Annotated in this window: 105 protein-coding genes and 1 tRNA gene (2 of these 106 only partly in view); 41 read left to right on the forward strand and 65 right to left on the reverse strand. The window is 45.2% G+C overall.

Annotated features, from left to right (window positions below; genetic code table 11):
• Window positions 1-798 carry the 3' portion of a tRNA-dihydrouridine synthase gene (locus tag IPJ71_04635; protein MBK7842969.1) on the forward strand. The gene continues 150 nt to the left of window position 1, outside the view, so only the last 798 of its 948 coding nucleotides appear in the window; its start codon lies off the left edge, out of view; it ends in the stop codon at window positions 796-798.
• A gap of 43 nt (window positions 799-841) precedes the next feature.
• Here IPJ71_04635 and IPJ71_04640 read toward each other — a convergent pair whose 3' ends face one another.
• The gene (locus IPJ71_04640; GenBank protein ID MBK7842970.1) at window positions 842-1471 is read right to left on the reverse strand and encodes a class I SAM-dependent methyltransferase; all 630 of its coding nucleotides are present in this window, start codon (window positions 1469-1471) and stop codon (window positions 842-844) included.
• Window positions 1472-1613: 142 nt separating this feature from the next.
• On the opposite strand from IPJ71_04640, the gene grxC reads away from it, so the two are divergent.
• On the forward strand, window positions 1614-1868 hold the full coding sequence (gene grxC, locus IPJ71_04645) for a glutaredoxin 3 (protein MBK7842971.1): 255 nt from the start codon (window positions 1614-1616) through the stop codon (window positions 1866-1868).
• 10 nt (window positions 1869-1878) lie between these two features.
• Here grxC and IPJ71_04650 read toward each other — a convergent pair whose 3' ends face one another.
• The gene (locus IPJ71_04650; protein ID MBK7842972.1) at window positions 1879-2937 is read right to left on the reverse strand and encodes a tRNA-dihydrouridine synthase family protein; all 1059 of its coding nucleotides are present in this window, start codon (window positions 2935-2937) and stop codon (window positions 1879-1881) included.
• A gap of 108 nt (window positions 2938-3045) precedes the next feature.
• Here IPJ71_04650 and IPJ71_04655 point away from each other — a divergent pair, with 108 nt between their 5' ends.
• From IPJ71_04655 to IPJ71_04675, 5 genes are all read left to right on the forward strand, one after another.
• A complete protein-coding gene (locus IPJ71_04655; protein ID MBK7842973.1) occupies window positions 3046-4149 on the forward strand; it encodes a 5-(carboxyamino)imidazole ribonucleotide synthase in 1104 nt (367 codons plus the stop codon).
• The gene (gene purE / locus IPJ71_04660; GenBank protein ID MBK7842974.1) at window positions 4146-4670 is read left to right on the forward strand and encodes a 5-(carboxyamino)imidazole ribonucleotide mutase; all 525 of its coding nucleotides are present in this window, start codon (window positions 4146-4148) and stop codon (window positions 4668-4670) included. Before IPJ71_04655 ends, purE begins: the two co-directional genes overlap by 4 nt.
• 102 nt (window positions 4671-4772) lie before the next feature.
• Window positions 4773-5204 carry a response regulator gene (locus tag IPJ71_04665; GenBank protein MBK7842975.1) on the forward strand — a complete coding sequence of 144 codons (432 nt, stop codon included), beginning with the start codon at window positions 4773-4775 and terminating at the stop codon, window positions 5202-5204.
• Between the two features lie 26 nt (window positions 5205-5230).
• Window positions 5231-6121 carry an HDOD domain-containing protein gene (locus IPJ71_04670; GenBank protein MBK7842976.1) on the forward strand — a complete coding sequence of 297 codons (891 nt, stop codon included), beginning with the start codon at window positions 5231-5233 and terminating at the stop codon, window positions 6119-6121.
• Window positions 6122-6123: 2 nt separating this feature from the next.
• Entirely contained in the window at window positions 6124-7332 is a 1209-nt protein-coding gene (locus tag IPJ71_04675; protein MBK7842977.1) for a HAMP domain-containing histidine kinase, read from the forward strand.
• Here the strand turns inward: IPJ71_04675 and IPJ71_04680 are convergent.
• From IPJ71_04680 to IPJ71_04690, 3 genes are all read right to left on the reverse strand, one after another.
• Window positions 7321-7662 carry a hypothetical protein gene (locus tag IPJ71_04680; protein ID MBK7842978.1) on the reverse strand — a complete coding sequence of 114 codons (342 nt, stop codon included), beginning with the start codon at window positions 7660-7662 and terminating at the stop codon, window positions 7321-7323. The genes IPJ71_04675 and IPJ71_04680 overlap by 12 nt on opposite strands.
• 116 nt (window positions 7663-7778) lie before the next feature.
• Window positions 7779-8990, reverse strand: a complete 1212-nt coding sequence (locus IPJ71_04685) for a DUF1343 domain-containing protein (protein MBK7842979.1) — start codon at window positions 8988-8990, stop codon at window positions 7779-7781.
• Window positions 8991-9035: 45 nt separating this feature from the next.
• Window positions 9036-10037 carry a hypothetical protein gene (locus tag IPJ71_04690; protein ID MBK7842980.1) on the reverse strand — a complete coding sequence of 334 codons (1002 nt, stop codon included), beginning with the start codon at window positions 10035-10037 and terminating at the stop codon, window positions 9036-9038.
• 111 nt (window positions 10038-10148) lie between these two features.
• Between IPJ71_04690 and IPJ71_04695 the strand changes: the two genes are divergently transcribed.
• Both IPJ71_04695 and IPJ71_04700 read left to right on the forward strand, forming a co-directional pair.
• Window positions 10149-11372: a hypothetical protein gene (locus IPJ71_04695; protein ID MBK7842981.1), complete on the forward strand. Its 1224-nt coding sequence runs from the start codon at window positions 10149-10151 to the stop codon at window positions 11370-11372.
• A 108-nt stretch (window positions 11373-11480) separates the two neighbouring features.
• Window positions 11481-12224, forward strand: coding sequence for a hypothetical protein (locus IPJ71_04700; GenBank protein ID MBK7842982.1), 744 nt, complete (start codon window positions 11481-11483; stop codon window positions 12222-12224).
• Between the two features lie 96 nt (window positions 12225-12320).
• Here IPJ71_04700 and IPJ71_04705 read toward each other — a convergent pair whose 3' ends face one another.
• Genes IPJ71_04705 through IPJ71_04715 form a run of 3 tightly spaced genes read right to left on the reverse strand, consistent with a single transcriptional unit; the run spans window position 12321 to window position 16778 of the window.
• Window positions 12321-14432 carry a hypothetical protein gene (locus IPJ71_04705; protein MBK7842983.1) on the reverse strand — a complete coding sequence of 704 codons (2112 nt, stop codon included), beginning with the start codon at window positions 14430-14432 and terminating at the stop codon, window positions 12321-12323.
• A gap of 25 nt (window positions 14433-14457) precedes the next feature.
• Window positions 14458-15837 carry a DUF58 domain-containing protein gene (locus IPJ71_04710; GenBank protein MBK7842984.1) on the reverse strand — a complete coding sequence of 460 codons (1380 nt, stop codon included), beginning with the start codon at window positions 15835-15837 and terminating at the stop codon, window positions 14458-14460.
• Window positions 15834-16778 carry a MoxR family ATPase gene (locus tag IPJ71_04715; GenBank protein MBK7842985.1) on the reverse strand — a complete coding sequence of 315 codons (945 nt, stop codon included), beginning with the start codon at window positions 16776-16778 and terminating at the stop codon, window positions 15834-15836. The genes IPJ71_04710 and IPJ71_04715 overlap by 4 nt, the downstream gene beginning before the upstream one ends.
• Before the next feature lie 403 nt (window positions 16779-17181).
• Between IPJ71_04715 and IPJ71_04720 the strand changes: the two genes are divergently transcribed.
• Entirely contained in the window at window positions 17182-17439 is a 258-nt protein-coding gene (locus tag IPJ71_04720) for a hypothetical protein (protein MBK7842986.1), read from the forward strand.
• Between the two features lie 541 nt (window positions 17440-17980).
• Here the strand turns inward: IPJ71_04720 and IPJ71_04725 are convergent.
• On the reverse strand, window positions 17981-19141 hold the full coding sequence (locus IPJ71_04725) for a MoxR family ATPase (GenBank protein MBK7842987.1): 1161 nt from the start codon (window positions 19139-19141) through the stop codon (window positions 17981-17983).
• A 1003-nt stretch (window positions 19142-20144) separates the two neighbouring features.
• On the opposite strand from IPJ71_04725, the gene IPJ71_04730 reads away from it, so the two are divergent.
• A complete protein-coding gene (locus IPJ71_04730) occupies window positions 20145-21110 on the forward strand; it encodes a hypothetical protein (GenBank protein MBK7842988.1) in 966 nt (321 codons plus the stop codon).
• Window positions 21107-24439 (forward strand): hypothetical protein, encoded by a 3333-nt coding sequence (locus tag IPJ71_04735; GenBank protein MBK7842989.1) that lies wholly within the window; start codon window positions 21107-21109, stop codon window positions 24437-24439. Before IPJ71_04730 ends, IPJ71_04735 begins: the two co-directional genes overlap by 4 nt.
• Window positions 24440-24461: 22 nt before the next feature.
• Here IPJ71_04735 and IPJ71_04740 read toward each other — a convergent pair whose 3' ends face one another.
• The 6 genes from IPJ71_04740 to cysD all read right to left on the reverse strand — a co-directional run bounded on the left by IPJ71_04740 (window position 24462) and on the right by cysD (window position 32920).
• The gene (locus tag IPJ71_04740) at window positions 24462-26432 is read right to left on the reverse strand and encodes a methyltransferase domain-containing protein (protein MBK7842990.1); all 1971 of its coding nucleotides are present in this window, start codon (window positions 26430-26432) and stop codon (window positions 24462-24464) included.
• Window positions 26425-26856 carry a rubrerythrin gene (locus IPJ71_04745; GenBank protein MBK7842991.1) on the reverse strand — a complete coding sequence of 144 codons (432 nt, stop codon included), beginning with the start codon at window positions 26854-26856 and terminating at the stop codon, window positions 26425-26427. Before IPJ71_04745 ends, IPJ71_04740 begins: the two co-directional genes overlap by 8 nt.
• A gap of 76 nt (window positions 26857-26932) precedes the next feature.
• Window positions 26933-27919, reverse strand: coding sequence for a sulfotransferase (locus IPJ71_04750; GenBank protein ID MBK7842992.1), 987 nt, complete (start codon window positions 27917-27919; stop codon window positions 26933-26935).
• Complete coding sequence (locus IPJ71_04755) at window positions 27916-30264, reverse strand: methyltransferase domain-containing protein (GenBank protein ID MBK7842993.1); 2349 nt, start codon at window positions 30262-30264, stop codon at window positions 27916-27918. Before IPJ71_04755 ends, IPJ71_04750 begins: the two co-directional genes overlap by 4 nt.
• Window positions 30261-32087, reverse strand: a complete 1827-nt coding sequence (gene cysC, locus IPJ71_04760; GenBank protein ID MBK7842994.1) for an adenylyl-sulfate kinase — start codon at window positions 32085-32087, stop codon at window positions 30261-30263. The genes IPJ71_04755 and cysC overlap by 4 nt, the downstream gene beginning before the upstream one ends.
• Window positions 32084-32920: a sulfate adenylyltransferase subunit CysD gene (gene cysD / locus IPJ71_04765; protein MBK7842995.1), complete on the reverse strand. Its 837-nt coding sequence runs from the start codon at window positions 32918-32920 to the stop codon at window positions 32084-32086. The genes cysC and cysD overlap by 4 nt, the downstream gene beginning before the upstream one ends.
• Between cysD and IPJ71_04770 the strand changes: the two genes are divergently transcribed.
• The 3 genes from IPJ71_04770 to IPJ71_04780 are packed head-to-tail and all read left to right on the forward strand — an operon-like array spanning window position 32909 to window position 35972.
• Complete coding sequence (locus IPJ71_04770; protein MBK7842996.1) at window positions 32909-34237, forward strand: hypothetical protein; 1329 nt, start codon at window positions 32909-32911, stop codon at window positions 34235-34237. The genes cysD and IPJ71_04770 overlap by 12 nt on opposite strands.
• Window positions 34234-35211, forward strand: coding sequence for a hypothetical protein (locus tag IPJ71_04775; protein ID MBK7842997.1), 978 nt, complete (start codon window positions 34234-34236; stop codon window positions 35209-35211). The genes IPJ71_04770 and IPJ71_04775 overlap by 4 nt, the downstream gene beginning before the upstream one ends.
• Window positions 35212-35240: 29 nt before the next feature.
• Window positions 35241-35972, forward strand: coding sequence for a Crp/Fnr family transcriptional regulator (locus IPJ71_04780; protein ID MBK7842998.1), 732 nt, complete (start codon window positions 35241-35243; stop codon window positions 35970-35972).
• A gap of 9 nt (window positions 35973-35981) precedes the next feature.
• Here the strand turns inward: IPJ71_04780 and IPJ71_04785 are convergent, their stop codons facing one another.
• Together IPJ71_04785 and IPJ71_04790 are read right to left on the reverse strand one after the other, a co-directional pair.
• Entirely contained in the window at window positions 35982-37178 is a 1197-nt protein-coding gene (locus IPJ71_04785; GenBank protein MBK7842999.1) for a hypothetical protein, read from the reverse strand.
• Window positions 37179-37361: 183 nt separating this feature from the next.
• Window positions 37362-38627, reverse strand: coding sequence for a hypothetical protein (locus tag IPJ71_04790; protein ID MBK7843000.1), 1266 nt, complete (start codon window positions 38625-38627; stop codon window positions 37362-37364).
• 358 nt (window positions 38628-38985) lie between these two features.
• On the opposite strand from IPJ71_04790, the gene IPJ71_04795 reads away from it, so the two are divergent.
• Genes IPJ71_04795 through IPJ71_04820 form a run of 6 tightly spaced genes read left to right on the forward strand, consistent with a single transcriptional unit; the run spans window position 38986 to window position 47853 of the window.
• Window positions 38986-40365: a hypothetical protein gene (locus IPJ71_04795; GenBank protein MBK7843001.1), complete on the forward strand. Its 1380-nt coding sequence runs from the start codon at window positions 38986-38988 to the stop codon at window positions 40363-40365.
• A complete protein-coding gene (locus IPJ71_04800; protein MBK7843002.1) occupies window positions 40350-40721 on the forward strand; it encodes a hypothetical protein in 372 nt (123 codons plus the stop codon). The genes IPJ71_04795 and IPJ71_04800 overlap by 16 nt, the downstream gene beginning before the upstream one ends.
• Before the next feature lie 17 nt (window positions 40722-40738).
• Window positions 40739-43873, forward strand: a complete 3135-nt coding sequence (locus IPJ71_04805) for a hypothetical protein (GenBank protein ID MBK7843003.1) — start codon at window positions 40739-40741, stop codon at window positions 43871-43873.
• A 10-nt stretch (window positions 43874-43883) separates the two neighbouring features.
• Window positions 43884-45095, forward strand: coding sequence for an SUMF1/EgtB/PvdO family nonheme iron enzyme (locus tag IPJ71_04810; GenBank protein ID MBK7843004.1), 1212 nt, complete (start codon window positions 43884-43886; stop codon window positions 45093-45095).
• The gene (locus IPJ71_04815; protein ID MBK7843005.1) at window positions 45092-46453 is read left to right on the forward strand and encodes a hypothetical protein; all 1362 of its coding nucleotides are present in this window, start codon (window positions 45092-45094) and stop codon (window positions 46451-46453) included. The genes IPJ71_04810 and IPJ71_04815 overlap by 4 nt, the downstream gene beginning before the upstream one ends.
• On the forward strand, window positions 46450-47853 hold the full coding sequence (locus tag IPJ71_04820; protein MBK7843006.1) for a hypothetical protein: 1404 nt from the start codon (window positions 46450-46452) through the stop codon (window positions 47851-47853). Before IPJ71_04815 ends, IPJ71_04820 begins: the two co-directional genes overlap by 4 nt.
• Before the next feature lie 11 nt (window positions 47854-47864).
• Here IPJ71_04820 and IPJ71_04825 read toward each other — a convergent pair whose 3' ends face one another.
• Together IPJ71_04825 and IPJ71_04830 are read right to left on the reverse strand one after the other, a co-directional pair.
• Complete coding sequence (locus IPJ71_04825) at window positions 47865-49112, reverse strand: chloride channel protein (GenBank protein MBK7843007.1); 1248 nt, start codon at window positions 49110-49112, stop codon at window positions 47865-47867.
• Window positions 49113-49125: 13 nt separating this feature from the next.
• On the reverse strand, window positions 49126-50142 hold the full coding sequence (locus IPJ71_04830) for a 2-hydroxyacid dehydrogenase (protein ID MBK7843008.1): 1017 nt from the start codon (window positions 50140-50142) through the stop codon (window positions 49126-49128).
• A gap of 313 nt (window positions 50143-50455) precedes the next feature.
• On the opposite strand from IPJ71_04830, the gene IPJ71_04835 reads away from it, so the two are divergent.
• Window positions 50456-51007: a carboxymuconolactone decarboxylase family protein gene (locus IPJ71_04835; protein ID MBK7843009.1), complete on the forward strand. Its 552-nt coding sequence runs from the start codon at window positions 50456-50458 to the stop codon at window positions 51005-51007.
• A 1-nt stretch (window position 51008) separates the two neighbouring features.
• Here the strand turns inward: IPJ71_04835 and IPJ71_04840 are convergent, their stop codons facing one another.
• The 5 genes from IPJ71_04840 to IPJ71_04860 form a co-directional block, all read right to left on the reverse strand.
• Window positions 51009-51737, reverse strand: a complete 729-nt coding sequence (locus IPJ71_04840) for a glycosyltransferase (protein ID MBK7843010.1) — start codon at window positions 51735-51737, stop codon at window positions 51009-51011.
• Window positions 51734-52453 carry a TIGR04283 family arsenosugar biosynthesis glycosyltransferase gene (locus IPJ71_04845; GenBank protein ID MBK7843011.1) on the reverse strand — a complete coding sequence of 240 codons (720 nt, stop codon included), beginning with the start codon at window positions 52451-52453 and terminating at the stop codon, window positions 51734-51736. The genes IPJ71_04840 and IPJ71_04845 overlap by 4 nt, the downstream gene beginning before the upstream one ends.
• Window positions 52444-53502 carry a methyltransferase domain-containing protein gene (locus IPJ71_04850; protein ID MBK7843012.1) on the reverse strand — a complete coding sequence of 353 codons (1059 nt, stop codon included), beginning with the start codon at window positions 53500-53502 and terminating at the stop codon, window positions 52444-52446. Before IPJ71_04850 ends, IPJ71_04845 begins: the two co-directional genes overlap by 10 nt.
• Before the next feature lie 34 nt (window positions 53503-53536).
• The gene (gene arsS, locus IPJ71_04855) at window positions 53537-54451 is read right to left on the reverse strand and encodes an arsenosugar biosynthesis radical SAM protein ArsS (GenBank protein ID MBK7843013.1); all 915 of its coding nucleotides are present in this window, start codon (window positions 54449-54451) and stop codon (window positions 53537-53539) included.
• Window positions 54452-54548: 97 nt separating this feature from the next.
• On the reverse strand, window positions 54549-56699 hold the full coding sequence (locus IPJ71_04860; protein ID MBK7843014.1) for an FAD-dependent oxidoreductase: 2151 nt from the start codon (window positions 56697-56699) through the stop codon (window positions 54549-54551).
• Window positions 56700-56852: 153 nt separating this feature from the next.
• Here IPJ71_04860 and IPJ71_04865 point away from each other — a divergent pair, with 153 nt between their 5' ends.
• From IPJ71_04865 to IPJ71_04880, 4 genes are all read left to right on the forward strand, one after another.
• Window positions 56853-57209, forward strand: a complete 357-nt coding sequence (locus IPJ71_04865) for a hypothetical protein (GenBank protein MBK7843015.1) — start codon at window positions 56853-56855, stop codon at window positions 57207-57209.
• Between the two features lie 121 nt (window positions 57210-57330).
• Window positions 57331-60105, forward strand: a complete 2775-nt coding sequence (locus IPJ71_04870) for a cation-translocating P-type ATPase (GenBank protein MBK7843016.1) — start codon at window positions 57331-57333, stop codon at window positions 60103-60105.
• 174 nt (window positions 60106-60279) lie between these two features.
• A complete protein-coding gene (locus IPJ71_04875) occupies window positions 60280-61302 on the forward strand; it encodes a PAS domain-containing protein (protein MBK7843017.1) in 1023 nt (340 codons plus the stop codon).
• Window positions 61303-61519: 217 nt separating this feature from the next.
• Window positions 61520-62197 carry a hypothetical protein gene (locus tag IPJ71_04880; protein ID MBK7843018.1) on the forward strand — a complete coding sequence of 226 codons (678 nt, stop codon included), beginning with the start codon at window positions 61520-61522 and terminating at the stop codon, window positions 62195-62197.
• A 132-nt stretch (window positions 62198-62329) separates the two neighbouring features.
• On the opposite strand, the gene IPJ71_04885 is transcribed toward IPJ71_04880, so the two are convergent.
• From IPJ71_04885 to pheS, 5 genes are all read right to left on the reverse strand, one after another.
• Window positions 62330-62406: transfer RNA gene (locus tag IPJ71_04885), tRNA-Pro, on the reverse strand.
• A gap of 151 nt (window positions 62407-62557) precedes the next feature.
• Window positions 62558-63022 carry a MerR family transcriptional regulator gene (locus IPJ71_04890; GenBank protein MBK7843019.1) on the reverse strand — a complete coding sequence of 155 codons (465 nt, stop codon included), beginning with the start codon at window positions 63020-63022 and terminating at the stop codon, window positions 62558-62560.
• Between the two features lie 72 nt (window positions 63023-63094).
• Window positions 63095-63418, reverse strand: a complete 324-nt coding sequence (locus IPJ71_04895; protein ID MBK7843020.1) for an integration host factor subunit alpha — start codon at window positions 63416-63418, stop codon at window positions 63095-63097.
• 231 nt (window positions 63419-63649) lie between these two features.
• A complete protein-coding gene (locus IPJ71_04900; protein MBK7843021.1) occupies window positions 63650-66097 on the reverse strand; it encodes a phenylalanine--tRNA ligase subunit beta in 2448 nt (815 codons plus the stop codon).
• Window positions 66094-67119 (reverse strand): phenylalanine--tRNA ligase subunit alpha, encoded by a 1026-nt coding sequence (gene pheS / locus IPJ71_04905; protein ID MBK7843022.1) that lies wholly within the window; start codon window positions 67117-67119, stop codon window positions 66094-66096. The genes IPJ71_04900 and pheS overlap by 4 nt, the downstream gene beginning before the upstream one ends.
• A gap of 118 nt (window positions 67120-67237) precedes the next feature.
• Between pheS and rsmG the strand changes: the two genes are divergently transcribed.
• Together rsmG and IPJ71_04915 are read left to right on the forward strand one after the other, a co-directional pair.
• The gene (rsmG, locus tag IPJ71_04910) at window positions 67238-67999 is read left to right on the forward strand and encodes a 16S rRNA (guanine(527)-N(7))-methyltransferase RsmG (protein ID MBK7843023.1); all 762 of its coding nucleotides are present in this window, start codon (window positions 67238-67240) and stop codon (window positions 67997-67999) included.
• The gene (locus tag IPJ71_04915) at window positions 67996-68745 is read left to right on the forward strand and encodes an RNA methyltransferase (GenBank protein ID MBK7843024.1); all 750 of its coding nucleotides are present in this window, start codon (window positions 67996-67998) and stop codon (window positions 68743-68745) included. Before rsmG ends, IPJ71_04915 begins: the two co-directional genes overlap by 4 nt.
• A 110-nt stretch (window positions 68746-68855) precedes the next feature.
• Here IPJ71_04915 and IPJ71_04920 read toward each other — a convergent pair whose 3' ends face one another.
• The 3 genes from IPJ71_04920 to IPJ71_04930 all read right to left on the reverse strand — a co-directional run bounded on the left by IPJ71_04920 (window position 68856) and on the right by IPJ71_04930 (window position 71289).
• Complete coding sequence (locus tag IPJ71_04920; GenBank protein ID MBK7843025.1) at window positions 68856-69326, reverse strand: DNA starvation/stationary phase protection protein; 471 nt, start codon at window positions 69324-69326, stop codon at window positions 68856-68858.
• Between the two features lie 198 nt (window positions 69327-69524).
• Window positions 69525-70019 carry a hypothetical protein gene (locus tag IPJ71_04925; GenBank protein ID MBK7843026.1) on the reverse strand — a complete coding sequence of 165 codons (495 nt, stop codon included), beginning with the start codon at window positions 70017-70019 and terminating at the stop codon, window positions 69525-69527.
• Window positions 70020-70086: 67 nt separating this feature from the next.
• On the reverse strand, window positions 70087-71289 hold the full coding sequence (locus IPJ71_04930; protein ID MBK7843027.1) for a hypothetical protein: 1203 nt from the start codon (window positions 71287-71289) through the stop codon (window positions 70087-70089).
• Between the two features lie 195 nt (window positions 71290-71484).
• Here IPJ71_04930 and IPJ71_04935 point away from each other — a divergent pair, with 195 nt between their 5' ends.
• Together IPJ71_04935 and IPJ71_04940 are read left to right on the forward strand one after the other, a co-directional pair.
• Window positions 71485-72639, forward strand: coding sequence for a radical SAM protein (locus IPJ71_04935; GenBank protein ID MBK7843028.1), 1155 nt, complete (start codon window positions 71485-71487; stop codon window positions 72637-72639).
• 43 nt (window positions 72640-72682) lie between these two features.
• The gene (locus IPJ71_04940) at window positions 72683-73720 is read left to right on the forward strand and encodes a transglutaminase domain-containing protein (protein MBK7843029.1); all 1038 of its coding nucleotides are present in this window, start codon (window positions 72683-72685) and stop codon (window positions 73718-73720) included.
• 114 nt (window positions 73721-73834) lie between these two features.
• On the opposite strand, the gene IPJ71_04945 is transcribed toward IPJ71_04940, so the two are convergent.
• Window positions 73835-74311 (reverse strand): hypothetical protein, encoded by a 477-nt coding sequence (locus IPJ71_04945; GenBank protein ID MBK7843030.1) that lies wholly within the window; start codon window positions 74309-74311, stop codon window positions 73835-73837.
• Window positions 74312-74559: 248 nt separating this feature from the next.
• Between IPJ71_04945 and IPJ71_04950 the strand changes: the two genes are divergently transcribed.
• Window positions 74560-75633 (forward strand): type III polyketide synthase, encoded by a 1074-nt coding sequence (locus tag IPJ71_04950; protein MBK7843031.1) that lies wholly within the window; start codon window positions 74560-74562, stop codon window positions 75631-75633.
• A gap of 128 nt (window positions 75634-75761) precedes the next feature.
• On the opposite strand, the gene IPJ71_04955 is transcribed toward IPJ71_04950, so the two are convergent.
• From IPJ71_04955 to IPJ71_04975, 5 genes are all read right to left on the reverse strand, one after another.
• On the reverse strand, window positions 75762-76016 hold the full coding sequence (locus tag IPJ71_04955; GenBank protein MBK7843032.1) for a hypothetical protein: 255 nt from the start codon (window positions 76014-76016) through the stop codon (window positions 75762-75764).
• Window positions 76017-76568: a hypothetical protein gene (locus IPJ71_04960; protein MBK7843033.1), complete on the reverse strand. Its 552-nt coding sequence runs from the start codon at window positions 76566-76568 to the stop codon at window positions 76017-76019. It lies immediately after the preceding gene.
• 254 nt (window positions 76569-76822) lie between these two features.
• Entirely contained in the window at window positions 76823-77737 is a 915-nt protein-coding gene (locus tag IPJ71_04965) for a paraslipin (protein ID MBK7843034.1), read from the reverse strand.
• Window positions 77738-77739: 2 nt separating this feature from the next.
• On the reverse strand, window positions 77740-78663 hold the full coding sequence (locus IPJ71_04970; GenBank protein ID MBK7843035.1) for a paraslipin: 924 nt from the start codon (window positions 78661-78663) through the stop codon (window positions 77740-77742).
• Window positions 78664-78666: 3 nt separating this feature from the next.
• Entirely contained in the window at window positions 78667-79131 is a 465-nt protein-coding gene (locus IPJ71_04975; protein ID MBK7843036.1) for an NfeD family protein, read from the reverse strand.
• A gap of 198 nt (window positions 79132-79329) precedes the next feature.
• Here IPJ71_04975 and IPJ71_04980 point away from each other — a divergent pair, with 198 nt between their 5' ends.
• Window positions 79330-80208 (forward strand): matrixin family metalloprotease, encoded by an 879-nt coding sequence (locus IPJ71_04980; GenBank protein MBK7843037.1) that lies wholly within the window; start codon window positions 79330-79332, stop codon window positions 80206-80208.
• Between the two features lie 197 nt (window positions 80209-80405).
• Window positions 80406-81512, forward strand: coding sequence for a hypothetical protein (locus tag IPJ71_04985; protein ID MBK7843038.1), 1107 nt, complete (start codon window positions 80406-80408; stop codon window positions 81510-81512).
• A gap of 47 nt (window positions 81513-81559) precedes the next feature.
• On the opposite strand, the gene IPJ71_04990 is transcribed toward IPJ71_04985, so the two are convergent.
• Complete coding sequence (locus tag IPJ71_04990; GenBank protein ID MBK7843039.1) at window positions 81560-83152, reverse strand: FAD-dependent oxidoreductase; 1593 nt, start codon at window positions 83150-83152, stop codon at window positions 81560-81562.
• Window positions 83153-83382: 230 nt separating this feature from the next.
• Here IPJ71_04990 and IPJ71_04995 point away from each other — a divergent pair, with 230 nt between their 5' ends.
• From IPJ71_04995 to IPJ71_05010, 4 genes are all read left to right on the forward strand, one after another.
• Complete coding sequence (locus tag IPJ71_04995) at window positions 83383-84282, forward strand: hypothetical protein (GenBank protein MBK7843040.1); 900 nt, start codon at window positions 83383-83385, stop codon at window positions 84280-84282.
• 83 nt (window positions 84283-84365) lie between these two features.
• Entirely contained in the window at window positions 84366-84914 is a 549-nt protein-coding gene (locus IPJ71_05000) for an FMN-binding protein (protein ID MBK7843041.1), read from the forward strand.
• A complete protein-coding gene (locus IPJ71_05005; GenBank protein ID MBK7843042.1) occupies window positions 84898-85740 on the forward strand; it encodes an FAD:protein FMN transferase in 843 nt (280 codons plus the stop codon). Before IPJ71_05000 ends, IPJ71_05005 begins: the two co-directional genes overlap by 17 nt.
• On the forward strand, window positions 85737-86162 hold the full coding sequence (locus IPJ71_05010; GenBank protein MBK7843043.1) for a hypothetical protein: 426 nt from the start codon (window positions 85737-85739) through the stop codon (window positions 86160-86162). Before IPJ71_05005 ends, IPJ71_05010 begins: the two co-directional genes overlap by 4 nt.
• Window positions 86163-86278: 116 nt before the next feature.
• Here the strand turns inward: IPJ71_05010 and IPJ71_05015 are convergent, their stop codons facing one another.
• Both IPJ71_05015 and IPJ71_05020 read right to left on the reverse strand, forming a co-directional pair.
• The gene (locus IPJ71_05015; protein MBK7843044.1) at window positions 86279-86449 is read right to left on the reverse strand and encodes a hypothetical protein; all 171 of its coding nucleotides are present in this window, start codon (window positions 86447-86449) and stop codon (window positions 86279-86281) included.
• Window positions 86450-86464: 15 nt separating this feature from the next.
• A complete protein-coding gene (locus IPJ71_05020) occupies window positions 86465-87574 on the reverse strand; it encodes a hypothetical protein (protein ID MBK7843045.1) in 1110 nt (369 codons plus the stop codon).
• A 284-nt stretch (window positions 87575-87858) separates the two neighbouring features.
• Between IPJ71_05020 and IPJ71_05025 the strand changes: the two genes are divergently transcribed.
• On the forward strand, window positions 87859-88461 hold the full coding sequence (locus IPJ71_05025) for a FecR domain-containing protein (protein ID MBK7843046.1): 603 nt from the start codon (window positions 87859-87861) through the stop codon (window positions 88459-88461).
• Window positions 88462-88541: 80 nt separating this feature from the next.
• Complete coding sequence (gene dbpA / locus IPJ71_05030; GenBank protein MBK7843047.1) at window positions 88542-89936, forward strand: ATP-dependent RNA helicase DbpA; 1395 nt, start codon at window positions 88542-88544, stop codon at window positions 89934-89936.
• Window positions 89937-90021: 85 nt separating this feature from the next.
• Here the strand turns inward: dbpA and IPJ71_05035 are convergent, their stop codons facing one another.
• Together IPJ71_05035 and IPJ71_05040 are read right to left on the reverse strand one after the other, a co-directional pair.
• A complete protein-coding gene (locus IPJ71_05035) occupies window positions 90022-90483 on the reverse strand; it encodes a hypothetical protein (GenBank protein ID MBK7843048.1) in 462 nt (153 codons plus the stop codon).
• A 51-nt stretch (window positions 90484-90534) separates the two neighbouring features.
• The gene (locus IPJ71_05040; protein ID MBK7843049.1) at window positions 90535-91176 is read right to left on the reverse strand and encodes a hypothetical protein; all 642 of its coding nucleotides are present in this window, start codon (window positions 91174-91176) and stop codon (window positions 90535-90537) included.
• Window positions 91177-91593: 417 nt separating this feature from the next.
• Here IPJ71_05040 and IPJ71_05045 point away from each other — a divergent pair, with 417 nt between their 5' ends.
• Both IPJ71_05045 and IPJ71_05050 read left to right on the forward strand, forming a co-directional pair.
• The gene (locus IPJ71_05045) at window positions 91594-92247 is read left to right on the forward strand and encodes an iron-containing redox enzyme family protein (GenBank protein ID MBK7843050.1); all 654 of its coding nucleotides are present in this window, start codon (window positions 91594-91596) and stop codon (window positions 92245-92247) included.
• Between the two features lies 1 nt (window position 92248).
• A complete protein-coding gene (locus tag IPJ71_05050) occupies window positions 92249-92950 on the forward strand; it encodes a hypothetical protein (protein ID MBK7843051.1) in 702 nt (233 codons plus the stop codon).
• 3 nt (window positions 92951-92953) lie between these two features.
• On the opposite strand, the gene IPJ71_05055 is transcribed toward IPJ71_05050, so the two are convergent.
• From IPJ71_05055 to IPJ71_05160, 22 genes are all read right to left on the reverse strand, one after another.
• Window positions 92954-93679: a hypothetical protein gene (locus IPJ71_05055; protein ID MBK7843052.1), complete on the reverse strand. Its 726-nt coding sequence runs from the start codon at window positions 93677-93679 to the stop codon at window positions 92954-92956.
• Window positions 93676-94794, reverse strand: coding sequence for a radical SAM protein (locus IPJ71_05060; protein MBK7843053.1), 1119 nt, complete (start codon window positions 94792-94794; stop codon window positions 93676-93678). The genes IPJ71_05055 and IPJ71_05060 overlap by 4 nt, the downstream gene beginning before the upstream one ends.
• Before the next feature lie 16 nt (window positions 94795-94810).
• Window positions 94811-95710, reverse strand: a complete 900-nt coding sequence (locus tag IPJ71_05065) for a hypothetical protein (GenBank protein ID MBK7843054.1) — start codon at window positions 95708-95710, stop codon at window positions 94811-94813.
• Complete coding sequence (locus tag IPJ71_05070; GenBank protein MBK7843055.1) at window positions 95707-96678, reverse strand: diphosphomevalonate decarboxylase; 972 nt, start codon at window positions 96676-96678, stop codon at window positions 95707-95709. Before IPJ71_05070 ends, IPJ71_05065 begins: the two co-directional genes overlap by 4 nt.
• Window positions 96679-96683: 5 nt before the next feature.
• The gene (locus IPJ71_05075) at window positions 96684-97658 is read right to left on the reverse strand and encodes a hypothetical protein (protein ID MBK7843056.1); all 975 of its coding nucleotides are present in this window, start codon (window positions 97656-97658) and stop codon (window positions 96684-96686) included.
• An 8-nt stretch (window positions 97659-97666) separates the two neighbouring features.
• Window positions 97667-98998 carry a hydroxymethylglutaryl-CoA reductase, degradative gene (locus IPJ71_05080; GenBank protein ID MBK7843057.1) on the reverse strand — a complete coding sequence of 444 codons (1332 nt, stop codon included), beginning with the start codon at window positions 98996-98998 and terminating at the stop codon, window positions 97667-97669.
• A complete protein-coding gene (locus tag IPJ71_05085; GenBank protein ID MBK7843058.1) occupies window positions 98983-100062 on the reverse strand; it encodes a type 2 isopentenyl-diphosphate Delta-isomerase in 1080 nt (359 codons plus the stop codon). The genes IPJ71_05080 and IPJ71_05085 overlap by 16 nt, the downstream gene beginning before the upstream one ends.
• A gap of 55 nt (window positions 100063-100117) precedes the next feature.
• Entirely contained in the window at window positions 100118-100471 is a 354-nt protein-coding gene (gene rplT, locus IPJ71_05090; protein MBK7843059.1) for a 50S ribosomal protein L20, read from the reverse strand.
• A gap of 9 nt (window positions 100472-100480) precedes the next feature.
• Window positions 100481-100672, reverse strand: coding sequence for a 50S ribosomal protein L35 (rpmI, locus tag IPJ71_05095; protein ID MBK7843060.1), 192 nt, complete (start codon window positions 100670-100672; stop codon window positions 100481-100483).
• Between the two features lie 165 nt (window positions 100673-100837).
• Window positions 100838-101506 carry a translation initiation factor IF-3 gene (locus IPJ71_05100; GenBank protein ID MBK7843061.1) on the reverse strand — a complete coding sequence of 223 codons (669 nt, stop codon included), beginning with the start codon at window positions 101504-101506 and terminating at the stop codon, window positions 100838-100840.
• A 14-nt stretch (window positions 101507-101520) separates the two neighbouring features.
• Window positions 101521-103500, reverse strand: a complete 1980-nt coding sequence (gene thrS, locus IPJ71_05105; GenBank protein MBK7843062.1) for a threonine--tRNA ligase — start codon at window positions 103498-103500, stop codon at window positions 101521-101523.
• A 222-nt stretch (window positions 103501-103722) separates the two neighbouring features.
• Entirely contained in the window at window positions 103723-104337 is a 615-nt protein-coding gene (locus tag IPJ71_05110) for a hypothetical protein (GenBank protein ID MBK7843063.1), read from the reverse strand.
• 42 nt (window positions 104338-104379) lie between these two features.
• A complete protein-coding gene (locus tag IPJ71_05115) occupies window positions 104380-104898 on the reverse strand; it encodes a hypothetical protein (GenBank protein ID MBK7843064.1) in 519 nt (172 codons plus the stop codon).
• A gap of 91 nt (window positions 104899-104989) precedes the next feature.
• A complete protein-coding gene (locus tag IPJ71_05120; protein ID MBK7843065.1) occupies window positions 104990-106192 on the reverse strand; it encodes a molybdopterin oxidoreductase in 1203 nt (400 codons plus the stop codon).
• 43 nt (window positions 106193-106235) lie between these two features.
• A complete protein-coding gene (locus tag IPJ71_05125) occupies window positions 106236-106634 on the reverse strand; it encodes a cytochrome c (GenBank protein MBK7843066.1) in 399 nt (132 codons plus the stop codon).
• Window positions 106635-106799: 165 nt separating this feature from the next.
• Window positions 106800-107357 carry a DUF3341 domain-containing protein gene (locus IPJ71_05130; protein ID MBK7843067.1) on the reverse strand — a complete coding sequence of 186 codons (558 nt, stop codon included), beginning with the start codon at window positions 107355-107357 and terminating at the stop codon, window positions 106800-106802.
• Window positions 107350-108708: a polysulfide reductase NrfD gene (nrfD, locus tag IPJ71_05135; GenBank protein MBK7843068.1), complete on the reverse strand. Its 1359-nt coding sequence runs from the start codon at window positions 108706-108708 to the stop codon at window positions 107350-107352. The genes IPJ71_05130 and nrfD overlap by 8 nt, the downstream gene beginning before the upstream one ends.
• A complete protein-coding gene (locus IPJ71_05140) occupies window positions 108705-111779 on the reverse strand; it encodes a TAT-variant-translocated molybdopterin oxidoreductase (protein MBK7843069.1) in 3075 nt (1024 codons plus the stop codon). Before IPJ71_05140 ends, nrfD begins: the two co-directional genes overlap by 4 nt.
• Window positions 111780-111803: 24 nt before the next feature.
• Window positions 111804-112223, reverse strand: a complete 420-nt coding sequence (locus tag IPJ71_05145; GenBank protein MBK7843070.1) for a cytochrome c3 family protein — start codon at window positions 112221-112223, stop codon at window positions 111804-111806.
• Window positions 112224-112503: 280 nt separating this feature from the next.
• Window positions 112504-114207 (reverse strand): cytochrome c biogenesis protein CcsA, encoded by a 1704-nt coding sequence (gene ccsA / locus IPJ71_05150; GenBank protein ID MBK7843071.1) that lies wholly within the window; start codon window positions 114205-114207, stop codon window positions 112504-112506.
• A complete protein-coding gene (locus tag IPJ71_05155; protein ID MBK7843072.1) occupies window positions 114204-114623 on the reverse strand; it encodes a cytochrome c biogenesis protein ResB in 420 nt (139 codons plus the stop codon). The genes ccsA and IPJ71_05155 overlap by 4 nt, the downstream gene beginning before the upstream one ends.
• Before the next feature lie 69 nt (window positions 114624-114692).
• Window positions 114693-115343, reverse strand: the 3' portion of a protein-coding gene (locus IPJ71_05160) for a hypothetical protein (GenBank protein MBK7843073.1). Its footprint extends 258 nt past the window's final position; only the last 651 of its 909 coding nucleotides appear in the window; its start codon lies off the right edge, out of view; the stop codon is at window positions 114693-114695.

Genomic DNA, 115343 nt, shown 5'->3' on the forward strand with positions numbered 1-115343 from the left:
CCAGAACTTCTCCACAAGGGAGCCACGAAGACTGGCGTTCCGGTCTTCGTGCAGCTCCTGGGAAGCCATCCAGAAACAATGGCCCTCAACGCACAAAAAGCGGTTGGCATTGGGGCGCTTGGAATTGACCTTAATTTTGGCTGTCCCGCAAAAACCGTGAATCGCCATGATGGAGGAGCCTCCCTCCTCAAAGATCCCAATCGCCTCTTCAAAGTTGTGAACGCTGTTCGCCAGGCGGTGCCCAGATCCATTCCCGTCACAGCGAAAGTCCGTCTGGGATTTGACCACAAGGAATTTGCTATCCAAATCGCGAGTGCAGTCTGCGACGGAGGAGCTCAATCCCTCACAATCCATGCTCGCACTCGAGCTGAGCTCTATCGTCCACCGGCACATTGGGAATATATTTCAAAAATGAGAGAAGCCATAAAAATTCCCGTTCTGGCAAATGGCGATATTTGGAATCTGGAAGATTACAATCGTTGCAAATTAGTTTCTGGCTGCAATCTGTTTGCGATAGGCCGTCCCCTCATTGCACGACCGGACTTAGCCCTCCAAATAAAGGCCTTTGAAAAAAATGAATCCGCAGCGCCCATGGACTGGAAGATCTTTAACCACCAATGGTTTCTTCCAATGATTAACCGATATAAAAATGAATTCAGTGAGCATTATGCCCTCTGCAAGACAAAGCAATGGCTGCGGCAACTGGCGCTCACATATCCAACAGCGCAACATCTGTTTCAGGAGGTAAAAGCTTTATCAAAGCTGGAGTCGGCAGAAGAAAAACTCCATTCCTGTTAACGATGAGCGTTCTGAGCGAGAGAGCGTTCTTGCAGGAAGATGATCATTGCAAAATAGTTATTTCGATCAAATAGTTTCGCTCCAACCAAGCGACGGTCTGACAGGAGTAAAAACAAACATGCGTCGGATCGCGATGATAATACCAATCTCGAAAGTCCGATGCGAGGATGGGACGTAAGCCCGTTCGGAGAAAGACCTTCCCTCTGGGTTTAATTAAACGAGCCATCCGACTCCACTCTTTATCTGGATGATAAAAGTGTTCAGCGGCCTCGGAACAAACAATATAATCATATTGGGATTCTTTATCATTCAGGTTTGGAAAAAAAAATGGATCATAGGAATCAATTAAAAACTGATTTCCCCAAATCTCGGCTATGCCTCTTGTTGGGCCACAGCCATAATCAAGAATCCGACTCCCTGATGAGGATTTCGCATCAAGAAGAGGTTGAACCATCTTTTGTAAGAATTCTTTGTACCTTAGATCTCGGGGATCGTTTTGATGATTCAAATATCGGGCTTTCTCATCGGCCGGAGCGAAATGAAGTGCAGAATCCAAAAATACCAATTCGCATTCCTTACATTGAAAATAGAATCTTTGGGAACCTTTTTGGATCTCAACAAAAAGCTCAACTTTCAACGAACAGCAAAGCGGGCACACATCATTTCGTTTCATCTGACAAACTTTTCACTTTTTAGATTTGCATAATGAGATAAACTGGTTTTATATCAAATTCTAGAGAATTCAAATTCAAGTTCCTTTTACGTGGGCTCAATTCAAGTAAAATGGAACTCAAGAAAATAGAAAGCAGGAAATCATGTCACCCGTCGTGATTTATACTTGGACAGTCTGTCCCTACTGTGTTCGTGCCAAGAACCTCTTAAAGAGCAAGGGAGTTTCTTTTGAAGAAATCAATCTTGACGGAAAGGACCAAGAACTCGCCGAGCTTCGCGCGCGAACCGGAATGAAAACTGTACCCCAAATTTTTATTAGTGATAAGCTCATTGGCGGCTTCAGCGACCTCTCCCAACTGGATTCAGAGGGAAAGCTCGACGGACTTCTGGGCCTCTGACGAGACGCCTTCAATTTCTTAATTCTGTATAAGACATCATTTTTTGCGGCACATTGAAGAATTTCGCAATTGCCTGCTTGAGTTCAAGATAAGATTTTGCCCGAGTTGAGAGAGAAAAAAGAACGTGGCCATACTCGAGCCAGACATGGCAATGACGAATGAAGAACTGGATTTTTCTCACTCCCAAGTTTTCAGGAAAATACTCTTCCATGACATCAACGAAATAATTGAGGGAATGTCCCATCTCTTCTCCCTCTTCCCATGCCCCTGACGGAGCAGAACGACCGGGAAAGGATGCTGGGGGTTGAAACCTAAGACGCTCTCCCAGCTGCCAAGCCATCCAGGGACGAGCTGTCATCGCCCGACCGACCATGACAGCATCGCATTGTGTTTCGCTGAGCATTCGCTCCACGTCATCCACCACTTGAATGTCGCCATTTCCGAACACTGGAATCGCCACCTGAGCTCTCACTTGGCGAATTTGACTCCAGTCCGCCCGACCGCGCCGCTTTTGTTCGCTTGTGCGCGGATGCAAGGTCAACCAGGATGCGCCAGACTCCTCGAGCTTCCGAACGAAGCGAGACAGATACTCAATGTCATTTTGATGACCAGCTCTCAATTTAACACTCACAGGCAATCGACTGGCGCGGGTTGCAATATTCGTGACTCGAGCTGCATAATCCAGATCTCCCATCAATGCGACGCCATAGTTGTGTTTGAGGGCCTTTTGAACAGGGCAACCCATGTTGATATCTATTCCAATGGCCCCCCAATCTTCTAAGAACCGAATCGAATCAAAAATTGGTTTTTCTTCGTTGCCCAAAATCTGCGGGCAAATATCAAGTTCAAATGGGCTGCGGAAGGTTTCAGGCGTCTGTCCCAGTTTTTCATTTGGCAGACGGCGACTGTTAAGCATTTCAGTTGGCCAAATGGACTTCGCACCGGTGGGCCAATATCGACGGACCAATAGACGCAAACCTATGTGAGACAGTCCAACCATTGGGGCCAGCAACATGGGAAAATTGAGCTGAGTGGCAGATGTGGGAAATTTTCGACTCTCTAGGTTCATCTGCGTCAATTAACTCGAAGGAGTCGCGAAAGGCAAGCTCAGCGGCAAAGCTTGACCTTTTCTCTTTAAGACGAGAGAACGCTCTCACCAGGAAAGGGGAAACAGACTGTGAGGCTTGGAATACTCGGTGGGGGACAACTGGCCAGAATGCTCGTTCAGCAGGGCCAAAAGATGGGCTTGGAAATGCATGTCCTTTGCCCAAAGGCCGATGATCCCGCAGCCCAGGTCACTCGCCACTGGGCTGATGGAAATCCAAATAAGGAGGAGGATATTGTCAGATTCATGAAAGAACTCGACGTGGTCACATTTGAAAGCGAGTTCATGAATGGAAGCCTCCTCGCACGCCTTCAAAAACAGACAAACTGTCGGATTGAACCGAAACCAGAACTTATTGACCTTCTTCAAGATCGCCTGACGCAAAAGAATTGGCTTTTAAAGCACAGAATCCCAACAGCTCCCTTTGTCTCAGTGAATTGCTTTGATGACTTGAAACAGGCAACTCACAGATTTTCCAAAGGTTTGGTATTAAAAAAACGCCGATTTGGATACGATGGCTACGGTACCTATATTTTAAATCCAAAAGACTCTCTTGAGCCTTACCACGAACTCTTTGGGCAAGCCCATGACGGCTTCATTGCAGAAGAAAAAGTCTCATTTAAGAGAGAATTGGCAACTCTTGTGGGCAGATCCACTCAGGGAAAATTTGCAGTTCTCCCTCTTGTTGAATCCCATCAAAAAGACCAGCGCTGTTTCTGGGTCAAAGGACCCGTCAAACATAAAAAATATTTGCCTCTATTGAGAAAAATCAAATCGCTTCTGAAGGAAGAAGAATACATTGGGGTTATCGCCTTTGAGTTATTTGACTGCCAGAATGAATTATTGGTCAACGAAATCGCCCCCCGCGTTCACAACAGTGCTCACTACAGCCTGGACGCCCTGTCCATTGATCAGTTCTCCTTGCACCTCAGATGCATCACAGGGTTGAAAATCGCAAATCCAGAACTGCGGCAGGGCGGATTTGCCATGCTCAATCTTATCGGTGAAGGAACCGGAACCCCTCATTGGGACCTCTCCCCTCATCTCTCCCTCCACTGGTATGGCAAAAGCGAGAACCGACCTGGTCGAAAACTAGGTCACCTGAACAGTCTCGCGAAAAAGCCCAACCAAGCTCTTAAAGCCGTGCTTAAGGCGAAAAAGGATTTTAGTTTATGAAAAAAACAAAGAAAGTTTCTGTTGCTATTGTCATGGGTAGCGACTCCGATTTACCCAATATGCAAGGTGCGGCAGATGCTCTGCTAGAATTCGGGGTTACATTTGAAACCCGAATTGTTTCGGCCCATCGCACGCCAAAGTATATGCAGTCCTATGCGAGTAAGGCCCACCAAAGAGGTTTTCAAATTATTATCGCCGGCGCCGGGGGCGCAGCCCATCTGCCTGGAATGGTGGCATCACTGACTTCTCTGCCCGTCATCGGTGTGCCCATACAAGTCGGAAAACTGAAGGGCATCGATGCCCTTTTGTCGATAGCCCAGATGCCAAAAGGAGTTCCCGTCGCCACTATGGCCGTTGATAACTCCTACAACGCAGGACTTTTGGCAGTTCGGATTCTCGCGCTGCACAGTCACAAACTAAGAAACAAGCTCAAAGAATTTGAAAGGAAACAAAGGCGCAAAGTTCAAAAAGCCAACGATCACCTCTCCAAAGGTCAAGCAAAGACCCCTCCCAAGACCTAGAGCTGGATCCTTAAGATTTGAATCTCAAGGATCAAATAATTCATATTTTACTCCGATAGAGAACCGTTCAATCGAGTGATCTCAATCAAGGAGTTCTATCTTATGTCAGAGCCAGCTTCTGAAAACAGCGGCACCAAAGAATACATCCTTATCGCTGAAGACTCTCCTCCAAACCGAAAGATACTGGCTCACCTTTTAAAAAAGCTCGACTACGAAGTCATCGAGTGCGTGGACGGCCAGGAGGCCTGGGACAAGCATCTCAAAGAAAACAAAATAAATCTAGTGGCCATCTTATCAGATATTATGATGCCAAATCTGGATGGAATAGGTCTCCTCAAGCGTGTTCGAGAGCAGTCTTCCTGCAAAGAAGTTCCGTTCGTGCTGATCACGGCGGTATCCGACAAGGATTACATCGTGCAAGCAAAAAATCTAAATGTAAACGGCTATATATTGAAACCAGTCACCTTCCAACGGGTCACATCAAAATTGAAGGAGCTATTTCCAACAAAGATATTTCCGCAGATTGCTAGCTAAGTCTTAAACACAGAAGAAAGCGCATTATGGGTGCAGCACCAAAACTAAGCCAAGACTATCTCATATCAAAGCTAGATGAGCTTCCCACTCTCCCCACTATCGTCTATGAATTGAGCCAAGTCATCGGCGATCCCATGTCTTCCACATCCGATGTGGAAGACATTATGAAAAATGATCAGAGTTTGACCACAAAAGTTCTCAGACTCGTAAATTCGGCCTATTATGCGATCCCTGGAGGCGTGAGCAATCTTGCTCGTGCGATTGCCTACATTGGATTTGATACCGTCCATCAGTTGGTTTTGTCAGCTTCCATTATCAATGCTCTTGATGTCAAAGATTCCAATGGGTTTGATCTGACCCAGTTTTGGACTCATTCCGTCGGTGTTGGAATCGCTGCTGAAGCCATCGCAAAAAATATTCGAATGCCAATCCCAGCAGATCTTTTTACTTGCGGACTCGTGCACGACATGGGAAAGGTCGCACTCCTTTCTATCAGCAAGGATTCGCTTGTCTCAATCACTCAGAAGGCCAAGGCCGAGTCTCTTACCTATTTGGACGCAGAAAAGCTTTTGGGTATTCCAGAACACACAAACATCGGAAAGCTCCTCGGCGAAAAATGGCGTCTGCCCCAGCAAATACAAGCAGGAGCGCAATTTCACCACCAAGAAAATCCAAAGATGCGAGGCGGGATCTCAGCTGATTTGAGCAAAACTGTAGACGTCATCTACCTAGCCAATCTTCTTGTTCATGCTTTGAAGTTTGGGAATAGCGGTCACACAAAAATTCTTAACTTGCCTGGAGAAGTCATTAAGAGACTTGCTATTGATCCTCATGAAGGACTTAAAGAACTTATCAAGGAGATCAAGCAGAGCCTTGAAAAAGCATCGGATTTTATCAAAGTGATCGGAGAGGCATAACATTGCAAAACCTTTCAGAAAGCAATATTTTGCACCTTCTTAGAACGCTTTCCGAGGAAGCGATTTTCGGCATCCTTGTGTTTAATCTCTCAGACGAAAAGTGTGTCTACGCCAATCGTCTTGCCAAAGATCTAATCGAATTCCCCCCGACCGCTGACTTAAGCTCACTTGAAATCAAATCCATTTTTCCTGAGAAGGTCCGACCAGAATTTCGCGCCATCTCGAGTGATCTGCTAAAAAACGAGGGCCTCTTTCAAGATATTGCTATTCGCAAACAAAATGAGATGACATTTATCGCAAACCTGGGAATCAAAATAATTCATTTTGATGATATCTCCTGCGTCACTCTTATGTTTCAAGATATCACGGTACAGAAAAAGCTACAAAGGGATATCACTGCCAAACAAATTGAAATCAAGGCGGCCTTTGAAGAGCTCCTAAAGCAAAATCAACAGCTCAAAGAATTGGATCTCGCTAAGAATCGATTTATAGCTCTAACCACACACGAGCTGCGAACACCTCTCTCTGCCATGGTCGCCTCAGCTGAAATTCTTAAACTCGGACTTTATGACAACGACGAACAGAGAACCGAATTTACAGACATCATATATGATCAAGGTCAAAATCTTATCGCATTGGTTAACGACATTCTGGATTTCGCCAAAATGCAGGCAGGAAAAACAGAGCTATACATTGAGCATTGTGATTTGGTTAAATTCGTTTCTTCCCAAACAGAGTCTTTCGTAAATATGGGAGAGACATCAAACATTTCGATTAATTTTGACCCCTGCGGAATTGATCAGTGTTTCTGCTATTACGATGAGATTCGACTTCGGCAGGTCTTCTCAAATATCATCACAAATGCCATCAAATACAACCGAGAGGGAGGTAAGGTAAAAATATGGTTAGAACAAGATAGCAATACTGCCCGACTGTTTATCGAAGATACGGGAAAAGGAATTGCACCCGAAGATCACGACAAAGTCTTTAACGAGTTTGAGACCCTTGGAAAACTCGCCCTCCATCACAAGGGCACGGGCCTTGGAATGCCAATCACCAAACGCATTATGGAGGCTCTCGGCGGAAAAATTGAACTAAAAAGCGAACTGGAAGTTGGAACGGTCTTTTGGATCACCATTCCAAAGGAAAAAATACTATCCCCGGATCTTTATCGGAGCCGCCCTATCAGTGCTAGCGATCTAGCCGCCTGACAAATCGATTTCTCTGGAGTTGGTATTGACTTCCTCTCCCGAGAGCAAGCTCCTTCGGCAGTCCCGAGAAAGGATCCTAATCAGAGTTTTCACGCGCCATAAGTTAAACCCGGTCCCACTGGTCAACAACTCCATCGCAGCCTCCATACGGGTTGCCGGATTCAGCAACCTGTCGAGAACTTCATCGGAAAGACCGGCTGCAGCCCGCGACAAAAACTCAGTTCGCCCCCCACTCTGCTCATTTACCGTCGATTCAAGCGACACCTCAGCAAAAGCCACCGGATTGACTTTGAAAATCAAGATGAGCCCAAAACAAACAAGAAAACTCATTGGCCTTGGTATTTGGACTGGTCTTTCTGCTCTCGGCACGCTCACAATTCCTTCCCTAATGCCACGAATTGGCCTTGTTATAGTTATAAAGAGTTGCCTCGCCAATGGCACCCCTTTCACTTCTGCTCATACAAATGAAAAGGCTTCGACTCTTCCAGCCACTCTGCTTCATCCTTCGACAAAGACTTCTCCAAATCCTCTGGATTTGCTTCTCGATCATCGACCCACTCTCTCAATAACTGACTTCCAGCCAAAATATCAATAGGCTTTTTGATGGCTTCATATTCATAAGGAGGTTGACGCCATAAGTCATAATCCGGATAAAGACGACGAAGACTCTTAAAAAATAGGGCGACCACACGAAATGGCTGGAAGCTGAGATGATCGTAAAAGACAGAATCTGGGTGAATTTGAATTCCTGAGCACAATTTGCCCTTGTGCTTATGAAAGGTTGGCTCAAAAAAACAGGGCCGTAAGCCACAACCCCTCAACCACGGAGAGTGACGTTTTTTCATTTCGCCTAGAACTTTCTCAGCATCAATATCTGGAGCTCCAAACACTTCCAGAGGGATTGTCGTCCCTCTCCCCTCAGAAAGCTGTGTTCCCTCCACCAATACTGTGCCCGCATAAGATCTCGCCGTCGTCAGCCTGGGCATATTAGGAGACGGATTCACCCAAGAAATATTCGTTGGCCACCCAAATCCCGGCATCTGAGAAATACGATAGTTTCTCATTTCAACGACTTTCAAATCCACATCTAAGCGCGAGTGGCGGACAAACCATTTTGCTGCCTCTCCCAAAGTTAATCCGTGCCGCATCGGCATGGGAGCTAAACCCACAAAGCTCTCCCAACCCTTCTTTAACTTTAGCCCCTCGATGGGGCGTCCTGCCGGATTGGGACGATCCAAAACCCATATTTGCTTTTTGTGAGCTGCGGCCTCTTCGAGCAAATAAAACAGAGTCGTCAGAAAAGTATAAATTCTGCAACCCACATCTTGAAGATCTACGATGATCACGTCGAGATACTCTAACATCTCTTTCGAAGGACGCCGCAATTCTCCGTAAAGACTAAAAATCGGAATGTTCGCCCTGCTATCAACGTAAGTTTCACTTTCGATCATGTTGTCTTGTTTTTCGCCTCTCATGCCATGCTGGGGACCAAACCCGCAGGTAATGTCAAATTCTCCAAGATGAAGCATGGCCTCTAGGCTGTGAGAAAGATTCGCTGTCACGCTTGCTGGATGAGCCACCAATCCAACTCGACGTCCCTTCAAAAGACGAATGAAACTGGCCTCTTCAAGCAACCGGTCAATTCCGAGTTCCAACATGATTTTTCTCCCGACTATTCAAGTACTGAGCAATTCCTTCAGCCGTCAGCTTATTGGCAAGTTCAGTTGGATGACCATCCCCTTTATACCCAGGTCCTGAAACCGGTATCCTCTAAACGCTCCCCTCATATCGAGCCATTCGACGCCATATTTTGCCAAGCAAAAACTGATATCTTTACCGATCGAATGGGGATGAAGTACCAACAAAAAGCGCGAATTATCAAATTGACTCAAAATTCTCTGTTTCACGTCGTTGATCGCCCTGCAAGCCAATTCCAGATCATCACGATCAATCTGAAATGGCCAAGCCAAATTAAATCTCCTGCGCAAGAAAGTCTTATTGTAGAGCCGCTCTGCAGCTGCATAAATGTAGCGCCTTTCATGCACAAAGCCATCTCGGACCAATTTATCTCCTTCAAGTTTAAAATAAGGAAGACCGCCTGCCCAGTCGATCGTCTCCAGTCCCCCCACCATGCGATCTATATGAAAGGTAGGATAGAGATAAATAATTAGCCCCTGTCGTTGAGGAATTTGCCTTGCAAAGTCTATGTTTTGGGCTTGTGCCAGCACATGCCCCAACCCGTAGCCGGGAACGCTGTAATTGTAGGACTGGTATTTCATCAGTCGGCGCGTTAGCTGATAATCGAGAGTTGATTCATCCTCTAATCCTTGGCCGAACATGGCCGAACAACCCAAATAAATCAGAAATTGGTCTTTTTGCGGCTTCTCATTGACCGGAAAGACGAATCGACGCCCAAAGTTATCAGTCCTGAGAGTGTATTCATAAATCGGCCAATGATCCAAAAAACGAGTCACGGTGGCCTTCACGTTTGGCTTCGCAATCCAACCGTAAGTTCTCGACGTCGTATCAGAATATTCCGTTGTGGCAACTTCCTGTGACGCATGATTCGTTGGCTTGCGCATGGAACGCACGAAAATAACCTGAGCAAAAAAGAGGCCAGTCAAGACAAATACCAACCCCAGAAAAAAAGCGAATGCATTTTTAAACCAAAAACCAAACACAGGCCGAAAAAAATATTTTCTCATAGTAGAAAAAGTGAATCATAGAAATCAGCCCAAAGTCTATCCAATAACACCCATGAGTTAATTTAAATAAACAATGATTCCATTTAAAGAGTTTGCGATCAATAATCCCGAATGAGCATTTCGAGTTACCCGACCAAGTTGAGACATAAAAGAGATCAAATGCGCCACACGGCAAAAATGTTTCTGAAAATGATTTCCATCTTGATCCCCCTCGTCTCATGTTCTTTATTGGAAAAAAGAGAAACCTTTTCTTCGAAAGAATTGCTGACTCAGGCTGAAGTGTTTCCGAGGGAGTGGAGCTGGCAAGCCCCGTTTTCCTATGCAAGCTCAGATACAGAGAGAAGCCCTAGCGCAGTCCCTGTCGACCAGGATAGTATGGTGCTTCTTGGATATTACCGTTTCAATCGCTCACTGACTGATCCAAAAACAACAACTCCCGAGCTCTTCCGGCAGCAAATATCATACCTCAAGCAACACAGTTTTGAATTTGTTGGTCTGCCACAGATTCAGCACGATTCTGCAAGGCCCTCAGTTCGAATTCCAAAAGTGGCCATTCTCTTTGAGGGTTGGTCCGAATCACTCCCCGAGGCCTGGATTGACCTCCAAAAGGAAAATATTCCCGTTCTCATTTTCATCAACAGCACAGAAATGGGTTTACAAGCAAGCAGGGAATTCTTTGAAAGTATCAGGAAAAATCCCCTCGTCTCCTTTGGCCTGAAGGCCCCCTCTCTGCCATCCAAAGTAGATAGCGAAACCAAAAAACTAGAAGCATTCTGGGGACAGCCCATCACTGCCTTTTCTTACCCAATTAACGAAGTTTCAGGCTTTCGAAAAGAAATCGAGCGTCTGGGCTTTAAAACCGGATTCAATCACTTCTCTGGTGCCGTATCAAAAGCAAGTGATAAACTTTTTCTTTCGCGATTTCCAATAAACAATAACTACGGCCAGATCAAAGGACAAACAAAAAATGGCTTTGAAATACGAGCTTTTTCGCTTCCCTTAAACCTTCGCTTGCAGGACGCCCCACAGAAATTCGAAAAAGAAATTTTGTCTTTTGAAATCAATAAAAGAGTTCATGATCCTCGGTCTCTGCACTGCTTTTACAACGACATCGAAATTCCTCGAATCGCCAGACTCGCCAGACACTCAAACTTCTCTGCATCAATGAAAAACTGGGGTCATCGTTTTGAGCTCAGTTTAAAAAAACCAAGCCAGGACTCTGTCGTCCAAAAGGAAAAGGAGCACCCAGTCCTGCGCTGCACTCTCCTGGGGCATTCCGCAGAAAGCAAAAGGCCACCTCGCTACTATTGGGGTTCAGTGCCGATTCCCAACTAACCTTACTTTTGCGATAATCGCTTGACGCATAGAGTGAAGCATGGTAGCCCGCTGAGACTGGATTTCAGCTCGAAGGCACCGGCTCAAAAGCTCGATCTAAAAAGGATCATGAAATTGAGATATCTTTTAAAGCCCATTTTTTTCCCTTTCGTGGTTTTTTCCTTGTTGAGCTCCCATCCGCGTGCATTGGCCCAAGCCGTCACTGTTGATATGATTTTTGACGGCCTTAATAAGTTAGAGACGGAATTAAAAAATCGGAATACATCGGTTAGGTGCAGACCGTTCGTTCAACTCTCCTGGTGGGCCCGCCTCATTCCCAAACTACAGAAAAAGGCAGAAGAAGAAGCCAACGCTGAGTGGAGAGAAGAAATTGAATTCTCTGCCAATGTGCTACGTAGATCTAAGGAAAATTCTCTTGATCGTATGAGCCTTGTTTTCCTTAGACTTTCTCAAAATAGGGCTAGGTATGGCGAGGTGACAAGTGTTGATCCCGCGATACGGGACATCGTGTTTCCTATCATTGAAGAACAGATTACGCGCCTTATTGCTGAGGCGACTGACACTGATGCGATCTACGTGATAAATAATTTTTTCATTGATCTTGAGACCCAACTTCAGAGGGCCATGCGCGAATTATTGGCAGCGAAGGGGATTCGGGGATTGAAACTGTGGTCTCTCATACGCCAGATAGAAGAAGGCAATAATGATGGTGTAGAAATCCACCAATTGGATATATTCGTCAACCAATTGCATGAACGCATTTTGACGACGGCGACCAGCATCCAAATGGTTGATATCTTGGTTGAGTCTGGAATGAAAGACATCTGGGAGCTCTGTCCTGGCTGTAAATAAGAGTCCATGAATGAGATCGAAATGAATTTAAATTAGTTAAAATAAATTAAATTAAATTAAATTAAATTAAATTAAATTAAATTAAATTAAAGATATCTATTTCAGCTTTGGAAGCCTCAGATTAAATTGTTTGAAAACAATGTCTAAATTTGAACGAAATTTACTCAGGTAAGAGTTGTCAATTTCATTCTCTCCATAGAGAACATTGCAAAAAACATCAGTTAAGGACGAAACTGACTCTTTCAGTTTTGGAAAGGAACGAGAAACATCCTCCGCGTATCCCGTTGGAGACACTTCTGGAAGACGAGGAAACTCAATCAACTCCATCAAGCGCAAGAAGAGCTGATAGGACAAAATAACTTCCTCTGTCGACGACATACTTCTTGACCGTAACATCCGCGCTTCATCCAAAAGTGAGCTCTTTTTTATTCTATCCACATTTTCCGCTGCTTCATGCGATTCCCCCTTCTCACCAAATAACCTAAAGAAAATGAGATAGGCAAGATACAAAGCCCCGAGATAGAGAAGGACTTTTGCCCATCTCTCTAACTGAGAAAAAAGTCTTTCAATTTGCGATCGAATCTTCTCCAGCCGCTTCTCACGACTCAAGGGCGCTACGTGTGAAGCCCCTTCAATCTCAGCTTCAATTTTCACGGCTGCCTTTGCCATCTCTTGGGTTTCTCTGTCGATCATCTCTCCCCGCTCACGCGCCTCTGCCTGTCGAGAGGCAGCTTCCCCTTCGGAGTGCATACGCTCCAGTCCCTCTTCAGTTAAGCGTCCAGTTGAGGCCACTTTCTCCAGGTCTGATTTCTTTAATCCGATTTTTTCACCCAATTGATTCAATTCATCCTGCTTCCTCTGAGTCAAGCTACCGATCGGACCACGTTGTTTGACAAATTCATCTCGAAGTCTTCGTCTCAGCAATTCGCTCGCCGGAACGCCTTGCTCAAATTCACCAATTTCCTTTTCTAGATCCGGAAAGGATGATTTCAACTTCTCCTTTACAAAAGCGCTGTTTCGAGCCGACTCCACAAACTTCTCGTAAGCTTCCTTATCAAAGTCTTGAGGATTGATTTGGCTACCTTCTGGACTATTATCATTTTTCTGACGGATCTCCATCAAGGATTCAAGGGCCTTCAGGTCGACATCGGACAATCGACTCGCAAGAGACTCCGCAAGCTTTGGATCCTTACCAATCATATCTTCAAAAACTTTGGCGGCTTTCCTCTGTTCTTCAGTGATCGCAGGCTTTATCACGATCTCATTTTTCATGGATAGACCTAACTCCACCTCCTCCTTTTTTACAAGTGACTCTACTATGTTGTTCGAAATCGATAACTTGAACTGATTGAAGGTTTCTCCCACACGATCATTCTTTACGACTCGCTTTGAATCAGGGACAATCAAATTGAAAAACCACAGGCACACAAACCCAATCAGGGACAAAAGGACAACCGAGTTCCAAAGTTTTAAATTTCTTCCTCTTTTCTTAAATTTCCGTTCGTTAGCATAAATCCACTGAATTTCATTGATTCGATAGACCCCCAAACAGAAAAAAAGAACTGCCAAATAGAAGCCAAACACGATTGGATGTTGTCCCCATTCGCTCCCAACAGCCACAAGAGCAATCAAAGCTGAAACAGCCAGGATCACCCATACCTGACAGATGAAAACCGCTGAGAGAAGAAATGAAAAAACAAGTAGATAAAGAGAAGAAGAAGGTCGGAACTCAACCAAATTGTTTTTCTTTATCCAAAAAGCGTAAATGAGACCAACTGAAAAGACAATAATGCGAATTCCAAATTTCCTCCCCGAGGAGGTTACTCGCAATAAACGTTTTCGCTCAAGGCTATTGGATTCACCATTTTTCACTCGCTGTCCAAATACAAATAGCCAGGGTGAATAATGGACATCCTTTTCAACAAAATAGTCATCCAATAAGTCGCCATGCCCCCAAAACATTTCTCGAAGAAGTAATCCCAAACCAAATACCGCAGAAAAGAATATTGTTGTTCGCCAATGCTTGATTCCCTCGGCCAATCCCGTCGCCAGAACCAATGCGATGACCACAGCAAATTGAAGAGTTCCTGTCTGTGTGTACTGGAAAGGAGATGAATGAGATTGGATTTTACCTTGAGGGCTACGGGTCACCTTTGCGGATGAGGGATCGAACCCGGAAGGCGTTCCGGAAGCTCGATTTTTTTCCAACCTAGCACTCCTGCTTGATTTCTCGTTAGCCATAGTTAATAAATCCCTTGGCTAATGGCTCACCACACACAACTCTGTAAACAGGAAATCCCATTGTTCGCAGACTCTTCATTTCGTCACCTATACCCTGGCAAACGGCCGTTTCGGCCAAATGTGCCCAGCCCAATTTTCTGACGAGAGGAGCCACAAACGAATTCGTATCGACGAGCACAATCAAGATTTCAATTCCCTCTGCCCACATCACTTTCAATACTTCTCGTGCCTCTTGAAAAAGATGGCGATGAAAGGGGGTTAAATAGATGAGGGTTGATCCCCGACTGAGCAACTGTGCAGACCGACGCAAAAGCGGCCCGCCCTTGCCCCACCTCATTAAACTTGGATCACTAGCTAAAATTTCTGGATCCCATTTTGAAACCTCAAGACAGAGGGCATGCAAGTGATCCTCTCCAATCTTCATTTCAGAACAAAAATGATTGCTGATCAACCTGACCGAATTATTCAGCTCATATTGTTGGGACAAAATCCCCAGGGTCACGTCCCGCGCGTACTCCCAGGTCGACTGCGACTTGACTCCCAGGTGCACCTCGGGATTGAGATCGAGAACCAAAGTCACCTCGCAGTTAACAGCTCTTTCAAACTCCTTTACCAAGAGACTGCCAGTTCTGGCTGAAAGCTTCCAAGCGACATGACGAAGCGAATCCCCAGGCGAATAGGGCCTGATACCGGAAAAATTAATGCTCAATCCTCTTTGGGCGACGTCATAATGTCCATAAAGAGTCGACATCGGAGACCCACGTATCGAAAGTTGAGGAAGGCTTTCTATTTTTGGCAAGATCTCAATTTCGCTCTCGGTATCCTCAACAACTAAAAACTGAAAAACACCAAGCACGTCAGAAATTGAAACTTCTAGAGGTCCTACTTTGTGCGAGCCCATTCCGCCATCACAGATACGTGTGTACTGCATTTTTATATGAGATGGACCTTTGATTGATTCCGTGGTGACCAATCGAACGCGAGAACGAACTGAGGGTCCAAAGTTATCTTGAATAACAAAACCTTGAATAGGTATGCCACCCCTGTTTTTTATGTGAATAACAACATCGACAGACTCTCCCTCCACGTACTTTGATTTCAAAGGTTGGCGATCCATGACAAAGGATTTTGCTAACCGCCAGGCCGAAACGTAAAGATAGATTCCACACATTAACAGTGTTAGTCCTAAAATCAGGCTCGTGCGATGAAAGAGTCCACCGAAGAGAAACAATACAGTAACAAAAAAATAGAAAGTAAACGGATTCATGAGGTGGCGGTAAGAATGAAAAGGCGGAAATCCAATATGATCTAGGTCAACCAAGTGGTGGCGAACGAAATATGACCTGAAAGGTTTTGCAACAATTTTTATCACAGCCTATTGATGGGCACCGGGACTGCTTGCAAAATTTCCTTCAAAACATCGAGAACTGTTTTCCCTGATAGCTTTGCTTCGGGACTGAGGGAAACGCGATGGCTCATAATTGGAAATAAGATTTCTTGTATGTATTCTGGTTTCACAAAACCAGAACCGCTAAAAAGCGCTCTCGCCTGTGCTCCCTTTGCCAGTGCAATGCTCGCTCGAGGGCTGGCTCCCAATTTCAGATCGGGATGATGACGGGTTCGATCAATAAGATTCACAATATATGAATATATTTCTTTGGAAATTTGAACCTTACTCACTTGTCCTTTAAGCCACAAGATCCTTTCGTGGGATTCAACCGCCGAAATATTTTCGATAGGATGAGCCTTATTTTGATCCATCAGCATTTTTATCTCCTGCTCCGGATCAGGATACCCCATGGAGATCTTCATCATGAATCTATCCAGCTGAGCCTCTGGCAAAGCGAAGGTCCCCAAGTGATCGACAGGATTTTGAGTGGCCAAGGCAAAGTACAATGGGTCTAAACTGTAGGTTTTTCCCTCAATCGAAACTTGCCCCTCACTCATGCATTCCAGTAGAGCTGACTGCGTGCGAGGCGTCGCCCGATTGATCTCATCACCCAACATGAGTGTGGTAAACACAGGCCCCGGCTTGAATTCAAAACTCTGCGTTTGTTGATTAAAAATGGAAAGGCCCAAAATATCACTTGGAAGAAGATCCGGAGTAAACTGCACTCGCTTGAATTCAACCGAGGCAGATTTAGCCAAGGCTCTCGCCAGTATTGTTTTTCCTGTTCCGGGCACGTCTTCCAAAAGAACATGTCCACCTGCGACCCAGCAACAAAGAAGAGAACGAATTTGATCACTTTTGCCAATAATAACACGAGAGATATTATTGGAAAGATTAGTGAGAATCTCTAGAGTTTCTTCCACAGCTTAAACTCTTCCTTCCATGGATATTTCAGACAAGACTAGAATTGTATTTATTCCCGCCGATTTTTCAAACCATCCCTTGCCGATAACGCAGTTAGCAGTAGTGGATTGCTCCCAAATGTTGTTGCGCATTATGTGTTGCGCGTTATCGCCGGATGCAATCGAACAATGCCGCATTGTATTCGACACAATGACTGGCGTGGAATCGAATTGAATATATTTTGAATATATTTGGATTGAAATGATTCGGTACGATCGAAAAAGCGAATCAGCAATTTCAGTTTTGAGGAATGAACTTTTCTCTGACCCCAAATTTGGCTACCGTTGAGGCAGGGTAAGATGAAGAACACAATAGTAATCTAAATATAACAAAACAAGAATCTAACAATTGAAGGAGTTTCAAATGAAAATTTCCAATTTGATCGCCGCTTGCGCACTCAGCCTCATGACATCTTCTGCCTTTGCCGGCTGGAATGATAGCAGTCCCGTCATCACACCTCACCCCTCTCCCTATCAACCTTGTGACGCACAATGCACGAGAGATAGCGCCCGTGGGTGGAATGACAGCACACCCGTTATCACACCACATCCCTCTCCTTATCAGCCTTGTGACCAGCAGTGCATGAGAGACAGTCTTGGTGGATTCAACGATAAAAACTAAGTGATTCTCTTCTGAGAAGAACCTTTCAGGTGAAGTAGTCTGAAGGCCGTGACCTCAAATGAGGTGCGGCCTTTTTTCTTGTCATGCCTGCCATTTAACTTGCACTAAAGAAAATGTTTCTGTCGGCCGATAACCTCTTTAAGAATAACAAAACAAGAGGTCTATCATGAAATTATCTCACATCATCCAATGCTCACTGATTCTGCTTCTCACATCCGCAGCCTCTGCAGGATGGAATGATCGCGATTCTTCCTCCTCCGATCGCCATCGCTGTCCTCCACACCGGCCTCCTCCCCCTCCTGCATGCAAAAAGAACTGCAACAATCCTTGGCCAGGTTGGAATGACCGATCTCCAGATCCTAACTTTCCATTTTTCTTCGAATCAAATCGAAAATAATCTAGAATCGGGCTTGAGGAGACCTTTTTTGAGCCGCAAAGATCCAGCGATTTCACGGTCTCTGACCAATGAACAGTTGAGGCTGCACGCGGACAGGCAGCCTCAACTATCAATCATTCCAAGATTCACTTTCTCACTTTTCTTTTACCACATCCAGTAGATTTGAAATGACTTTTCAACTGATATGTTTTCTATGAGAGCATCTTCAGTGAGAATTAATCGGTGTCTTAATACATCATGAACAATAGCGTCCACATCAGAAATTTCAACTGATGAATGGTCGTTGAGCCAAGCCATCGCCATTGAAGCAAACATTAAGCTTTGGCTTCCCCTGGGACCCGCGCCCATTTTTATCTGTTGCGATAATTCTCGGCTAAACAGCTGAGGGTTTCTCGATGCTTGAACTATAGTCAAAATGTAATCTTCAACCTTTGGATCCATGCCAGTGTTCAGCACAAATTTTCTCGCCGCAAGAATTGCTTCCTGGGAAGTTAGTGGCTTGCTTGAATCGGGTCCATCATCTTTTAGTTGATACTTCGCTCTTTCTTCACCAAGCCTCATTTGCAATATAGACCGCTCATCCTCCTGCCGAGGATATCCTATCGCAAGTTTCATCAAGAATCTATCTAGTTGCGCCTCAGGAAGCTTAAAAGTCCCACGTTGCTCTATGGGATTTTGCGTGGCGAGAAATAAAAATAGGTCTGGCATTACAATTGTTTGTCCATTGACAGTAAATTGACGCTCCTCCATAACCTCAAGAAGTGCTGAATGCACCTTCTCTGAGGCTCGGTTAACTTCGTCTCCGAGAATTAAATTGAATGGCAACTGACTTCCTACGAGCTTCCTAGAACCTGACGAACGATCATAATCGATTGTACCGGTGATATCTCTTGGCATCATATCGGACACAAATTGGATGCGGTTCCAACTGGCCGCAATAGCGTCAGCAAATGTTCTGACCGCTTTTGTTTTTGCAACCCCTGGAGGCCCTTCAAGGAGGACATGGCCGTCTGCGAGAATAGCTACCATTATTTTTCTTATCAGGTCCTCTTGGCCAACGATTTTACTTCTAACTCTATCGAGGACTCCTAGAATTTCAGTCCGTACACCTTGTTCCGTAAACTTTGAAAAATCAGTTGTATTAAGGAGTGCCCTACATGGTGATATAGGTCCTGATTTGTTAGGTAGTGAGAACTCATGAGCAGGATTAGCGATTGCAGTCGCTCCAAATAGGATGAGAATTATAGCCCTGAGACCTCGCCAATAAGATTTGAATGACAATTTCATCATCTCACGTCCTTTCATATCCAACAAATCTGAAGTCAAATTATTCAACCTTCTGAAATATCCTTTAAAGTTCGACTTTCTCAAAACATCATTCATCGTCCATCAAGCTAAAGAACATTTTCGTCAGAAGTTTTTCAATTCAATAGCATCTGAAGCAGCAAATTCAGGTCCAAAATTTAAGTGCCTGAATTCACTGAGTGAACTCAATTGAGTCCAAATTTATATGTAAAGTAATTTACCAAACTCAGGCAAAATTTGTCGTTCATGCGGCCCCTCTCCAGTTTTTAGAAGGGCGGCCTCCATTTTAAGGATGGACTTCTCACATCTCGTCCCGACGGCCCGGTTCAATGATAAGATTAGGGCGATTGATACTTCCTTTCTATAGCCAGATTTTCAAAAAGCATCGTCAAAAACACTTTCTACTCACTTGTTTAAATCAGCTATCACCTGAGCAGGTCGCAAAGATAAAGTACTTCTCGCTCGATAGGCACGAACCATCTATCAATGGCCGTTCGCAAAATGCGCCCCAATGCTAGAATCTGCATTGCATAGATTCCACCTGGCTGAATATGCAACTAATGCCTTTGATGATGTAAGAAAATGCGAGTTCCGAAAAACCAAGGAAAGCAAAGATGGGTTCCAAGTGGATATGTCCGCACCTCACTGGCGAATTCATCTCGTAAAATAAAAGTCTCAAGGAGATCAGCCTATGGCTATGCAAATGAAATCTCCTACCTCAATAAAATCGGCGGTTGGCCAAAAATACCCACCTCTAATAAGCGGAAAGGGGATCGGAACCCCACAAAAATGACAAAAATTGCTGAAGTTTGATAAATTACTTTACATATAAATTTGGACTCAATTGAGTTCACTCAGTGAATTCAGGCACTTAAATTTTGGACCTGAATTTGCTGCTGCAGATGCCAATGACAAACTTATTGCGAGATTGTTCTTGACCTTGATGGACACTGGCGTCCCAAGAAAATAGAACGGTAGCGAACACTTTAGAACAGAGGATCATGTGACAAAAGCCCCTATCTTAAAAAATTTATTTACCTTCTTCTTGTTCTATGTGTTAACAGTTACCAGTTTCTTCCCGCTTCACATTCACGCAAGTAATTCTAAACCTGAAAAGACCAACTCGGTATATCAAGATGAATTTAAGACTTACTTCAATATGCCCTTCGATGGAATCGACCAAGCGAAAAGATACCGAAGTGAAGAATCCTACCCTATTAATTGGTATGGGGCCTTCGATCCTCTAAAACATGTGGTAGAAGTTGAAATGACCGTAGCTGAGGAGAAGCTCAAAGACTTCATGAAGTCCGCCGCAGAACGCATTGAAACAAGCCGACGATACCAAGACCTCCTAGAAGAAATCTTTTTCCGATCCGCAATGATGTTTCGGTTGGCTCACAATGGATACAGTACTGCCTATTTGAAAGAGTTTGAACAAATTATTTCTAAATTTGCAGAACTTGACGATGAGCTAAAGCAAATTGGGCTAAACCTTGAGCTTCGCAGAAGCGAGGTAGATCGAGTTATTGAAGGTTCACTTTTGGCTGGAATTGACCAATTAAATTCAAGAACCTCAAACGTCTCGCCTGCTATAAAGGAGGTCTTATCTACCATTGTCGATTTTCTAAACAGAAGCCGATTTAAATCTAGAGTAAAAGATCAAGCCAACGGTGAAAAACCTTCTGAACGAATGGTATTGAGATTGATATTAATCGCTGGACTCAGTCTCGTTTCCACACTCAGTATTGACTTTTTCCAATTGGATCAGATTTTAGAGGTCTCCAAGGGCAAAATTATCTTGGCTGCCGTTACTGCCAACCTTGGACTCAGTCGATATCTAACTAATCTAGTTAACCCATTGAGATTTAAAAGGAGTCAAAATCACATTTTTAGACAAATGAGCAATCAATGTTCAATTTTTTTGCAACAAAATGACACTTCGCCTCGAAGAAATGGAGGAGGCAAGTGAGAAAGGCAAATCGACTCTTTGCTTGTTTTCTATCGGTCTGTTTCGTATTGAACACTCATTCCGCCAATGCGGTCCGAGCGACAGATTCAGGTGCCACGTATAAGGTTTTGTCATCAAATGAGCTATCATATCTCGTCTTTAACAGAACCTCTCCCTTTCATAACTCGGAGGCATTATTTTGGGATATACAGAACTCCCCCGTCCCTATTAGAAAAGCATACGAATCTGAAATTGCGGAGGACCCTGCTTTAAAGGCTTTTTCAAGTGAAGGAAACAAATTTAGGGATTTTTACTTGAACACCCTTAACCAGGGTTTCGTGGGAGAGATGGTTCAATGGGCGACCGACCCAGACGCAGCTGTCTATCGCGATCTTGTCCGCTTTAACATGAGAGTTGAGCAGCAAAACCGGGAAACTCCTGATCCCGTTGCTAGCCGTAAAGCCTGGAGAGAGGCTCTTTCGAAAAACGGACTTCCCGATGACCTTAGCCATGATGATGTTTCTGAAAAGGCGAGAGACAATCAGACATATGAAAAAGTTCTTCAATTGTACCGTCGTCTCTATCTTGTTTATTTGGATGAAACGACAAGACAATTGGACAGGTCGCCATTCGATTTTCAGGAGTTCCTCAGAGAGGTCGAGCGAAAAATCAATCGAGCGCGAGAAGCAAATTTTAAGCAAGCGATAGAAATTCTCAGCACTTTGAGAAAGCAGCCTATGGATTTTATCTCCCTTCTTGATAAAAGCCACACGCGAGTGAGTATCGAAGAGCTTTCAAAATCAAAAATTGTGTTTGTAAAAAATTCGGCCGACAGAGGAACTCACCGTCTTAAAGTAGAAAAGTGGTTTGACTGGTATCTTAATATTGTTGATTCATTTGCGACGGCAAAAAAAGGTGATGATGTCACGCAAGCCGAAGCCTTCTTTAAAACTCACTTTTATCAGCCCTCCAACCCTACGTATCTCATTTCACTCGATTTTGGAAGTTATGAGCTCAATCTTTCTGAACGAAATTACGCTGAGGTTTTACATCAATTGTTAAATCAGGTAAAAATTGGAGAATCTGTCGATCGTGTTTGGAACGCTCGCTATATCATGGAGGCTTCAAGACGAGATGTGATGCTCTCCGACTCTTTAGCCTTTTTAAAAAGACAAAGAACTTCATTGTCGGCTCTGATAAGAACATATTCAGAAAGAGTTGACCGAAATAGGTCAGTTCCTAACAATTCCCCAATGTCATTGACCCAGAGACTTCGTGGTTTTAATGAAATCAATCTAGACGCCGGCAACCTTACAGGCGTTCGTTGGGCCGGATATCAAGTGCACCCCGACTACTGGCTTGTACGAGATGCTGTTTCAAAACGAGCTGGGGGGATTGACTATACAGAAGCATTAAAAAAAGGCGGGAAGATTGACGGGCACCTTGGTCTCAATTTTGAAGAAATTCAAGCCGCAAAGCAATTTGTAAAGACCGATAACCGGGAAAAAGCGAACAAGCCGTATCGTGAAGGCTCACCCTCACGACGTTCGAGAATTTTTGCCTTTACGCTTGCTGTTACTATGACTGTTGTCCTTAGTGCCGCAGGAGGAATTATAGCTTTGACTTCCGCGCTGGTAAGATCTGCACTTGGAGATGGTGGAACTTCTCGGACCCTAGAAATGACAGACAACGATGTTCATAAAAATAATTCTTTTGACAAGTCCGAAGGAAATGGAGAGGTCATTTTTGACGTTGAGCGACTAAAACCAGGAGCTCCTCTGCCGGTTTACTACAATGAGCTTGGTGAGAGCAATCTACCAGAAGTCATGCAGCACGGTTTCAACAAATTAGGTGTGGAGCCAAACTTAGTTTCAGAGATCAAATTGGTCGACTCAGATAAGACTCAAGCAGATGTAAAAATTACCACCAATGTGCCCTACCTGGCAACGGATGGTCGAGTTCCAATACTGACGCCAGATCACTATCAAATAAAATCAATTAAGGTAACTCTAAATGGTGTAGAGCTAAATCCTGCGATTGACTACAAAGTTTATCAGGTCCCTTACAATGGGTTGTATTATTTCGAAGTTGCAAATGCTTCTGCTAATAGAAAATATCGTTATGAGGTCAGTTTTTCAGCGACAACTCCGAGGGGGTTGCCACAGCAAATTAGTGAGCTTGACCGATCGACTCTGAGAGATGTAACCGAGAACCTCAGAAATTCTGGTGCGACGGAATTGTCTGATGGGTTGAACAAGGAACTTCAAGGTCAGAAAAAAGTCAATTTAGACAAAATAGGTGCTATATTTTCACATAACGGTGTTTATACCTTCGACAAAAGGGGCTCAAAAAAAGGATCCCCTGAAAACCCATTTTACTCAGCAACCCAGTACCTGAGAGAAGATGGAGTCTATTACTTTCAATGTACGGGTTCCAACTATGTTTTGGGTACTTATCTCAAAGAAGTTTACCGTCAAAATGAAACTCTTCGAAATAGAGTTAAGGTCGAACAAGTAAGCGGTTTTGTCTTGCAGAACGAAGAGGGATACTTGACTTTCCCTGGTCACAGGCGAACCTTGGTGTCAGATGTAAGACTAGAAAATCGATACGTGATTTTAGATGCGACACCAGTTAAGATGGACCCTAAGTACCAAGACCAGAAAGAGCAACACCCTTTTTATTGGAAAGAGAAAAATAATCAATCGCCTCAGAAAAGACCTGTGCCCAGTAGGGACGTTTTTCTGCGGAGAAAAGACAGCGAACTGAGATTGGTAGATTCCGACAAAGACGTAACCCCCCATACCCAGCAGAGATACGACAAAACTCTCGCCGAAAGAGTCGATGCGCTCAAAAAACTAAAGGGAGAACTGCGAGAATCAATTCTCGGGCTTATACGGGAGAGTGGTCGAACGATCAAAAGTGACACGATTCACTCCTCCGTGCAGGACCTCTTTTTTCTCGTGGATCTAGTGGCTGCGAGTTTTGCTGGAAAAAAGGGAAAGGAGTTGCTGGTAGATGAACTGATTGCTTATCAGACCGGCATCCATTCTTTTGGCTCCGGGAATTATCAGGCAGAACAATTTAATGAACTTCGAACTCAGTACCTATTAAAATTTGGGTCCGAAGACAATATCATTACCTCATTTCTTGATGACGTCTCAGACAGATTCTCCAAGATACTCAAAAAGGTAGCTGAATCGGACCAACGAGGTGAGAGGCCGACTCATGGGTATCTTTTGGATGAAAGGGTTCGATGGATTTCTTCTGAAATTTTGAAATCTCTTGGTGAGAGCTGGGTGAGAGACAGTTTCACTACCAGAAGGAAATGTAACGCTCTATTGGCTCAATAGTTTTATAACCTCAGATTAAAATTCAACGCGGTACGCGCCCAGTTACTTTCTTTTCAAGCTCTAAAACAGGCTTGCGAACTGAAAATACACACCAACGCCAGAGATCATGAATCTCACCGTTGGGCAAGATTTTGAAGGGGTGAATGGCCCGGGCCTCAGGAGGAGCGTTGTAAAAAAGCTCTCTGATTTCGTGACGGTGAATCATGGTGGTCTCAACACTGTTGATCCACACATCAATAGATTCCCAAACATTGATTTCTGTCATTTTAATATCCACGAAACCAGCACTCACCAGCATCTTTCTAAAATCCTCCTCTTGAAACATATTGTAAACCAGAGGTTGTTTTTTCTTGAAGACTCGGTACATCCAGGCCGCATCTCCTTCGCCAAATGGCAATATTTGGCCAACAATAAATTGTCCGTTTGGCTTCAGTACTCGAAAGATCTCTGACACCGGCTTTTCTGGGTAGGGAAGCAAATGCAAGACTTCGCGTGTGCAAACCAGATCAAATGTGTCTGACTCAAATGGAATATGATAAACATTGCCCTGATGAACCTCATCGAGGCGCTGCTTTGCGAGCTGTATCATTTGAGGAGTCAGATCAAGTCCAACCACCTTCTTCACCTTGTGCTTAAAGGACGCTCCCACAACTCCACTCCCGCAGCAAACATCAAGAGCGATGGCCTCTCCTCCTCCTACTTCGCATTGGTCTGCGTGCAGTTTGAGCAAATCACTATCGGTGATCCAAGCAGCTGAATCATGCCAATTGGTAGAACGTGCACCAAATTGAGCTTTATAAACCTCTTCATCGATTCCCCTGCGTGCGTGTTGAAGATAGATTCGATCGGCGATTCTTCTGGCTGCAATTCGAGAATTCCGAGACGCACTAATTCGCTCAAAAAGCACAGTCGCCTCTGCTGGATGTGTTCTGAAAAATCTCAGAACCTGTTCGATCGTCGCAGCCTCAATACCTTCAACGATGTCACTGTTGGTCAGGCGATTTTTCGTTTGGCCATCGAAATTGGGATAGATCATCTTGCAATCCAAAACGGCAACCATTCCCTCAGTTGCCTCTTCCATCTCAATCGGAGAGCCTTTCCAGGCTGAAGAGCCCAACTCACGAGCCAAATGATTCAGAGCATGAACAAGACCCGCTCTAAATGCATTGACGTGAGTTCCACCACCCGAAGTGTTCACACAATTCACATACGAAAAAATCTGAGAATCGCTTTGAGTCGTCCAAGAAAAATAGGCATCCATCTTGAACACAGCACTCGAAAGTCCAATTGTCAGATTCTCCTCAAATAACTGACGTTTCTCGAGCAACTTACTTTTAAATAGACCTCTCACCCCTCCTTGGCCATTAAAAGTTTCGGAAGTTCCACGAATTTCATTTTCAAGCCTTATCTCAACATCTGGATTGAGCCATGCAAGAGTAGCCAAAAAATCCCGACAGTTCTCTTCACGAAAACCAACAAACTCCTTGAAGATAAGATTGTCTGGCCAAAACCTCACCGTGGTTCCAGATGTGTCCGATCCACCTGCCTCACGCAGAGGGTAGCAGGCGATGCCCCTCTCATATTCCTGCTCGTAGCGCAAACCGTGACGATCCACTGTCACCTTGAGTTGAGAAGATAAGGCGTTGACGCAAGAAAGCCCAACTCCATGCAGACCGGCTGTAAACTCATTGGGCCCCTTTTCAAACTTGCTTCCGGCATGAAGTCGAGTGAGAGCAACTTCACAGGAAGAAATTCCCTCGCTGGGATGAAGGTGAATCGGGATCCCCCGACCATTATCCTGGACCTCCACAAAATCACGCCCAATTCTAACAAGTATGCGATCACAAAAACCCAAAAGGGCCTCATCAAGGGCATTGTGAACGAGTTCCTGCAACAGTTGATGCGCACCATCGTAAGACACAGAGCCAATGTACATACCTGGATTCCTGCGAACGGCCTCCACCTGAGAAAGCACTTGTATTTCACTATTCATGACTGGCTCTCTTTATTTTTGATACGCGTGAGCGCTTCAGCTTTTCAAGGGTATCAAACCAGCTTGCGACGTCCGTAAAGCCCTCCTCACGAGCGACTCTCGCCATTTCCCGATACTGTTCAGAGAAGTGCCGGATTTCAGTTTGCAAAACTGCCTCCACATTTTTTTGGGTGCTTCCAATCGGAACATCTGCTGATGGATCACCAACGATACGCAGAAAATCCAGACATCCGTGCACCGTCTGCACGCCTCCTTCGGCAAATTCCTTGAATAGAGCCGAGTACTGATCCATTCCCTCAAAATCAGCCACAACTGAAAAAAAGCGATAACGAAAGGCCAAACTCGCTTCGTCGTAAAATGCCTTTTTCAAATTTTCAAAAGTCTGACTGCTCTCTAATTCTAGATCCGCCACTTTTTGCATCATTTATCTCCATCTCTCTTCATTTATCCCGGTCTATGTTCTTTTATCTCGAATGTCCAAATCCCCGTTTCAATTTTAGCTATTCAATGAACAGAAGTTTGCGCCAGCGGAGATAAAAATTTCGATCTTCAGTCATAGAAATGATCTCCGCTTTGATTTTCCTGTACCGTTCATTCATCTCAATCAAAACCAGTTGGAAAAAGTTGAAAGTCGATCTGCCGGGCTGAGATGTCAGCTCGTAACCGTATTTCAGCATCAACTCCCCGGCTACTGCTTCCACACCAGAAACCGCATCCATTTGCAACTCACTTTTGTAACGCCCTACTCTCGGCGACTGAATGGGACTTGCGACATTCCTCCATGAAACCATGAGTTCTGAAAGAGAGGTGGCTTCGCTTCCATTGAAGTAAAGAAGCTGCTCCTCTGTCCAATCTTCTCCCAAAAAATTCATTATCCTGATCAATTCAGTCTTCGGATTTTTTGTCAAATTCTCGTAATGAATTCGCAAAAGAGTTCCTTGAGAACGCAAGTGTGACCAAGTTTCAATACACCCCTGTTCTGTGGCCCACAATTTGGCTTCCTTGTAAGGATGAAATTTCGAAAACACTGAACGGCCAGCTGAGGCAGCTACGTCACGTGGATCGCGAACCAAATGGAGAAAACGCGGTTCGGAATGATGAGCTAAAATCTCGGCAATATGCTGGTACATAAAGGTGCTCTTACAACCCCACCTTCGCTTTCCACTATGTACGCGATATTGCTCATAGAGGGCTGCATAAATGCCATAGAGTGAACGACTTGGTGCTTCTCGAAAAACAGATTCCCTATCTATTTCTATTGGCCAAGGTGCAAAGTGATGACTGACTATTTCGACCACGTCGCCGATCAATATTTTGAATCTGTTGCTATCAGAGAGATCGCCATACAAATGCAGGATTGGAGAAACGTCCCTCATCAAATGCGGAGGATGGGGGATTGCTATATGAGGATGAGCGTTGAGGATAAGCCTTAGAAGATTCGACCCCGACCTCTCAGTTCCGATGATAAAAACTGGGTTCTGGATCATACCGACAAACTTGGTTTTTCAGCAACCACAGTCAGAAACATCATCGTATCTAAAATATCGTCACCAACAAATTGCAGATCATGAAGCTTCTTAAACTGAGTCGTTGAATCACGGTAGGTCTTTTTGATCTCATCCCGTTGCTCCTGAGTACTCGCTCCATGATCAATCCACTGGTTGACTGATTCCCGAGACAGGTATTGATGGGTGTTCTTGACAACTAAGCCATGGGTTTCAAGAACAGATTCAAGGTCTCCAGGAACAAAGAAATTCACGCGGGCCACATTTCTGAGGGCCTGAATACGAAAAGCATCTGCTCGATCCTCAAGACCGTAGGCACATAAATGACAAAACACGACCCTCCCCCCCGGCTTCAAAACTCGATAAACTTCGGAGATCGCCTGGTCCATATCGACAAACTGGAGACCTTGTCGACAGACAGCCACATCGATCGAGGCCTCTGGAAATGGAATCTTTTCAACCGATGAAATCACCAAACGATTGACATGAGAAGTCGCTTGGCTTGTCATTTCCTCAGAAACATCGAGCCCAATGACCTCCTTCACTTTTCCCTTGAACTGTTTGGCCACAAGGCCTGTTCCTGTCGCAATATCCAGAAGGACCTCATCTCCTTTCACACCACTTGCATCAAAGATTTCATCCAATAACTTTTGATCGCTGACCCAACTGGAGGAAGCCGAATAGCGCTGAGAGCGCTCGCGAAAATGCTCCTTTGCCGTTCCATTCTGCAGCAGACTCGTTTCATAGAGTCGCTTTGTCTCTTCAATCGAATGAAGTTCGACGGCTTTCAGATCTCTCATACGCACGTCTCCGTCATAAATTTTTACTCCCGAACCGAGCATTGAGTTTTCAAGGTAAACGGGACGCTTAAAAAATTTGGCGTCGGGCTTTGGCAAATAAATATTGAGAGGATTTCTATAATCATAGGGGCGCTTTTCGATCACTCCATTGACCTTGCGGTAGACATCTCTTAGTTCATCATGAGTTAGATAAGGGGTAAATTTAATAAATCCTGGCTGTTCTATATCTTCTTCAATGGATCTTTCACGAGACAACCAGTCTAGGTGAGCCAATTCATCCTTAATTATTCCATCCTTAACAAATCTAAAATAGTTTTGTGTTCCAGGTATTGCTGAGAGGTATTTCACGCGGGTCACTTCCTTGAACTCGCCGCAAAAATCAATCATTTCGTTCATCGTCTCTTTGGTATCTGTCGGAGCACCTATAATGAACAGACCTCCAACCTTGACCCCCGCCTCACGGTTGATATGAATACAATCTACGATTGCATTTTTGGAGATGCCCTTGTGATAGTCGGCAAGAGTCGCTTTGGAAACAGACTCCATCCCATAAAGAACTAGATCCAAACCATGGTCCTTTAATTTCTTGAGAATGGGAACATCAATCCCCGTCACTCGACTAAAAATAACAGAACGAAAATCATGATACTTCCAGGCTCCATCCACTAATTTTTCTGTGTATTCAATGTCAGTGATGTAAGTAAGATCACTCCACCAGGCAAATCGAAATTTATACAAGTCTTTGTAGTACTCAATTTCCTGTCGAACTCGCTCCACACTTTTAACGTTAAGCTTTGGAAAGGCTCGATAACAAAATGTACAGTTTGCAATGCACCCACGAGAATAGCTCAAAAAAATCTCAGGAATAATTCCATCTTTAAAACGATCCCAAACAGAAAAATCCTGATAAGGGAGAGCATCTTGGTCACGTATTTGATCTCTGGCTGCGTTCTTAACAAGGTTTCCGCTTGGATCTCGCCAAACCAAGCCATTGATTTTTTCAATGGGTTTTGCAAATCGATTTCTGGTGTAACAGTCCATAAATTCAGTGAGAGTCAGCTCTCCCTCGCCAACAACCGCATAATCGGCTACCAGGTGTTGCATGATAAAAAGCGGGTGGGAAGAGATCAGCGGTCCTCCCAAAATAATTTTGATGTCGGGTCTTGCCTCCTTGATCACCTCGCAGGCTCTCTTTAAATAATTAAAGCTGTCCCCAAAAGTAGAAATTCCGACAATGTCAAAATCACCTACCTTGGCGCGAAGGTCCTCAGGGTCATAGATCTCTCGCTGATCCAAAAGAGTAAAACCATAGCCCAGACCCTTAATGAGTGCTGCCACCATCGAAGGTCCCTCAAAGGGAGCATAGTGAGCCCACTCCCATCCATAGGGCATAACAAAAGGAGAAGGTGGCACAATCAATCCGAATCGCAAGGAACTCTCCCTCCTTGCTTCGTGCGGCAGGGGCAATTTTCTTAACCTATTGAGAGTTTCATCGGTATCAGTTTTTACTGGACCATGGATTTTCATAGGTTCCCCCTTTTAGATAGGATTTGCTTTATTCCGACACGATCAAATACATGCAGAAGCAACTCATCAACAGCCGTTTCTATCGTCGAATGATTGGTCGATAATTTGACATCAGGACAACCGGGCTTCTCAAAAACTGAGCTGATTCCCGTAAATTCTTCCAACTGACCATTCCGTGCCTTGGCGTAGAGTCCCTTCGGATCTCGTGATTCACAAATCTCAAGAGGACAATCGATAAAGATCTCACTGTAAAGATCATCTCCAATGATGTCTTTGGCTACTCTTCTCTGATCTGCGAGTGGAGAGATAAAAGCGGAAATGACAACAAGACCCACTTCCGCCATTAAGCGAGCCACTTCAGCCACCCTTCTCAGATTTTCACTTCGATCCTCAAGGGAAAAGCCGAGATCCCTGCAGAGCCCCTCTCGAATGCGATCACCATCAAGAACGATCGACCGCACTCCACATTGAAGAAGCCTCTTTTCCAAAGCCTTCGCTATAGTTGTTTTTCCCGAACCTGACAATCCGGTGAACCACAGAACCCTCCCTTTGTGCTGTTCAACACGTGACTGACCCATCACAGCCGCATCCGACCGTTCAAAGAATGCCGGGCGGTTTTGAACCCATCGCCCGCCTCCCAGTACCTTGCCTTCGCGAGCCGTCACAAATCGTCCAGTTGGTTCACATTGTTCAAAAAAGTCAAAATTCCATGGAGTTTCAAAATTGAATTGAACCCTCCCAAATAATCCAAGTGACTGGACCGCCTTACGTTCAGAAAAAGTGTCTCCGTCAATTTCACGATCTATTCGGCTAATCGTCGCAAAGGAACTTTGAGGACCGGATCTGATATTTAATCGATCACCTACCTGGAGCGGAACACTATCCAACCAGAAAATATCTGCGGTAATTTTCATTAAACTCTTTGGTGGATCATTTTCTGCATAAGCTAAGGTACCTCTTACCAAGGGCAGAGCTTCCTCAAGTGTAAATCCGACAGCGTCTCCGGATCTGGCGTCCAAACGATTTTCTTCATAGGCCTCTATTGTTTTTACCCGGCCTCGAGAATGACCAGGAAGAAACTGCAAATCGTCTCCAACACAAAGAGTGCCAGACTCCAGACGACCTACGTAAACTTGTTTTTCGTCTAATTGGTAAACGTCCTGAATATAAAAGCGAGTTGGCCCTTTCTCGTTTGCGCACAAAGAATGAGTCGCCATTAAAACTTCGGATAACGTTGGACCCAAGTACCATGGCATTTCGACAGAGCGACTAACCAGATTGGCACCATGCCAGGCTGCGATCGGAAGGATCGATACGGACAAAAAAGATTGGTTGATTTGAGAACGAATATCCTTTTCGAGTTTGGTCCAAATATTTTCGTTCCAAGAAACCATGTCCATCTTATTGACAGTGACAATAAGCTGCTTCACACCGAGCAATTCCAAAATCATCAGTTGCCTCTGGAAGCTGTCTTTTGGTCCCTCAACAGCATCCACAATCAGAATTGCAGCATCGACGCTTGAGGCCCCACCCACCATTTTCTTCAAAAATTCCCGATGTCCTGGAGTGTCGATGAAAACAAAGTCTCTATTTTGATAAATCCAATTGACCTCTGTTGTATCAATTGTGATGCCCTGAGATTGCTCTTCCTCAAGTGCATCAATCAAAAATGCATACTCAAATTTTTTCCCTCTGCTTTGGCAAAAGCTCATGACTTTCTCTTGGCGTTCCTCTCGCGCTTGAGCCGTATCGGATAAGATTCGCCCAATCAGCGTACTCTTGCCATGATCTACATGACCAACAAGTGCAATCCGAGTACTCACATGTACCCCCCAGCCCGCAATTTTTGCATGGCATACCGATCGGCCTGATCTTGAGCGCGACCGACTCTCTCTCCAACCTTGGTCGTACGAATCTCTTCGATGATTTCATCAAGGCTCGTCGCCTCTGATACGACCTGACTTGTGCAGGGGGCGCATCCAACACTCCGATAGCGCTTGCCCTTCTTTGCATAATATAAATCTAAGACAGGAATGCCTTCCTCTCGAATATACAGCCAAACGTCCAATTCTGACCACTGGAGTATTGGGTGAACGCGCATCTCGACCTCCGCCTCGACTTCGGTCTGGTATGCGTTCCATAATTCGGGAGGTTGTTCCTTGTAGTTCCAAACAGATCCCTCACCTCGAGGCGAGAAAATCCGCTCCTTTCCACGCGAGCCCTCTTCGTCGCGGCGAATTGCAGCAAAAATGGATCTGTAACCAGTTTCTCTCAAAAAACCTTTCAGAGCATTTGTCTTGAGAGCTGTGCAACACTCAAGCTTTCCTTTTCCTGGATTCATCCCTTCAGACAAAGCTTCCTTATTTGAGCTGATTCTCAAATCAAAACCCCAGTCTGCGGCCATCTGGTTTCGAAATTCAATCATTTCGGGAATTTTGAAAGAAGTGTCGATGTGACAAACTGGAAAGGGAATTTTTCCAAAAAATGCTTTTCGAGTGAGCCAGAGCATGACGGTGGAGTCTTTGCCCATGGACCACAGCATGGCAGGCTTCTTCAAAGTCCGATAGGCCTCACGCAAGATATAAATCGAATCATTTTCCAATTGAGAAAGTCTTTTTTGGTCATTGAACCCTTGAGTGATCGTTTGAGACGTCATTCCAAAAATCTTAGCGAAGCAGAAGAAGGCATGCAAGTTGACATTTATCACCTTTCCGATCCGATCCCTCTTCTGGTAAGATTTGGACCTATGCTGAATCTGTCCATTCCAAAGCGAAATGATGTTCGCTATGTTGTTGTTATATTGGCTCCATCGAGAACGGGCTCCAGTTTTCTTTTTAGGGCGCTCACGTCCTGCGGCAACTTTCTCGCACCTCAGGGAGAGGAAACTCCCCATTACCGGCGTGCAGGTCTGGGAGTCTTTCAGGACATCGGGTATTCTGATGTGATCTCTTCTCCTCCTCCCGAAGAAACACTTGAAGCGATTGGAGCCAGCCTACTCAGAGAGATTGGAATTAAGACGGACTCGGGCTTCTCCAAGTTGGATTATTATGAACGCTGTTTGGATCGTTTCGAAATGCAATGGCCACAGATCAATTCGCTCAATTGCCGTTTGAAGCTCAGAGAAGTCCTCAACCACAAATTTGAACTCCTTCCTCCCGGCTATACCCAGTGGAATCAGTTTTATCTTGATTGGATTGAACAACTTGAAAAGGAAGGTCTACCTGTTCAAAGGAATCTCTACTCAACCTCAGGTCCCCACCCAGACGAGCTCCCAATGCTGGAGGATCCTCCTTACATTGCAGCTGAACCTAGAATCCCAGTGACGAAAGAACTGCTCTCTAGACTCCCAATTTTACTAAAGACAAGTTCCAATATTTATCGCCTTCCTCTGCTTCGTAGCCTATTTCCCAAGGCTCAGTTCAAATGGATTATCCTTCAGAGGAATCCTGCTGGAACAATCAACGCCCTCATGGACGGCTGGCTCTCCAGCGGATTTCACTCACAGGACCTCCATCCGAATTGCACCTTAAAAATCCGCAGCTACAGCGCGCGCGTCAGAGGTGGCCAACGTTTCTGGAAATTTGACATGCCTCCAGGTTGGCAATCCCATATCGGCTCGGATCTCTCCGAGGTCTGCGCATTTCAGTGGTACTCTGCCAGTCAAACCATCGAAAACCTTGCAAGCCGGCTCAAAGAACCATCCCTCCGCATCCGTTACGAAGATCTCCTCAGTAGAGAACTGCAGCCAAAGATTATTGACGAAGTCCTCTCCTTTGCGGGCGTTTCCCGGAGAAATGATATTTCGTGGTCCAGTAACGATCCAGTGACGACCGTCAATAGGCCCGCCGCTGGAAAGTGGAAAGCGCGTTCGTCGATTCTCACCCCACTTCTCCAAGAATTTGCGAACGGAGATCTTTTGGATCTCGCCCAAAAACTCCAATATGACTTCAAAACTTTGGAAAACTGGGCATGACTCGATCAAAGACTTTTCAATTGAAGGATTTTTCGGCATATCAAGGAGGAAGTTGGAGTCGCCGTCTGGCATCCCACGAAACTGAATCATCAAAAAATTGCCATTGGTCTCCCCACGGAGTGAATTCAGAATATGGCTCACTCAAGAAGGTTCTTCTCTATAAGCCTCAAAAACAAGGTCCAAGGATTAGGTCCCCTGAAAGAGTTCAACATCTGCGCCCCCTTAAGTGGAATCACTTCCGCAAAGAAACTTCTTCCTTAAAAAAGACATTTCAAAGCAACGGGGTCGAAGTTCTCGAATTAGAAGCAACAGAGTTTGAGAATCCTCCGCCAAATCTTATGTTTCTCCGCGATCATTTTTTCATGACTCCCTGGGGGGCCATACTTGGTCGAATGGCAAGCTCCATCCGAGCCGGCGAGGAAAAATGGGCCCAATTAGCCGTTGCCAAGGCGGGGATTCCAATTTTGCAAATGATTCGCGGTATCGGAACATTTGAGGGAGCCGACGCGATTTGGATTCACCCTCGTTTGGTAGCAATTGGCATCGGAAATCGCACCAATCAAGAGGGGTTTTTCCAAATCAAAAAGATCCTTTTAGAATTTGGAGTCGAGACACAGGCCCTCCCTTTGCCCTCCTCTGTGCAGCACCTCCTCGGCCTAGCTCAGATCATCGACAAAAATGTAGTACTCATGAGGACCTCCATCGCGAGTAAAAAAGCGATCAAAATTTTTGAGAAAAATTCCTACCAAATCATCGGTGTTCCCGAACACGAAGAGGTCGCTCTTCGCCAGGGCATGAACGTCGTCGCACTGGGCCCCAAACGGATTCTGATGCCAGCCGGATGTGTCAAACTCAAGAAACTCTACATGAATCATCACATTGAAATTGCGTCCGAAGTTTCAATCAATGAATACCTAAATGCCGCAGGGGGAATAGCATGCGCAACGGCAATTCTCTCACGGCAGTTGCGATAGGAACACCAGAAGGATAGCCTTATTGAATATTGAAAACTCGAGAGATTAAATCTAATTCTGAGAATTGCAGAAACTGTCCTGTCTGGAAGCAGAGCCTGTTTTCATCTCTCAGCAATGAAGTCTTAGACGATCTCTCTCAGTTCAAGGCTTCTGAAATCCATAAAAAAGGAGAGCATTTTTTTGAAAAGGGGGAAGCAGCAGATTACATCCGCTGTATGCGAAGCGGGAGTGCGAAAGTGAGTCTTGCTCCTGCCATTTCAAAGTCACAAAGTATCGTGAGAATAGCAGGGCCGGGAGAAGTTCTTGGCTACAGATGTGTCTTTTCATCGTCCACTTTTCGAGGAACAACAACAGCTCTCAGCGAATCAGTTTCCTGTCGCATCAGCACAAGCACCATCATTAGGCTTATCGAAATAGATTCAAAATTCTCCCTTGAAATTCTGCGCAGAATGGGATTGGAAATCGCAAGAGCTGAACAGCATCTTCAATCCTTTTGCCAAAAAAGTGTTCGAGAGCGTCTAGCTGAGGCCCTCTTGATCTTAAAGGACAAATTTGGTGAAGAAACTCCACATGGATGGCGAATCAGTCTTCAAATGACCAGAACTGACCTCTCCAACTGGATAGGAGCCGCCAAGGAAACTATCATTCGATGCCTCAAGGATTTTACTGATGAAGGTTTGATCAAAAAGAAAAGCCGCTCGCTTTACCTCAAGGACCTCTCTGCACTGACCGAAATCAGCGGAGCTCCAACGGAGGGCTGAAAAATGGAGCTAATAAACGCCAGGTATAAGTCGATACTTCACTCGCTTACGATAAGCTCGATACTCTTCAAACTGCATCAAAAATCTTTCTTCGCAATACGTCCGGGAAAGATATATACCCGTCCAAAGTAAATAGGCAAAAATATTGATAAAAGTGTACGCTTCTGAGAACTTGAAACACGAAACACCAAAAAAACCGATTTTACAAAGAGTCGCCGGGTGACGAACAATACTGTAGAGTCCCCTGGTTTGAATTGCCTTATATGTTAAGTTTGAAGTTGAAAAATACAGCGAGGTGCCAGCACAAAGGTAACCAATCAAGAAAATCAAACCGATAAGATCAGTTGTAACTTCAAACCATCTGCTATCAACGAGATGAAATACTGCTGAATTGTAGTCCATTAAACTCGGGACAAAGGTCGAGGCCCAATAAGTGAAAGGCACATAACAGCTCAGTGTAATGATCCAATGGAGAGGATGAAAATCCATCATTTTGAAACGCGTCTTAGTGAAGTTCGACTCCCAAAAATATCCAATTGAGGCATTGTTTGCATCGATGGCCCAAACCAAAGTTGTCAGAAAGGAGATGATCTCAGCGTAATTCCAAGAATTCTCAGCGAGCGATTTCAGGGAGGTTTCCTGAGCATAGATGAGCTGCCCCAGCATGACCGGTAAAAAGTGCAGACGTAAAAAGCTTGAAAGAAGAAAACTTCGGTATGATCTGTGGAAAATTAATCGCCTCAACGTGTTTCGAAACCTGCCCCGAAGCAACTGACGAAGCAAGCTGAGAACTCTCAAATATGGATCAGAAAATACATTTCCAAATGAATAGCGGTATTTTTCCGATAAAATAAAATACGGAAGCCCCCCAATAATGTAGGCTTTGAAGTAGAATTCAAAAAAAGGAACTACGCTCAGAAAATTCTGTGAATAAAAGGAATGATTCCGATAAAGAAGAATTGGAGCATAGGAAATGAAGCCCCAAAAGACATACTTTCCCAGAATCTTAAGTGGCTGTTTGAGCCATTTTCTCACCTGATAAGCAGTTTTATCTCTTAAGATAGCATTAATACTGTAAATTCCTATCAGAAAAAAAACTGAAATGAAGTAATAGTCTCCAACGGGAATGGAGCTGAAGATAAATACGCAAAAGCTAATGACAAATGTCAGCGCAACGCAAGAGAATCCAAGCCAGGGATTAATCATTTTCTTCCATCCGTGTCCCCATTATAGGCATTCAGGGCGCGCGGAAGCCAGCATTACCACTTTTCAGTCTGGGCTAAAGTCGAAACAAATCTTGCAACGCGAAAGAAAAGACTAGAGCTTATTAAAAATCAGAGAGTGGATTAAATTGCGGTACTCGCCAAAGAAAACCTCTTTCTCTCTCCGTCATTCTTCGGATCGATACCTTGCCGACACCGAATGATATACCTTCGGATCAAAATTAATCTTTAAGACCAGTCTCATTCCATCCTCAGAAAGATAGAATTCATCAGAAGACAATGCCTTTTCATCAACCGTCACAATTTCAATGAATTTCGCTCTTTTTGACAACCGAAATTCAGCAGCTCTCCGTGTTGAGAAATCCTTTACTAAACTTTTGACGAGCTCATTCCAATTCGTGTTTCCGACGTGCATGGCAAGGCCACCAGATTCCCTCACAAACGGCAAGTAGGAAAAAAAGCAATCGGGCTCGGTATTAACATGAGTCCCAGTGTAGTCCTCCGGCAACATACCAACCGTATTGACTCCCTCCAGAAGAGGATCATTTGCCGGCGGCATTCGAGTGATTGCACTGAACTTCAAGTACTCAACCCCGGGATTACTTGAGCTGATGATCACTTTCAAAGAAGTGTAATCAGACATCGTCTCGGGAGCATTGGGTCCCCCATAATACCCCTGACAGGGTGGTGTACTGCTGAGGGTACCGACCCCGGGGTCATGGGTATCAGAGACAAAAATGACATTGACTGACGAACCTTCCCGAAAAAGAGGCCTTTTCAAATTTGAAGAAAAATGTGATACGAGATTCGCCAAACTGACCGTCCCCGCTTCGACTTGAGTCGCGAAATAGGGGGCCTGAATAGCAGCCTCAAGACATGAATTCGAATTTTTTCCATCAGATGGATGATTCCTTTGATCTGGAGAAAACCATTCATCATCACAGCCAGCTATCTTAAAGTTATTTTTCCCTTCAAGAAAAGCCTGTCTATCTGAAGAGCCTTCTGGAAAATTAGCATTGTCATAGCTCAAGAATGTCTCAATACTCTTTCTACTAACCAATTGCATAAAGCCCGGAGTTTTTTCAGCCCAAATATTCAAAGGGGTTTGATAATCTGGCTGTCCACTGAAATATTTTGCTGGAGACATATATGTTACGGCCATTTTCGTATTGCTTGGAAAATCAGATTCAGACAAGGATTTGAAACCATTTACGATGCTTGAAAGAAGACTATTCATTGAAACTGAATCATCCATCACAAAGAGAACATCGACGGCCTCAACATTAAAAAAATAGTTAAATGTATCTAGATATGGATGATTTGAGAATTTCACAGCATCACATGAAAGATTAGATCCCAAAAAATAAGCGAGACCCATACAAAATACTAAGATCATCCGCACCAACCGGACAAGGTCCTGAATTGTCTTCATAATCAGCTCCCAGAATTCAATTCAGCAAAATGCCCCAACCTGAAAGAATGCTTCGAATAACACCACCGGGCGTGAAAGCAGAACCGAAAACAGCTCTCTCAGATAAGTCATTGCAAAACGAACTGCCAATCCAAAGTAACCAAAATTGCCAAATCGAAACTTACGTGACCATAAGTTGGACAAGCGACCAAAAGTATCATAGGGCTGGGAACCGCAAATTGGGTCACCCTGATAAAATTTCAAATAGGCCCAAATAGTCCATCCCCTCTCTCGGAGCCCCCAGATTCCCACCAACAACTGGAGGGTCCTGGCACGGTCTCTGCTGAATCTGTTTCAATCCTTTAACAAAGGTTTATAAATGCTTAATCGTTATCAACTCCTCGCTTTGTTTTGTTGCATTTCAGTTGGCGGAGTTTCACTTGGAACCCCATCACAAATCGTCGATATACGTCCCTTCCTGCGCGGCGAAATCAGCGCAACAAAAAGGTCTGAAAAGTTAACTGAAATGGGAGAGAAATTGCTAACCTCCTATTCCTTTATGTACGCAGACAAAATCTTTGATTTGGCACTGTCATTTGATCAAAAAAATCGAAAGGCACAATTTTACAAGCGCCTTGTCTCTGTTTATACCCCTTTTAAAGGATTCTTTGCTCGGGTTAAACCGATCAGCGATAAATACAAAGGAACTAGGGACTACAGCGTCATTCAATCTGAAATTGAACGATTTGGAAAGGGCAATCTGTTTCGGTATTTGACTGAAATTCCCCAAGATATTCCTCTCGTCAAAAACGAATTGGATTTTCAAAAGATTGCTGAGGACTACCAACGATCGCTTCTGGAGCTCAGGAAATTTATTGCTAATAATATGGATCTGAACTTTTCCATGACGATCCCATCTCTTGTTCTAGGGATCAACGACACTCCCTTTCAAGGCCGATTGCTTGATGGAACCAGTGCGCTTTGGAGTCAATGCGATGTAAAGATCTTGGGTGAAAATATCTATCAATTGGAGGAATGTCCCCTGCTAGAGCAAAAGTCACTCAAAGTAGATCGAGTCGACTTGGAGATCCTGCGAATTTTAATTACTAATAAATTACTAGAAACGGTCCTGGCCACCTCCTACCAACTCGATGGATATTTTAATATAAACCAACATCGGCGTCGACTGGATAAAGAAATATCGGATCAGGAGTACGTTAAATATTTCAACTCCGTTCCAGGATTTGGAAAATTAAAGCCAAGCCAAAAAATTCATTTGATCAAAGAACTGGGAGTAGACCTTTATTCAGCACTGTCATGGTTGACTTCGAATACAACGCAGTCCTGCCCCGATGGTGGATTTACGCGAAACCGGGCCGTTAGGCCTGGAAAATACTTTGGCATGGGGATATTTTGTCTGGATGGAAGCCAAACTGTTCAATCAATCGATCGGCCAAACATTACCGAAATCTCCCTGAGTGAACTATTATCCAGCTCCTGGAAAGTTCTTAATGGAGGTTTTTTTTACGTGGGAGGACAAAGCGAAAGTGGAGAAACTGTCACGACAAAAGCTCAACTCATACCATTTTTAGAAAGTCCCGTTTCGAACATCAGATCGCTCCTACCAATCGATTTCAATGCCTGCGGAAACAGTATTGAGGTAGACGAGCAAGCCTGGAGCATACTTCTTCCTGATCAAAAGACGACAGATTTTCTTTCTAAAATAGGAAGGCTTGGTTTAAAATGCAAAGCCAATTGATATCGATATTTTCAGTTTTCCTCATGGTATTTTCGATTGAGGCCAGAGGTGCGACTGAATTTATAAATGGAGCAAAATTCGTCAGGTGCAACAAGATCAATCAGTGCATTGAGTTGTCATCGGATCAAATGCAAAGAACCTCAATATTTCCGATTCTCGCATTTGGTCTGAGCAATCTGAAGATATACGAAGTGAAGGATGGCTTGAAGTCTTCCACCTTAATTCACACGTGGAAAGCTCGCGAAGGCTATATCGACTTAATGCTCAACAGAATTGTTTTGCGCCAATTAAGTGATAGTCAAAACAAATTGGAATTGATTTATTTCATTGATTCAGGAAAGACAATTTTGATTTAGATTTCGATGGAGTTAAAATGAAAAGTTCCTCGTATTTGAATATTTATTTCGCTGTTATACCCATGTTGCTGTTCTTAACTGGGAATCACGCTTACGCACTTGAACTCTCACCCGATCAAAAGTTGAACAGAGAAATGACGGCGGCTTATCTCAGTGCGCTGTCGTCAGGACAAACAAGAAATAGAAACGGGAGAAGTCTTACAATTGAAGATTCTGTCATCAGCAAAGGGATAAGCCGGATGAAACAGCTCGGGCTGAAGATCGTCGTCGACACCTCAAACATCGCTCCTGATGTGACTCTGTTAAATGATGATTTGAATTCCCATGTAGAAGAGCTTTATATCCAGGAATTTCTTCGCTCTCGTCCAAAAGGAATGCCCTGGCTGCCGCTGAGCTGGACAACAAGGGATCGATCTGATGTTGAGATCAGTTTTCAAACAAACACCAGAAATCTCGAATTGATCCTGACAAAAATGTACAACCAGTCTCCGGTTTATCAGGACTATTTGCTTAGAGGTTACCTATTTACCGGCCTTGTCCCTCACGGCAACAGCACCGATTTTATCAACAAGTTGCGCACCGAAGCTCTTGAGTTGGCAGATCTTGATCCCACATTTTTTGATACAAGAGCGGAAATTCACCAGGACCCGAGCTATGGAACGACGACCAAGGTACGCAACTACCTTGGCAAGGTGACCAACCCTGAATTCAAGCGAAGAGGGGAGCAGATTTTAGCGGATCTATTGACCCTTTTTGGAGATTCGGGAGTCAACGAGTTTTTGACTACCTACGATTTGGAATCCAATACAGGCTCTGCGGAATACAGACGCCTGTCAACCACACTGCGATCAATAAGTGAACTTAAAGAAGTCCTTCGAACTGCCAACAGCCAAGCCACAGTTGAGAAAGTCGTTGAAAGAACCTTGGCTATTCTTGATGAATTGAGTCGGCAGTCTGTTCGTAATGCAGAACAAATCAAGGCCATTGCCGATAAAGCAAGAACCAATCAGACCTATTCTTCCGATTGTGCCAATGATCGAACTATCAATTGCATTTACGAATTTTTTGACCTTTCTCGACTTATCCAAAGGGAAATATTCAGCCTGGGATTCTTGCTTCAACAGCAAATTTCCAAGCATGAAATCCCCTTTTCTGTCGTGCAAACGGTCCGTTTACTCAAATCCTACTTTTCTGCAAACGTCTCACTAGGGCTCTCCTCCCCAGACTCTATCGACGAATTTGAAGTATCTATTGATCAATTGTTGAATGCTACCAAGATCCAAACAAGTCAATTCAATAGCGCCGTTTCCATTATTGAAAGTGAAACACGAAGTGCCCAGCAAAGAATCAGGGACATCTTTAACCCCTTGATCGAAAAGTACACCCAATTTGTCGAAAAATCAGAAGCAGACCTCGTCGTTGACGAGATATTAAGATCGAGCACGATTCAACCCATGGAAAATATTCTTCTAAACCTGAGCGCTAAGATTTCTCGATCCTCAGGTATACAATTTCGCCTTAATACCGAAAGTTTGACCCATCCTTTTAGAATCTTGAACCAGGGGATTTCCAAAGGGGTCGTTTATTACCCATCAGAATCAGATCTCGATGATCCAGATTTTTATTGGAATCCAAATGGGATCTACTTGCTTCGAAAAACCCCAGCACAGATTCATAAGGTGGCGGGCATCATTACCTCCCATTCGGTTTCGCTCATTTCGCATGTGCAATTGATCGCATCCAATTTGGGGATCCCCAACGTCTACATGCCATTTTCAGCTTTAGAAAAAATCGCACGTGAGGTCAATGGGAAGCAAGTCCTGTTATTTGCTTTAGAAAATGGGGAAGCCTCTATCAAAAATCTCGATATTGTCAATGCAACAGAGAATGAGGTCTACCATCAATACAATCAGGTGAAATTTCAGGAGAAAGTTAAACTGCAACTGCCCACGATGGAGGTCTTTCACCCGGTCAGCCTAGATGCACTTCGCTATGATGACAAGGTCGCTGGTGGCAAAGCCAAAGGACAGGGTGAGTTGTCGCAATTATTTACCAATACTGTACCCCGCGGAATCGTACTTCCTTTTAGTGTCTATTGGCATCATATCAACCGTAAATACCTCGACCCGAAAACCAAAAAGGAGTTCAGCCTCTACGATTATATCAAGGCCTTGCTGGCTGACAGCAGACTAAAGGGCGATTCAAGGGAAGCGAGTGAATTGCGGCGAGATGTTTTTGCGAAGATTCGACGGGCCATCAGCCGAATCAAACTCGCTCCTGAACTCGAATCCTATATCATCGCCAAGTTTACCAATCGAGCCCCTGAGGGCCAGGTCGATTTTTATGAGCGTGGTGTTTTTGTTCGCAGCGATACCAATGCGGAAGACCTGGCTACCTTCGTTGGCGCGGGACTCAACGACACTGTGCCAAACGTGCAAGCAATAAACCCAGGACAGCGAGTTTCTCAGGCAGATCTGCATTTACAACATGCTTACAATGTGATGGATGCAATTAAGTCTGTTTGGGCGTCTCCCTTCACCGAAAAGGCCTACTCATGGCGCAAGGAACTCATTGAAAATCCCTGGGATGTCGTCCCCTCTGTTCTGATCCAAGTCGGCATAAATTCTGAAAAGGCGGGAGTTATGATCGTGGGCGATCCTCAATCTAAAGACTTCAGCGACTTGATTTACATTGCAGCCAACGAAGGAATCGGTGTGACGACTGTCAATGGAGAGAAATCACCCGAAGTTGTCACAATTTCTCGCACCACAGGACAAATTCAAACGACGCGTACAACAAATGCAAAAGAGAAGTGGGCACTTAAGGCCTGGCCTCATTCTGGTCTTATGAAGGTTTCTGCAGGAGTTATTAAACCTATTATTACTCAAGATGTAGCCAAACAACTCGCCAGTATGGGTGATGGCATACAAAAGAAAATGGCTTCCAAGTATGGCTACAAAGGAATGAAGTGGGATCTTGAATTCTGTGTATTAGGAAACAAGGCCTTTCTCGTTCAAGTGCGACCTTTCATGGGCAACCAAGTATTTCGAAACCTAGCTTTGTTAAAAACATTGGAGTCTAAAGATGAGAGTCGTCGAGGGGCGAATGACGGATTCATTCGCGCAACCGACATGATCGAGTTCAACCAGTAGGAATATTTGTATGATTATTTTAAATTATTTATCTGTTTTCATTTTGATCTATTCCGGAGTCGCCGCCTTCTTTGATATTGCCAAAGCTTCGGAATCGGCTACTGGAGTTTCGAACGGATCCAAATATGTCTTTAATGCAGTTCTCGTCGATCCGACAGCAACAGATGATCCGGCAGGATATGGAATACGGCCTTTTTATATTTCAATCTTTGAGGCGAGTTGTCGTGATAAAAGAGCTGTCTTGGGCGAAAGCTCCCCCTGCTTTAATAAGTACACTCAGGAGTGGATCCAGTTTATGTCAAGCGAGGAGAAGGTTTTTCCTGATGAAAAAGTGGATCTGGATTATCCTGCCTATTTTGGAATTGAGAATATGAAGCCGACGGAGGCTCTTGAATTTTGCAGATTGCAGGGGGGCCGCTTGCCAACCCCAAGAGAGTGGACCCTCGCGGCTTTGAACATACATGAAAATAAAAATGCAACTGACTATTCTGATCGCCTCTTAGACCACCGAGGAGTTCCAACCAGCAATTTTGGCGGGAAGGTAGTTAGGCGCAGTTCTACTCATATGAACCATTATGAGCCCGCGCCCGCTGTTGTCACTCATTTTGAAGTACTTGGTATAGATATCAGTGGAACCGTCGGAATGACGGGCAATCTTCCTGAATTCGCCGTCAACTCAGAGTCAACTCAAAACCAAAATTCCACTTTTCCCAAGTTTTCTTGTGGGTTTTCCCACGAAGTGAACCTCTCTCAGTTAGTTCAAGCATTTCAGGCGGGAGCCCTTTGCGAAGATGCGTGGATGCCACAGGGTGTCCGCTGCGTTTTTGATTATTCTTCAGAGGAGATGATCCAGATTTTTGATACCACAAAGGTCAGAGGACATCTTCGGGACTATATCGAAAAGAGACAGTCACGACTGAAAAAGAAAATTCTAAATGGGGAAAATAACGGTTCTGTCGTCGGCTTTTTTCCAGGTTTTTTTGTTGATCTGGGAGGGAGCTCAAAACCCCAGAAGCTCGAACTTCCACGTCTTTCTCATTCTCCAGAACTGATCACCGAATTCGAAAAGAAAGTAATTAACTATCAGCACTCATCACCAACTCCATCTCAACAAACACAGGGCGATGCGGAAGAATTCACCATCAAATCAGATGGCTCTGCCTCAGATACGATCGTTCCGCCAAATGAGCGGCTCTTGAAACCACTGGGTTACGGAAAATGACAGAATCGTTTTCTTCATTTCTCATTTTCTCCACTTTTTCCATTTTCTGCGCGGCTGGCGCAGCGGCGCAGGAATCCGCCATCGCCTACTCTGTCGGATCTGGTAAGGCAGACAGCTTTATCGAAATCAAATCTGAAATGATGAGAGTTCCAATGTATTTGCCCAAAGGATCGGCGCAACTTTCGAGAGATCCTCAAGATATAACTTACCTGCAGGAAGCGATTGAGAGAGCGCGGATTGTGACGGGTCAATCCCCTGGAGTATACGTTTTCTCAACCTCTCAAGAACTTAAGCCTCATGAAATCGACTTTCTCAATAGCTTGAAAAGTCAGAAAATTCACTATAGAATGGTGGTGCCAGAATCTCAATCAGTTGCTATATCAACCGACAATGGTGGCTTTGGAACTGATCCCCAAAGCTTGCCTATAACAGGTTCAAAATTGGAGGAATTCAAGGCGCAGCTTGCTGCCCAGGTTGCGAGTGAGGAAAAAGCTCCGACGAAGGGATTGGATTCTTGGTGGAAATCAGTTTATTCCCGCCCCACCAAAGGAGAGCTCTACCAGGGAGTGACTCTCGCCGCTTCGAACGGACTGATTGCTGGAAGCATCTGGCTTTCGTTGGATGGAGTGAGCCCTTGGGTCGCCTCGGCTATGACGGCTGGAATTACCCTTTATGAGTTAATATTTGCGACGCATATTCGTACTTACGATAATATCGTGGGGCATTTTCGAAATCAGACACGCCATCAATTCAATTTTGAAGATGGCCAATCATGGAACGAAATCGCAATTCGTTTTGCACATTCCACATTCATGTCCTATCTCTGGAAAGCTTTGGGCGGCGCAGTGGGCTCCTCACATTCTCTTCTTACACTGCAAGGAAATATTGAAGTCTTAGTCAATGGAATAGCTAAATTTCCAGGCTATTGGCTCGGAGCTGCAAAGAGTCATAATTTGAGTAGAAAAGCTTCGGCATGGGTCGGCTTCCCTTTATTTTTGTTGGGACCAGTCTTGTCCAAACTCGATCTATTTGGCGTGAAAATGCTGGATCTGGTTCACTTTGACCCCATCGCTATAGGCAATGTTGTTATTTATCAACCGAGCCTCCCAATTATTGGATTGGCCCTTCTCTATGGAGGCACAGCCGCGCTCATTCACTGGGGCCCCAATCAGGCATTTGAGACCTTTGCAAATCGAATGGATGACCTGTCCGCCAGAGGCGGGGCCACACTCAAATCAGTGATGGGGAGGTTTCATTTTAGGAGCCACCTGACATCATGGACCGGACGCCTCGTTCAAAGTTGTAAATCTCTCCTATTAAATCAATCTACCCCTGCTGGAATGAAGGAAAATATATGAATAAGTTACCCATCCTCCTTGTCTTAGGAATGGCCCTTGCCTTTGATGCCTCAGCAAAACGCCAGATGATGTCAACCAACGAAGGCATTGTTTTTACTGAAGGCAATTCAATAAAGTTCGGTGTCCTCAGCAAAATTCTTCACGCAAACCCGCTGTCCTCGGCCGATCCCCAATTTAAGCGGGCCTCAGAGTTAACAAATAATCCATCCGTGAAGGATGAGGCGATCATCAGTGCCTTGGATCGAATTGCCGATTTCCATCCCATTCTAGCGAAAAAATTAATGGATGAATTTCAGAAGGAGAACTATCCCGTTAAATATATCGAACTCTATGACGACCCATTTCCCCTCCCCGAACAGATCAAAGAATCGAAAGCCAGTCGTCTGTTTATGTGGAGCGAGATCGCAAATTCCTATCTCATCGACAACCACCTCTATGTTCGCCTGTCTAGCCTAGATCAGGCAAAAGTATCACTCTATATTTTTCTTGAACAGCTTGGCTTTATGACTTCAACAGAGCGACTCGAAGCCTTCGTTAATTTCGTCTACTCATCAAAAGCTACTAAACCAGACAAAAGTTTCTCCCTCGCGATCGCCGAAGAGGCTCTTAACCTAAGACTGGGCGAACTTCCTACCGATATAAATGAGGCCTTAAATAAAAACTGGCTAAAAGCTGAACAATCAGTCCACGCAGACCCAAAAACTGAGTGTTTAGTTGCCGATGACTTGAGCAAAGACAAACAACTCGGAATAGGAAATGACAGATTTATTTCGCTTCTTGACCAAAAAGGAAATCAGAAAGCACTTGTGATCCCAGCTTATGAACTTGCCTATGTTTACCCTCTCACAGAGGCCATCGGAACTTTAGCATCTGCCCACCAATACCAGGATTTATATGGCAAAGGTCTTGTTGAGGGAGCCTCTCAAAAAGCAAGAAATCGAACAGATAGAATCTGCTTCAAAAGAGTCTCTACTCCTAGTAAAAAGGAGCTTGTAAAACTGGAAGCTCTTGTGTTTGATTTTTCCGGACAAATTGATGAACTTCCGCAGGCTCTCGATAAGTCGATTGCCCATTACACAAACTATCGAAACAAGCTGGCCGCAAATTCGCTTCTGGCTGAATACAGTAAAACTAACGAGGAATATCTCAAATCTGAAAGCCCGGGAGAACGAGAAAAGTTGGGCGAATTTCTGAATGGACTAAATATACAAATATTAGGCTTTGAGTCCGGCCTTGCTGGATCAATATTGAGCATAGATTCTAGCAGTATCAAAAAGGCTTTCAAATCAAAGGAAAACAGATTCACTTATAAAATTGTCATCTCATTCATAAATAAAAGTGGCCCTACGCTTGAGTTAAAGGACTCTCCAGTTGAAGAAAGGAAGACGCAATTGCCCTAGCGCAAACTGGCCTAGCTTTTTCTCCGTCGAGAGAAAAAGCGATGCTTTTTCGCATGAATGATTTGTGATTTGTAAATTCCATGATGTCCTGAAAAATAGAAGCTCACAAAGCAGGCAATGAAGGCATAGGGACCGACCCCAAAGCCAAAAATTTCCATCGCCATGAGGCTGCAGGCGATGGGAGTATTTGATGCGCCAGCAAAAACAGCCGCAAAGCCAAGTCCCGCCAAAAGTTGAAATGATACAGGAATAAAAGTTGATAGGGCGCTGCCGAGAGTCGTTCCAACATAAACAAGAGGAATAAACTCTCCTCCTTTAAAACCTGAACCCACAGTCATTGCCGTAAAAGACATCTTAAGCAAAGGCAAGTCAAAGGAAGCGATATTGTTCAAAGCTCCTTGTATATATTCTATTCCCAAACCAGAAAAGCGATATGTTCCCTCCAGATAATAAAGCAGAACCAATACAATCCCAGAGAAAAAGGGCCTCAAAGGAGGAGAGGAAATGAAACGCAGATTCCACTTTTCAATAAAATGGCTCATGAGAACAAAACACCTGGCCGTCAAACCAAAACAAATTCCTGATAAGACAACGTAAAAAGCAATTTTGATCTCAAAATTTGGAATCTCAAATTGTGGAAAGACTGAATGGGGGGCATTTAGCAATCGCGCCGTATAAAATCCCACAAAAGAAGAAATCAAACATTCCCACCAGTGCGACAACTTCAGTTTTCCCACCGCAATTACTTCCATTCCGAAAAATGCGCCAGCCCAAGGAGCCCCAATGGCTGCACTAAATCCGGCTCCAGCCCCCGCAATCAAAAAAATCCTTCGTTCCTTAGAACAGAGCCGAAAGAGTCTAGAAATTTGATCCGAAAGAGAGGCCCCCATTTGAACCGCCGTCCCCTCACGACCCGCCGATCCGCCAAAAAGATGAGTCAATATTGTGCCAAAAAATATAAAGGGCACCATTCTAAAAGGGAGAGCTTTCCTGCAAGAATGAATCTCTTCAAGAATGAGATTGTTCCCACCGACAATCTCCTTGCCAAACCGATCATACATCCATCCGATGAAACATCCAACCAATGGGAGACACCAAATGATCTCCATGTGATCCTCGCGATAGGAAGTCGCCCACTCCAAACAATACAAAAAGGCGCTCGCTGCGATGCCAGCGAAGATCCCACTTAAGATGCTCAAAAAGCTACGAAGGCCTAAACGAAACAGAAATGATCTCACGGCCTGATTGTTAATCCCCATTTTTCATCTTTCACTATTTTATAACATGACTCTCAAGGCTAACTTCATTGAAGAACTCGCTGCCCATCTCATACCCACTGATATTTTGAAGAGTTGTCTGCGCAATATTGGCGAGTGCCTCCCTTGTTAAAAAAGCTTGGTGGGAGGTTAAAAGTGCATTTGGAAAAGTCAACAAGCGGGCGAGCTGATCGTCTTGAAGAATCTGATCCGACAAATTCTTAAAAAAGATCCCCTCTTCTTCCTCATAAACGTCAAGACCAGCGTAGCCAATATGTCCAGATTTCAGAAACTGAATCAATGCTGGGGTGTCAATCAATGCCCCGCGACTCGTATTGATGACCATCACGCCCGGCTTCATCAAAGAAAAAGATTTTTCATTCAAAATATGTCGAGTCTTTGGAGTCAATGGAACATGCAAGGAGATAATATCAGACTCTTTCAAGACCTCATCAAGTTCCAAATACTGAACGCCCATTTCCAGAAGATCAGGATTTTTGTTCTGATCATAGGCTAGCACTTCGCAACCAAAGCCAATCATGATCCTTGCCATCACCGAACCAATGCGACCCGTACCAACGATGCCAACAGACTTCTTATACATATCAAATCCAACCAGTCCTTCGAGCGAAAAATTTCCCTCCCTCACTCGATTGTAGGCCCGATGAATCTTTCTGTTGAGAGACAAAACAAGTGCCACGGCATGCTCAGCAACCGCGTAAGGCGAATATTCAGGCACGCGCACAACCCGAAGACCAAAATCGCGAGCTGCCTCAAGATCAACGTGATTGAATCCCGCCGATCTCAAGGCGATCAATCGAGTTCCAGCTTTTGAAATAACCCGGAGAGTTTCTCTGTTCAAACAATCATTTACAAAGGCACAGACACAAGGATATCCTGCCGCCAGAATCGCGGACGTCTCTGTCAAGCGAGCTTCAAAATAGGTTATTTCATGCTTCGCTTTGAGTCCTTCATTTTCTGCTATAAAGGTGGCCCTTTCAAATCCGTGACAATCAAAGAAAGCAATTTTCATGAAATAGCCCCTTTCAAAAGATACATTTTGATTCTCCGCTCCGCATCTCTCTGTTTTTAATTTTTTTAAGCAAGAACTCCTCCAGAAGGAGTACCGCACTGGATCTCATTTGAAAACCATCAAATTCGTGACTTGGAATTTCTGGCAATCCATGCACGATATGCTTGCCAGGCAATTGAATCGAGTGAACAGGCGGAGGGAGCATGAAGGCTTTTTTAGCAAAATCAGTCCAGACTGACCAAATAGATTTTGCATGAAATTAAAATTCTTTTAAGATAATATGAGCGATGCCGCACCGCTGAAGGGACCCAGCATGTCAAGTTTTGTTCCGGAAAAGCCGTTGAAGAAATACTCACTGTTCACACGACTCCTCCTGAGATCTCAAAAGCGACGATTTGGTCAACATCTGATTCCCACAATGCAATGGGGAAAACTCCCCGTCCTTCTCGGTTTTTTCACCGGCTTCTATCTCTACTTTAATCGCAAATCCTCCCATCTTGAACCCCGAATGAGATCGCTCGTCATGTTGCGGGTGGCACAAATCAACTGGTGTAGCTTTTGTATCGACCTCAATTCACTCATCCTCATCGAACGAAGTGGATCACAGGATTTGGTGAATGAGTTAGAAAACTGGCATCATAGCTCTCTTCTCTCCGAAAAAGAAAAAGCAGCTCTCTCCTACTGTGAAGAAATGACGGATTCCAATAAAAGGGTCAGCGATAAAACACGAGAGAAGCTTAAAAGCCACTTCAAATCTGACGACATAGTCGAATTGACGGCTCTCATTGCTTACCAAAACATGTCGGCGAAGTTCAATTCCGCTCTCGATCTACCAAATCAAGGTCTCTGTTTAAGAAAAAAGTAAATCACCTTGTGAATAAAGTTTTCGACCACTGAATCAATTCAATCTGCTCCGGCAGATAAACAGCGCCACCAGTCAAAACCAGAGAACAGCGAAGAAGATCTTCGATTGTGTCAATGTCGAAATTCTCACGAATTCGCTCCACTGCTCCAAATCCAGAGAGATTCTGAATCAGTTGAATGGCTGTGCGATCTGTGCTGTATTCGACATCCTGCCAAACTGAAGAGGGCAGGGAGATGCTTCCTCCAAAAAAATAAAATCCGCCATCAAGGGTCTCCCCTATCACAAACTTTTCCTTTGAATTTCTTTTTGTCAAACGAACTGCCTCTGAAAGAGTCTCGACCTCAAGATGGGGAGAGTCGGCACCCATAAAACACACGTAGGTGTGGCTCTTTAAGAGACTCTCGTAAACCAAAGCCAGCCGAGAGCCAAGATCTCCCGCTCCTTGAGAGACCACTGGAAATGAGTTCCATCTTTTCGCCCCTTGTCCGTCGGGTTCAGCCACGGCCCAGTATACTTGGAGATCCGGAATTCTCTTCTGCAACTCACTCGCAAAGGCCTCTGTTGCCGCCAGGGCAAACTCATAAAACTGGAGCGCCCGCTCAGGACCGATAGAAGACGCGAGACGCGTCTTAACGGGAGACAATTCTGGAGTTTTCACAAAAATAGCCAAAGCACCACTTGAAGTGCTGAGAGAATTTGGTTTGATCGAGGACCTCAGACTTAGGGTCACGAGACTTTTTCGCTCTTTAACAAAGTCATCAACTCTGGAATGGCTTGTCTTACTGTGAGCCTCAAATGACGAGCCGTGGTTTTAAACCAGCCCTGAATGCCATATCGCCGTGCACTGGTAGAGAGCGGAGCCCTTACGGACCTCAGCTTCACTCCCTTCTGATGAGCTCTCCAAATCAGAAGATGGTCTTCACCGTAAGGGGCTTTCTCGCAAAATCTCCCCAATTTGTTAAACACATCCCGATGCATACAAAAGCCCTGATCTCCAAAAGGTAGGCCTAAGATCCGGGAGCGAAAGCAAACACCGACTCTGTTTAAAACCATCATCCAGGGACCATCATTTAAAAACTTCAAATCAAAAAAATAAAGGCGAGTTGAATCCTGTTCGACTGACTTTTTGAGTTTGCGCACAGCCGATTGTTCAATCTTCGAATCACAGTGAAGAAACCAAAGAAAATCCGATCTGGCTGCCTGCGCACCTGAATTGAGTTGTTTTGCCCTTCCTGGGGCAGAAAAAATCCATCTGACAGTACAGGGCAATTTCGCAGACTTCGCAAGTTTCTCCAACTCATCTTTAAGGGATGTTTCTGACACGATCAAGATCTCGTCGTCTCTGTCCAATGCGGCCAAATCTGGCAGGAGTGCCTTCCATAAGTCATCTTTCTCGGCTACTGGTATAACGACCGAAATCGTTTTATTTACCAAGTCTAACAGCAAGATCCCACCCCACTCAAGTCAGTGACTCCTCCCGATTGCGAGACAGGAGCACAATCAAAAAGCCCATAATGAGTCTCCTGGCCGCCGGCAACTCTGAAAAATTCTCCATAGCGAGAATCCCGTAGCATCATGGCGGTATTTCCACAGACCAACATGGGCTTTCCTCTTTCGAATACATGGTGATCATCTAGGACAAAAGCAAAAGGACTATCCGATAATCCTCCAAGATAGGTGGCAACTTGTCCATAGTCTTCGCAACGATCCTCAAGAGGGAGCTTGAATGCTCTCACTGTCATTGAGTAGAACTCGATCAAACCCGCCTTTCTCTCTATTTCTGGATTAAGAAGAGCAATGCGAGAACGTCCCATCAAACGGTAGTCCTTACAACCCATCTGCAGAAGGAGGCGCCGAAAATCCTCAGTATAAAGCGCTCCCCCAAGACACTCCCCCACAAGAATCGGATCCTGAGTCAATTCCTTTGGAATTCTTCGACTTGAAAAGACATCCGAAAAATAGAGCTCACCTCCTGGCTTTAAAACTCGAAAAATTTCCGAAAATACTCTCTCCTTGTTTGGAGAAAGGTTCACCACGCAATTTGAGACGACGGCATCGATTGATTCACTCTTGATGCCGGCTCCTTCTAGATCTTCGATATAAGCCTTGATGAACTCCACGTTTGATTTCAAAAATCCAAATTTTTGTCTGTGATAGTCGACATGCCTTTCTGCAACCTTAATCTGCTCTTCCGTCATATCAATGCCGATAACTCGTCCTCTCGGACCAACAAGCTTTGATAAAATGAAGCAGTCGCGACCAGTTCCACTTCCTAAGTCGAGAACGGTCTTTCCCTCGAGTGCGTGGGGAATTGGCGAACCGCACCCATAAAATTTATCTTTTACCTCATCATGGATATCTTTTAGTATTTCTCGCAAATGAATTGGCATGCTCTCTGTCGGACAGCAGGCACTTGTCTTTAAATCCAAACTCGAATTTAGGATTTTTCCATAATACTCTTTTACGGATTCTAAACTTTGAGCGTTTTGGTCCATTTCAGTTCTCCTTATTTTCATTCCATTTTATATTCTAAACCAGGGCACCGGAACAAGAACTTCCAGCTCCTGCAGTGCACGCGTAACAGTGATTCTCATACCTAATCAAATCTCCCTCAAAATCATCAAATGATGAAATATCCCAGACAGTGCGACGACTGGCTCCCAAGGGTAACTCCAACATTTGATTGAAATCACAATCAAAAAGCTCACCATTCCAACTCACAGAAAGAAGACTTCGGCACATCACTCCCTCTGCAACTGCTGGGTTGAAACTGTTCGACAATAGCTCCATGTATTGAGTCAGTTTTCCAGCTCTTTGTAGATCAGAGAGAAAACGCCTGATCGGCATGTTCGTTATGGTATAGAGTCGATTAAATTCGATGCCAAACAACTCTTTGAGCTCAGTCCTATAGGCAGGCTCAAGTTTTTTTTGATCAGGTGGCAGGAAAGGGCCCAAAGGATTATAAACAAGATCGAGAATCAATTTTGTGTCTTGTTGGGCATAGCCCAAATTATTAAGCAGTCTGAGTGCTTCTATGCTTTTATCAAAAACACCACGGCCTCTCTGTTTTTCCACATTTTCTTTCGAGTAACAAGGAAGGGAAGCCACAACCTGAACTTCATGTTCCTTTAAAAAACAGGCCGTTTCCTCCTGACCTGGTTCATAAAGGACAGTGAGATTGCAACGATCGATGACAATTTTTCCAAGCTTTCTTCCCGCACTCACCAGCCTGCGAAAGTGAGGATTTAATTCGGGAGCGCCTCCCGTGATATCAACTGTGTGAATCGTCTTTGACTTTTCCAACAGTTCAATCACGCGATCAACAACCGCTCCCTCCATGTTTTCGGTGCGCTTCGGTCCCGCTTCTACGTGACAGTGATGACAGGCCAAATTGCAGAGCCGGCCGATGTTGACTTGGAGTGTTCCAAGCACACCGCGCTTCATCTGAAGTCCATGAATGGCTATATTTTCTTCAAAAGATATCACAATAGAATTTTCCTATAGTCCAGCCACAATGGCGATCAGAATTGCGATCGTCATCTTAAGATCTCCTCCATTTGTGGTATTTTGACAAAAATTCAAGCGCCTTCTGAGGGGCATTCGCTCTTTTCCACACTCCGGCCGCGTATTTATTTGCTTCTGCAAAAGTGGGATAAATATGGATGGTTCCGAGAATCTTGTTCAGTCCGAGTCCGTGTTTCATGGCTGCCACATACTCGGCGATTATTTCACCTGCGTGACTCCCCAGGATCGTCGCTCCTAAAATTCGATCGCTTCCCGGAGAAGTGAGAAGTTTGACAAATCCATGAGCCTCTCCCTCGGCGATAGCGCGATCCAAATCCTCAATTCCGTAGCGGGTCACCTCGTAGGCAATCCCCTTTTCTTTTGCTTCCATCTCGTTGAGCCCAACCCGAGCCACTTCGGGATCCGTAAAAGTGCACCAAGGGATCACTCGATAATCAACCTTGTACTTCTTAAATGGACTAAAGAGTGCATTGACGGCCACGTACCAAGCCTGATGGCTCGCTGTATGTGTGAATTGGTAAGGCCCCGTCACATCTCCAACCACATATATGTTCGGATAATTTGTGACTCTGAGATGTTGATCAGCTACAACGGTCCCCCCTGAAGAGATTTCAACACCCAATTCTTCGAGACCAAATCCTTTCACATTCGCCTTGCGGCCCAGTGCTATTAAGACCTCATCAAACGGAATTCGCAATTCCCTCCCAAGCGACTCACACACCAGGACTCTCTCATTTTTTCCAGTTGTTTCAAAACTCAAGGCCTTGTGGCCAACCAAAACAGAAACACCCTCATTCCGAAACTTCTCAGTAACAAATGATGAGACCTCTTCGTCTTCTCGATTCAGGATCCGAGGGGCCATTTCGACAAGACTCACTTGTGACCCAAATCGTGCAAAGCTTTGAGCCAACTCACAACCAATAGGGCCGCCACCAAGAACAACAAGTCTGCGAGGAAGGGTTCGCAAATTCCATAGCGTGTCGCTGGTCAGATAAGGCACTTCTGACAGTCCAGGAAGGGGGGGCACCAAAGGAGACGCCCCCGTTGCGACGACAATATTTTTTGTCCTCAAAATTTTTCCATTCACTTCAACTTCGTAAGGGGAGAGTATTTTAGCCGTTCCCTGAAAACATTCGACACCCATTTTTGAATAGCGCTCAATCGAATCGTGCGGTTCGATCTCCTTGATAATTTTCTGTACGCGGTCCATCACTTTTGAAAAATCCATTTTAACCGATGGATTTTCGAATCCAAATTCTATCGCCCGCTCAAAGTAACTAAAAATTTTGGCGGAGCGAATCAAAGCCTTGCTTGGAACGCATCCGGTATTCAGACAATCGCCTCCCATTTTGTGTTTTTCGATGAGTGCGACTTTGGCTTTGATCGCAGCTGCGATATAGGCCGACACAAGTCCTCCAGATCCTCCTCCGATCACAACCATATTGAAATCGAAGGATTTGGGTCTTTTGTACTTCCTGATATATTTTCCAGACCTATAAAATTCAAGAGCCCATTTAGAGAGAAGAGGGAGAATCCCAATCAACGAAAAAGAAAAAAGAAGTTCGGGAGAGAGAATACCATTGAGAGAATCAATCTTCGCAAGTTGCGTCCCCGCATTGACATAAACAATAGTCCCTGGGAGCATTCCGATTTGGCTCACAAAAAAGTAAGTCATGGTGCGAATTGAAGTCAAACCCATCACCAGGTTGATCAAAAAAAACGGAAAAATTGGTACAAGCCTTAGAGTCAAAAGATAAAATGCCCCCTCTTTTTTGATCCCCTGATTCACCTTTGTAATTTTATCCTTGAATTTATCTTGAATGAGGTCCCGGAGAAAAAATCGAGACGCAAGAAAGGCCAGTGTAGCTCCCAAGGTACTTGAAAATGAGACCAGAGCCACCCCCAGGCCCAAACCAAAAATAGCTCCACCCGCAAGAGTGAGAATAGTCGCCCCAGGCAAAGAAAGTGCGGTGGACAAAACATACACGATCGCAAAGATAACAGCCACAATTCCGGGATGTTCAAGGTAGAAGGAATGAAGCGAAGCTTGATGTACCTTCAAACTCTCAAGAGACAGATACTGACCAAGATCGAACCATCTGTAAGCCACGAATAGAAGACATAAAAACGCGACGAGACTGAGTCTTCCACCAATTTTTTTCGACATAAAAATGCCCCCCAAATCGATATTCACTGTTTAATCATCGCATGTAAACTTCTAATTGAGTCATCCCCGTAAATTCTAAGCCTAGGTGGCACGCTGATTGCTTGTGTTTTGTCTTTGAATCATTTTATTTCTTTGGTCAAAAAGGAGTCCCCAATGAAAATGAAAAAGTTATTTATCGCCTCCGCCCTGATCCTCGGCGCGGCTGCCTCTGCGGTGGCAGAAAGCACGACCACAATCTCAGTGCAATGCACTTGCTCCTTTACCTCCGAATACAATCAAAAAGTTATCCAAATTGGCGGGAGCAGCACGGACAGCTCAGACAGCGAAATCTCTGCCTGTATCATTCAAGATGGAAGAGTCATCAGCGGCTGTTTGGCGGCTAAAATCAATGCTCAATCCCGCTGCTGGGATCAGGCCAATGAGGCGTCTGGAGCATCTTTTGAGGCAAATAAAGCAAGAGCACTCATCCTAGAGAACACCTGCTTTGGAGAAATCGACACAAGGCCCTGATGCACCTGATATAAACCGGGAACCGCGCGCAGCTTTCCCTTTCTTTTCTTTCATTTCATTTAGCTCCGTGGCATGAAGAACAGAGCCATTGACAGATCCTTTTGTCGCGATGGAGGAGCTTATGGACATTCACGAACAGGTGTTTTGGCATACGTTAAGCGCGGAAGAAGCTGTCAATCGATTGCAGTCTGATGCAACGCAAGGTCTCTCTCAGGACACAGCAAAAGAGCGATTATTGGATTTCGGTGGAAATTTCCTCGATGAGGCAAAAAGAAGAAGCCTCACAAGAATGATTCTTGATCAATTTTCGGACTTCATGGTTCTGATTTTAATTGCTTCGGCCGTCATCTCAGGCTGGGTAGGTGAACCGGAAGACACGATCGCAATAGCCGTGATTGTGATCCTCAATTCTGTTCTTGGATTTATTCAGGAATATAGAGCCGAAAGGGCCATGCAAGCACTGAAAGTGCTTGCCACGACTCAGACCAAGGTGCTGCGCTCAGGAATTCATGAGATGATTTCGTCCCGTGATCTTGTTCCTGGAGACATTGTCTTTCTTGAGGCCGGGAACATTGTTCCTGCCGATATACGAATTATCACAGCCATCCAGTTAAAGATTGAAGAAGCCGCGTTAACGGGCGAATCACAGCCATCGGAGAAGGTCTCAGAGGTGCTATTAAAGACGGAATCACCAGTTGGGGATCGTCTTAACATGGCTCACAAAGGAACATTGGTCACCTATGGACGCGGTGTTGGAGTGGTTGCTGCAACTGGAATGCGCACTGAACTGGGCCGCATAGCCACACTTTTACAAACTGAAAAAGATGCCAAAACGCCCCTGCAAAAAAGACTGACGCGCTTTGGAAAAATCTTGGCGTTGGCCGTGGTCGCTCTCTGTGGAATTATTTTTTTAGTCGGCGTCCTTCGCGGCGAAAAGCCTTTGCTTATGTTTATGACGGCACTCAGCCTTGCCGTCGCGGCTATTCCCGAGGCCCTCCCCGCGATTGTCACGGTTTTGTTAGCCCTTGGCGCCAAACGGATGGTAAAAAAAAACGCACTCATCCGGCGCTTATCGGCGGTTGAGACACTTGGCTCAGTCACTTACATTTGCTCCGATAAAACAGGGACTCTGACTCAAAATCAAATGCAGGTTGATACCTACGCCTTGAATCACCGCGTGACTAGAGGGGGCCTCCCGGATTCGGTTGGCGACAAAACTGAGAGAGAACTGATTCTTCGGGCCATGGCGCTCAATAGTGATGTCTCAATTGATGCCGGCGGAGAACTTCAAGGTGATCCAACAGAGACGGCCCTCTGCCGAGCCGCTCAGAATTCTGGATTTATTAAGTCCGAGATTGAAAGACAGCTACCAAGAATAGCCGAAATTCCCTTTTCTTCTGAACGCGGCAGGATGAGCACAATTCATAGTGATTCATCCGGCCAGATTCATGTTTTCACAAAAGGCGCACCTGAGCGCGTTTTGCCTTTATGTCGGCATCAAAGCAAAAATGGCAATCTTATTCCACTTGATCAAGGCCTTGCACTGAATACAGCGAACTCAATGGCCAAAGAGGGCCTTAGAGTTCTTGCGTTTGCTCACGGGCGCCTGGGGTCCCTGCCCTCTGAAGCCAAAAGGGAAAGTGTCGAAGCCTGTCTGAACTTGGTCGGCTTTGTTGGACTCATTGATCCGCCCCGTCCGGAAGCAAAGCAAGCCATCAATCTTTGTCAAAGCGCATCTATTCGTGTCGTGATGATCACTGGAGACCACCCTGCTACGGCCCTGGCAATTGCGCGAAATCTGGGAATTGTAAACGAGTCGGATATTATCCAGGGCGAACATGGCCCCGTTATAACGGGTCAGGAACTGGAGCGGCTATCTCCCGAAGAGTTTGAATCCCGTGTTGAAAAGATCCGGGTTTATGCTCGCGTTTCTCCAGAGCAAAAAATATATGTCGTTAAAACGCTTCAGAAGATGGGTGAGTTTGTCGCCATGACAGGGGATGGCGTCAATGATGCTCCGGCGCTTAAGAGCGCCAACATTGGGGTGGCTATGGGAAAGATGGGCACTGATGTCGCCCGAGAGGCCGCCCACATGGTACTTCTCGACGATAACTTTGCGACCATCGTGGCTGCGGTTCGTGAGGGGCGACGAATATTTGACAATATCCGTAAATTTATTAAATACACACTCACAAGCAATGCTGGTGAAATCTGGATTTTGTTTTTAGCACCATTCCTAGGTCTCCCGGTCCCACTCCTGCCTATCCATATTCTTTGGGTCAATCTTGTTACAGATGGTTTGCCAGGACTCGCTTTGGCTGCTGAGCCCGAAGAGCTGGGAATAATGAAGCGTCCACCGCGCAGACCCAATGAAAGCATTTTTGCACACGGCCTTTGGCAACATGCCGTGTGGGTCGGCCTTTTGATGGGCGCGCTCAACCTTGCTGTCATGGCCTGGGCCTATCATTCTGGTTCAGCTCATTGGCAAAGCATGGTCTTTACAGTCTTGACCTTGTCTCAAATGGGGCATGTGCTTGCGGTAAGATCTGAGCGTGAATCCATTTTCAAACAGGGGTTTTTGTCCAACCTTCCACTTTTGGTGGCAGTGCTTATAACCTTTGGTCTGCAGATGGCAACGCTCTATGTTCCAATTTTAAATTCTGTATTTAAAACGGAAGCTTTAACAGCCTCTGAGTTGGTTATTTGTCTTGCCATCTCTCCCACAGTCTTTGTTGCTGTGGAGATTGAGAAATGGCTGATCCGGCAGGGGCGAATTTATCGTGTTGATGGGTTTAATGGGCTTAATGAGCCTAATGAACTTCATGGGCTTAATGAGCTTAATGAGCGCAGTGGGAAAAAGCAATTTTGCGAAATTAATGAAAAAATTTCGAACTGAAAATAGCTGAGCTCGGCCAAGGCCCTATCTCTTTGGCCTTGACGGAAAAAAATATTCTGTTACAAGAAAACTTCATTCCATTGAGGAGTAACTATCAGACCACCTCTTCCTGACTTCATCTTTAGATGCGCAGCAGAAGCCACGAGTACTGGAATTGTTGTAACTGACAATCGATTGCCTGACAATCCCATCATTTATGTTAATCCTCATTTCCAAAAACTAACGGGCTATAGCGCAGATGAAATCATCGGAAGGAACTGTCGATTTCTGCAAGGCCCTGAATCTGACAAGCGAGTGGTTCGTGAAATCCATGATGCAATCGATGCGAAAGTCCATTTTAGAGGAGAACTCCTAAATTACTGCAAGGACGGCTCGATCTTCTGGAACCATTTGACAATTAGCCCAGTAAAGGACGAGGCCGGGAATGTTCCGTTTTTTGTTGGAATTCAGTTGGACGTTACTGAGCAAAAAATGGCTCTTCTCGAGAGGGACAAATTGATTGAAGAATTGAATGCGATCAATAAGGGCCTCAATAGATTTGCCTTGACGACTTCACACGAACTGAGAAATCCATTGAGTGTGATTATCGGGTTTACCCAATTGCTACGGGACCGATATCTGCCTAAGCTTGACCAAAAGGCTCAGCATTTATTGGAGAGGATTGGTGCCAATGCCGAATATCTTAATAGATGCTTAACTGAGCTCCGACAATTTGGTTCGCTGGGGCATAATCCTTTAAAATTCGAGCCAGTAAATCTTACAAGTCTCGTTATGGAGGTAGTGAAAATTCTTGGGATCGAGGTTGAAGCCGGTTACGTCCATTGTTCCCAAAACCTGCCAACAATTATGTGCAATCTTCAGCTCATGATGCAGGTTTTTAAAAATCTAATCGAAAATGCTATTCAATATGGAATGGGCCAAGAGCGGGGAATTTTTATCCAGGCGCGACTGCGAGAGCAAGAGTGGTGTGAAATTGAAGTCAGCGATCACGGGCCAGGAGTTCTCCCCAATATTTTAAAATCAATCTTTGATCCCTTTGTTTCATCTGGTGAGCAGACTGGCGGCACAGGCTTGGGTTTGGCAATCGTGAAGAAAATCATAGAAGTCCACAAAGGTCACATCAGTTGCCAATCCAGTTCTCAAGGAACAACTTTCACAATTGAAATTCCAACCTCAGGCTTAGGGATGCGACCATAAAACCATAGGGTGATCTTTGAAGAAATTGGTCGCAGAGCAAAGCCACTATCTAAAATTCAAATCGGATTTGAACACGGAATGAAACTTGTGGGTAAATGAAAGGAAAATAAGCACTCGTGGATAAATTTTATCCGAAGGCATTTATGTGCTGGTAAAACTTAATGTCCAGCGGTAGGAAGAGTGGATTATGCGTCATCCCAAACCTCGGAGCAATCATATGCCCCTACGCCTACTTGTGTTTGTATTGTTAGTTGGCTACTCCGGCAGCCAAATCTGGGCAACTGAATCCAAAAAATGCTCCAAGTTATTGTTGGTTCCTGAACTCACTAATCCCTATCTGCCACTCCTAACCGGTCGCACTTATTATAAATACCAATTGGATAGCAATTCAGATGCGATCTGGAGAGTTCGAGAAAGTAATGCTATCATACGCGAAGATTTGATCCATCAAGGAAAAGGGGCCACAGAGGTAAAAACAGATCTAGTAGCTAGTTCACTTTTTGGAACAGACCTCTTGTTAGTTCATACCGATTTTCTTTTAATGGCGCGGGATCCAACAAATTCCCTTGTTTACCGCGCCAAACGAGGGCGAGATGGACAGTATGGACAATGGCAAGAAGGATCTCCCAGACATTATCACCCATCTGACGACTCTCAAGTTCAATTTCGGTGGATGCAGAGAGTAAATTACCAAATACCCCCAAATATCCTAAAATCCAGATCTTATCCGAAAACATTTCCAGACGTTATGATTTCTACCATCAAGTATCCAGATAATACGATGGAATTGTCAGTCTACGCTCGCGACATCGGGATTGTTTATTTGGAACAATCAAATTATAAATTGGGATCCGTCTACGAGCGAACATGGTATGAGTATGATTTTATAAAGTGATAGAGTTAAGCAGATTCTGTAACATAGACCTGATCAGGGAGATCAAGCCTTTTCTGGCCTGAACCGTAGAACCGGAACCGAACCTGAGTCTCGGAACCAATCAACCAATCATAGTGTCATCTTTGAAGAAATTGGTCGGACCGACAGGATTTGAACCTGCGACCCCAACCACCCCAAGGTTGTGCGCTACCAGGCTGCGCTACGGTCCGACGCCTTTAATGATTTTCATTCACTGAATGTGCTCTTGTCGTTTCTCTTTGAAATTCAAGAATCTGTCAACATGATTGCAGTTGATTCAACGTCATTAACGTCATTAACATCATTAAACAGGATTCATCTTGATTAAATGAAGATGAGGCATCACTCAGCATTAAATAGGACTTTGACTCGGGATATCTCATCAACAAGGTCTCGCAATTGATCTGTTACCTGCTCAAGATGTGATCCTAATTGGCGAATTTCTGTTGCTTTGCGAGTGTCTTTTTTTAACTTTCTCAGAGCTGTCTTTGCCCCTTCAATCGAGAAACGATCTTCGTAGAGAAGCTTCTTGATCATCATGACCATCACCACGTCTTTTTTTTCATACACGCGTTGGTTGTTTCTGGATTTTTTTGGATTCAAGGCCTCAAACTCAGTCTCCCAGTAACGCAACACATAGGTTTTAACCCCAATCAACCGGGCGACTTCACCAATTTTAAATGCCATTTTGTCTGGAATTTTCTCTAGCTGTTTTGCAAACCTCGTATCAACGAGCTCAAGGTCTGGTTCAGTGGATGGAGCGAATGCCTTCTGATCTTTTGTCTCGAAAATCCAATCTGTTGTCATTTATGTCCTCATGAAAGGCTCTGCCACAGGCCTCAGCATCGCCCATCTCGCAATTTTTTTTAAGCAGAATTCTCAGCCTACATCAATGCCGTCATCATCTTCAACGGCCAGAGAGATATCCTCTCCGTTCAGAACGGCTTTTAATACCTGGCTGGGACGAAACGTCAACACCCTTCGCGCGCTGATCTTGATCTGATTTCCAGTCTGAGGGTTTCGACCAATTCTTTCCTTTTTTTCTCGAACCACAAAGTTTCCAAAACCAGAGATTTTCACCTTATCGCCCTTGCAAAGGGTGTCCTTCAATGACCCAAATACCAGCTCTACCAACTCGGAGGCTTCCTTCTTTGAGAAACCAATTTTCTGGTAAACTTTCTCGACAATATCGGCCTTCGTCATCGTAGACTTACTAATATTTTGTTGGGGCATATCCTTGAACCTCTTTTTTATCGGATATTTCGTGTTACATCCCACTCATAGGCTACCAAGTCCTTGAAAACTTTCAATTAATTTGTGGAGTTGGGGCCACTATTCGCGGCTCCCCTCGCCCTTCGATCGAGAAAAACCCAGGATTCAAGTGACTCTTTGCGTTGGCACGGTTTGCGGACTCCACTCCAGCCGGCCTCTCAGCTAGCGAACCTCAACCTTGTACTTTTTCTTAACAGCATCGGCCAATTTGTTCTGCAACTCAACCAGTTGAGTCTCATTGAGAGTCCCATTTAAATCGCGAAATACCATTCGATAAGCGATAGACCTCATCCCCTCTCCCAGCTGATCCCCAGCGTACACATCAAAAATGGACGCGTCCTCTAAAAGAGGACCACTTTGTTTGCGAATCTCCTTCAAAATCTCACCGGCCTCAACAGAGGAGGGCACCAGAAAGGCCAAATCCCTCTCTACCGAAGGGAACCTGGAAAAAGCTTTTGCTTTAGGAACCCGTGGCTGTCCACGAACCAGACCCTCAAAGGTAAATTCTGCCACCGCCACAGAAGTTCTAAGTTTGTGCTGTTGAGCCAGCAAAGGATGGAGACTTCCCAGCACCCCGATCATTTTTCCCTCTACAAACAATCCCACCGCCTGGCCAGGATGAACAAAACTCGGAGCAATCTCACCACTCAACTTTCGCCACTGGTAAGATCCAATCAAAAGCTTACTTAAAATATTTTCAAGGCTCGCCTTCAATGAGTAAACGGTCGGACATGCCTCACCGCCCCCTCCGGCCCAAATATTCTTCGGTTGTCCCCAACCTACCAAGGCAACACGCGATTCTTCTTTGTAAGCCTTCTCAGTTTGAGAGAACACAAATCCGGTCTCAAAAAGACGGCCATAACTCATCCCTTGCCGAAAATTAGACACGAGATTTTTAAGTAAACCGGGCAATAAACTCACTCGCATTTCATTGGTTTCGTCGTTCAAGGGATTTCGGACCTTCACTCCTTCAGAGGGGGTCGCCAATCCGACAGAATTCAGGTTCGTCGGATCTCCAATAAAATCAGCGCGCCCCTGGCTGCCAAAAAATCCATAGTTCACGACCTGCAAATAACCTTCGGCGGCGATCCAATCGTTGAGCCGATTTTCCAATCTAAACTGAGGAGCGTGAGTCGACGGCGATGCCACCAAGGGAGGAAACACTTCTGGAATCTGGTCATAGCCCTCAAAACGAGCGTATTCCTCAACCAAATCGATAGCCAGATCCAAGTCCCACCGATAAGGCGGGGGCTGAACTTGCCAGTCTCCCTCGGTACTCGGCCGGATCTGACAGCCAATTCTTTTCATCCATTTTTCAAAATTTTCGATCTGTACCGGGTAACCCAATCGCTCTTCAAGATACTCGTGGCGAATGGAAATGGGCCGACGGCTAAAGGGTTGAGGATAAGCATCGTAAAAATCTCTGCTGACGGATCCCCCAGCGACATCAAGGATCAGCGAGCAGGCTCTGTTGAGCGCACGAAGCACTCCCTCTGGGTCTGTTCCACGACTAAATCGATAACTTGAATCCGTATCAATGCCCCACTTGCGGGCCGTCTTGCGAACAGACTCACGAAGAAAATAGGCTGATTCGATAAAAAGATCAGAGGTGACCTCGCTAACTCCCGAATTCAAGCCCCCCACAACTCCTGCTAAAGCAACAGGTCCAGACCCATCTCGAATCACGAGCTCTTCGCCCGAAAACTGCAGTTCTGTTCCATCCAAAGAAATAAATTTTTCACCTGCTAAGGCTTTTTCAACAATGACTGTCTTGTTTCTTAACAGACTTAAATCAAATGCGTGGAGTGGCTGGCCAAATTCAAGCATCACGTAATTGGTTACGTCCACTACGTTGTTAATAGAATTGATTCCCACTTTTTCCAAGCGAGACTTGAGCCAATCAGGACTTGGCCCCACCTTGACTCCAAAAATACCTCTCCCCGCATAGCGCGGACAAAGGTCTGCATTTTTGATTTCTAACTTCACTCGCTCTTGCGTTGAATCCCCTTTTGCTTCTTTCAATTCGACAGAGGGCTGCTGAACATTTCTTCCTAGAAGAGCTCCCACTTCTCTTGCCAAACCTAAGTGACTGAGGCAATCCGCCCGATTTGGAGTTACACTGAGCTCAAAAATCACATCGTTCAGACCCCTGAAGTCGGCAAAGGAAGTTCCGAGTGGAGCCTCTCCAGGTAAAATCATGATTCCTGGGCTCTCCTTTGCCAAACCGAGCTCAACTTCAGAGCACAGCATTCCTTGACTTTCAATTTGGCGAATCTTCGAGAGTTTAATTTCAAAATTTCCAGGCAATACCGCGCCTGGCAGGGCAACCACGACCTTGTCACCTTGTTGATGGTTTGTAGCTCCACAAACAATTTGTCGATTCTTTCCATCTCCGACGTCCACCTGGCACAGAGACAACCGATCTGCATGAGGATGCACATCCTTTACGAGGATCTTGCCGATCACCACATTCTGATATTTTTTTGCAAGATCATCAATTCCTTCAACTTCAATCCCCACCGCTGTCAAACGAGCGGCCAATTTCTCGGGCTCAGAAAAGAATTCATGAACATCGACATAATCGCTCAACCACTTCATTGATAGTTTCATGATTCAAACTGCCTCAAAAAACGAATGTCATTTTCTGCAAATAACCGAATATCGTCGATTCCATATTTGATGATGGCCATTCTCTCTATTCCAAACCCAAAAGCAAAGCCCTGCCACTTTTCCGGATCAATTTTGCAATGGCTAAGGACCTTCGGATTTACCAAACCCGATCCTCCAATTTCTATCCAACCCGAGTTCTTGCACATTCGGCACCCCTTACCCCTGCAAATGGGACAAGAACAGTCAACTTCAGCCGAGGGCTCCGTGAACGGAAAAAAGCTCGGCCGAAATCGAACCTGAATATCCTTGCCAAAAAATTCCTTCACAAAAAAGGAGATCGTTCCCTTCAAATGCGCCATTGATACTTTGCGATCAATTAAGAGGCCTTCAATCTGATGAAAATTGGGGGAATGGGAAATGTCACTGTCACACCTAAAGACAGAACCAGGTGCCAATATTCTCAAGGGTGGCTTCTCATTCTCCATCGTATGGATCTGCACGGGACTTGTATGGGTCCTCAAAACGTGCGTGTCATCGATATAAAAAGTGTCTTGCATATCGCGGGCAGGGTGATCTGGGGGAATATTTAAAGCCTCGAAGTTATACCAATCCTCTTCAATCATTGGACCGGTTCGAACGCTGTAGCCAATTCTCTCCAAAATCCCAACTATCTCATTGATCACCTTTGAAACCGGATGTCTGCCGCCTTTAGCAACCGGGGGGCCCGGCAAACTGAGGTCAAGCTGCTCCTTTTCGATCTGGGCCATCAGCTCTGCTTGGCCAAGGTCCAATTCCCTTTTTGCGTAGGCCTCCTCAAGGGATTGCTTGGCCTCATTGACCCATTTTCCAAAAACAGGCCTTTCCTGGGGGGAAAGCTGGCCCATTTCACGCATTAAAAGCGAGAGTTGGCCCTGTTTTCCAAGGTATTTTACTTTGAGTTCGTAAAGTTCTTTGGAATCTTTTGCAGCCAAAAATGCCGCATTCGCTTCTTTATGTACCGAATTAACTTTTTCTGAGAGCATCCGGCGATTATTGAATGATTTTACAATTCACTTCAATTATTAAGAGAGGATGACGCAAAGAAAACCAAGTCCCAGCCGGAAAGGCTCGCCCAAAAAGGGTAACCCGCCCAAAGCTAACATGAAAAAATCTCCCAGTGTCGCTGAAAAAGGCGGCAAATTTGCAAAAACTCACGGACTGCGTGGCCGCCACCGCCAGCCCGAAAAAATCTATGATTTTATCGAGGCCGACAATCGCATCTTTGATATCTTTAGCCACCACGGATTTAGGGATTTTCCACATGAGAAGCGCCAAGACCTCACTCGATTCTATCGCCTTCTTATGGAGCACCAACAGAAAAACAATGTCACACGTCTCCTCTCTCTGCGCGACGTTGCCATCAAGCATTTTATTGATTCATTGATTATCACCCAATTTGTCAAATTGACTTTTCCACTTCTGGACATGGGAACTGGCCCCGGTTTTCCTGGAATTCCGTTGAAGATTCTATTTCCTGAAAAGCCCATCATCTTAGCCGAAGGCGTCGAAAAGCGCGTCCAATTCCTCAAGAAAGTGAGAGAGGAATTGGACCTCAAAGACCTTCAAGTCATAGGGCGAAACATTACCCCTGAATTTGCTTATCCTGTGGCGGGCGTTATCACCCGAGCAGTTTCTGATATTAGCGAAACTCTGTTGAACGTCTCAAATTGCCTTCAGGCCGGCGGCGCCATCTACCTCATGAAGGGCCCAAGTGTCGACATTGAAATTGAGCAAGCCCACAAACGATGGGGAGATCTCTTTCGCCTAGAAAAAGACGTGGCCTACGATCTTCCATCGACTCCTCACCGCAGACGATTGCTTGTTTACCGCAAATTGAAGTCCTCGCAGGACAAATCACTTTGAAAGTTATTTCGAGTAAAGCCAACAGCAACTATCGTCGTTGGAAAGATCTCCTCAAAGGGCCAGATCTCAAAAAGTCATCTGAATTCCTGATCATAGGCCGAAAACTTGTCCCAGAATTTTTGAATCGCCATCCTGAATGTATCAGTGGGATCCTTTTGACTTCCCCCGAACAGAGAGAACTTCTGCCCATCGCCTCTCCTTGTACTTTGTTTCTCCTCGAGAAAGAGCTGTTTCGGCAAATAGACATATTTTCAACGCAGTTTCCGATTTTGGTGGCCCGACAGCCAGCTATTGCCAACTGGGACCCCAACCTGCCCCCGCATGGCCTTGAGGTTTTCTCTGCCTTGGGAGACCCTTCAAATTTGGGAGCCCTTCTTCGCTGCTGTGAAGCCTTTAAGGTGGGCAAGGTGATTCTTCTTCAGGAATCCACTCACCCGTTCCACCCCAAGGCCGTGCGCTCCTCGGCGGGAAGTTGTTTTCGATTAAATCTTGAATGGGGCCCCTCGATCCAACAAGACCTCGGAGATTTTTTTGCCCTTGATAATTCGGGTCGTTCACTCACAGAATTTAGCTGGCCCCAGTCGGGCCGATTGCTCTTCGGTGAAGAAGGAAATGGGCTTCCTCCAAATAAAAGAGGTTCGTTGTGCCTCAAAATCCCCATGTCTGAAAATCTGGAATCGCTCAATGCAGTGAGCGCGGCAAGCATCGCGCTCTTCCATTATCGCCTGCAGCACCCATTGGACTGAACTGAGGCGCACCCAAGAGAACCCAAAGAAAACTTTGCTATCTCTTATCTCTTATCTCTTATCTCTTATCTCTTATCTCTTATCTCTTATCTCTTTGATTACTATCGTCACTAGCCTTCAAGAAGACTTCGTAACATCCAAGCCGTTTTCTCGTGAATCTGAATTCGCTGAGTGAGAAGATCACAAGTGGCCTCATCATGTGCTTTTTCTGCCTGAGGAAAAATAGAGCGTGAAGTACGAATGACAGCCTCATGCCCTTCAACGAGCTTCGCAATCATTTCGCGAGCCTCGGGGCTACCTGTTTCGTCTTTGATCGAGGACAATTTTTGAAATTCAGTGTAACTGCCTGGGGCCTTTTCACCTAGAGAACGAATCCTTTCGGCGATCATATCTACAGCTAACGCGAGCTCATCGTACTGAGTTTCAAACATCAGATGCAAAGTTTGAAACATGGGACCCGTGACATTCCAGTGATAGTTGTGCGTCTTCAAGTACAAGGTATAACTATCTGCCAGAAGTTTTGATAGTCCCTGAGCAATGGCTTTACGATCATTTTCGGGAATTCCGATATCGATTTTCATAAAAATACTCCTTTGTCGTTAAGCGTTCGCCCCACACTACGCCACTAGGAATTTCTAATCAATAAAGATATGCGGTGACAGCCCAGGCTCCCTCTGGAGTCGGTGGCATTTCTCATGGCAGGAGATAAAAACGGGAGTCCGTTCTATGAAATACCCATATCCGTCCCAAATTTTGCGCGGGTATATCCTCGTGAATTGTTACAGACCAAGCAATATTTTCTCTTTCTTCAGAGTGTTTGGTGAGTTCAAAACAGCAGCAAAATAGTCTTCCTGAGGACCCGGATAACTAAAATCAGCCCTTCTAGAACCCATAAATGCATGAAGTATCGCTACCTTTGGGTTATGATCAAAAAACAATTTATGAGTAATAGAATCGCTGGGCTTCATACCTGCAAGCCGAATCCTTTCAATGTCTCTGCGCGTAACTCTCATTCCTCTCGCCAAGATACCATCAGACGGCAAATCTCTGGCAAAACCATCAATTTCTTTAATCAATTTTGACCTTGCACCTGGTTTCCAGAAATTCTCCAGATCTTCTCTCGTTAAAGGTGAAGAAAATGCATAATCCCGAGACCCCGCAAGCGCGTGGAGGCATTTGCCTTCTTCGATAGGCTGGGACGACCAACACGTGCTCCAAGGCAGGATGGACAGTACAAAACAAAATAGGCAGTTGATCAACTTTATTGGACTCATATAAACCAAGAGCTTTAGCAATAAGGGCGCCAACTTCAATCAAATGTGTTCAGAACTTCTCGCTGAATTAGGGAAAGGGAATGGAAATCTCAATTGTCTTTGGTGGCCCATTTGGAAACCTGGATTTAGGAAATGCAATGGACATATCAGCTTCAATCAGAATGGGAACTGGAAACCCACCCTCACCAGCGGGCGGCAACCACATCAAATCAAAGGCCCCGTTGACTTCAATGTCTAAAGAAACTCCTCCATCTCGATACCGTTCCAATAAGTATTTCATCTCCTTTTTTATAAGATCTTCAACGTACAATGCAAATTTTTGTCTATCGCCCGGTGACATGTTAAATCGTCGAAAGAGTGGGTTATACATCTCTGGCTCGTTCAATTCGAAAGCCTCAGCTCTTTCTCCGAAATTTGATAAAAATCTCGAAGATCCAATCCTGGCAAACCACCTCACGTATCTGTCATTTGGATCTGATTTCGCCAATTCTACCTTTCCCGATACAAGCTCTCCCGAGACCATATGTCTTGTCTCGTAGGCCTTACCTGAAACCTTTATGGGATCGACCATTCTTTCAAACATTCCTCTGTCATATTTGACCGGATGAGAAGTCGCCACCTTATGAAGTAGCTTTTCTAGAGTGGGTCGAGAATGGCGCCGCAAGACTCTCAACGAATAAACATCTTGCCCACCAACTGACTCAAATCCTTCCTTCTTTAAGAAACGTATCCAATCAGATTCGTCTTCTGTGTCGACCAGTTTTGAAACTGTGATATTTAGTTGACCAACGGCCGATGGTTCAAAAAAAATAACACCAGAACCAAGCCCTGAATGGTTAGGCTTATAAACCACGGGGTAGTCAATCACCCCATTGGCCATTTCGTCAATAAACTTGACCAGACTGTAACGACTTTCGAGACGACCGACGTTTAGAAGTGAACTGAGATCTTGAACTGGATTGTAGCGATAAGCGTTCACATAATTTAGACCCTCCTGAATCCGATCTGATCCATAACTCCTAAGATATTCCCTCATCATATCGTTTTTCATCCGCTGAATCATTTCATTCCTCTTCTGAACTGCAAAATCAAATTCGTTTGGATCTGAGTCGATGGCAAAGTAGGGACGAGGAATAGCAATTGGACCTCCATCCAAAAGAACTCTCATGACATATTTTTCCCCAAACAGTCTGTAAAATTGGTAAAGAGTGATCTGGTCCCCTGGCTTCCAGCTGTGCCATGACTTTTGCCTATCATTTGATAGGCCCATTTGATGTCTACACGACTGATCTCCATCCCTTTGAGAAGCAAGAGATGGAATCTGAAACAACGAAGTGACTCCAAAACAAAGTGACAATGAAAGAGTCACTTCTGTCAAAAAGTGCCATGCTCTTGTCAGTGGGACATATATCATTTCCAAGCCTCTGCTTTTTCTAATCTGTTAGACAAGTTTAATTCAACATCCATGCCAGAGCGCAATATTAGGGATTTAATCGCACATCTTGACAAAGATGGCACTTTACAAATGATCAGAGGACATGGAATTATCGGGCCCATGAGTGACAATACGAAAAGCCTCAACAATCCCTCCGGCAACAAATCTATTGTTTTGATTAATTCCCATCAAGAGGGTAAAAGTTTTTCTGCTGAAGAACTGATGGCTCGGGAACTTAACTCATGGCAAGGCTGGCTCTGCGCTGCAAGTGTTGAAAATCTTTGTGTCACCCACGATGGAAATATTTTTGGTGCTGTTTGCAGAGAGGGCGGTTTTCTCGGAAACGTATTTGAGAGCTTTGTCGATTTATCGACCGAATTCATTCTTTGCAAAAAAAGGTGGTGCATGTGCGGAACTGATATGGCTCTCAGAAAATTCCGTTCTCCGGAACACCGTCAGTTGGCCTACCTCGACCCTGTTAAAGAGCTGGCTGATGCCCCTCTCGAAGCATTGGCTGTTCAACCAATTTATCAAAGCCAATGTATTCCCAAACAAGTCACTTGGGAAATCAGTCGCCGCTGCAATTACAGCTGCAGCTATTGTCCTCCTTCGTCGAGCAACAACTATGAGGCTCACCGCAGCTGGGGTTCGCTCAAACAGGGCCTTCAAAATATCTTTCGGGCTTTTGTTAAAAATGATCAATGCAAATTTCATTTTAGTGGTGGAGAACCCACAATCAATCCCTCCTTTGTGGATCTCCTCAAATGGATTAAAGATCGTCCTCCAGAAAATAAACCGGGGTCTCAGCATTATTGTCACGTCACAACCAACGGGAGCAGGCAACCGGAGTATTACGAGGAGCTCATTTCATATACTCAGATTGGTATTAGCGTTCATTTTGAATTTGCCGACCAAGAAAAGCTCCTTGAAACAATTCAAGCAATAGTTGAAAAGAAAAAGGCCTCAGCAGATTTGCGCTGGCAGTGGTTCGGAGTTCGCCTGATGGTTCCTCCTGGATACGGACCTCAGGCTGAAACGCTAACAAGAAAAATTTATGAAATACCGGATTTCCGAAATTATGGCCAACTCAATATTTCTCCTATTATCCGCTTTGCCCCGAACTACGAGGGACATCTGGCTGACTACGAAGAGTCCGAAAAGGCCCTTTTTGAAATTCATGGATGAAACAAAATATTTAACCCAAAAAGGCGATTTTAGGAGATTCTAGATGCTGTCTTTGATACTGCGATTTTTTTTGCTCACGACAACTTTAAACTGGTTTTTTCCTGCAGCCCTTGCGATACACATCCAGGAAGAAAGGACCATTGAATTTAAACAAGAATTTAAACCGCTCGTTCGTGACGAAGCGGTTGAATTGTGGATTCCGATTCCCATGGACTTGACCGGGTATCAGACAGTTCTTTCGCAGCGATACTCTGGCAATGCTGATCAAGTCAAAATTGAAAATATTGATTCTGTTCCCCTCTTGCATGTCACGTGGATCAAGGCGAGCAAGCCCGAATTTGAGATCAGTCATACTGTTCGCATTCAAAACGAACGAAAGGCCACACCGGAGGTTAGCTCCCTCAAGACAGTGAACAGGTATATAAATGCCACATCTCACGTTCAAACAGATGGAATTGTCAGAGAAACAGCATCGAAGATCGTTGGCAATCTATCAGATACGGATAAAAAGGCTGAAGCCATTTATAACTGGATTGTTGACAAATCGATCCGGGATCCAAATGTTCGCGGTTGTGGACTAGGAGATGTCAAATCAACCTTAAAAGCTAACACCTTGGGAGGAAAATGCGCAGATCTCAATTCGTTATTTGTTGGACTTGCACGGGCTGCGAAAATTCCCGCGCGCGAAGTCTTTGGAATCAGAGTTGATTCTTCCATTGAGTCTCCCTCGCTTGGAAAAACGGGGGATGTTTCAAAGGGTCAACACTGCCGAGCCGAGTACTATTCAGAAAAAATGAAGGCATGGATTCCCGTCGATCCTGCTGATATTCGAAAGGTCATCCTTGAGGAAAAATTAAGCCTTGACGATCCAAAAATTGAAAGCTTAAGACGAAAATTTTTTGGATCCTGGGAAGGAAATTGGATCGCCTTTAATCACGGACGTGATTTTTTGGTGAGATCAAAGGACAAAAAAATTCCGATTAACTATTTTATGTATCCCTTGCTCGTAAGTAAGGGACTCAATCCAGACGGCATAGACCCCAAGGAAGTTGCTTACTCTCTGAGTGCTTCTCGCAAATAACTGAATAAACAGATTCGCGAAGACAATCGGTCGAATTCAATCCACTTTAGGATTCAATTAGCCCTCATTGCCTAAAATAAGCTTATGCAATTTAAAATACCAGCAGTCGTTTCTTCAGAAACCCTGACCGAAAAACTCTAAGATGTCCGTCGGAATAATTACTGCCGACTGGAATGACTCCACTTGATCATCCTCATGAGCGGGACCAGAATCTCCGCCCGTTGACTCGGCTTTAGGAGGATAATGACAGTCTAAATTCTGACCATGAGATTCCAATGATACAACCAATTCCTCACCCTCTCGCACCCGCGCAGATTTAATGAGTTCACCGGATGCCTTCCGAGCCTCGACTCCCAAAAATATTGAAGTCCTCGTGAAGCTCCATAAAACCTCCTCAGCCCTCCAAACCTCTATCGAAGCAGATTGCTTTTCGTGCAATTCGGCCAGCCTGATGGGACCAAGTAGCGTCTTGGCCAACACAGGAGAAACATCCGCCCCCTGCTCTTTGACCAAACAAGAGTAGCCCTGAGCCAAGCTTCCAAAAAAGCAGGTCAGACATACCAAAAAACATCGCCATTTCAATAGCTTCATCTCAGCTCACTCCCTTGTGTGCGCAAATCCAGTTTGCACAGAATATTACTGGCATAATACTATATTTGGCCAGGACGGAAGGCTGCAAGGTAAAATTGCATAAATTTCATTAAAGAGAAAAGTGGCGTATTCCTGTTAGCCTCCTCGAAAACGAAAATAGCTGTCCAAAGAAAAGATTCCTATTCATTTTGAAGTTCTTGACTATTCTGGGCCATCAGAAAATCCTTATCCATTTACCAAGGATTCCAATGCCAAGAATTGCAGCGGTATCGACAGCAAATCCCACGCATGTGATTCCTCAAGAGGAAATTAAAAAATTCGCAAAATCGCTTTATGGTGAGCATGAGCTATTCACACGTCTCCTCCCCGTTTTTGATAGCGTCAAGGTCCAGAAACGCCATCTGAGCGCAGATCTAGAATGGTTCAGGTCAAAGCATTCTTTCACACAAACGAATGAACTTTATATCAAAACCGCAGCGGATCTTTCTGAACGAGTTGCTATCGATGTTGCGACTCAATCCAGCATTGATACCGGTGGCTTCGACGTCGTCTTTTTTATCTCAACCACTGGACTTTCTACACCGAGTATCGATGCCCATCTCTTTAATCGCATATCCTTAAATCCCCATATCAAAAGAATTCCAATTTGGGGCCTCGGCTGCGCAGGTGGCGCCGCCGGATTGGCCCGAGCCTACGACTATCTGATGGCCTATCCTCGTCATCGTGCGCTGGTCATTGCAGTAGAACTATGCAGCCTTTCTTTTCAAATCAATGAATTAAATAAAACCAATATCGTCTCCGCGGCCCTTTTTGGCGATGGGGCCGCCGCCTGTGCCGTGTTTGGCGATCTCGTCCCCAGTCCCGAACATTCGGATGCGCACTCGCAGCCTTCTCTTTTGGGAAGCTTCTCCACGATCTATCCAAACTCACTTGATATCATGAGCTGGCAAGCAACCGCAGATGGATTTAAAGTTCGACTCTCTCAAGATATCCCTTCGATTGTGACTTCACTGGTTAAGCGCAATATCGAAGAATTCCTCTGTGACTTAAAAATTTCTCTCAGTGAAATCCATCACTTCATCCTTCATCCTGGAGGAACTAAAGTCTTGCAAGCCTATGCGGATGGACTCAACCTGTCCACTGATAAGCTTGAACATTCGTTTAACGTACTTTGTGAATTCGGAAACATGTCAAGTGCCACGGTGTTCTTCGTATTGAAACGCTTTCTAGAGGCAAGGAATCAACAATCCGGAGAATATGGCTTGATCGGATCTCTCGGCCCAGGTTTTAGCTCTGAACTCGTCATGCTTCAGTGGGACTAAAATGACTGATGATCCGTACAATAGCCTTTAAGATCACCTCTATTTTGATCATCGCATTCCAGAAGAGAATCGAACATGAGATAGGGCCGAGGGCTCTTTCCCAATTGAAGGCTTTCAAGGACTGGGTCTTAGAGCTGAGGCGCAACTTTTCCCCAATTATTCCTTTGTTCTTCCTCCGACATTCCAGCGAAATCCATTCCATCCCGCTCAACGGTCGGAACATTGGGCGTTTCATTTCTCTCGGCATCACCTACGGCCGAAGGCGTTGGCTTGAATTTATCATAGAAGTGATTTATGGCCTGCTCCCAAGGAGCCGGTATATCGCGCAGAAAGAACTCTGATATATTCTGTCGTTGGCTGAATAAACCATGCTGTGGCAGCATTTAAAATCGCTGCCAAAGGGCCCGCCTGAAAGGCCCCTCCGATAACACTTCCAATTGCGGCACCGACCATCCAACCTGAGGGCAAGGCAGATCAAAGTGCTGAGCGGTGACCGCCCCAATAGCCCCTAACACAACGACACCAGCCACTGCCGAGGCTCCGCGCAAGTGACGACCCACCAAAAGTCCTAGAGCATTTTTGATAAAGTTAGGTAAGCGCCCAAGATAAGCAACCTGTTCGGTCACGACCAAAATTTCAACGGTCCACTCAGAAATTGGCGTTGAGACTCTCGTATGTCTATAAGCAGATTTCAGCTTCTTAGCCGTCAATTGGGCGATAAAAGGAGCGAGTTTCTTCTCAACGAAAAGGGCATATGACCCTGACTTGTTTTGTTCCTCGTAGTATTCATGAAGCTTTGTCGCATCGCTAGTCAATCGACGAATTCCCTGTTGCCAGCTTGGCGACTGATCATTGAAGTCTCGCGGAAAATACTCAGACACCTTCTTTTTTTGCAACTTCTTGACCCAGGGGGGAGCGGCATTCTCTTGCCGCACGTGTCCCTCGGCGACCCCCTCAAGGGCTGGCGGAAGATTCGAGACCTCTCCATTTAGCCTCAGTCCAAATGCAATAGACGGACCCTCGCCATAATGGGCCTCAATCTCCCTCTCTGTTGATTGGTATCCAATTTTGCGAAAATGGGCTCAGAATGGTCGTCGAAAAAATTGAATCTCAAAAAATTGAGAAGTTTCCTCGATAGTTCGACAAATGACCAACTACAGTAGCAACAGCAATGGCCCCGAGTCCAAGCTTACAAAGCAAGCTCCATCGCTTCCAATATTTCATTCATATTCATGAGGTTGCCCGACAAAATAACCCGACTTCCCGTCTTTAGCTGCCCTAGCGTGCTGACATATTTTTGGCCAAGCTCTAGCTTCATGGCATTCTTCCCGCCAACGCTCGTCAGAGATTGGGCCACTTTAGTGATGGACTCAGCGGTGGCCACTCCAATAGAGAGTATCTCTTGGGCTCTGCCCTGAGCCTCGTTGATACGCTTTTGCATCTCACCTTCAGACCTATTGATCATTTCGGTCATTTGTCCCTCAGACGTATTGATCAGAGATTGCTTCGCTCCCACGCTTTTTTCGACAATAGCACGACGATTTCGTTCGGCCGTGACTTGTTTTTCCATGGATTGTCGGACGGATTCTGGTGGAATAAGATTTTTAATTTCAAATCGCAAGATATGAATTCCCCATTTCGAAGCAGCTTGATCGAGCACGCCAACAACCTTACCGCTGATGGCTTCTCTTTCTTCAAAAGTTCGATCCAAATCTAAAGTTCCTATCACAGCCCGAGTGGTCGTCTGAGCCAACTGAACGGACGCAAACCGAAAATCAGTAATGCCATAACTCGCTTTGGCCGAATCCATGACTCTCAAATAAATGACCCCGTCCACTTCAACCTGAATTTCATCTTTCGTAAAGCACCTCTGGGGAGGCACCTCCATCGTGTGTTCCTTTAGATCCTGATAGTAAGCCACGCGATCCACAAAAGGAAAAAGCACATGAAAACCACCCTTAATGGTTGCATGATAACGTCCGAATCTTTCGACAATGTACTCGGACTGGGCCGGTACAAGTTGAATGGATCGAATCAATGCGCTCAAGACAAAAAGAAATATGATCCCCAAAAGAGAGACAAAAATCAGTGAATCGATTGACATTTTTACTTCTCCAAGGCCTTGGCACTTTGAGGTGCCGGATTTTTAAGCTCTTCGACAATTCCCTTTAAGGTGGCCAATTCGACCGGATACATGGACACCTTTCCACCTGCTATCACTTCGCCAAGTTGATCAATGTACTGGTCGACCAACTTCATCTTCAAGGCTTCCTTTCCGCCAGGCTGCTCGATGGCTTCACCAATCATTTGCAAGCTCCTCGCCGTCGCATCGGCAATGAGCCGAATGGACTCAGCCCGTCCCGTCGCCTCGTTGATGCGCTTCTGTTTGGCTCCGTTAGAAAGATTAATCGCCATTTGCCTTTCGCCCATCGACACATTGATCAATTTTTCTTTTTCAGCTGTGGCGCGAGTGATTTCTGCTCGCTTTTCTCGTTCGGCCTCCATGTGCTGTTCAAGGGTTTCAATCACGTGCTGAGTGGGAGAAATGTCGCGAACCTCATAACGTAAAACCTTTATCCCCCATGGTTCAGAAGCTCTGTCTATTTCAGGGATGATTTTTGCATTCACGGCCTCTCGCTCAGAGAAAATTTCTCCCAAAGTGATCTTACCCACTTCAGACCTCATCGTCGTCTGTGCCAGATTAATGCTGGCCGCCAGATAGTTTCCAATTCCATAACTTGCTTTTTTTGCATCCATCACCTGCAAATAAAGAAGTCCGTCGATTTCAACTTGAATATTGTCACTCGTAATTACGCTTTGCGGTGGAATATCGATGACCTGCTCGCGAACTTCTTGTCGATAAGCCGCTCTATCAAAAAATGGAATCAAAAAATGAAGGCCTGGCTTTAGCACCGTTAAAAACCTGCCTAACCTTTCAACGATCACGTTTTCCCGTTCAGGCACAATGATAATTGTTTTAAAAACAATAAAACCAATAATTATGATAGTTATGGACATCGCACTGAGCATTGCCTAGTTCTCCTCGGTTTTACCAATCTTCATTACAATCCATGAAATATTGTCACGACCGACAATAACGGCCTTCTCGCCCACGCCAATTTCTTCTTCACCATTCAATTTGGCAGTCCAAGTCGATTCTCCGAAGCTCACGCGGCCCGGACGAGTTGAAGAAATGGACTCCACCACGTCGACCGTTCGGCCAATCATAGCCTGATCCTCGTCGATATTTTGCTTTTCTGTGTCGCTGGGATAGAAACGCACAACCAAAATACGGATCGTAAATATGTAAATAGTGGAACTCACAAACCAGGCCGCCAGCTGAGCAGGGACGCTTTCAATCCAATTCAGATGCAACAAAGCCGCAACACTGAAGGCCCCCAGTCCCACAAAAACAGAAACGAGACCTGGCAAGACCAACTCGGCAAACACTAAAACGGCCCCAAACAAGAGCCAAAACTGAAGCATAGAATCCAACATAACTGAGACCCTAGACCCTATTGCGACCAATATTCAAGACATTTTAAAGGCATTGCGCATTCTTGTTAAAAACTCTTAAATTTAGTCGATTACAGATTCTCTTAGTGCCCCTTTTCACTTCCATTTCTCCTGCTAACAGAGACCCGTCATCGTGCAACTGTCTTAAAAAGCGCTAACTATTTAAAAACAGGACTTTTCATGACGTCCTCCCTGATTTCAGGGGGCTTGCCTCACGTCCGCATGGCCATGGGATTTATTTTGTTAACTCAAACTTTAATGGAACCAAAATCACAATCCAATCGTCTTAGTCTTAGAAACTTTAACAAGGAGCTTAACTTGGAACTGAAAAATTCAATCAACTGGCACCTAAAGGACATGAACATATCAAAAGCCATCCGGTTTGGAGGCGAAGTAATTTTCGCTTCAATTCTTCTCTTTTCTGGCTGCGCATCGAAAAATGACCAAAATTCGACGCCTCCGACAAACGCCGACGAGACTTCAGGGGAAATTTCCGAAGATGGAGATCCGCAACCAGAAATGAAAGTCATCTCTCTGCCACTCGAAGTTTACCTCTATGACTTCGCTGGGGAACCTGACTACAGCAGCACCCTCAATGAGGATGAAGTTGCAGAACTGGTTTCGAAGGCGAATGAAATATTCGCACAGGCCAAAATTGAATTTAATGTCATTTCTACCGTAAAAAGATCAGTCTCAGCAGCAATGTTCGATATTGTAGATCCGGAAGACAACACCACTACCAAACAAAAATTTGCAAAAATAGTGCCTCCATACCCAACGGATAGAATCGTTTGGAGAACAGGAATTGTCAGGAAGATGCCAATCCCTGCCGGAGGTCTTTATATTGCAAAACTATCATTTTTTGCCGAACAAAATAAGGACGGTGAGTTTCACTATACAATTTTTGCACACGAAATAGCTCATGCCCTTGGACTTAATCACACACAGATTCCGGGCAATCTTATGACCCCAGGAAATGCCGCTGTGGCCCTCCAACTGAATGCTGAACAAATTGAAAAGGTTCGAGCACAAGCGCTCATCGGACCAAAAGGCCAATGACTCATTCGACCGATCAAACTAGTTCGCAAAAAAAAAGGGGGCTCCTTAAAGGGGCCTCGCATTGAAATCCTGAAAACCCGACAACGATGAGAAATACGCCGATGAAGGAAAATTAATGCAGCACTGGCGTTTGGCCCAAGAACTGCTAAACATATCGGCACTAAACTCTTAATACATCCATTTACGTTGGAGAATATGTGTCGCGTTGGAACAAAGATCCAGGCAAATTTTATATCGGCGGGCTGACTGTTCTTATTTTTCTCATCATTCGGATCGAAGCATCGGCAATGCCACAGTCAAATTCTGCTTCTTTGTTGTTGCAGGGGCCGGGAAGTTGTCTTCCATGGCTAAACCGCCAAAATCTTGTTCCTTTTGATGAGAAGAGGAACCATGGTCAAATCCACGCAGACCTCTTTGAAATCACAGAAGTCTTGCTCACAGACAAAATCGATGAGAGTCAGTTTCCCTACGCCTCTCAGCAAAGACCACCGATCAGTCTGAATCCCCAAACACTGTTCGGATCGCTATCGGCATTGCCTGAGATAAATGAATTGACAATCACTTCCATTCTTATTGCCACACCTAAAAAGGAGGCGGGACAGGGGCTTGTTAGGTTGGGTTTTCTTCAAAATCGACGACCTGTGGTTGTCAAAACCCTGATCACAACAACCGAAGAAGCTGCACGAATGAATGAAGCAAAAGGGGCTATGCTTCTCAGCGCAATTGGAGTCGGCCCTCTTTTTCATGGCATAGCCCGAGAGGGAACCAGATTTCACTTGATCACAGACCTTATTATTGGCAGTAATTTTATTCCCTTCACTTCGCCAAGCATTCAAACTCTTCGTCAACTCGCGACAATTATGAATCGCTTTCGCACAATCCATCTGGACCACCTCCCCGAACATGAAATTTTGTTCCAGGTTATGCGAACAAATTCAGACCAAGTTTTAGTCATTGACGCCGAAGGATACTATGAAGAGTTTCTCGCTGGAAATTCCAATATAGAAGAACAAAAATCAGAAGATTTTCTTAACATTATAGACCTCGAACCGAGATGGAACGGATTCCAAAAAAAAATTCGGACTCGGAAAATATCTTGGGCCATGCCATGGTCTGATGTTTTCGCCAGTGTGATCATAACGGCCGACTTAGAAACCACAATGGCTTTCATGAATGAATTTCGCGATTATAACAGACCCCTATACAAATCAGTCGTACTTGAGATCAAATCTATCATACACAAATGGGAACCCAGAATAAGCAATCGAGCCAAAGAGTTCCTCCTCTCTCTCGATGGCAATTAACAAAGTCTGCCATTTTAAGTCTCATTTAAACTCCCATTTGAGGAAGTCTAGATTTTTTCTAGAATCTGGCGGGCAGCTCTCAATCCTGATTCAATTCCCCCATTGATAAATCCCTGAGATTTTACTGACGTGTGTTCGCCAGCAAAAATGAGGCGACCTTCACACTCAGGTTCTGATCCAGATCCCCAGAATTCGCTAAACTGCCCCAGTCCCAAACAAGAAAATGAGCCCTCTGTTAACCCAAAGCGTGGCCAATTAAAATGAATTCTGTCTCCCGAGAAAAAGGCTCCCGCTTGAGAACTAAAATTATCTTTGATGATTTGCAGAGGTTCATCCGGATACGCTCCCGCTTGCTTGGCCGTCTCTCCAGTTGAGTAGAGTGTGAGAATTCCGGTCTGGCCCGATTGCAATCGACTCGTTTCCCAAACAATGCTGCTTCCTTTTGACAGATACATCTCACCCTGAGAACCGCGCCCTTCGAAGATGGGATTTTGCCTCCAAAAGCGCTGTTTGAAGCCAAGCATAGTTTTTGAATTCTGCCCCATTCCCAGTTCACGAATAAGCTGTCTTTTTGGTTTTGAGATATCTAGTTTATCCCAGCCTTCTATACGTCTCAGTTGAGTGATAGGCACTGCGACGATCAAATGAGTGAATTCTTCGCTTCGTCCCCTCTCGAAATGGCAAATAAATTTTGATCGACTACGGTTGATCGACCTCAGCTGACGATCAAATTGTAGGTAATGATCCAGGTTGTTTTGATTGTAATCATTCAAAGAGTTCACTGTCGCCCGAGTCAAAGCTGAGTTGCCACCGCCGATACGAAAGGCCTCGTCGCTTTCTCCGTAGAGCGAAAATCCATCGGCCAAGTCTGTATCGAACATCAGGAGAAAATTGAGAGAAGATTGCTCATCTGCAGACAATCCAAATTCTGCCTCGTAGGCGGATCGAAGAATTTCAAGACACCATGGCTCCGCGAATGATCTGCAAGAATTCAACAATGTCGAGAGAGAAGTTTGATCCATCCTCCTCCCATCTGGAAATCTGCTTGCAGTGAGGTAAGTAAAGTCTCCATCAAAATTGCCAAAAATGTTTTTGTTCATTTTAGCTAAATGAGGGACCAATTGAGACACAGCCTTGAGAAATTTCTGTTCGGCATAAACTTGTCCATTAAGGTTAAATAGAGAAGCGTGAAGTTTCGGATCTAATTCCTCGTCCTTGAATTTAAGAATCCTCAAATCCTGTGGTTCAAAGTCTTTATTTGAGTTCAGCATGCGGTTCTGCTCTTCCCCCAATTCTCGCGCAAGCCAGAGAGTTTCTTGATCGCCCGTGTTGATGAGTTCACCTCCTAGCTCAACAAATTGCATTTGATCATTCCATGAATCCAAAGTAAAAATCCTCCCGCCGAATCGACCGGAGGCTTCAAGTAGTTGAAAAGAAACCCGGTGTTTTTTAAGCCAATAAGCTGCCGCCAATCCTGCTGCTCCTGATCCGATGATTCCCACTCGAAGATCCCTCCCGCAAGTGCGAGGGACTACAAACATGCTCGTAGCCGAAAGCAAAGACCACTGAAGCAAACGTCTTCGAGAAATCTTTTTTGAGGAAAGCGAACGAATCCTCCTAACGATTGGCAAATGTCCCATAAGAAAGCCTCCAAGATGTGCCGCATTTTCGACTGGCGACAGCCCTATGCTAAGATTACGTGCCTCAATATTCAATCTTCGATGAGGTTCAACACTCGAATTCTCAATTGTGTGTCATTACTGAAATTAAACAGCAAAAAATTGCTTTTCGAAGGATGAATGAGCTATATCGCCCATTATGGAGGGAGCCCGCATGTGGCCCAACCATATCAAATTAGGGGACGAACATGATGAAACAATTTGTTAGATTTGCCTTGATTTTTGGTTATTGCGCGACGTTCCAGGCCGCTGTCTTCGCAGATGAGCATTTGCTTGGTTATGTGCGAGGATCCGAAACTGTCCCCGCCGGTAGCTGGGACCTTTACCAATTTATCACATCACGAAATGGCAAGGGCAGGGGTCATTACCAATCCTTAGATTCTTACACAGAAGTCGAGTATGGGGTCACAGACAAATTTAATATTCAATTTGCATTGGAAATGCAGTCACTCAACACAAGTGGTCTGGTCATTGACGGCTATTTACCAAAAGATAATAGTTTCGGGCTCCGCCCCTCAGGGTATGAACTGGAGGCAAAGTACAATTTCTTGAGTCCCGCTAAAGACGATTTTGGCTTGAGCCTACTTTGGGGTTTTCATCAAACCTGGCTAGATCCGCACTCTGGACAAAACAAGACAACCTACTCATTTGAAACAACTCTTTTGATGCAGAAATATTTTTTGGAAGGACAGTTCGTTTGGGTGGGAAATCTGGGATTGGAAGCCACCCATGCAGATCGCAGCGAAGTCGCAGACCTTCCGATCGGATTCGATTGGCCAACTGAACCTGAGATGGAAATTGAAACTAAACTTGGAACAGGTCTGAGTTATCGGTTTGTTCCCAATTGGTATATCGGCGCAGAAGCCATTTATGAGGTGGAGTACGAAACTGAAATAGGGCGCGAACGCTATTCGCTCTTTTCGGGCCCCAGCCTTCACTATGGAAGCGAGATCTGGTGGGTCACTCTCACTTGGTTCCCCCAAATTGACGGTGGCGGAGAAAAATATCCCGATCAAGAAAAAAAGGCGAATCTGCATTTGATTGAGAAGACAGAACAAGAGACTCGGCTAAAAATTGGGTTTAATTTTTGAACCCAATTCAATTATTTGAACCCAATTTGAATGCAACCCAAATGGGGCCTGATTAATGGCATAAACTTGGTTAAAGGCGTAAAATGGATGCTCGCAGATTATATGGGCTTTGGCTGCTTCCAGTTGCGGCTCTCACAAATTCGACGTTTGCAGCTGACTACCTTTCTGTCAATGAAGCACAGAAAATCCTTTTGCCAAGTGCAGACAGGTTTGAAGTAAAATCGATCGAGCTCACTGAGGAACAAATAGACAAAATCAAAGAACTCTCTGGAGTCCGTCAGCGAACTAAAAATCCGAAAATTTGGCAGGCATTTTCGAAAAACGAGGTGCTCGGATGGTTTTTTGTTGATGAGGTCATTGGCAAACATGAGTTCATTACCTTTGCTGCGGCCATTTCACCAGATAGAAAAGTCTTGGGAATTGAAGTAATGTCCTATCGAGAAACTCATGGCGGTGAAGTTCGAAAGCCCGAGTGGCGCAAACAATTCAATGGCAAGACACTCGACAACCCATTTAAGCTTGACGTTGATGTTTCAAATATAAGCGGTGCGACTTTGTCCTGCCGAAATCTCCTTGATGGAGTGAAGCGACTGCTGGTCTTACATAAAGTATTGAATGAAAACGGTGGATAAGTATCGTCGCCGCATGCGCCCTCTACTTGGAACCTACGTCGAAATCGGTCTCTCACGAGCTTTTCAACATTGCGACGTAGCTTTTGAAAGGGCATTTGATCGTATAGAAACCGTTCAAAGGCATCTCTCCTTTCATGACCCCCGAAGTGATCTATCGCGGCTCAATAGCGCACGAGGAGAGGAAGTCACCGCGCATCCCTTGAGCATATGCGTGTTGCGATTGGCCCGCGCAATAACCGAGCAGAGCAGAGGACTCTTTAATTTTACAGTTGGTGCTCAATTACAGAAAATGGGTGCCTTGCCCATTCATGAAAACGGAAAAAAACTGATGATTGGTCAAGCCGACGACCTCGAGATTCGTGGACAAAAGGTTCGACTTCGACGCCCTATAGTCATTACCTTGGATGGCATTGCCAAGGGCTTCGCAGTAGACTTGGCCGTAAAGGAATTAAGAACTCATGGCGCAAGCTTAGGCTGGGTCAACGCAGGGGGTGACTTGCGCGTTTTTGGCGACCTAACCTTGCCAGTGTTTCAACGAAATTCAAGTCGTCCAGATAGCAAACTTCCACTTTTGGGTGGCCTTCGAAATTCTGCACTCGCCACCTCTGAAACCTCCGACAGCGATTCATCCCTATTTCCCGGAAAAATTATCGCCGCTTGCGACCATTCAGCTGAAAATGGTATATGGAGTGTGATCGCTCCTAGCGCCTGGCTAGCGGATGCCCTAACCAAAGTTGCCGGGGTCAGCTCTCAGAGAGATCGCGAGTTCGCAGTTTCGAGACTCGGAGGACATTTGATTCAGGATCCAGAAAGAGGGGTTGGATGAAGGGATATCCAAAGTGGTTTTCGAACAGATTGATACATGCCTGCATTTTTGTGCTCCTCGCGAGTGGCATCTTCATAGCGCCAACGACTCTCTTCACCCGCTTTGATTTGGATATCGCCTGGAAGCTGAATTCGGATACTCACCCATGGGTCATTGCCATCCACACACTTTTTGGCCTTATCTCTATTGCCATACTCGGAGCCCTATGGAGCATTCATATGCGCTATTGGTGGAGAAAACATAAGGCTCGCTTGAGCGGCGGATTTCTGCTGGGATCTTTTTTAATTCTCGTCCTTTCTGGATTTGGCCTCCTCTATGCGGGAAATCAAACTGCCATTCTTGGCTTGAGCTCTTGCCATTTGGGTTTGGGCATTCTTTTTGCGGGCCCCTACGTCTTTCACACTGTTCTTCAGAAGAAATAGATACTTGCCAGTCATCCCATAGCCGACGATAACCGATATTAGGGAAGGCCAATACCAAAAAAAGACTCTAAACCTTGATTGCTAATTTCAAAGGAACTTGAAGCCCTTCATCATGGTCACTCTTTTTGAGTCGGCGCCGGTAATTTTTCGACAATAGCACTGGGCGCTTTTGCAAGCATTTCTTCCCACAGCTTTAAAGACGCGTTCTCTGAAATACGTCTCGCTACACCCTCAACTGGCTTTGTCAGCACAATTGTGTACATTCCCCGACCGTCCTTTTCATCCATGTCATAGGAGAGTGTTCATTCCTGCTGAAGAAGAGTTAAAGTTGGTTCCCTGCTGACAGTGAGAAGGCGCAGAAGATTGCGTGGCCAGAACGTCGTGTCCTGCATGATCAGGTGCCCGCCAGGCTGAATCAAATCGGTTGCTTGAATCAAATACTTACCTGCACCTCGAACATATCCCCAAACATTTTTCATTCGCACCACGGACACCGTTCGATCACCAGACCGTGACAACGAACGGGCATCGGCCTGAATCGCTTCGGCATTAAAACCATGTCTTGCAATCACTCCGTTCAGATATCCTACGATGAGAGGTGAAATATCAAAGAAGACATAATGATTTTCAGGGAGCAGATCGATAAATAATCTGTCGGCCGTTCCAATTCCGCTGCCTACGTCCCAATACTCACCATCGAGTTTTCCAAACTGTTTCAACACCTCCTGTTTAGATTGGAAGAAAGGTGGTCGCTCATGCCTGAATCCGAAGCTAAAACCGAGTTCATGAAGATAAGTGCGGATCGCAAAATCACCCTCTCCCTCAAGACTCAATATCTTAAGGAGAGCAGCAAACTTCGCCGGATTTTTTTCATAAACAGCTGCTGCCACGAGGCCAAATTCATCTGGTTTTTCGGCCAGAAGTTGGTGTATGACGTGGATCAAGGAGTGCCCGTCTGCTCTACCAGACGGGCTATCTTTAAGGGTTGCAACCAATCCGGGATCCTTGAGCGCAAGCGCCAACAATCCATCTAGTTCCTGATCCTTAGCGGGTCCCACCTTTTTTCCCCTTGATCTCAACCAGGCAACTGGCTCTACGGGTGCTGTAGAGATATCCTCATAACGTAGGCCGGAATTTAGAATCAATTTTATTTCACGGACAATATCGTCTGCATTCCGTTCCACATGACGAGAACTGCTTCTTTCCCCATGACCCCCTCGCTCTTCACTCGACCCTCCCAAGCCACTCGAGTCTTCAAGCAAAGCCCGGGCACAGGCTGTTCCTGACTGACCATGTTCCAAAAGAAGACTCAGTTCAGTGAGGATGGAAGCATACGCAAATGAGCCAGAAAGCAAGAAAGGGCCAAAGGCCAACGGATTCCCAGCAAGAACTATTCGGAATATCCTATTCATATCGCAACCTCACGTGCAATCCTAAGGCCAAGTGTCTCCAAGCCTTGTTTTCCTTTTGGCGGAACTATTTCACATTCAAGCTTCTGGAATTATGCCCCCCTATCATCAAGCGATACACACAAGAGCCAGTCCTGTTTAATGACCTGCAGTCGTCCCGTGCCACTGATTTGAAATATGCCGATCGTGAGATGTGGCACCAATCGATGGCAGATGCTTTTTTTAGGGATTAATTGGCTCTACTTGACATTTTACATTCATGCTTTGAGTCTTTAACAGGGGGATTTATGAAAAAAATCGGTTTTGCAGTTGTGGTACTTTTCTTATGTATATTTTCCTTCGCTGGTGAAGGTTTAACGGTTGTTAAGAAAGCTGGCGAGGTTCGTTACAATCAAAAGGAAGTCAAAGTAGGGCAAATCTTACCTCTTGGAGGAGTGATCGAGGTCGGCAGCAGTGTTGAGTCATTTGTCGATCTCACATATCCCGAAGGGCATCGCCTTCGGTTAAAGAAAAATACAAAGGTGAACCTGGCTGCCCTAGGAACAAAAAATGCCAGTCAAATTGATATCGCCATCGGACAAGTATTTGCCTATCTTGTAAAAGGAAAAAAGGCAGAGAATATTCAGATAAAAACCAAGTCTGCTGTCGTAGGCGTGCGCGGAACAAAATTTTTGGTCGAGGAAAGTAACGAAAAAGGCACCTATGTTTGTGTGTGCGAAGGTGCGGTCAATGTGCGAGGGCTCGGAGACCACTCTAAGGATGGAGAGCGCAACGTAAAAGCAGGTCAAGATCTTTGGGCACGACCGGGTAAGCCAATGGGAACTCCTGTCGATTCGCCCGATATGTCTAAAATGACCACTGCCGAGTTCGCCGATATGGGCCTAGAGTGACCTTTCCGATCAGCGGAGCCAATTAGCCATGCCCGTAGCGCAAAATATATACCAAAAGTAGAAAAAGCGACTTAGGGTGCCTGATGACAAATAATTTTAGTTCTCTTGCCATATCTCAAAAACTCTTGCGTGCCATCCGGGATGCTGGATTTAATGAAATGACGCCCATCCAAGCAGCGAGCATACCCACTTTGCTCGCAGGTAAAGATTTAATCGGGCAGTCTCAGACCGGCAGCGGTAAAACCGCGGCCTTTATCATTCCTATTCTTCAAAAAATTGACATGTCTATCATGGCAGTCCAAGCTTTGATTCTCTGTCCGACTCGCGAATTGAGCGATCAGGTGCTACACGAATGCCGAAGATTTTCAAAATCATTCCAGGGACTGAAAACCCTCGGCTTGGTTGGTGGACAGCCTTACCCACCCCAAACTCAAGCTCTTCAAAAGGGAGTTCAGCTTATCGTGGGAACACCGGGACGCAGCCTGGAACATCTCAGAAGTGGCCACCTGGACCTGGAAAACCTGCGGATTTTTGTTTTAGATGAGGCAGATCGTATGCTCGAAGAGGGCTTCGCGGACGAAATGAATGCAATTCTGAAAGAACTGCCGAAGCGCCGACAGACTCTCTTCTTTTCAGCCACATTTCCAGAAAGATTGGAAAGCTTAAGCCAGAAATACCAAAACGCTCCTGAAAGAATTACGATTTGTGACCTGCCACAGACCTCACCAATGATTGAGCAGTATGTTTACGAAGCTGAAAATACACAAAAGATCGAAACTTTAATGAAGATTTTAAAAAATCATCCCTCCATGTGCACTTTGATTTTTTGTCGCACAAAATCGACGGTAGATGAGATTGGAAAAATTCTCGAAAAGTCCAAAGTCAGAACGGAAGTTCTGCATGGAAATCTGGAGCAGAAGGAAAGAGATCGCGCTATGTCACTCTTTCGAAATGGGAGCGTACGAATCTTGGTCGCCACGGATGTCGCAGCCAGAGGACTCGACATCGATTCCCTCGAACTGGTGATCAACCTGGATTTGCCATCCAGTCCTGAGACCTATGTTCACCGCATCGGCAGGACTGTGAGAGCAGGACGCAAAGGTGTTGCTGTGTCTATCTCGACAGCCTATGAAACTGAGAAGGTCCTAGAAATTGAAAAAGCCACCGGAGTGGCCATGATTCAAAAAATACTGAAACCAACCAATGACTTGGCACTCGGGCCTGAATTTGAAAAAACTCTCATGAAGACGCTTCAGGTTTCTGGAGGGCGTTCAGACAAGCTCAGGCCTGGAGATATTCTAGGTGCGCTCACAGCAGAGCCCCATCCCCTATCGGCTTCCCATATCGGAAAAATTCAGATTCAAGATCGCTTCAGCTATGTTGCGATCACACCTGATATGACAGAGAGGGCTTTAAACAAATTGAGAACGACAAAAATCAAAGGTTCAAAATTTAAAGCTTATTTGGTTCAATAAAATTGCCCCCAACGTGTCGATGTCACTAGACCTTTTCGTTGGGGGGGGGCAAAACAATAAAAATAAAACAACTATAACTATCTGACTACGGCTTTCGCAAGGATCCCTCTTTGCAGTGAGCTTGGCCGTCGCCCTGGCGGCACTCATTGCGGCCACCTTCTGAGTTTACGTCTTTTGACAGATCATAGACGAGACCTGGCGCTCCAGAATTAGCAGCCGCCTCCGCCGCACTGGGAGCTTGAAAAAAGAACACTTTTCCGCCCGGCTGACTTGCTGCAATCCTTTGAGCTTCTGCTTGAAGATATGCAATATAGTCAGCGGTCAGTTGGGCCCTGATGCTCTTCATGGCATCTGCTTCACCCTGAGCTCTTTGGCGAATTGCTTCCGCTTCGCCGGCCGCTTCTTCTTTTTTGGAGAGTGCCCGTTGTTTTGCGATCTCAACATCAGCCCTTGCGCTCTCTAGCATCTGAGGCCGTTTCATTTTTTCTTCAATTTCCTTTTTAACAGAATCTGGATACTCAACATTTCCAGCAACGAGTGAAATCAACTGAATTGGTGTATCGGCGAGTAAGCTAACTGTGGCCTCTCGAACCTGTTCTTACAGCCTTAAGCGAGCCTTCACGAGCTCCCCTGCGGGAATACTTTCAATCGCCTTTCTTACAGCTGTTCGAAAGGGCTCACGAACATTATTCTCATACCAGGGAGGATTCGGACCCAGATCACGGTTTTTTCCAGGATCTTCACTGTCAAATTGACCAGCTCCATATTTTTCAACCACGGTCCTAATTGACTGCTCATCATCCTTAATCCTCAAAGTCAGATGAATTCGAACCTTCATCACGGAATCTTCATCAGTCACGACCTCAAAGGTCTCTGTTAAGTTCTTGTTTTGAACATTGACAATAACACATTCAATATTCTTAGGGGTAAATCCAAATTTCTCTCCCTTAAGTACCTTCGTATAGCCTCCCGTGTAACCAAGCATTCCCCCTATAGTTGGCTTATGGATGCAATAACCCGCAAACCCTGGCTCAACGTATGGCCCACCAAACCAGTTTGCGAAAGCCTGGCCGGGCAAAAATACCGCCAAAAAAAACAAAGAAATCATCTTAGGTCCCGTAGTTCCCTCATTTCCGATACTGAACAAGTGTTCCATTCTTTTCATGTTGACTCCTATTTTCTGAGTGACGAGATGATCATCGCATCTTCCGTAGACCCACTCTTGCAACAAAAATTTCATAACCTTTAATTTCTAATTTGGACTCGAAAAAGCTCTCGAGTCACTTTATTAGCTTGGAACAAAAGAGACTTCAACGATTGTTAAAGCTAAGGTTTATTTTATAGAGACACTTATAAATAATATAAAGCACAAGAGATAAGAAGAAGGCGCATACGAGGACGAATTCGAAAATAAACCAAAAATATGCGCTCTGAGCCTATTGCTGGTCTGAGCCAAAGGCTGGTACGGACCGCCAAGCGGAACCGGCCAAATATCACCCACATCATTGATCGAAGTCAGCATACTGACCTCTTGCCTCAATCAAATTAAATTAAATCAAATCACATCAAAAAAATGGACAATTTTTGTTTAGTTTTGAAGACGCTATCCCGAAACACCTCCTGAACACTGGTTTTCAATTTCAGGGGGTTTTAAAAAATGCAAATCAAGGAATCAATCAAAAAAATAATAGAAGAGCAGCTCATCCGGATAAAGCCAAGCATCGAGAATTTCCCCTGGGAATCAGACTCCCACTACGGAACCTGGTGTGTGCAAACTTCAAAATTCGTTCGCCATACGGTTCCACTTTTGGAAAAGACGGCTGCATTTGCCAAAGGACCCCTCAAAGAGATTCTCCTCCACCATCGCGAAGAAGAATTTGGACACGAAAAATTTGCAGAAAGAGATGCTGCCTTTTTGGGTAGAGATCCTCTGTCAGAAAAGATGATGCCCGAGTCATTGGCTCTCTATCAATCCATAGACGACGCCGGAGATCAAATTGTCGAGTCCCTCTTTGGCTATGCTTTTGCCTTAGAGCACATCTCAGCCAGATACTGCGGATACATGGCAAAACGCGTTCTCGATCATCACCGAAAGCCCTACACAAAGAAACATGTGGCGAATGTCCCAGCTAGCTTTCTCACTCTTCATGCGGCCGTTGATATTGCACACACAGAGTCAGGATGGAAGTGTCTCAATCACTTAGAGAGCAATACCTATGACCGGCTCGCCGACACGATGCTGAAATCATTTGAAAGGTACGGCAACTTCCTTCATGCCATCATGAAGGAAGAAGCTCGGGGAGTTGCCTGATATGCTGTCTCACTCAAATTTTGATATCAGAAATCTGAGCTTCAAAATCATTCAACCCCGACAGACACCTCTCAAGGGAGATCTCGAAACCTACAAAAAATCCTATTCACTATGGAAACGCGTCTGGACTGATACCTTTCATGAATTAGAGGGAAAAAGTACAATATATTCAGATGATTTTTTCCGACAAGACGAGGCTTTTGTGGTGTTTCATCAGGACGAATGTGTGGGAATCACCATGCACTCGTTTCTCGATCTAAAAAATCCAGTTCATCGGGATTTGAGGTACTTCAAGGCCTATCCACCCGGAAGTATCGAAAACATTGAGCGATTAAACGTACGTCAGGTATTGATATCAAATCAAACAGCCGTAGATCCAAGATTTCGAAAGTCGCTGAGTCAAATATCTTTTGGAGAAGTTCTAATTGGACTCTCCGTTAAAAGACTCATCGAGTTGGAACTCGACGCTTTCATCGCGTACACGAACAATTCGAAGAAAGTCCAGGACATCTGTTATAGATTTGGAGCGCGGCCTATTGTGAAAGGACATTCACAGCACAATGTTGAAGTCGACATCGTGTGCCTGACAAAGGAAAACGCCTGCGAATCCCCGATCAAAGATATCAAACAGACGATAGATTTTCTCTGGAATTCCAGATTCAATAATCAAGACATGAAAAATGAGATAGCAACAGCGATTTAAAGTTTAAAGGACTCTCTGGCATTGACCAACAACATGGAAAACGTTGATGAAACCAACCAGCTCTTCATGAAAGTTGTAAGCAGGTGCCATAAAACGATGTTTGATTTTAGTCAGACTATGACCTCCCTCTTTTTTTTCATAAACATCATGTGTGGGAATGTTTGGATAAAAGGGAGATCGTGTCTGTCCCGACAGCACATATTTGACTGCCTTGTGATTGGCCTCATTCGTAAAAACATCTCGCTTGTAGAGTTCAAACCATGGCCTGCAAAAAATCTCCTCTAAAGTATAAGTGACCAAGTAAAAGAAATTAAACGTCCGAAAAATTTGGATAGATTCAAGCGTGTAAATTTCAATGACATCTTCAATATTCAAATCAGAAAAAACCCCGTCGTCCACTTGAATATTCAGCTTCTTCAACGCCAGGCGGAACTGTCCTCTGTTATCTTTAAGTGAACCGTGAATCCGAACGGATTCCAGACAACTCTGATAGTATTGTCTCAGATCCTCATAGACGGCCTGCTGGTTCGCCGATGAGAGCTTTGAAAAATAGGAGAGTTCCTCCGAATGATACGGACTCAATCGGAGCCCCTCAATTTCGGCACAGTCACAAAAGAATCTTAAGATTCTTGCGAAACTCTTTTTACGATCAGGCTCTTCTCCCTTGGCCCCAAATAAACCGTCAATCGCTGTATTTAAATAACAATTTGATGAATTCTCTTTGTTCATCCGTGGCTCCCAATAAAAGAAAGTTCCTCGGGATGGTAGTCAGCAAGAGACTCATCCCAACCCTCCGGTTCTTTGAATTTATAAATTGGAGAAAGATTCAGTTGTGATTGTTCTCTGAAATTCGGGATTGCGTATATTTTCTCCATGAGATGCTGAGCTTTTTCTGCTGTACCCGGGGGAACCATAATTCGAACGCCAAACCATTGCCAAATCAATGATGCATCACTTGCTTTTCTCGCGACAACCGCAGCGATTGTCTCGAGCAACTTTTCTTCATTGTAAAACTCAAAATGAACGCTCACCGAAATCTGGCAGTATTCAATGAGTTCTTCGTAATATTGTGGCTGCCGACTGCCATTCGTCGTCACATGACAATAGTGAAAACGGTCCGGCTGCGAAATGGGTCTTCGCTCCCTAATGTACTTACAGAGATCCATAAATGAAGGATTAAATGTTGGCTCACCTCCGCTAAAATGAAACTTCCCGGGCCTTTCCTTCACAAAGGCCTTAAAGATGTTATCAACAGCATGCTTGAGACTGCCCCAACTGCGATGAGACTCATAATTGTTGCTTGCAGTCGGTGGACAGTAACGACAAGAAAAATTACATCGGCGACCGAGCTCCCAGGTGATTTGCTTTGGTAAAACACGACTTTGAAGAAGGGGCTGGGAAGCAACAAAGTCTTGAAAATTATCTGCAGCCTCTGATTGAGGATCTGTGTAAGCCCAGTGAATATCGTCCTGGCTCTTAAATTTTCTAAGAGCCATGTCCGTTCCGCACATGCACCATTTTTTTGGACATTTGATAAAATTCTCGGGAACATAAAGAAAGTAATCAAAGACGTTGCCAAAATATCCGCCCTCACGACAGACAGCTGAAAAGACACAACCGTCATGAGAAATATAGATATTTTCAATACCGGCCGCGCAATACCAGCCTTGCCAACTGTTGAGTTTCTTAGCCAATAGTTCTTCTGCTGAAAAGGCTCGACCCTGTCCATCGCGACCCAGCATAATCAGTGTTTTATTTCCACCTTCTCTGAAGACCTGAGGTTGGGGCACTTCAATAGGGGCGTCTGTATCCTTGGATGTACTTTGATCAATGGATGTGTCCAAATCCCCCCTCCCCTCTTTAGGCGTGAAACAAATGATCTCGAACTAAAGGGGGTGGCTCTTCTTGCCAAAGGCTCAACACGTAGCCCCCGCCTCCAGACCCGGTTGGCTTGGCAGCCAAGGCCCCTTGACCACGAATCCATTGCAAATGATGACTGAGCTCTCCTTCGCAAAGTCCCCACTTCATAAAACAGTCACAAGCAAGATCAATTGCTCTTCCAAGTTCGGAGATGCCACGAGCTTCTTCATATTGCAGAGCACTCTGTGCCATCTCAACTGCCTGCCCCATCTGACGATCCAACCCCAGGCCCAGAGAGGGATCAGATTGGCTCAATGCTTTGATCTTATTCACGCAATCCGAAGTCACTCCACGTTGTCCACAATAGGAGAGATACCACTGAGGCTTCCAATTGAGCACCAAAGTCGTTCTCTCCCCCCCGCGAACGAATCTAATTCCCCGATGTTCCATTGCCACCGCAATATCGACCCCGCTGCTCTCGCCGTGAAAAAGATTTTCAAGTTCTCGGGAAAATTCATAGATCTGGTCAAACTTGAGCCATTCCAAAGCCATGAGCCAACGACTCACTGTCACACACAAAGTGGCAGAGGCACCGAGCCCAGCCCCCAACGGGACCTGACAGTCAATCACCAAAGTTCCCTTTAACTGGTCTCTCTTTTTTCCAAGCTTTTCCAAAGCTCTCTCGACCAGCCCCCAAAACAACAAGGAAATCTCCTCAGAGTGAGGACCCTGAAACTGAACTTTCACGGGCTCATTTAAATAAGACAGAGCAAGATCAATATACCGGCTTTCAATCGGAAAAACGAGTGCAGGATATCCTCGCAACACGGCATGTTCTCCCGCAAGAATCCACTTTCCATAAGACCGATTTTGACTTGAAGTGTGCGCGGTCAGAGTCATGAGCCAAAAACCCTCCCCACACCCCCCAAGCTCCCTCTCAGTTGTGAAGCGAGCTCCTTCTGCTCTGGACGATAAAGCAGATGCACGTTTGCACCGGCATCCATTGTCACCAAAGGTCCGTCCTTGCTTTTTTCCCACTCGTTTCTGATGATCTCTAAAACGGCCAAAGACTCCGGCTTCATGTATCCAAAACTGGGTTTGCTCGTTTCAAAAAGACAGTGCATGTCCCAAAATTCTGCCCAACAAATTTCAAAACACTGAGTCCAATTTTGCAATTGCATGGCCTTTAAGAGAAGATCTGTCCTTCTCTCTGCTCTCTCACTCCGACCCAAAAACAAATCACTCGTCACCACTCGCTGATGAGCCTCGCTGCTTGAGACTGATTTTTTTCCGCTCTCCACAACGACGGCCTGGTGAATCAATGATCGATAGGGCAAATCAAGTGGACGCGCTCCTTCTTGTGTCCAAACAGCCCAAGGAGAAAAAAATGATCGACAAGAGGATCCACTCCCCTTTCGACTTAGCTGGGACAATGTTTGAAGGTCAATGGATTTCCCTCTCTCGCCTGTCGCTAAATCCCCTGTGCTCTCTGCAAGCTCAGCCGTTGCGAGAGTCAAGGCTGCAAAGCTGGAAGCAGAGCTTGCGAGTCCACAATCAGAAGGAAAATTATTGGCACTGCAAACCCGGAAAAATCCTGGGATTCCCCAGACCTCCTTGAGGTGTTTAAAGTGACTTAAGAATCTCTGCCTGCCTGCCTCAGAGAGTTCCACCTGAAACGGAAATTCAGGATCAGCTAAGGAATCCCATTGATCGAATCCCTCCGAGACTTTCTCGATCACCACGGCTGTCCGCAAATGTTCTAGCGTATATGATAGGGAGGAATTCACTGGCTGATTTTGCTGTGAAGAAACTTTACCCATGTATTTGATTAAAGCAATATTCGAGGGAGCCGTCGCTCGCACCTGTATTTTCATTAATTCCCGGCCTCAAAATGAACAAAAGGGAGACTCACTGCTCTCTCTCCTAACACGGATTTTGGAGACTCCGCCAGATCAAATTCGATTTTCAATCCCTGCCCTAGATCTTCGACTTCCGCCTCAAAACAAAGACCAAGTCCTGATGCCAATTCGAAGATTCTGTTTTTTTCAGACGGCCTGTGAAAAAGCACAATAATATCAGCGCCCATGGCTCCGCAGCCTTTTGCTGCCAGTACAACCTCATGCTGCCGCAACTGAGCAAGGAGAGGCTGAACTTCGGAGTGAATGAGGCCTTTCGCCTCTAACTTGAATCCAAATTCTCTGACAGCAGCGATAAATCCTGCCTCATTGCGAGATTGAAAGGAACTCAATCCCGCGTCCACAGAAGAGCTCAAATCTGAATAAGTTGGAATTGAAATCTGAGCTAAGTGATGATGGGTCGAAACCTTGAGTGAAGTTCTCCACAAAGAAAATGCGAGGTCAGCGAAAGGCCATTCTTCATTCTGCAACTGAAAAGGTTGAGAACGAAATTGACTGATGCCTCCGATCCATTGAGCCATGACATCACTGCCACTCGGAGCCACTCCCTCTCCTGAAAAAGCAACTGAGCGATAGGCTTGCAGAGCATTTTGGGGTGATAATTTTTGAGCCCATTCTGATGGTGAAACATCGCCCAACTGCGACCAAACATAAACACCAATAAATTGTGCGCTTGAGGCCCCTAAGCCTCCCTTTCCTTCGTGGGGGTCGAAGAATTTCATTTGGGCTCTCTGAAATAGGGAACTATGAAAACGCACCCACTTTCCTGCCGGGCTATGAGGATGAATCCCTTCGCAAGATCCTGCTCCCTTCATGTCTATTTCAAGGCAGAAGCGTGGACCAGTTGCTGCGAGCAAGGCAGCCCCTCCGGTCAGAACGGAATATTCACCGAGAAGAAAGGTTTTGCCAGGAAGAGAGATCTGAACCTTCATTGTTCTCCCTAAACTGGCTCATGAGGCGAAAAAGTGACCGGCTGAATCTTACTTCGAAGCTCCCTCAAGGCCTCAACGGCATGACCCAAGCTAATCCGTTTTGTCATTTCCAAAATTTCTTCCAGGCGCAATTGAAGCATCGGAATCTCCTTTTCTTGAGCTCCTGCCGCCAAGGTCAAGTTTTTAATATGTAACTTCATATGGCCCTCGACTATTCCAACTGTCGTCAAGGCTCTCAGTGCTCCAAGATTCTGAACCAATCCCACCGCGCCACAAATCCTCGAAAGATCTTCAGATGATTCAATCTCAAGCATGCGTATGGCCATCTGAGCCGTCGGATGAAGATTTGTGACCCCTCCAACAACTCCCAAAATAATCGGCGCAGAAAGGACCCCAACCAAGGTGTCTTCCTCTCTTTTCCAAGTGGTAATCGAGCTGTATTGACCGCCACGCGAGGCGTAGGAGTGAACTCCTGCCTCAACAGCTCGCCAATCATTTCCCGTTGCGATCAATATGGGATCAATCCCATTGAGCACACCTTTGTTATTCGTTGCTGCTCGATAAGGATCACGCTGTGCAAACAAGGAAGCTTCTTCGATACGGTCCATTGCTTCGTGGTCATGGCTCTTAACTCTTATTTCTGCTCGAGTCAGTCGAGTGTCCACCAAATTGGACAGAATACACATGGTCACAGTTTCGCCCGTTAAAATTTCTATGGGTCCCTTTAGATACTCACAAACTTGATTCATGATGTTGGCGCCCATTGCCTCACAAGGATCAGCCAGGACATGTAGGACGGCCATTTGATCTCCGTCACCACGATCTAGAAACCGAACTTCAATGTCACGAACACCGCCACCACGACGAACCAAACCAAAAGCCACATCCGCATTGGCCGCTGCGATCAAGGACTCTTTTCGTTCCATTACCCGAGAAGTGAAGGATTCTGGAGATTTCACGCGAGCAATCTGAATTTGCCCAATGATGTTCTTCCCGATAATTTCTGTTTTTATTGATCCCTTTTCACGAATCCACTTTGCCGTCTTTGAGGCCGCTGCGATAATGGAGGTTTCTTCTACGGCCATTGGAACCATTCGCGGTTTTCCATCAATCACCAGATTAGAAACGACTCCCATCGGCAGCTGAAAATAGCCGATCACATTCTCAATCAGCTTTTCAGCTAATTCGGTCCCCTGCAATCCTCCCGCCTTCAGAAATCTCACATCTTCTGGGCTGAGAGCTCCCATTTTTATCAGGCGCTGGTAGCGCTCCTCACGCGAGAGTTTGGAAAAACCACCAAATAAACCCTGTATATCTTTCTTTTCTAAGCCTGAACCCATTCCCATATTCCTTTGCTCTTTAGTTCACTGATGTCTGCGCAACCGGTGCAAAACATGGCTGTTTTCAATTCAAATTCAAAGCACTCCATTTTTTCTCTCAGCTGACCTTCTCCTTCGATTGCGGCCGCCAAAAGTGGTTGTGCCGACCCGACAATACCTGCTCCCATCGCCAGGAGTTTTGCTGCGTCCAATCCCGACCTCACTCCACCAGAAGCCCACACCTCAAATCCAAGATCTAATTCCTGAACCGATCGCATTGATTCTACTGTACTGATGCCCCAATTCCAAAAGGCCCGTGCCGCATAATGTCTAACAGAACCCTCAACAGAGCGCCCCCCTTCAATTCGACCCCAATGAGTCCCACCCAATCCACTTAAATCGACAGCTGCAATGCCCGTTTCCATCAAACGCAACAAAGTTGACTTAGAAAAACCACAACCGGTTTCCTTCAGCACGACGGGAACTGAAAGGTGCCGACACAGTTCCTTTAAAGCCTTTAGCCCTCCCTTGAACTGTGGAGTTCCCTCTGGCTGTAGGCATTCCTGGAGGGGATTTGTGTGAATAATCATAGCACTGGCCTCAAGGGACTCCACCAGCCGCTCCACCAAAGAATGAGAACTTCGAATGAGCTGGGACAAACCCAAATTGCCCAAAAGCACAACCCCGGAGGCACCCTCCCTAACCATCCTCCATTCAACATCCATTTCGCGATCAACCAACTGGCGACGCTGAGATCCCACTCCCATCATCCAGCCCCTCTCAGCGCAAGCTCGAGCCAATCGACGATTGAGATCAACACCTTCCGCATGCCCAGCAGTCATCGAACTCACCAAAAAGGGAGTGCGCAAATCTTGCCCAAGAGAGAGGGTTCCAATTCGAATGTCTGAAAAATCTAACTCAGGCAAAGCCTCATGCTGAAGGGAGATTCGATCAAGACCGGAAAGACCAAAGGCCTCACATCGCTCTTCAAGAGAAAGTCGTATGTGATCCCGCTTGCGGTTCTCGAATGCGTGGGAAAAACTCTGAGAGGAGTCTGCCTTGGACTCTTTATCCCCCGTGTCCACAATACTCCGCTTTCCCACGATTTCTCATTATTACGGGAAAAAATCCGAACACTCCTTACGGAGTGCCCATTATTTGATGAACTAGCTTGCCAAATGCTGACGCATCGTGAACCGCCAGATCTGCCAAAGATTTCCTATCGAGCTCAATTTTTGATTTTACCAATGCACCCATCAATCGAGAGTAAGTCGTCCCATTCAGTCTTGCCGCTGCATTGATACGAATCGTCCAAAGCTTTCGCATTTCTCGCTTGCGAACCTTACGATCGCGATAGGAATAGGCCATCGCTCTGTCATTTTTTTCCACTGCATGAGTGAAACAGGTCCCATTTGCATTGCGATACCCTTTGGCTCGTTTAAGAACCTTTTTATGCCGACGACGGGATGTAAATCCACCTTTTACGCGCATGATCTACCTCCCTCAGAGAACCAGCTGCCGCTGGAGTTGATATTCATTGGACGAACAAACATATACCATCTGTCCCAAATGACGTTTTCGCTTAGAACTCTTTTTTGTCAAAATGTGACGCAGATTTGGTTGCTTGTGCTTTATTTTTCCGCTTGGCTTGGCGCGGAAACGCTTCTTCGCTCCGCTATGAGTCTTTAGCTTCACACTATCTCCTGTCTGAAAAGGCGGAAAAACCAGGATTGATCTTTCACTTCTTAGAGCCGATTTCAGCTTATCGAATTAAATCGAGGGGCTACTTGTACTATGCTCGGGACCTAGGGGGCAAGTAGATTTGCGCCCCCTCACGTCTTTACTCAAAACGGAGCTCAGTCAAAGCCCCTGTTCCTCGGCCGCCTCTTCGTCGGATTCCCTGTTCGAGGCGTCATCTTCCTTCTTTTGCTCCGGATGAAGCTTTCTATATTCCTTTATTTTAAGGATATCTGGAGAAAGGAGCACAAACATCTGCCTTCCTTCCCTTTTTGGGGGCGACTCTTGAATAGCGATATCAATTAATCCCAAAGAAATTTTTTCCAGTAGCTTGAACCCCTGCTCCTGGTGTGCCATCTCCCGCCCCTGAAACCGCAGGTTCACTTTCACCTTGTCCCCGTCCAACAAAAAACGCCGGGCATGGCGCAATTTAACCTCAAGATCGTGCTGATCCGTCCTCGGACGAACCTGAATCTCCTTGATCGTAATGACCGTCTGGTTCTTCTTTGCATTTTTCTCTTTCTTCTTGGATTCGTATTTCCATTTACCATAATCGATAATTTTACACGTGGGAGGTTTCGCCGTTGGAGCTATTTCGATCAAATCCAGCTGGCGATCTTCGGCCATTCTGAGGGCTTCCGAGACAGACATCACTCCAACCATCGTCCCATCCTCATCGATTACCCTCACCTGTGGGGCTGAGATCTCACGATTAACTCGGTAACCATCGCCCTTTTTCTCTGATTTTCCAGTTCGATTTCCTGTGCGAGTTCCTGTCTTAAGCGGCTGAATAGGATTCCTCCTGGTTAAATTGTACTCTTTGCCCTATCAGCTAGATGGGAGGGACCCTCCGCTAGCCAGGGACTGGTCACGAGACGTTCTTTTATTTCATTTAAAACCAATGCTTCAAATTCCTTAGCGGGGACGTCGCTCTTATTCTCACCAGTTTTCAACCGCACACTCACCCCTGCAGCCTCGACTTCTTTATCCCCAATGATCAACATGTAGGGAACCTTCTGCATTTGGGCCTCACGGATCTTAAATCCCAGCTTCTCGCCACGAGCATCTAAATGAACTCGAATACCAGCTGCACGAAGGCTCGCAAACAACTGCTGGCAATAATCAGTTTGACGCTCAGTAACATTGAGAATTGACACCTGAACCGGAGCTAACCACAGCGGGAGATGTCCCCCAATATACTCTAGGTAAACGCCAATAAAACGCTCCAGGGATCCTAAAATGGCTCGATGAAGCATCACGGGCCGGTGCTCGCTGTTGTCATCTCCCGTGAACTTTAGGTTGAAAGCCTCAGGCATGTTAAAATCGCATTGCAGGGTACCTAACTGCCAGGGACGTTTGATCGCGTCCACAAACATGATGTCCAATTTGGGCCCGTAAAATGCCCCATCTCCAGCGTTGACCGTGAAAGGCAATTCGAGCTCATTGAGCCCATCGCGAAGGGCCTTCTCTGCTTGATCCCAGACCTGCTCCGATCCCATTCTCTTCTCAGGGCGAGTGGATAAAAATATTTTATATTCATGAAGACCAAGCTCACTATAGACTTCGCTCAGAAATCTCATGAACTGAGAAATTTCCTTTTGAAGATCCTTAACATCACAAAAAATATGGGCGTCATCCTGACAGAAGGTGCGAACTCGAGTCAAACCGTGCATCACCCCACTGCGCTCATAACGGTGGAGTCGTCCAAAATCAGCAATTCGATAAGGAAGATCTCGATAAGATTTTTTGTCCGAGCCATAAAGCAAACAGTGCCCAGGACAGTTCATGGGCTTCACTGAAAAATCTCTTTCGTCAATTTTCGTGAAATACATGTTTTCACGATAATTCTCGAAATGGCCGGACTGATGGTAAAGATCAACGTCATATATTTGTGGAGTAATGACCTCTTGGAAGTCAAATTTGCGGTATTTTTCCCTTATGTAGCGTACCAGCTCATTGTAAACAATGGTCCCTTTGGGAGTAAAAAAAGGCCCCCCGGGAGCGAGCTGATGAAACACAAACAGCCCTAAATCTTTTCCCAACTTCCGATGATCTCTCTTTTTAGCTTCTTCAATGTTGTGAAGATGCTGTGCCAAATCCTTTTTATCATTGAACGCCGTCGCATAGATCCTCTGTAAACGATCCCGAGACTCATCCCCTCGCCAATACGAGCCTGCTACCGACAAAATCTTAAATGCCTTGATCTGACTTAAGTTTTGAACATGGGGACCTCGACAAAGATCAAACCAATCGCCCTGGTAATAAAGACTAACTTCTTTAGCTCCCAAGTCTTGTATCAATTCAACCTTATATTTTTCACCCATCCCTTTAAAAATGGCGATGGCTTTGTCTGCGGCCATATCTTCACGGCGAATATCAAGACCCCGTTTCAAAATTTCCTGAACTTTACTTTCGATTTGTTCCAACATCTCGGGGGTGAAATTTTTAGGAGAATCAAAATCATAATAGAAGCCATTTTCGATGACTGGCCCTATTGTCACCTTTACGTCTGGCCACAACTCCTGAACGGCCTGAGCCATCACATGAGCACAAGAATGTCTCACGACTTCCAGAGCTTCCGGCATTTGCAATGTCACAATTCGGAGTCTATCTCGGTCCTTCAAACGACGGCGCAGGTCAGTCACCTCAGGCTCATCATTAACCAGTCCGCCTACTGTATCCTTGGCTAATCGCGTCCCAATCGACTGGGCAACCTCAAGAATGCTAGGCTCATGATCAAACTCTCTCACCGAATTATCAGGAAGAACAACGCGTATGACAGACATCAGCTTGTGAAGCAGGTGGTTATCAGATCTTGAATTGATCGATCAGCCATGAAGTTATTTCCATTCTCAATTTAACGGAGCTCGCCTGAGCCCTCACTCGCGTGGGCAACCACACACCGATAGGGGCCTCACCTAACTCCTAAGCCTCCATGATAGATGAATTACGCGAAAAAGGGAAGCCCCTCCAAAAAAAAACCAAGCGTCCCAATCTCAAGAACCCTTCTAATCTGAAATGGGCTGAGGTTTTAATCCTCGTCCGGGAGAAAAATCCAAATCAGCCGACGAATCCGTGTTTTGGTTCTTCTTCGGCTTTTTGGGATTCAAAGGTTCGCCCTTAAAGGCGCGATAATAAAATAATAAAACTGGCTCTTTCGTATGTGGATCAATATAAAAAATCTGGTCAACGAAAACTTTGCGATAAGCGCCTTCTGGATATCTATTCGCCTGGTTAACTGCCCAATTGGCCAAATTTCCGTGGTTTTTCAGAAATCTTTTAAAGTCTCCAATAGTCAAATCTAGCGCGCCAGCAAAATACATTCTGAGTTCCTCTAAAATGATTTCCGAATCAGGCTCCAATTCTTCTCCAGTCGTTCTCGCCATTTCCAAGTGAAAATCAGTTCCAACAGAGAATCCATCTCCATACATTGAAATTGGAAAGTTCGATTCACTCTCTTTCCGTGCATCTAATGCCTTCCGGATCAGACGAATATGCTTGGCAATCTTATAATCGGGAAAGAGAGCCCATTGGGCGATTCTCAATCCCAGATAAGCCGTAAAAGTAATCCCCGCTGCCATTTTATAAGTGGGACTCGAAAGATCAAACACCCCCGAACTCAATAGGGCCCCATTAAGTAAAAACAAGAAGGCATCTTCGATGCCTTAACTCCAAAAATAGGGCAATCGTTGTCTGATTTTCTTGTGAATGTCAGGTGCTACAGTCTTCCTGTAAGCTTCAATTCGATCCACCAAAGCCTGCATGGCTTCCCAACCACGCATCTCATTCCCAACAAAAAACAGATCAAAATTAGTTTTCGTTGTATCGGACTCTAATTCGGATAATCGATTCAAAGCCTTTAAAACTATTGCTCTCGGCGCAGTTGAGCCGGTCAGAGAATCAGATTGAAAAAAATATCCCTTGCGATCGGGCAGAACCTGATCACTCGCCACTTTCCCGTATTCTCTCAAATACCCTTGTAGGTTCTGTAAAGAATCTAAAGGATTTACTCTCTCCGCTTGGTCGGTGGGATGCATCCTGAGCATCATCAGACAGGTCTCAGGTTTCATCCAAGGACCGAGGGCCCCAGCTCGAGCCACAGGACCGGCAAAATCCAGCAATAATAAAAGGCCAAAGAATAAAATAAAGAGTCGACAAATTTTAAAAGAAGTGAGCTGAATCATTCGGTTCCCTGGCGTAAGAGTTATCGCCGGTATTACCGCTTGAGACGCGTAATGTCAACTCCTAAAAATGAGGCCCACGGGGACTTTCCTGTCAATATGTCACGTGGTGGTGAATGGATTCCTGAATACGCGGATCTGAATAAGCCACCACCGAATTTTTGCTCAGAAAGCGGGTGACGGCAAACAGGAACATCCCCAAAAAGCCCAAAAAAATCAGAACTTCAGAGATCGAAAATTTTACTTCCTCTCTGGAAAAAACCGGATAAACCAACCAATAGAGATCCACATACTGCATAACCAGAATGAGCACGCTGACCGCCATCAATTGCGCCGGATTACGTTTCGCCCAACGTGGCAACAGAGCCAAAAATGGAACAATGAATTTAAATATCAGAAGCGACAAGGAAACAAGAAGCCAGCCATTTTCTGTGCGAGGAATATAAAAAATAGTCTCTTCAGGAAGATTTGCGTACCAGATAAGCATATACTGGGAAAAAGCGATGTAGGCCCAAAAAACAGTAAACGCAAAAAGAAATTTTCCAAGGTCATGAAGGTGATCCTCCGTCACCAGTCCGCGCAGCAATCCCTTCTTAGAAAGATACAATATCAGCAAGATAGTGGCTGCCATGGTTGACTGAAAAAGCCCTGCAAACGTGTACACTCCATAGATTGTGCTAAACCAGTGAGGCTCCAGACTCATCAGAGTATCAAAGCCAAAAAAAGTGTAGCTCAGAGCAAAAACAGGCAAAAAAGCCACGGACCACGCGACTGCTCGATGTGTCAGGCTCTCATCTCCGTTTGAGTCCTGCTTCACTGAACATCCAATCAGCATTTTAGCAAACAATCCCCACAAAAGAAAAAAACCAACAAATCGAACAACAAAGAAAGGCATATTTAGATAGGCAGACTTATGCTGAAGCAATGCGTCTTTTGCCACCACATCTGCATGCAACCATTCATAAAGATGTGTTGAGCCGGCTACCAATAAAACCAACCCAGAACCAAATGCATAGGGAACGTAAGAAGCAAATGATTCAACGAGGCGACGAATATTCACCGACCATCCCGCTTTCGACACGTGCTGGAGAGCCGCAAAAAAAAGACCTCCCAACGCAATCGAAAGAAAATAAAAGAAACTCACAAGGTAGGAATGCCAGGCCCTTTCTTTGTCGTTGATCAAGGTTACAACAAAGGCCACAACACCCAAAAACATAAAAATAGAGTACACCGTTTTCATCCTCACGGAAGGAGTGTAGCTAACCGCGGATAGAGACCTTTTACTTGCACCTGACATGGAATTGCTCCTCTAATTTCAAAACACTCAATTACTCAGTTACTCAGTTGGCAGCCGGACGCTTCTGCAAAGTCCTGACGTAATTGACCAAAGACCAACGAGCCTTCTCGTCCTGAATCTGGACCAGATAACTTCCCATTACGCCTTGTCCATCCGTCACAATATGAAAAATGCGCCCATCTGAAAATGCCTTTACCTTGTCAGACAAAAGGGGCGGTGGACGCAAAAGCATCTTCTCTGCGACCGGACCATCGCCAGCACCCAAAGCTCCGTGACAAACAGAGCAGTAAATATCAAATTTCTTCTTACCAAGTTGCAATGTTTCCTTAGAAAAATCTGCTACCAGAGGATTCTTTAGATTTTTCTCTGCGCCTTCCGGATCTCCCTTGTAGGCATAAGGTTTGTATCCTCGTGGAATTGTGTTTTTGGGAGGGACACGCATCGCCAGATTTCCCTTGCCGATGGATCCCAGTCTTGAAACTTAACTGAGCTCTGGTCCATCATCTGCTGTACCAATTCGATGTTTGTCTGATTTTTTCCAGCATTGCAGGAAACCAGTCCAAGAAACGCAATGAATGAAGCGAGACTCAATACCTTCTGCTTCATATTAGAACTCCGTTCTTTTTACTTCGGACGCGCCGAGATCATTAAAAAGCTTTTCAATCTGTGTCACATTAAAACCCAGGTCATCTTCCGGAATAAAAATGGCGAACTTTGAACAGCTAAGATCAGGATCGATAACGGGAGGAGCCACTTTTGGGAGACCATTTATCAAAATCATGGCACCAACTGAGCTCAGGGCTGCAAATAAAATGGTGGTCTCAAAAATCACAGGGATAAATGCAGCAAGAGACCACATTGGTTTGCCACCAATGTTGATTGCCCAATCAACGACGGAGGTCCACCATGTGAACCAAACGCCAAAGGCACAACCCAACACACCAAATGCCAAAGTAATCCAAGGAATGTAGGAACGTGATATACCGGCAGCTTCATCAATACCATGCAAGGGAAACGGACTAATTGCATCAAATTTTCTAAAGCCAGCTTCTCTCACCTTTGCAACCGCACGAACCAGTTGGTGCTCATCCAGCCAAATTCCCGCAACACCCTTTTTGCCCTTATACTGCCAAGCGTACACTAAAGACTCTATTGTTTTAAGCATGGTGTCCTCCCTCTCGACCCACCCCAAGCACCGGTTTGACCTCGGCTATCGCAATGGGAGGCAATGTCCGTAAATAGAGTAAGAACAGAGTAAAAAACATCCCAAAACTACCAAATAAGGCACCAAAATCGTAGATGGTCATCAAGTGCATACCCCAACTGGCAGGCAAGAAATCCCGATGAAGTGACGTGATCACGATCACATATCGTTCAAACCACATTCCAATGTTCACGAAAATTGAAACAACAAACATAATCGCGATGGTCCGCCTTGCTTTTCTCCACCAAAAAATCTGGGGGATCAGCACATTGCATGTCACCATGATCCAATAAGCCCAACCGTAAGGACCGAAAGCACGATTCAAGAACACAAAACCCTCATAAGGAGAGCCACCGTACCAGGCAATAAAGAATTCCATCCCATAGGCATAACCAACCATCAGTCCGGTCGACATAATGATTTTATTCATCGCCTCCATGTGATCGATTGTAACGTAGTCTTTGAAGGTAGGTACCAGATAGCGAATAATGCTCATCAATGTAACAACCATTCCAAATCCAGAAAAAATAGCACCAGCCACAAAGTAGGGCGGAAAGATAGTTGCGTGCCAACCAGGAAGTCCTGAAACCGCAAAATCAAAAGAAACGATCGAGTGCACAGAAAGAACAAGAGGCGTGCTCAGTCCCGCGAGCAGCATGTACACTATTTCATAATGATTCCAAGCGCGCGCCGTCCCTCGCCAGCCAAGAGATAAAATCCCATAAATCAGTTTTCTCAGGGGGTGTTTTGCACGGTCTCGAATTGTGGCCAAATCAGGAACCATCCCAATGTACCAAAAAACCATGGAGACCGTTGCGTAAGTCGATACAGCAAAAACGTCCCACAGAAGTGGCGAGCGAAAATTAACCCAAAGAGGACCTCTCTGATTCGGGTAGGGAAGAAGCCAATATCCAAGCCAAGGACGACCGGTATGTAAAATAGGAAATGTTCCAGCAACCATCACAGCAAAAACCGTCATCGCTTCGGCGGTTCTGGCAATTGAAGTTCTCCATTTTTGCCGAAACAAAAAGAGAACCGCAGATATCAATGTTCCTGCATGTCCAATACCGATCCAAAATACGAAGGTGATGATATCAGTACCCCAACCGACAGGGCTATTAACACCTTGAAGGCCCATGCCGTAGAAAGCTGTAGCTCCCATCGCCACAATATAAACGAGAAACAAAACTTTGGCGCTTGCAAGAGCCGCAAAATATCTCCGAGGAGGAAATCGCTCCAAAAGAGAAACAATATCCTCGGTGATTGTTTTATATGTCTTTTCGCCCAATATAAGCTGATTGCGTTTTATCATGAGTGATGACCTTCCCCGTGAGCTGAATCCGACTTTAATCGATCCGCATGACGAACCTTTGTCTGATAGCGAACAGCTGGAGCCGCATTAAATTCCTCGAGAAGACTGTAGCTACGGGCTTCTTTGAAGCGCTTACTCACCAAACTTTCAGGATCATTCATATCTCCAAAAATAATGGCTCCCGTAGGACACGACTGCTGACAGGCGACTTGGAAATCAGTCGCTTTGAACTCACGATCTTCAACCCTCGCCTGATGTTTCGCGCCCTTAATACGATGAATACAGAAAGTGCATTTCTCCATGACCCCTCGAGATCGAACTGTCACTTCGGGATTCAGAGCCAAATGCATCGGAGCTTCGATCTGAGTGTAATCAAACCAATTGAAACGACGAACTTTGTAGTAGCAATTGTTAGCGCAATATCTTGTCCCAACGCAACGATTGTAAATCATGTCATTGGTCCCCTCGCTCGAATGAGTCGTGGCAGCGACCGGGCAAACTGTTTCGCAAGGAGCATTGTCACAGTGTTGACACGGCAAGGGTTGGTAAACAACTCCTGGATCGTCTGGCTGCCCTGTAAAGTATCGATCAATCCGCAACCAGTGCATTTCACGACCCTTCAGGACATATTTCTTTCCAACCACCGGAATATTGTTCTCGGATTGGCAGGCAATCACACAAGCCGAACAGCCCGTGCAAACATTTTGATCAATTGCCATGGCCCACTTATGGCCTTTGTATTCAAAACCACTCCACATACTCATCATTTTATGTCTATGAATATTGGCCTCGGGATTCACCAGGTATTGATCGAGCGTGGCCTCAACTACAATTTGACGCCCTTCCATCGAATGATGTCCCTGAACATTAGCAAGCTCAATGCACTTTTCAGTCTTCTCAAGCTTCACATCAAGACCCGAATACACCGTCTGTCCGTTATCAAAGCCGGCGAATTCATAGGCATTAACGCCCACTCCATCGGCCACACGTCCAGCTCCCTTTCGACCATAGCCGACGGCCAAACCAACAACTCCGCTCGCCTGTCCTGGCTGAATGTGCGCTGGAGCTTCAAGGACTTGCTCTCCAACAATTAACTTGAGGACATCGCCTTCTCGAACTTTAAGCTCTCGGGCATCTTTTGGTGACAAACAAGCATAGTTATCCCAGCAAATTTTTGTGACAGGGTCAGGAAACTCCTGCAGCCAAGACACATTGGCGAGGCGTCCATCTAAGAGACCAAGGGTCGGATAAAGAACCAATTCGAAATTAGGAACTTCACGTCCCTTAAAGGCAGCAGTGCGAAGTGCTCCGATATCAAAGTTACGTGGGCCATGCCCCTGACTGCCCTCGGTCGTGTCAAAAACTCCCACTTGTAAGACTTCGTACCAAAACTCTTCAAAACCGAGCTTGCCTATGTCTTTGCCGCGATGCCGAGCATGAATCGAATTTTTCCAGTATTCACGAAGATAATCATACCAAGTCTCGGCCTTTAAGGAGGACGAACTGATACCAAGGCCCTTCGCCCAAGAAAGAAGGCTATCTTGAAAGGATCTTGTGCTATTCAAAGGCTCAATGGTTGGCTGCTGAATGCTGTAGACGCCGGCAACCACTTCCATATCGCTCCAGTTTTCCATCTCGTGATGACTGGGAGCCAAGTAGCTGCACATTTGCCCCGTCTCATCAGCTCGATCTCCCACATAAACGCTTGTCTCAAGCTTTTTAAATGCTTCAACGAATCCCGAGGCCTTCGGAGCCGCATAAACGGGATTCGCCCCGTGAATGATCAACCGCTTGACCTTGCCGCTTCCAATGTCACCAATCAGTTGCTCCAAATCAGAAGATGTTCCTTGGTATCCTGTATAGGTCCAGCCTCTTGCATCAATCGTGCTGCCATCATTTTCTAAAAGAGTATTGAGAAAATTGGCGGCCACTTGCAGCCCCTGCTGTTGAGCCGTCTGACCTGTCATGCCTCCAACCAAAACCAATGACTGACCTCGATGAGCCCACAGATCTGCCGCTACGTGAGAAAATGTTTTTCCATCAATAGACAAGCGATCTGAGACTTTTGCGTATGGCTCTAGCAGTGCCTTAAGGGATCCGTCGCCAGCAAAGCGAGAAACCTTCGAGCCAACCACCAACTCATATATAAGGCCCATGACCACATCTAATTGCTGGCTTGGACGAATTTGATATCGCTCATCTGCATTTGAACCGGTCAAAGACATCAGCGACTCGAAACAAACCAGCTTATTCATATCTTTGCCCGGCTGTCGGCCATGAGCGAAATGGCGCATGTGTTCAACTGGCTGGCCTGTTGTTCCTAAAAAGTCAGAATCGATTGATAAAATATATTTTGCCTTATCAATGCGCAAATGAGGTAAAACATCCTGACCATAGCAGGCCTTCTGTCCCCTTCGCGTCGAATCCATTGCCAAGGGATCCCATGTATACAGCTTCGCCCCGGCGGCCCTCCCAAATTCCTCGACGAGATTCCGAGTCGAGGGAGAAAGGATCGAGCCAACCAGAATGCCTACCGACCCCTTTTTTAGCTCAGCAGCAACAGCGGTATCAAGAGCCTCCCAAGTCAAAGAAGTCGACCCGTTCATAGGACCTTTGGCACGATCAGGGTCGTAAAGAGCTAGCAAGTGAGCATGAGAGCGTGCACTCATCGCTCCTTTGTTGATGGGATGGCCGGCGTTTCCTTCTGCCTTGATTGGCCGCCCCTCGCGAGTCGCTACCACTAAGCCAAAGCCCATTGAACCATCGGCAAACGATGAAGAATAATAATTGATCTTTCCAGGTGTGATTTCAGGAGGACGATTGACATACGGAACAATTTTCTGAACGGGGCGTCGAACGCATCCGAAGGTGCTCAAGGCCATGCTCGCGCCCATGACCTTCAAAAATTCTCGACGTGCCCAGCCACCCTGTCCCTCATCAGACCCAAGTGGACTTGATTGAAATTCATTCTCAGCCTGACGCTTAAATTCGGGATCATGGCTCCACTGATCGAGGCTAAGCCAATATTTTGGCGATCCATTTCCTTCAGAACCGGTTTGTTTCGTATCCATATCTCTTCCAGGCTCCCAAAGCTGTTAATAGTGACAGGTGGAACATTCAACCGAAGCATTATTCTCCGGCTGGCGGTGACAACTCACGCACCAACCCATAGAAAGACTATTATATTGTTTTACAATAGGCATCGTCTCTACGGGGCCATGGCATTCTTGGCAAACCTTCCCGGCTCTTATATGGGCAGAGTGATTGAACTTAACATGGTCCGGCAACAAATGCACTTTCTGCCAAGCAATCGACTCTCCCGCACTGTAAAGCTCATTGAGTTTTTGAATATTTGGTTTGTCGAGCCCGACCGTTAGGTGGCAATTCATACAAATATTCATGCTGGGAACTGAAGAGTGACGAGATGTCTCAACCGCAACGTGACAGTACTTACAATCAATTTTGTGAGTGCCGGCATGAAGCTCATGTGAGAAAGGAAGAGGCTGGTCTGGCATATACCCCTTATTATAACCAATAGTCACCTTATTGTTATTGATGAGATACACAAAACCCGAAAGCCCGCCCAACAGTCCAAGTACGACCGCAGCGCCGATCACCTTTTTGTCATGAGTTACCTACATACAGTGTGGAAATCTGAGCTGTTATTAATTAATTTTCAAGAACAATTTATTTATCTATAATTCTGGGATTCGAGCTTGGCAATAACGAAATAAAGATTTTGTTAAGGAGTCCAGGCCGCCATGAAAAAACCTTAAACCCCTGCCTAACTAAAATTTATTTAGAACGCCCTTCCGCTTTCAATCGACTATAACGCACTGTAGATACGTAAATCACCCACAGCAAATGAATAGCGACAAAAACTGCGACATATTCAACTCCGCCAGCTCCAAATCCATAGGAGTGAAGTCCCGCTCCTAAAACAAAATTGACCCCATACCAAGCCATGATCACCAGAGAAAAGGCGACGACGCTACACACGGCCAATCCAAATTTACGAACCCATCCCACAAGGCGACCATGAAGAATCGCTAAATAACCAAACCAGGCGATCAGTGCCCAAGTTTCTTTTGGATCCCAGCCCCAAAAACGACCCCAAGAATAATCTGCCCAAACTCCTCCCAAGATTATTCCTGTCCCCAAAAGCACCACTCCGACTTGAATAACTCGGTATATCGATCGGTTCCCCTCTTGAATCTCTTTGGCAAACTTCTCTTCTCCCCGCAAAAAATACATCAATTGCAAATCACCCAGGGCAAATGCAAGAAAAAAAGCCGCATAACTAAGTGTGATAATCAATACGTGCGTGGTGAGCCAGAAATTATCTCGCAGAACTGGCTGCAAAGGCTGCAGAGACTTGTCTAAAACTGAAGGAGCCATGTCGGTTAGAATCAAACACAAAACAGAAATAAAGGAAGAAACCATTAAGACGGCTTTTGTTCGGTTCTTCAGCTCAAAAATCATCGCAAAAATCACGGCTCCCCACGGAACCCACACAACTGTTTCATACATATTTGAAACTGGTGGACGACCCAAAATATAGGACCTAATCACCATTCCATAGGTGTGCAGAATGAGCCCCGCTACGATGCCAGCCCATCCACCATAGTAGAGCCAAGATCGATTGTTAACCATTGCTCCAAGAAGAAAAAATGCACCCATCAGATAAAATACCCAGGACCAGAGAAAGGGATGGAAAGTGTTCAAATGAACTTCAGCTTTGACTTTGACTTCGTCTCCATAGGAATTCGGATTGATGGCACGGGCAAGCTGATTAAATTCGGAAACAGCGATATCCAGTTCCTTTAAAGACTCCTCCCTCCCAGATAATTTTTGAGGGTCTATGTTGCTAGTCAAAACCTTTACAAATGCCTTGGTTACCCCCTCAAAACGGCTTTTCAGGTCTCCATTCAACTGAGCAACCGTCTGCCAAATATCTCCATTGACTCCAGGAGCAACTCTTAAAGCCTGGCCCATCTTGAGTCCATGATACATACTCAACTGATTTTCTAAGTTCTGAATTGCCTGATAGTAGGGATTCAATTTCTCCTGACTCGCCAGGCGACTCTGCATATCTTGAATCAAGAGTCCCACACGTTCATTCGCAAACAACTCATTGGGTGAGTAATACACCTGAGTCCTATCCTTATCTAATTTGAGAGCCTCTCGGAGCCCATTGTGTCTGACCAAAACAATGGGTGTCTTGTCCCACTGTTCCGGAACAAGCATCCAAGTGAAAACAATGTCTGCCGCCTCCCGATCCTGATAGGTCTCTTTCCCGTATATGAGTTTCAATGCTTCGCGCGCAAAGGAATCATAGGGCTTTATTCGACCACCATCCTGAATGTGCATACGACGCAGAGCTTCGCTTGTGAAACTTGGTGCAGCAGAGGCTGAAAACATTGAAAATCCGGTCATCCAAATAGAAAAAAATACCCAAGAAAATTGAGAAAATACGAAGGGGATTCGGGAGGATTTCATGACACGGCTCCTTCTCGTTTTCGTTGATTGGCTCTAAAGACCCCAGTCATCGTAAATAGCATGATTGCGCCGATGATGACCATTGCTGAGCCCAAATACTTCCAAAAGCGCCCGGGGTCTTGATTTACGGACAGAATAGAGGCGACGGGATTGCCCTGATCATCCTCTTGAAAACTAGCTTGATAAAAAGTGTAGCCCTTGTGCTTCAGCGGATTATTCATTGAGATCGTTGTTTTTGTTCCGTCCTCAATTGTAACGTCGCTCTCGTAGCTCATTGCCTGAGCAGTCCCCTGATAACGACCGACTCTAAAGTCTCTCAGAGTCAAATTAAAGCCCAGATCCAATCTTCTGTTTCCATAAACAAAAACAAAAACATTTTGATCGGTAAAAAGGCGAAGCGAGTTATTTAGTCCCACCCAGTGATCCGTTCCATTGAAAGAAATCTTAAGAGCTGAAGTCGTGAGCGGAGTTGGACTTTCTCTTTTTCAAATGATATCTTTTGTTCCGGCATGAGGAAGAAAGCGAAGAATACGCAGATTCAAATTCATCCAACCCGTATCCAGACTCATTCCCTCTGTCAATTCGCCCTTTAGTGTCTTTCTCTTTCCGTCCTTTGAACGGACCTCATAACGCCCCTTCTTGGTCTGAGGGTCAATCTGAAACAGGATCATGTTACCCTGGCCCAAATCCTTTTGATCTTCGCCTTTCATCAAAATGACCTTCGCGGGACCAAGATTTGCCTCATCAATTGCCTGCCCACGACCCAGAGAAATCCATCGAGTCAAATTGACACGATCATTTTCAATTTGGAATCGAACCGCTGGCCCATCCAGTGTATTGACTGATGGTTCTAACTCTTCCTTTCGAAAAGCATAGTGATAATAATCTCTCACTTCGATGGTATTTTGCCCAAATTGCAAAACAGTTGGATTCTCACTGGGTGGATTGAGTAGAAAATCAACGGATCTTCCAGCCATTTGAGAATATTTTTGCCCGTCAAACGAGCCCAAAACCATTATTTCTTTTTCGCCAACCGTCACATGACTGCTCTTCTCTCCAATTCCAAAAGACATGCTGCCATCGACTCCCCAATAGCGAGTTATCAAAGATCCCGCCAGGGTGACAATAATGCCCAC

It is taken from the genome of Bdellovibrionales bacterium (assembly GCA_016714165.1).
In the GTDB taxonomy this organism is placed as follows: domain Bacteria; phylum Bdellovibrionota; class Bdellovibrionia; order Bdellovibrionales; family UBA1609; genus JADJVA01.

Coding starts and splice junctions, on each gene's coding strand:
- IPJ71_04640 (MBK7842970.1), bottom strand. CDS start 1,471: ATGAAACGAAATGATGTGTGCCCGCTTTGCTGTTCGTTGAAAGTTGAG.
- grxC (MBK7842971.1), top strand. CDS start 1,614: ATGTCACCCGTCGTGATTTATACTTGGACAGTCTGTCCCTACTGTGTT.
- IPJ71_04650 (MBK7842972.1), bottom strand. CDS start 2,937: ATGAACCTAGAGAGTCGAAAATTTCCCACATCTGCCACTCAGCTCAAT.
- purE (MBK7842974.1), top strand. CDS start 4,146: ATGAAAAAAACAAAGAAAGTTTCTGTTGCTATTGTCATGGGTAGCGAC.
- IPJ71_04665 (MBK7842975.1), top strand. CDS start 4,773: ATGTCAGAGCCAGCTTCTGAAAACAGCGGCACCAAAGAATACATCCTT.
- IPJ71_04670 (MBK7842976.1), top strand. CDS start 5,231: ATGGGTGCAGCACCAAAACTAAGCCAAGACTATCTCATATCAAAGCTA.
- IPJ71_04680 (MBK7842978.1), bottom strand. CDS start 7,662: ATGAGTTTTCTTGTTTGTTTTGGGCTCATCTTGATTTTCAAAGTCAAT.
- IPJ71_04685 (MBK7842979.1), bottom strand. CDS start 8,990: ATGTTGGAACTCGGAATTGACCGGTTGCTTGAAGAGGCCAGTTTCATT.
- IPJ71_04690 (MBK7842980.1), bottom strand. CDS start 10,037: ATGAGAAAATATTTTTTTCGGCCTGTGTTTGGTTTTTGGTTTAAAAAT.
- IPJ71_04695 (MBK7842981.1), top strand. CDS start 10,149: ATGAGCATTTCGAGTTACCCGACCAAGTTGAGACATAAAAGAGATCAA.
- IPJ71_04700 (MBK7842982.1), top strand. CDS start 11,481: ATGAAATTGAGATATCTTTTAAAGCCCATTTTTTTCCCTTTCGTGGTT.
- IPJ71_04720 (MBK7842986.1), top strand. CDS start 17,182: ATGAAAATTTCCAATTTGATCGCCGCTTGCGCACTCAGCCTCATGACA.
- IPJ71_04725 (MBK7842987.1), bottom strand. CDS start 19,141: ATGAAAGGACGTGAGATGATGAAATTGTCATTCAAATCTTATTGGCGA.
- IPJ71_04740 (MBK7842990.1), bottom strand. CDS start 26,432: ATGAATAGTGAAATACAAGTGCTTTCTCAGGTGGAGGCCGTTCGCAGG.
- IPJ71_04745 (MBK7842991.1), bottom strand. CDS start 26,856: ATGATGCAAAAAGTGGCGGATCTAGAATTAGAGAGCAGTCAGACTTTT.
- IPJ71_04750 (MBK7842992.1), bottom strand. CDS start 27,919: ATGATCCAGAACCCAGTTTTTATCATCGGAACTGAGAGGTCGGGGTCG.
- IPJ71_04755 (MBK7842993.1), bottom strand. CDS start 30,264: ATGAAAATCCATGGTCCAGTAAAAACTGATACCGATGAAACTCTCAAT.
- cysD (MBK7842995.1), bottom strand. CDS start 32,920: ATGACGTCTCAAACGATCACTCAAGGGTTCAATGACCAAAAAAGACTT.
- IPJ71_04775 (MBK7842997.1), top strand. CDS start 34,234: ATGACTCGATCAAAGACTTTTCAATTGAAGGATTTTTCGGCATATCAA.
- IPJ71_04785 (MBK7842999.1), bottom strand. CDS start 37,178: ATGATTAATCCCTGGCTTGGATTCTCTTGCGTTGCGCTGACATTTGTC.
- IPJ71_04790 (MBK7843000.1), bottom strand. CDS start 38,627: ATGAAGACAATTCAGGACCTTGTCCGGTTGGTGCGGATGATCTTAGTA.
- IPJ71_04795 (MBK7843001.1), top strand. CDS start 38,986: ATGCTTAATCGTTATCAACTCCTCGCTTTGTTTTGTTGCATTTCAGTT.
- IPJ71_04800 (MBK7843002.1), top strand. CDS start 40,350: ATGCAAAGCCAATTGATATCGATATTTTCAGTTTTCCTCATGGTATTT.
- IPJ71_04805 (MBK7843003.1), top strand. CDS start 40,739: ATGAAAAGTTCCTCGTATTTGAATATTTATTTCGCTGTTATACCCATG.
- IPJ71_04810 (MBK7843004.1), top strand. CDS start 43,884: ATGATTATTTTAAATTATTTATCTGTTTTCATTTTGATCTATTCCGGA.
- IPJ71_04815 (MBK7843005.1), top strand. CDS start 45,092: ATGACAGAATCGTTTTCTTCATTTCTCATTTTCTCCACTTTTTCCATT.
- IPJ71_04820 (MBK7843006.1), top strand. CDS start 46,450: ATGAATAAGTTACCCATCCTCCTTGTCTTAGGAATGGCCCTTGCCTTT.
- IPJ71_04825 (MBK7843007.1), bottom strand. CDS start 49,112: ATGGGGATTAACAATCAGGCCGTGAGATCATTTCTGTTTCGTTTAGGC.
- IPJ71_04830 (MBK7843008.1), bottom strand. CDS start 50,142: ATGAAAATTGCTTTCTTTGATTGTCACGGATTTGAAAGGGCCACCTTT.
- IPJ71_04835 (MBK7843009.1), top strand. CDS start 50,456: ATGTCAAGTTTTGTTCCGGAAAAGCCGTTGAAGAAATACTCACTGTTC.
- IPJ71_04850 (MBK7843012.1), bottom strand. CDS start 53,502: ATGGACCAAAACGCTCAAAGTTTAGAATCCGTAAAAGAGTATTATGGA.
- arsS (MBK7843013.1), bottom strand. CDS start 54,451: ATGAAGCGCGGTGTGCTTGGAACACTCCAAGTCAACATCGGCCGGCTC.
- IPJ71_04860 (MBK7843014.1), bottom strand. CDS start 56,699: ATGTCGAAAAAAATTGGTGGAAGACTCAGTCTCGTCGCGTTTTTATGT.
- IPJ71_04865 (MBK7843015.1), top strand. CDS start 56,853: ATGAAAATGAAAAAGTTATTTATCGCCTCCGCCCTGATCCTCGGCGCG.
- IPJ71_04870 (MBK7843016.1), top strand. CDS start 57,331: ATGGACATTCACGAACAGGTGTTTTGGCATACGTTAAGCGCGGAAGAA.
- IPJ71_04880 (MBK7843018.1), top strand. CDS start 61,520: ATGCCCCTACGCCTACTTGTGTTTGTATTGTTAGTTGGCTACTCCGGC.
- IPJ71_04890 (MBK7843019.1), bottom strand. CDS start 63,022: ATGACAACAGATTGGATTTTCGAGACAAAAGATCAGAAGGCATTCGCT.
- IPJ71_04895 (MBK7843020.1), bottom strand. CDS start 63,418: ATGACGAAGGCCGATATTGTCGAGAAAGTTTACCAGAAAATTGGTTTC.
- IPJ71_04900 (MBK7843021.1), bottom strand. CDS start 66,097: ATGAAACTATCAATGAAGTGGTTGAGCGATTATGTCGATGTTCATGAA.
- pheS (MBK7843022.1), bottom strand. CDS start 67,119: ATGCTCTCAGAAAAAGTTAATTCGGTACATAAAGAAGCGAATGCGGCA.
- rsmG (MBK7843023.1), top strand. CDS start 67,238: ATGAAAAAATCTCCCAGTGTCGCTGAAAAAGGCGGCAAATTTGCAAAA.
- IPJ71_04920 (MBK7843025.1), bottom strand. CDS start 69,326: ATGAAAATCGATATCGGAATTCCCGAAAATGATCGTAAAGCCATTGCT.
- IPJ71_04925 (MBK7843026.1), bottom strand. CDS start 70,019: ATGAGTCCAATAAAGTTGATCAACTGCCTATTTTGTTTTGTACTGTCC.
- IPJ71_04930 (MBK7843027.1), bottom strand. CDS start 71,289: ATGGGCCTATCAAATGATAGGCAAAAGTCATGGCACAGCTGGAAGCCA.
- IPJ71_04935 (MBK7843028.1), top strand. CDS start 71,485: ATGCCAGAGCGCAATATTAGGGATTTAATCGCACATCTTGACAAAGAT.
- IPJ71_04940 (MBK7843029.1), top strand. CDS start 72,683: ATGCTGTCTTTGATACTGCGATTTTTTTTGCTCACGACAACTTTAAAC.
- IPJ71_04945 (MBK7843030.1), bottom strand. CDS start 74,311: ATGAAGCTATTGAAATGGCGATGTTTTTTGGTATGTCTGACCTGCTTT.
- IPJ71_04950 (MBK7843031.1), top strand. CDS start 74,560: ATGCCAAGAATTGCAGCGGTATCGACAGCAAATCCCACGCATGTGATT.
- IPJ71_04955 (MBK7843032.1), bottom strand. CDS start 76,016: ATGCTGCCACAGCATGGTTTATTCAGCCAACGACAGAATATATCAGAG.
- IPJ71_04965 (MBK7843034.1), bottom strand. CDS start 77,737: ATGTCAATCGATTCACTGATTTTTGTCTCTCTTTTGGGGATCATATTT.
- IPJ71_04970 (MBK7843035.1), bottom strand. CDS start 78,663: ATGCTCAGTGCGATGTCCATAACTATCATAATTATTGGTTTTATTGTT.
- IPJ71_04975 (MBK7843036.1), bottom strand. CDS start 79,131: ATGTTGGATTCTATGCTTCAGTTTTGGCTCTTGTTTGGGGCCGTTTTA.
- IPJ71_04980 (MBK7843037.1), top strand. CDS start 79,330: ATGACGTCCTCCCTGATTTCAGGGGGCTTGCCTCACGTCCGCATGGCC.
- IPJ71_04990 (MBK7843039.1), bottom strand. CDS start 83,152: ATGGGACATTTGCCAATCGTTAGGAGGATTCGTTCGCTTTCCTCAAAA.
- IPJ71_04995 (MBK7843040.1), top strand. CDS start 83,383: ATGAAACAATTTGTTAGATTTGCCTTGATTTTTGGTTATTGCGCGACG.
- IPJ71_05000 (MBK7843041.1), top strand. CDS start 84,366: ATGGATGCTCGCAGATTATATGGGCTTTGGCTGCTTCCAGTTGCGGCT.
- IPJ71_05005 (MBK7843042.1), top strand. CDS start 84,898: ATGAAAACGGTGGATAAGTATCGTCGCCGCATGCGCCCTCTACTTGGA.
- IPJ71_05010 (MBK7843043.1), top strand. CDS start 85,737: ATGAAGGGATATCCAAAGTGGTTTTCGAACAGATTGATACATGCCTGC.
- IPJ71_05015 (MBK7843044.1), bottom strand. CDS start 86,449: ATGGATGAAAAGGACGGTCGGGGAATGTACACAATTGTGCTGACAAAG.
- IPJ71_05020 (MBK7843045.1), bottom strand. CDS start 87,574: ATGAATAGGATATTCCGAATAGTTCTTGCTGGGAATCCGTTGGCCTTT.
- IPJ71_05025 (MBK7843046.1), top strand. CDS start 87,859: ATGAAAAAAATCGGTTTTGCAGTTGTGGTACTTTTCTTATGTATATTT.
- IPJ71_05040 (MBK7843049.1), bottom strand. CDS start 91,176: ATGAAATTTTTGTTGCAAGAGTGGGTCTACGGAAGATGCGATGATCAT.
- IPJ71_05045 (MBK7843050.1), top strand. CDS start 91,594: ATGCAAATCAAGGAATCAATCAAAAAAATAATAGAAGAGCAGCTCATC.
- IPJ71_05050 (MBK7843051.1), top strand. CDS start 92,249: ATGCTGTCTCACTCAAATTTTGATATCAGAAATCTGAGCTTCAAAATC.
- IPJ71_05055 (MBK7843052.1), bottom strand. CDS start 93,679: ATGAACAAAGAGAATTCATCAAATTGTTATTTAAATACAGCGATTGAC.
- IPJ71_05065 (MBK7843054.1), bottom strand. CDS start 95,710: ATGACTCTGACCGCGCACACTTCAAGTCAAAATCGGTCTTATGGAAAG.
- IPJ71_05075 (MBK7843056.1), bottom strand. CDS start 97,658: ATGAAGGTTCAGATCTCTCTTCCTGGCAAAACCTTTCTTCTCGGTGAA.
- IPJ71_05080 (MBK7843057.1), bottom strand. CDS start 98,998: ATGGGTTCAGGCTTAGAAAAGAAAGATATACAGGGTTTATTTGGTGGT.
- thrS (MBK7843062.1), bottom strand. CDS start 103,500: ATGTCTGTCATACGCGTTGTTCTTCCTGATAATTCGGTGAGAGAGTTT.
- IPJ71_05115 (MBK7843064.1), bottom strand. CDS start 104,898: ATGATTCAGCTCACTTCTTTTAAAATTTGTCGACTCTTTATTTTATTC.
- IPJ71_05120 (MBK7843065.1), bottom strand. CDS start 106,192: ATGTCAGGTGCAAGTAAAAGGTCTCTATCCGCGGTTAGCTACACTCCT.
- IPJ71_05125 (MBK7843066.1), bottom strand. CDS start 106,634: ATGCGTGTCCCTCCCAAAAACACAATTCCACGAGGATACAAACCTTAT.
- IPJ71_05130 (MBK7843067.1), bottom strand. CDS start 107,357: ATGCTTAAAACAATAGAGTCTTTAGTGTACGCTTGGCAGTATAAGGGC.
- nrfD (MBK7843068.1), bottom strand. CDS start 108,708: ATGATAAAACGCAATCAGCTTATATTGGGCGAAAAGACATATAAAACA.
- IPJ71_05140 (MBK7843069.1), bottom strand. CDS start 111,779: ATGGATACGAAACAAACCGGTTCTGAAGGAAATGGATCGCCAAAATAT.
- IPJ71_05145 (MBK7843070.1), bottom strand. CDS start 112,223: ATGCCAGACCAGCCTCTTCCTTTCTCACATGAGCTTCATGCCGGCACT.
- ccsA (MBK7843071.1), bottom strand. CDS start 114,207: ATGAAATCCTCCCGAATCCCCTTCGTATTTTCTCAATTTTCTTGGGTA.